This window comes from Pseudomonas sp. 18173, assembly GCF_050432945.1.
GTDB lineage: Bacteria > Pseudomonadota > Gammaproteobacteria > Pseudomonadales > Pseudomonadaceae > Aquipseudomonas.
Window position 1 is genome coordinate 1 of the sequence record NZ_JBKFTN010000016.1, and the last position, 108,223, is coordinate 108,223.

The 108,223-nt window shown below is 58.4% G+C and carries 119 protein-coding genes, 1 tRNA gene and 4 pseudogenes; 34 read left to right on the forward strand and 90 right to left on the reverse strand.

Going from position 1 to position 108,223, the window contains the following annotated elements; genetic code table 11:
• Position 1 precedes the first annotated feature (1 nt).
• Positions 2–754 carry a DNA adenine methylase gene (locus ACLD1X_RS18175; RefSeq protein ID WP_429369953.1) on the forward strand — a complete coding sequence of 251 codons (753 nt, stop codon included), beginning with the start codon at positions 2–4 and terminating at the stop codon, positions 752–754.
• A 228-nt stretch (positions 755–982) separates the two neighbouring features.
• On the opposite strand, the gene ACLD1X_RS18180 is transcribed toward ACLD1X_RS18175, so the two are convergent.
• The 5 genes from ACLD1X_RS18180 to ACLD1X_RS18200 all read right to left on the reverse strand — a co-directional run bounded on the left by ACLD1X_RS18180 (position 983) and on the right by ACLD1X_RS18200 (position 5,595).
• Complete coding sequence (locus ACLD1X_RS18180; RefSeq protein ID WP_429369955.1) at positions 983–2,014, reverse strand: DUF4435 domain-containing protein; 1,032 nt, start codon at positions 2,012–2,014, stop codon at positions 983–985.
• A gap of 1 nt (position 2,015) precedes the next feature.
• A complete protein-coding gene (locus ACLD1X_RS18185; protein ID WP_429369957.1) occupies positions 2,016–3,167 on the reverse strand; it encodes an AAA family ATPase in 1,152 nt (383 codons plus the stop codon).
• A gap of 444 nt (positions 3,168–3,611) precedes the next feature.
• Entirely contained in the window at positions 3,612–4,436 is an 825-nt protein-coding gene (locus ACLD1X_RS18190; RefSeq protein WP_429370261.1) for an abortive infection family protein, read from the reverse strand.
• Positions 4,437–4,580: 144 nt separating this feature from the next.
• Positions 4,581–4,790, reverse strand: a complete 210-nt coding sequence (locus ACLD1X_RS18195) for a hypothetical protein (protein WP_429369959.1) — start codon at positions 4,788–4,790, stop codon at positions 4,581–4,583.
• A 292-nt stretch (positions 4,791–5,082) separates the two neighbouring features.
• Positions 5,083–5,595: a hypothetical protein gene (locus tag ACLD1X_RS18200; protein WP_429369961.1), complete on the reverse strand. Its 513-nt coding sequence runs from the start codon at positions 5,593–5,595 to the stop codon at positions 5,083–5,085.
• A gap of 603 nt (positions 5,596–6,198) precedes the next feature.
• Here ACLD1X_RS18200 and ACLD1X_RS18205 point away from each other — a divergent pair.
• Positions 6,199–6,276: transfer RNA gene (locus ACLD1X_RS18205), tRNA-OTHER, on the forward strand.
• 94 nt (positions 6,277–6,370) lie between these two features.
• Here the strand turns inward: ACLD1X_RS18205 and ACLD1X_RS18210 are convergent.
• The 7 genes from ACLD1X_RS18210 to ACLD1X_RS18240 all read right to left on the reverse strand — a co-directional run bounded on the left by ACLD1X_RS18210 (position 6,371) and on the right by ACLD1X_RS18240 (position 11,586).
• Positions 6,371–7,405, reverse strand: a complete 1,035-nt coding sequence (locus ACLD1X_RS18210) for a site-specific integrase (RefSeq protein ID WP_429369963.1) — start codon at positions 7,403–7,405, stop codon at positions 6,371–6,373.
• Positions 7,406–7,618, reverse strand: coding sequence for a DUF4224 domain-containing protein (locus tag ACLD1X_RS18215; RefSeq protein WP_429369965.1), 213 nt, complete (start codon positions 7,616–7,618; stop codon positions 7,406–7,408).
• 76 nt (positions 7,619–7,694) lie between these two features.
• Positions 7,695–10,409, reverse strand: coding sequence for a bifunctional DNA primase/helicase (locus ACLD1X_RS18220; protein ID WP_429369967.1), 2,715 nt, complete (start codon positions 10,407–10,409; stop codon positions 7,695–7,697).
• Positions 10,410–10,415: 6 nt separating this feature from the next.
• Entirely contained in the window at positions 10,416–10,649 is a 234-nt protein-coding gene (locus ACLD1X_RS18225) for a hypothetical protein (protein ID WP_429369969.1), read from the reverse strand.
• 75 nt (positions 10,650–10,724) lie between these two features.
• Positions 10,725–11,096 (reverse strand): hypothetical protein, encoded by a 372-nt coding sequence (locus ACLD1X_RS18230; protein ID WP_429369971.1) that lies wholly within the window; start codon positions 11,094–11,096, stop codon positions 10,725–10,727.
• The gene (locus ACLD1X_RS18235; protein ID WP_429369973.1) at positions 11,093–11,383 is read right to left on the reverse strand and encodes an ogr/Delta-like zinc finger family protein; all 291 of its coding nucleotides are present in this window, start codon (positions 11,381–11,383) and stop codon (positions 11,093–11,095) included. The genes ACLD1X_RS18230 and ACLD1X_RS18235 overlap by 4 nt, the downstream gene beginning before the upstream one ends.
• A gap of 11 nt (positions 11,384–11,394) precedes the next feature.
• On the reverse strand, positions 11,395–11,586 hold the full coding sequence (locus ACLD1X_RS18240; RefSeq protein WP_429369974.1) for a hypothetical protein: 192 nt from the start codon (positions 11,584–11,586) through the stop codon (positions 11,395–11,397).
• Between ACLD1X_RS18240 and ACLD1X_RS18245 the strand changes: the two genes are divergently transcribed.
• Positions 11,585–11,800: a hypothetical protein gene (locus tag ACLD1X_RS18245; RefSeq protein WP_429369976.1), complete on the forward strand. Its 216-nt coding sequence runs from the start codon at positions 11,585–11,587 to the stop codon at positions 11,798–11,800. The genes ACLD1X_RS18240 and ACLD1X_RS18245 overlap by 2 nt on opposite strands.
• A 16-nt stretch (positions 11,801–11,816) precedes the next feature.
• Here the strand turns inward: ACLD1X_RS18245 and ACLD1X_RS18250 are convergent, their stop codons facing one another.
• A complete protein-coding gene (locus ACLD1X_RS18250; RefSeq protein WP_429369978.1) occupies positions 11,817–12,293 on the reverse strand; it encodes a YmfL family putative regulatory protein in 477 nt (158 codons plus the stop codon).
• Positions 12,294–12,322: 29 nt separating this feature from the next.
• Complete coding sequence (locus ACLD1X_RS18255; protein WP_429369980.1) at positions 12,323–12,535, reverse strand: DNA-binding protein; 213 nt, start codon at positions 12,533–12,535, stop codon at positions 12,323–12,325.
• Positions 12,536–12,619: 84 nt separating this feature from the next.
• On the opposite strand from ACLD1X_RS18255, the gene ACLD1X_RS18260 reads away from it, so the two are divergent.
• Positions 12,620–12,967: a helix-turn-helix domain-containing protein gene (locus ACLD1X_RS18260; protein ID WP_429370263.1), complete on the forward strand. Its 348-nt coding sequence runs from the start codon at positions 12,620–12,622 to the stop codon at positions 12,965–12,967.
• Positions 12,968–13,053: 86 nt separating this feature from the next.
• Complete coding sequence (locus tag ACLD1X_RS18265) at positions 13,054–13,830, forward strand: zinc ribbon domain-containing protein (RefSeq protein ID WP_429369982.1); 777 nt, start codon at positions 13,054–13,056, stop codon at positions 13,828–13,830.
• 388 nt (positions 13,831–14,218) lie between these two features.
• Here ACLD1X_RS18265 and ACLD1X_RS18270 read toward each other — a convergent pair whose 3' ends face one another.
• The 16 genes from ACLD1X_RS18270 to ACLD1X_RS18345 all read right to left on the reverse strand — a co-directional run bounded on the left by ACLD1X_RS18270 (position 14,219) and on the right by ACLD1X_RS18345 (position 27,860).
• Positions 14,219–15,841, reverse strand: coding sequence for a hypothetical protein (locus tag ACLD1X_RS18270; RefSeq protein ID WP_429369984.1), 1,623 nt, complete (start codon positions 15,839–15,841; stop codon positions 14,219–14,221).
• A gap of 4 nt (positions 15,842–15,845) precedes the next feature.
• Positions 15,846–16,697: a DNA cytosine methyltransferase gene (locus ACLD1X_RS18275; protein ID WP_429369986.1), complete on the reverse strand. Its 852-nt coding sequence runs from the start codon at positions 16,695–16,697 to the stop codon at positions 15,846–15,848.
• Positions 16,658–16,858 (reverse strand): Com family DNA-binding transcriptional regulator, encoded by a 201-nt coding sequence (locus ACLD1X_RS18280; RefSeq protein WP_429369988.1) that lies wholly within the window; start codon positions 16,856–16,858, stop codon positions 16,658–16,660. The genes ACLD1X_RS18275 and ACLD1X_RS18280 overlap by 40 nt, the downstream gene beginning before the upstream one ends.
• A 70-nt stretch (positions 16,859–16,928) precedes the next feature.
• A complete protein-coding gene (locus tag ACLD1X_RS18285) occupies positions 16,929–18,197 on the reverse strand; it encodes a phage late control D family protein (protein ID WP_429369990.1) in 1,269 nt (422 codons plus the stop codon).
• On the reverse strand, positions 18,194–18,634 hold the full coding sequence (locus tag ACLD1X_RS18290; RefSeq protein WP_429369992.1) for a phage tail protein: 441 nt from the start codon (positions 18,632–18,634) through the stop codon (positions 18,194–18,196). The genes ACLD1X_RS18285 and ACLD1X_RS18290 overlap by 4 nt, the downstream gene beginning before the upstream one ends.
• Positions 18,635–18,640: 6 nt before the next feature.
• A complete protein-coding gene (locus ACLD1X_RS18295) occupies positions 18,641–21,205 on the reverse strand; it encodes a phage tail tape measure protein (RefSeq protein WP_429369994.1) in 2,565 nt (854 codons plus the stop codon).
• On the reverse strand, positions 21,195–21,314 hold the full coding sequence (locus ACLD1X_RS18300; protein ID WP_429369996.1) for a GpE family phage tail protein: 120 nt from the start codon (positions 21,312–21,314) through the stop codon (positions 21,195–21,197). Before ACLD1X_RS18300 ends, ACLD1X_RS18295 begins: the two co-directional genes overlap by 11 nt.
• Before the next feature lie 8 nt (positions 21,315–21,322).
• Positions 21,323–21,652: a phage tail assembly protein gene (locus ACLD1X_RS18305; protein WP_429369998.1), complete on the reverse strand. Its 330-nt coding sequence runs from the start codon at positions 21,650–21,652 to the stop codon at positions 21,323–21,325.
• 51 nt (positions 21,653–21,703) lie between these two features.
• A complete protein-coding gene (locus tag ACLD1X_RS18310; protein WP_429370000.1) occupies positions 21,704–22,219 on the reverse strand; it encodes a phage major tail tube protein in 516 nt (171 codons plus the stop codon).
• A 23-nt stretch (positions 22,220–22,242) separates the two neighbouring features.
• On the reverse strand, positions 22,243–23,412 hold the full coding sequence (locus ACLD1X_RS18315) for a phage tail sheath protein (RefSeq protein ID WP_429370002.1): 1,170 nt from the start codon (positions 23,410–23,412) through the stop codon (positions 22,243–22,245).
• A gap of 133 nt (positions 23,413–23,545) precedes the next feature.
• Positions 23,546–23,950 carry a hypothetical protein gene (locus tag ACLD1X_RS18320; protein ID WP_429370004.1) on the reverse strand — a complete coding sequence of 135 codons (405 nt, stop codon included), beginning with the start codon at positions 23,948–23,950 and terminating at the stop codon, positions 23,546–23,548.
• A 12-nt stretch (positions 23,951–23,962) separates the two neighbouring features.
• Positions 23,963–25,423 (reverse strand): phage tail protein, encoded by a 1,461-nt coding sequence (locus ACLD1X_RS18325; RefSeq protein ID WP_429370006.1) that lies wholly within the window; start codon positions 25,421–25,423, stop codon positions 23,963–23,965.
• A complete protein-coding gene (locus tag ACLD1X_RS18330; protein ID WP_429370008.1) occupies positions 25,416–26,039 on the reverse strand; it encodes a phage tail protein I in 624 nt (207 codons plus the stop codon). Before ACLD1X_RS18330 ends, ACLD1X_RS18325 begins: the two co-directional genes overlap by 8 nt.
• Positions 26,039–26,950 carry a baseplate assembly protein gene (locus ACLD1X_RS18335; RefSeq protein ID WP_429370010.1) on the reverse strand — a complete coding sequence of 304 codons (912 nt, stop codon included), beginning with the start codon at positions 26,948–26,950 and terminating at the stop codon, positions 26,039–26,041. Before ACLD1X_RS18335 ends, ACLD1X_RS18330 begins: the two co-directional genes overlap by 1 nt.
• Positions 26,947–27,291 (reverse strand): GPW/gp25 family protein, encoded by a 345-nt coding sequence (locus ACLD1X_RS18340; RefSeq protein WP_429370012.1) that lies wholly within the window; start codon positions 27,289–27,291, stop codon positions 26,947–26,949. Before ACLD1X_RS18340 ends, ACLD1X_RS18335 begins: the two co-directional genes overlap by 4 nt.
• The gene (locus ACLD1X_RS18345; RefSeq protein WP_429370014.1) at positions 27,288–27,860 is read right to left on the reverse strand and encodes a phage baseplate assembly protein V; all 573 of its coding nucleotides are present in this window, start codon (positions 27,858–27,860) and stop codon (positions 27,288–27,290) included. The genes ACLD1X_RS18340 and ACLD1X_RS18345 overlap by 4 nt, the downstream gene beginning before the upstream one ends.
• Before the next feature lie 209 nt (positions 27,861–28,069).
• On the opposite strand from ACLD1X_RS18345, the gene ACLD1X_RS18350 reads away from it, so the two are divergent.
• Positions 28,070–29,086, forward strand: a complete 1,017-nt coding sequence (locus ACLD1X_RS18350) for a hypothetical protein (RefSeq protein ID WP_429370016.1) — start codon at positions 28,070–28,072, stop codon at positions 29,084–29,086.
• Between the two features lie 11 nt (positions 29,087–29,097).
• Here the strand turns inward: ACLD1X_RS18350 and ACLD1X_RS18355 are convergent, their stop codons facing one another.
• From ACLD1X_RS18355 to ACLD1X_RS18410, 12 genes and pseudogenes are all read right to left on the reverse strand, one after another.
• Positions 29,098–29,562 (reverse strand): phage virion morphogenesis protein, encoded by a 465-nt coding sequence (locus tag ACLD1X_RS18355; RefSeq protein WP_429370018.1) that lies wholly within the window; start codon positions 29,560–29,562, stop codon positions 29,098–29,100.
• Entirely contained in the window at positions 29,559–30,035 is a 477-nt protein-coding gene (locus tag ACLD1X_RS18360) for a phage tail protein (RefSeq protein ID WP_429370020.1), read from the reverse strand. Before ACLD1X_RS18360 ends, ACLD1X_RS18355 begins: the two co-directional genes overlap by 4 nt.
• Positions 30,032–30,217 (reverse strand): annotated as a pseudogene (gene lysC, locus ACLD1X_RS18365) (Rz1-like lysis system protein LysC); the annotation flags it as partial. The pseudogene lysC and the gene ACLD1X_RS18360, both read right to left, overlap by 4 nt.
• Entirely contained in the window at positions 30,132–30,575 is a 444-nt protein-coding gene (lysB, locus tag ACLD1X_RS18370) for an Rz-like lysis system protein LysB (RefSeq protein WP_429370022.1), read from the reverse strand. The gene lysB and the pseudogene lysC, both read right to left, overlap by 86 nt.
• The gene (locus ACLD1X_RS18375; protein WP_429370024.1) at positions 30,572–30,781 is read right to left on the reverse strand and encodes a hypothetical protein; all 210 of its coding nucleotides are present in this window, start codon (positions 30,779–30,781) and stop codon (positions 30,572–30,574) included. The genes lysB and ACLD1X_RS18375 overlap by 4 nt, the downstream gene beginning before the upstream one ends.
• Positions 30,778–31,620 carry an N-acetylmuramidase domain-containing protein gene (locus ACLD1X_RS18380; protein WP_429370026.1) on the reverse strand — a complete coding sequence of 281 codons (843 nt, stop codon included), beginning with the start codon at positions 31,618–31,620 and terminating at the stop codon, positions 30,778–30,780. Before ACLD1X_RS18380 ends, ACLD1X_RS18375 begins: the two co-directional genes overlap by 4 nt.
• Positions 31,617–31,940 carry a phage holin, lambda family gene (locus ACLD1X_RS18385; protein ID WP_429370028.1) on the reverse strand — a complete coding sequence of 108 codons (324 nt, stop codon included), beginning with the start codon at positions 31,938–31,940 and terminating at the stop codon, positions 31,617–31,619. The genes ACLD1X_RS18380 and ACLD1X_RS18385 overlap by 4 nt, the downstream gene beginning before the upstream one ends.
• A gap of 45 nt (positions 31,941–31,985) precedes the next feature.
• Positions 31,986–32,198, reverse strand: a complete 213-nt coding sequence (locus ACLD1X_RS18390) for a tail protein X (protein WP_429370030.1) — start codon at positions 32,196–32,198, stop codon at positions 31,986–31,988.
• Complete coding sequence (locus ACLD1X_RS18395; RefSeq protein ID WP_429370032.1) at positions 32,198–32,659, reverse strand: head completion/stabilization protein; 462 nt, start codon at positions 32,657–32,659, stop codon at positions 32,198–32,200. The genes ACLD1X_RS18390 and ACLD1X_RS18395 overlap by 1 nt, the downstream gene beginning before the upstream one ends.
• Positions 32,660–32,763: 104 nt before the next feature.
• Positions 32,764–33,462, reverse strand: a complete 699-nt coding sequence (locus ACLD1X_RS18400; RefSeq protein ID WP_429370034.1) for a terminase endonuclease subunit — start codon at positions 33,460–33,462, stop codon at positions 32,764–32,766.
• A 10-nt stretch (positions 33,463–33,472) separates the two neighbouring features.
• Positions 33,473–34,483, reverse strand: coding sequence for a phage major capsid protein, P2 family (locus ACLD1X_RS18405; protein WP_429370036.1), 1,011 nt, complete (start codon positions 34,481–34,483; stop codon positions 33,473–33,475).
• A gap of 43 nt (positions 34,484–34,526) precedes the next feature.
• Entirely contained in the window at positions 34,527–35,357 is an 831-nt protein-coding gene (locus ACLD1X_RS18410; RefSeq protein ID WP_429370038.1) for a GPO family capsid scaffolding protein, read from the reverse strand.
• Positions 35,358–35,526: 169 nt separating this feature from the next.
• Here ACLD1X_RS18410 and ACLD1X_RS18415 point away from each other — a divergent pair, with 169 nt between their 5' ends.
• Both ACLD1X_RS18415 and ACLD1X_RS18420 read left to right on the forward strand, forming a co-directional pair.
• On the forward strand, positions 35,527–37,284 hold the full coding sequence (locus ACLD1X_RS18415) for a terminase ATPase subunit family protein (protein ID WP_429370040.1): 1,758 nt from the start codon (positions 35,527–35,529) through the stop codon (positions 37,282–37,284).
• Positions 37,284–38,294, forward strand: coding sequence for a phage portal protein (locus ACLD1X_RS18420; protein ID WP_429370042.1), 1,011 nt, complete (start codon positions 37,284–37,286; stop codon positions 38,292–38,294). The genes ACLD1X_RS18415 and ACLD1X_RS18420 overlap by 1 nt, the downstream gene beginning before the upstream one ends.
• A 28-nt stretch (positions 38,295–38,322) precedes the next feature.
• On the opposite strand, the gene ACLD1X_RS18425 is transcribed toward ACLD1X_RS18420, so the two are convergent.
• Positions 38,323–39,399 carry a RelA/SpoT domain-containing protein gene (locus ACLD1X_RS18425; RefSeq protein WP_429370044.1) on the reverse strand — a complete coding sequence of 359 codons (1,077 nt, stop codon included), beginning with the start codon at positions 39,397–39,399 and terminating at the stop codon, positions 38,323–38,325.
• A gap of 1,756 nt (positions 39,400–41,155) precedes the next feature.
• Here ACLD1X_RS18425 and ACLD1X_RS18430 point away from each other — a divergent pair.
• Positions 41,156–42,316, forward strand: a complete 1,161-nt coding sequence (locus tag ACLD1X_RS18430; protein WP_429370046.1) for a hypothetical protein — start codon at positions 41,156–41,158, stop codon at positions 42,314–42,316.
• A gap of 418 nt (positions 42,317–42,734) precedes the next feature.
• Here ACLD1X_RS18430 and ACLD1X_RS18435 read toward each other — a convergent pair whose 3' ends face one another.
• The gene (locus ACLD1X_RS18435) at positions 42,735–42,989 is read right to left on the reverse strand and encodes a hypothetical protein (protein ID WP_429370048.1); all 255 of its coding nucleotides are present in this window, start codon (positions 42,987–42,989) and stop codon (positions 42,735–42,737) included.
• Between the two features lie 164 nt (positions 42,990–43,153).
• Positions 43,154–43,282 (reverse strand): annotated as a pseudogene (locus ACLD1X_RS18440) (helix-turn-helix domain-containing protein); the annotation flags it as partial.
• Positions 43,283–43,444: 162 nt separating this feature from the next.
• Between ACLD1X_RS18440 and ACLD1X_RS18445 the strand changes: the two are divergent.
• The gene (locus ACLD1X_RS18445) at positions 43,445–44,251 is read left to right on the forward strand and encodes an MBL fold metallo-hydrolase (protein ID WP_429370050.1); all 807 of its coding nucleotides are present in this window, start codon (positions 43,445–43,447) and stop codon (positions 44,249–44,251) included.
• Between the two features lie 81 nt (positions 44,252–44,332).
• Here the strand turns inward: ACLD1X_RS18445 and ACLD1X_RS18450 are convergent.
• Positions 44,333–44,686, reverse strand: a pseudogene (locus tag ACLD1X_RS18450) (hypothetical protein); the annotation flags it as partial.
• Positions 44,687–44,800: 114 nt separating this feature from the next.
• On the opposite strand from ACLD1X_RS18450, the pseudogene ACLD1X_RS18455 reads away from it, so the two are divergent.
• A pseudogene (locus tag ACLD1X_RS18455) lies at positions 44,801–45,022 on the forward strand (IS30 family transposase); the annotation flags it as partial.
• Positions 45,023–45,278: 256 nt separating this feature from the next.
• Positions 45,279–45,683, forward strand: coding sequence for a DUF6632 domain-containing protein (locus tag ACLD1X_RS18460; protein ID WP_429370052.1), 405 nt, complete (start codon positions 45,279–45,281; stop codon positions 45,681–45,683).
• Positions 45,684–46,004: 321 nt separating this feature from the next.
• On the opposite strand, the gene ACLD1X_RS18465 is transcribed toward ACLD1X_RS18460, so the two are convergent.
• Positions 46,005–46,466, reverse strand: a complete 462-nt coding sequence (locus tag ACLD1X_RS18465) for a hypothetical protein (protein ID WP_429370054.1) — start codon at positions 46,464–46,466, stop codon at positions 46,005–46,007.
• Between the two features lie 307 nt (positions 46,467–46,773).
• Here ACLD1X_RS18465 and ACLD1X_RS18470 point away from each other — a divergent pair, with 307 nt between their 5' ends.
• Positions 46,774–47,379: a hypothetical protein gene (locus ACLD1X_RS18470; RefSeq protein ID WP_429370056.1), complete on the forward strand. Its 606-nt coding sequence runs from the start codon at positions 46,774–46,776 to the stop codon at positions 47,377–47,379.
• A gap of 603 nt (positions 47,380–47,982) precedes the next feature.
• Here the strand turns inward: ACLD1X_RS18470 and ACLD1X_RS18475 are convergent.
• Together ACLD1X_RS18475 and ACLD1X_RS18480 are read right to left on the reverse strand one after the other, a co-directional pair.
• Positions 47,983–48,177, reverse strand: a complete 195-nt coding sequence (locus ACLD1X_RS18475; protein ID WP_429370058.1) for a hypothetical protein — start codon at positions 48,175–48,177, stop codon at positions 47,983–47,985.
• Positions 48,178–48,269: 92 nt separating this feature from the next.
• A complete protein-coding gene (locus ACLD1X_RS18480; protein WP_429370060.1) occupies positions 48,270–49,112 on the reverse strand; it encodes an NAD(P)H-binding protein in 843 nt (280 codons plus the stop codon).
• A gap of 178 nt (positions 49,113–49,290) precedes the next feature.
• Here ACLD1X_RS18480 and ACLD1X_RS18485 point away from each other — a divergent pair, with 178 nt between their 5' ends.
• On the forward strand, positions 49,291–49,956 hold the full coding sequence (locus tag ACLD1X_RS18485) for a TetR/AcrR family transcriptional regulator (protein ID WP_429370062.1): 666 nt from the start codon (positions 49,291–49,293) through the stop codon (positions 49,954–49,956).
• A 236-nt stretch (positions 49,957–50,192) separates the two neighbouring features.
• Here ACLD1X_RS18485 and ACLD1X_RS18490 read toward each other — a convergent pair whose 3' ends face one another.
• The 6 genes from ACLD1X_RS18490 to ACLD1X_RS18515 form a co-directional block, all read right to left on the reverse strand.
• Entirely contained in the window at positions 50,193–50,423 is a 231-nt protein-coding gene (locus ACLD1X_RS18490; protein WP_007975977.1) for a hypothetical protein, read from the reverse strand.
• A 130-nt stretch (positions 50,424–50,553) separates the two neighbouring features.
• Positions 50,554–50,775, reverse strand: a complete 222-nt coding sequence (locus tag ACLD1X_RS18495; protein WP_429370064.1) for a hypothetical protein — start codon at positions 50,773–50,775, stop codon at positions 50,554–50,556.
• A 103-nt stretch (positions 50,776–50,878) separates the two neighbouring features.
• The gene (modC, locus tag ACLD1X_RS18500; RefSeq protein WP_429370066.1) at positions 50,879–51,958 is read right to left on the reverse strand and encodes a molybdenum ABC transporter ATP-binding protein; all 1,080 of its coding nucleotides are present in this window, start codon (positions 51,956–51,958) and stop codon (positions 50,879–50,881) included.
• A gap of 3 nt (positions 51,959–51,961) precedes the next feature.
• On the reverse strand, positions 51,962–52,642 hold the full coding sequence (gene modB / locus ACLD1X_RS18505) for a molybdate ABC transporter permease subunit (protein ID WP_429370068.1): 681 nt from the start codon (positions 52,640–52,642) through the stop codon (positions 51,962–51,964).
• On the reverse strand, positions 52,643–53,410 hold the full coding sequence (gene modA / locus ACLD1X_RS18510) for a molybdate ABC transporter substrate-binding protein (protein ID WP_429370070.1): 768 nt from the start codon (positions 53,408–53,410) through the stop codon (positions 52,643–52,645).
• 125 nt (positions 53,411–53,535) lie between these two features.
• On the reverse strand, positions 53,536–54,603 hold the full coding sequence (locus ACLD1X_RS18515) for an NAD(P)H-dependent flavin oxidoreductase (RefSeq protein ID WP_429370072.1): 1,068 nt from the start codon (positions 54,601–54,603) through the stop codon (positions 53,536–53,538).
• 216 nt (positions 54,604–54,819) lie between these two features.
• On the opposite strand from ACLD1X_RS18515, the gene ACLD1X_RS18520 reads away from it, so the two are divergent.
• Positions 54,820–55,803, forward strand: a complete 984-nt coding sequence (locus tag ACLD1X_RS18520; protein ID WP_429370074.1) for an MDR family oxidoreductase — start codon at positions 54,820–54,822, stop codon at positions 55,801–55,803.
• On the opposite strand, the gene ada is transcribed toward ACLD1X_RS18520, so the two are convergent.
• The 5 genes from ada to ACLD1X_RS18545 form a co-directional block, all read right to left on the reverse strand.
• Positions 55,804–56,868: a bifunctional DNA-binding transcriptional regulator/O6-methylguanine-DNA methyltransferase Ada gene (ada, locus tag ACLD1X_RS18525; RefSeq protein ID WP_429370076.1), complete on the reverse strand. Its 1,065-nt coding sequence runs from the start codon at positions 56,866–56,868 to the stop codon at positions 55,804–55,806.
• Positions 56,869–56,955: 87 nt separating this feature from the next.
• Positions 56,956–57,636 carry a DNA oxidative demethylase AlkB gene (alkB, locus tag ACLD1X_RS18530; RefSeq protein WP_429370078.1) on the reverse strand — a complete coding sequence of 227 codons (681 nt, stop codon included), beginning with the start codon at positions 57,634–57,636 and terminating at the stop codon, positions 56,956–56,958.
• On the reverse strand, positions 57,626–58,330 hold the full coding sequence (locus ACLD1X_RS18535) for a 2OG-Fe(II) oxygenase (RefSeq protein WP_429370080.1): 705 nt from the start codon (positions 58,328–58,330) through the stop codon (positions 57,626–57,628). Before ACLD1X_RS18535 ends, alkB begins: the two co-directional genes overlap by 11 nt.
• Before the next feature lie 117 nt (positions 58,331–58,447).
• The gene (locus ACLD1X_RS18540; RefSeq protein WP_429370082.1) at positions 58,448–58,615 is read right to left on the reverse strand and encodes a hypothetical protein; all 168 of its coding nucleotides are present in this window, start codon (positions 58,613–58,615) and stop codon (positions 58,448–58,450) included.
• 37 nt (positions 58,616–58,652) lie between these two features.
• Complete coding sequence (locus tag ACLD1X_RS18545; RefSeq protein ID WP_007900033.1) at positions 58,653–58,955, reverse strand: DUF1883 domain-containing protein; 303 nt, start codon at positions 58,953–58,955, stop codon at positions 58,653–58,655.
• Positions 58,956–59,156: 201 nt separating this feature from the next.
• Between ACLD1X_RS18545 and ACLD1X_RS18550 the strand changes: the two genes are divergently transcribed.
• Together ACLD1X_RS18550 and ACLD1X_RS18555 are read left to right on the forward strand one after the other, a co-directional pair.
• A complete protein-coding gene (locus tag ACLD1X_RS18550; protein ID WP_429370084.1) occupies positions 59,157–59,513 on the forward strand; it encodes a hypothetical protein in 357 nt (118 codons plus the stop codon).
• Positions 59,514–59,585: 72 nt separating this feature from the next.
• The gene (locus tag ACLD1X_RS18555; RefSeq protein ID WP_429370086.1) at positions 59,586–59,816 is read left to right on the forward strand and encodes a hypothetical protein; all 231 of its coding nucleotides are present in this window, start codon (positions 59,586–59,588) and stop codon (positions 59,814–59,816) included.
• An 11-nt stretch (positions 59,817–59,827) separates the two neighbouring features.
• Here ACLD1X_RS18555 and ACLD1X_RS18560 read toward each other — a convergent pair whose 3' ends face one another.
• On the reverse strand, positions 59,828–60,109 hold the full coding sequence (locus ACLD1X_RS18560) for a hypothetical protein (RefSeq protein ID WP_429370088.1): 282 nt from the start codon (positions 60,107–60,109) through the stop codon (positions 59,828–59,830).
• A gap of 137 nt (positions 60,110–60,246) precedes the next feature.
• Entirely contained in the window at positions 60,247–60,435 is a 189-nt protein-coding gene (locus ACLD1X_RS18565; RefSeq protein ID WP_429370090.1) for a hypothetical protein, read from the reverse strand.
• A gap of 288 nt (positions 60,436–60,723) precedes the next feature.
• Here ACLD1X_RS18565 and galU point away from each other — a divergent pair, with 288 nt between their 5' ends.
• Together galU and gorA are read left to right on the forward strand one after the other, a co-directional pair.
• Complete coding sequence (gene galU / locus ACLD1X_RS18570; protein ID WP_007975949.1) at positions 60,724–61,563, forward strand: UTP--glucose-1-phosphate uridylyltransferase GalU; 840 nt, start codon at positions 60,724–60,726, stop codon at positions 61,561–61,563.
• Positions 61,564–61,692: 129 nt separating this feature from the next.
• On the forward strand, positions 61,693–63,051 hold the full coding sequence (gene gorA, locus ACLD1X_RS18575; protein WP_429370092.1) for a glutathione-disulfide reductase: 1,359 nt from the start codon (positions 61,693–61,695) through the stop codon (positions 63,049–63,051).
• On the opposite strand, the gene ACLD1X_RS18580 is transcribed toward gorA, so the two are convergent.
• On the reverse strand, positions 63,048–64,058 hold the full coding sequence (locus tag ACLD1X_RS18580) for a DNA-binding protein (protein WP_429370094.1): 1,011 nt from the start codon (positions 64,056–64,058) through the stop codon (positions 63,048–63,050). The genes gorA and ACLD1X_RS18580 overlap by 4 nt on opposite strands.
• A gap of 699 nt (positions 64,059–64,757) precedes the next feature.
• On the opposite strand from ACLD1X_RS18580, the gene ACLD1X_RS18585 reads away from it, so the two are divergent.
• The 3 genes from ACLD1X_RS18585 to ahpF all read left to right on the forward strand — a co-directional run bounded on the left by ACLD1X_RS18585 (position 64,758) and on the right by ahpF (position 68,086).
• Complete coding sequence (locus tag ACLD1X_RS18585) at positions 64,758–65,696, forward strand: site-specific integrase (RefSeq protein WP_429370096.1); 939 nt, start codon at positions 64,758–64,760, stop codon at positions 65,694–65,696.
• Between the two features lie 136 nt (positions 65,697–65,832).
• The gene (ahpC, locus tag ACLD1X_RS18590; RefSeq protein WP_007975937.1) at positions 65,833–66,396 is read left to right on the forward strand and encodes an alkyl hydroperoxide reductase subunit C; all 564 of its coding nucleotides are present in this window, start codon (positions 65,833–65,835) and stop codon (positions 66,394–66,396) included.
• A gap of 127 nt (positions 66,397–66,523) precedes the next feature.
• Positions 66,524–68,086, forward strand: coding sequence for an alkyl hydroperoxide reductase subunit F (gene ahpF, locus ACLD1X_RS18595; RefSeq protein WP_429370099.1), 1,563 nt, complete (start codon positions 66,524–66,526; stop codon positions 68,084–68,086).
• 226 nt (positions 68,087–68,312) lie between these two features.
• Here ahpF and gloA read toward each other — a convergent pair whose 3' ends face one another.
• Complete coding sequence (gene gloA / locus ACLD1X_RS18600; protein WP_429370101.1) at positions 68,313–68,834, reverse strand: lactoylglutathione lyase; 522 nt, start codon at positions 68,832–68,834, stop codon at positions 68,313–68,315.
• A gap of 144 nt (positions 68,835–68,978) precedes the next feature.
• Here gloA and ACLD1X_RS18605 point away from each other — a divergent pair, with 144 nt between their 5' ends.
• Positions 68,979–69,497 (forward strand): DUF4946 domain-containing protein, encoded by a 519-nt coding sequence (locus ACLD1X_RS18605; RefSeq protein ID WP_429370103.1) that lies wholly within the window; start codon positions 68,979–68,981, stop codon positions 69,495–69,497.
• A gap of 165 nt (positions 69,498–69,662) precedes the next feature.
• On the opposite strand, the gene ACLD1X_RS18610 is transcribed toward ACLD1X_RS18605, so the two are convergent.
• From ACLD1X_RS18610 to ACLD1X_RS18620, 3 genes are all read right to left on the reverse strand, one after another.
• Entirely contained in the window at positions 69,663–70,028 is a 366-nt protein-coding gene (locus ACLD1X_RS18610) for a histone-like nucleoid-structuring protein, MvaT/MvaU family (protein WP_429370105.1), read from the reverse strand.
• Between the two features lie 233 nt (positions 70,029–70,261).
• Positions 70,262–71,794 carry an EAL domain-containing protein gene (locus ACLD1X_RS18615; RefSeq protein WP_429370107.1) on the reverse strand — a complete coding sequence of 511 codons (1,533 nt, stop codon included), beginning with the start codon at positions 71,792–71,794 and terminating at the stop codon, positions 70,262–70,264.
• Between the two features lie 111 nt (positions 71,795–71,905).
• Positions 71,906–72,778 carry a LysR family transcriptional regulator gene (locus tag ACLD1X_RS18620; RefSeq protein WP_429370109.1) on the reverse strand — a complete coding sequence of 291 codons (873 nt, stop codon included), beginning with the start codon at positions 72,776–72,778 and terminating at the stop codon, positions 71,906–71,908.
• Between the two features lie 78 nt (positions 72,779–72,856).
• Here ACLD1X_RS18620 and ACLD1X_RS18625 point away from each other — a divergent pair, with 78 nt between their 5' ends.
• Both ACLD1X_RS18625 and hppD read left to right on the forward strand, forming a co-directional pair.
• Complete coding sequence (locus ACLD1X_RS18625; RefSeq protein WP_429370111.1) at positions 72,857–73,801, forward strand: DMT family transporter; 945 nt, start codon at positions 72,857–72,859, stop codon at positions 73,799–73,801.
• Between the two features lie 250 nt (positions 73,802–74,051).
• Positions 74,052–75,128 carry a 4-hydroxyphenylpyruvate dioxygenase gene (gene hppD / locus ACLD1X_RS18630; RefSeq protein ID WP_429370113.1) on the forward strand — a complete coding sequence of 359 codons (1,077 nt, stop codon included), beginning with the start codon at positions 74,052–74,054 and terminating at the stop codon, positions 75,126–75,128.
• 128 nt (positions 75,129–75,256) lie between these two features.
• Here hppD and rarD read toward each other — a convergent pair whose 3' ends face one another.
• The 3 genes from rarD to ACLD1X_RS18645 all read right to left on the reverse strand — a co-directional run bounded on the left by rarD (position 75,257) and on the right by ACLD1X_RS18645 (position 78,850).
• A complete protein-coding gene (gene rarD, locus ACLD1X_RS18635; RefSeq protein WP_429370115.1) occupies positions 75,257–76,138 on the reverse strand; it encodes an EamA family transporter RarD in 882 nt (293 codons plus the stop codon).
• Between the two features lie 192 nt (positions 76,139–76,330).
• Positions 76,331–77,344 (reverse strand): aldo/keto reductase, encoded by a 1,014-nt coding sequence (locus tag ACLD1X_RS18640; RefSeq protein ID WP_429370117.1) that lies wholly within the window; start codon positions 77,342–77,344, stop codon positions 76,331–76,333.
• Positions 77,345–77,539: 195 nt separating this feature from the next.
• Entirely contained in the window at positions 77,540–78,850 is a 1,311-nt protein-coding gene (locus tag ACLD1X_RS18645; protein ID WP_429370119.1) for an MFS transporter, read from the reverse strand.
• 169 nt (positions 78,851–79,019) lie between these two features.
• Between ACLD1X_RS18645 and ACLD1X_RS18650 the strand changes: the two genes are divergently transcribed.
• The 4 genes from ACLD1X_RS18650 (at position 79,020) to ACLD1X_RS18665 (ending at position 84,675) form a co-directional block, all read left to right on the forward strand.
• Complete coding sequence (locus ACLD1X_RS18650) at positions 79,020–80,141, forward strand: sugar diacid recognition domain-containing protein (protein WP_429370121.1); 1,122 nt, start codon at positions 79,020–79,022, stop codon at positions 80,139–80,141.
• A gap of 240 nt (positions 80,142–80,381) precedes the next feature.
• A complete protein-coding gene (locus ACLD1X_RS18655) occupies positions 80,382–81,524 on the forward strand; it encodes a glycerate kinase (RefSeq protein WP_429370123.1) in 1,143 nt (380 codons plus the stop codon).
• 294 nt (positions 81,525–81,818) lie between these two features.
• The gene (locus tag ACLD1X_RS18660; RefSeq protein WP_429370125.1) at positions 81,819–83,444 is read left to right on the forward strand and encodes a methyl-accepting chemotaxis protein; all 1,626 of its coding nucleotides are present in this window, start codon (positions 81,819–81,821) and stop codon (positions 83,442–83,444) included.
• Between the two features lie 43 nt (positions 83,445–83,487).
• Positions 83,488–84,675, forward strand: a complete 1,188-nt coding sequence (locus ACLD1X_RS18665) for a pyridoxal phosphate-dependent aminotransferase (protein WP_429370127.1) — start codon at positions 83,488–83,490, stop codon at positions 84,673–84,675.
• 15 nt (positions 84,676–84,690) lie between these two features.
• Here the strand turns inward: ACLD1X_RS18665 and ACLD1X_RS18670 are convergent, their stop codons facing one another.
• The 10 genes from ACLD1X_RS18670 to ACLD1X_RS18715 form a co-directional block, all read right to left on the reverse strand.
• Positions 84,691–85,668 carry a 2-hydroxyacid dehydrogenase gene (locus tag ACLD1X_RS18670; RefSeq protein WP_429370129.1) on the reverse strand — a complete coding sequence of 326 codons (978 nt, stop codon included), beginning with the start codon at positions 85,666–85,668 and terminating at the stop codon, positions 84,691–84,693.
• Positions 85,669–85,689: 21 nt separating this feature from the next.
• Positions 85,690–86,988: an MFS transporter gene (locus ACLD1X_RS18675; protein ID WP_429370131.1), complete on the reverse strand. Its 1,299-nt coding sequence runs from the start codon at positions 86,986–86,988 to the stop codon at positions 85,690–85,692.
• Positions 86,989–87,091: 103 nt separating this feature from the next.
• Positions 87,092–88,078, reverse strand: a complete 987-nt coding sequence (locus ACLD1X_RS18680) for a sugar kinase (protein WP_429370133.1) — start codon at positions 88,076–88,078, stop codon at positions 87,092–87,094.
• The gene (locus ACLD1X_RS18685) at positions 88,071–88,853 is read right to left on the reverse strand and encodes a sugar phosphate isomerase/epimerase family protein (RefSeq protein ID WP_429370135.1); all 783 of its coding nucleotides are present in this window, start codon (positions 88,851–88,853) and stop codon (positions 88,071–88,073) included. The genes ACLD1X_RS18680 and ACLD1X_RS18685 overlap by 8 nt, the downstream gene beginning before the upstream one ends.
• Before the next feature lie 171 nt (positions 88,854–89,024).
• The gene (locus ACLD1X_RS18690; RefSeq protein ID WP_429370137.1) at positions 89,025–90,050 is read right to left on the reverse strand and encodes a LacI family DNA-binding transcriptional regulator; all 1,026 of its coding nucleotides are present in this window, start codon (positions 90,048–90,050) and stop codon (positions 89,025–89,027) included.
• Positions 90,051–90,189: 139 nt separating this feature from the next.
• Positions 90,190–90,798 carry a LysE family translocator gene (locus ACLD1X_RS18695; protein ID WP_429370140.1) on the reverse strand — a complete coding sequence of 203 codons (609 nt, stop codon included), beginning with the start codon at positions 90,796–90,798 and terminating at the stop codon, positions 90,190–90,192.
• A 53-nt stretch (positions 90,799–90,851) separates the two neighbouring features.
• Positions 90,852–91,691, reverse strand: coding sequence for an AraC family ligand binding domain-containing protein (locus ACLD1X_RS18700; RefSeq protein ID WP_429370142.1), 840 nt, complete (start codon positions 91,689–91,691; stop codon positions 90,852–90,854).
• A 75-nt stretch (positions 91,692–91,766) separates the two neighbouring features.
• Positions 91,767–92,408 carry a DUF1345 domain-containing protein gene (locus ACLD1X_RS18705; RefSeq protein WP_429370144.1) on the reverse strand — a complete coding sequence of 214 codons (642 nt, stop codon included), beginning with the start codon at positions 92,406–92,408 and terminating at the stop codon, positions 91,767–91,769.
• Between the two features lie 182 nt (positions 92,409–92,590).
• Positions 92,591–95,689, reverse strand: coding sequence for a multidrug efflux RND transporter permease subunit (locus tag ACLD1X_RS18710; RefSeq protein ID WP_429370146.1), 3,099 nt, complete (start codon positions 95,687–95,689; stop codon positions 92,591–92,593).
• A 15-nt stretch (positions 95,690–95,704) separates the two neighbouring features.
• A complete protein-coding gene (locus ACLD1X_RS18715; protein WP_429370148.1) occupies positions 95,705–96,862 on the reverse strand; it encodes an efflux RND transporter periplasmic adaptor subunit in 1,158 nt (385 codons plus the stop codon).
• Between the two features lie 293 nt (positions 96,863–97,155).
• Here ACLD1X_RS18715 and ACLD1X_RS18720 point away from each other — a divergent pair, with 293 nt between their 5' ends.
• Both ACLD1X_RS18720 and ACLD1X_RS18725 read left to right on the forward strand, forming a co-directional pair.
• Complete coding sequence (locus ACLD1X_RS18720; protein ID WP_007985461.1) at positions 97,156–97,857, forward strand: response regulator transcription factor; 702 nt, start codon at positions 97,156–97,158, stop codon at positions 97,855–97,857.
• Between the two features lie 4 nt (positions 97,858–97,861).
• Positions 97,862–99,163 (forward strand): ATP-binding protein, encoded by a 1,302-nt coding sequence (locus tag ACLD1X_RS18725; protein ID WP_429370150.1) that lies wholly within the window; start codon positions 97,862–97,864, stop codon positions 99,161–99,163.
• A 5-nt stretch (positions 99,164–99,168) separates the two neighbouring features.
• On the opposite strand, the gene ACLD1X_RS18730 is transcribed toward ACLD1X_RS18725, so the two are convergent.
• From ACLD1X_RS18730 to ACLD1X_RS18760, 7 genes are all read right to left on the reverse strand, one after another.
• A complete protein-coding gene (locus ACLD1X_RS18730) occupies positions 99,169–99,930 on the reverse strand; it encodes a transcriptional regulator (RefSeq protein WP_429370152.1) in 762 nt (253 codons plus the stop codon).
• Entirely contained in the window at positions 99,930–100,412 is a 483-nt protein-coding gene (locus ACLD1X_RS18735) for an RNA polymerase sigma factor (protein WP_429370265.1), read from the reverse strand. The genes ACLD1X_RS18730 and ACLD1X_RS18735 overlap by 1 nt, the downstream gene beginning before the upstream one ends.
• 66 nt (positions 100,413–100,478) lie before the next feature.
• Complete coding sequence (locus tag ACLD1X_RS18740; protein WP_429370154.1) at positions 100,479–101,021, reverse strand: tetratricopeptide repeat protein; 543 nt, start codon at positions 101,019–101,021, stop codon at positions 100,479–100,481.
• A 200-nt stretch (positions 101,022–101,221) separates the two neighbouring features.
• The gene (locus tag ACLD1X_RS18745; RefSeq protein WP_429370156.1) at positions 101,222–102,175 is read right to left on the reverse strand and encodes a D-2-hydroxyacid dehydrogenase family protein; all 954 of its coding nucleotides are present in this window, start codon (positions 102,173–102,175) and stop codon (positions 101,222–101,224) included.
• Positions 102,176–102,188: 13 nt separating this feature from the next.
• Entirely contained in the window at positions 102,189–103,214 is a 1,026-nt protein-coding gene (locus ACLD1X_RS18750) for an alpha/beta fold hydrolase (protein ID WP_429370158.1), read from the reverse strand.
• 85 nt (positions 103,215–103,299) lie between these two features.
• Positions 103,300–103,734: a YqaA family protein gene (locus ACLD1X_RS18755; RefSeq protein WP_429370160.1), complete on the reverse strand. Its 435-nt coding sequence runs from the start codon at positions 103,732–103,734 to the stop codon at positions 103,300–103,302.
• Positions 103,734–104,180 (reverse strand): DUF411 domain-containing protein, encoded by a 447-nt coding sequence (locus ACLD1X_RS18760; RefSeq protein WP_429370162.1) that lies wholly within the window; start codon positions 104,178–104,180, stop codon positions 103,734–103,736. The genes ACLD1X_RS18755 and ACLD1X_RS18760 overlap by 1 nt, the downstream gene beginning before the upstream one ends.
• A 397-nt stretch (positions 104,181–104,577) precedes the next feature.
• On the opposite strand from ACLD1X_RS18760, the gene ACLD1X_RS18765 reads away from it, so the two are divergent.
• On the forward strand, positions 104,578–105,108 hold the full coding sequence (locus tag ACLD1X_RS18765; protein WP_429370164.1) for a hypothetical protein: 531 nt from the start codon (positions 104,578–104,580) through the stop codon (positions 105,106–105,108).
• Positions 105,109–105,155: 47 nt separating this feature from the next.
• On the opposite strand, the gene ACLD1X_RS18770 is transcribed toward ACLD1X_RS18765, so the two are convergent.
• Positions 105,156–106,151, reverse strand: a complete 996-nt coding sequence (locus tag ACLD1X_RS18770) for an aldo/keto reductase (protein ID WP_429370166.1) — start codon at positions 106,149–106,151, stop codon at positions 105,156–105,158.
• Positions 106,152–106,268: 117 nt separating this feature from the next.
• On the opposite strand from ACLD1X_RS18770, the gene ACLD1X_RS18775 reads away from it, so the two are divergent.
• Positions 106,269–107,195 carry a LysR family transcriptional regulator gene (locus ACLD1X_RS18775; protein WP_429370168.1) on the forward strand — a complete coding sequence of 309 codons (927 nt, stop codon included), beginning with the start codon at positions 106,269–106,271 and terminating at the stop codon, positions 107,193–107,195.
• Positions 107,196–107,202: 7 nt separating this feature from the next.
• Here the strand turns inward: ACLD1X_RS18775 and ACLD1X_RS18780 are convergent, their stop codons facing one another.
• On the reverse strand, positions 107,203–107,340 hold the full coding sequence (locus ACLD1X_RS18780) for a hypothetical protein (protein WP_429370170.1): 138 nt from the start codon (positions 107,338–107,340) through the stop codon (positions 107,203–107,205).
• A 158-nt stretch (positions 107,341–107,498) separates the two neighbouring features.
• Here ACLD1X_RS18780 and ACLD1X_RS18785 point away from each other — a divergent pair, with 158 nt between their 5' ends.
• Positions 107,499–107,687, forward strand: a complete 189-nt coding sequence (locus ACLD1X_RS18785; protein ID WP_007970993.1) for a hypothetical protein — start codon at positions 107,499–107,501, stop codon at positions 107,685–107,687.
• Positions 107,688–107,695: 8 nt separating this feature from the next.
• Here the strand turns inward: ACLD1X_RS18785 and ACLD1X_RS18790 are convergent, their stop codons facing one another.
• The gene (locus ACLD1X_RS18790) at positions 107,696–108,067 is read right to left on the reverse strand and encodes a fe2+ zn2+ uptake regulation protein (protein ID WP_429370172.1); all 372 of its coding nucleotides are present in this window, start codon (positions 108,065–108,067) and stop codon (positions 107,696–107,698) included.
• Between the last annotated feature and the right edge of the window lie 156 nt (positions 108,068–108,223).

A 108,223-nucleotide genomic window follows, 5' to 3' on the forward strand; every position in this document is an offset into this window, starting at 1 on the left:
TCTGGCCGATCGCCTCATTCCCCTGTTTCCACCACACGAATGCTACGTCGAAGTGTTTGCGGGCGGCGCCGCGCTTTACTTCATGCGGCCCCAGGCGGCACCTGTCGAAGTGCTAAACGACATCAACGGCGACCTGGTGACGCTGTACCGCGTGGTGCAGAACCACCTCGAGGAGTTTGTGCGTCAGTTCAAATGGGCGCTCAGCTCACGCCAGGTGTTTGAGTGGCAGAAAATGACTCGAGTCGAAACCCTCACCGACATCCAGCGCGCCGCCCGATTTTTCTACTTGCAGCACCATGCCTTCGCCGGCAAGGTCTCTGGGCAGACCTTCGGGACCGCCACCACCACCCCGTCAATCAACCTGCTGCGGATCGAAGAAAACCTTTCGGCTGCCTGGCAACGCCTGTCCGGCACCTACGTGGAAAACCTGCCTTGGCTGGAATGTGCCGAACGCTACGACCGTGCCCACACTTTCCACTACATGGACCCACCGTACTGGCAGACCGCGGGCTATGGGGTGGATTTTCCTTTTGAAAATTACGAACGCATGGCGGATTTCATGCGTCGCTGTAAGGGCAAGGTGATGGTCAGCATTAACGACCACCGGGACATCCGCCGGGTGTTTGAAGGCTTTCACTTTGAGACGCTGGATATCCGCTACACCACGACAAATCAGCGCCAAGGTCGGGCCGACATCAGCGGTGAACTGATCGTAATGAATTGGGAGCCAGCAGCTTTCGGAGGTCTCTTTTAGAGGTAGACAATAAATAACGGTTAGCCACCCGATAATTGCAAATTTTAGCAATAGGGTGGCTGTGTCTAGGGTTTTGAAAATTAGGAGTATAGTGACTCTAATTATTGTCAATGGAAAAAAGGCTTTATCCATCTTTTTGGGGTAATAGCAGGCTTCTGTGAGCAGATGAAATGCGTACCGCAACAACATTTGCTAGCGTCATCAAGCGATACGTTAAACTGTAATGATCTAGCTATACTGTTCGGAAAGCTCTGTGACAGTGTCAGCCAAGAATTCAACTTCAAGGCTTGTGTAATAGAAGCATTGTTTTAGTGTAGAAGCGAACTCAGCCCACTCATTTTTTAGCGCTTTAACAACATCGCCTGGGTTTTGGTAGATGCCTTTGATTCGGACTTCCTCTTGTCGTTTTAGATGTTTGCTCATGCGGTCGGCAACAGAAGTTATCATGTCAAATACATCATGGCCTCGGATAAAAAGGAATGCATTTGATCTGGTTAGTCCAATCGATAATAGCTTTGATTCGTATGCTTCAAATTTGCCTTCGAATCCTGCACTAATAAAACTTGTTTTTATGTTTTCGTTTAAGGATTTTAAAGTGCCTAAAAATTCTTGGTAAACTGCTGACTCAGCAAGTGGAACTTCAAAGTCAATTAGTTTCAGGCGTTGGATCGCCGAATGCAATCCATTTCTTAATGTTTCAGCCGCTTGTGGGGTGATTACATTGGCGTAAGAAAGCAACGCTACTGTATCATGAGAGCTACAACTGAGTGCTTCAATAAGGTCGGACGGCTTCAGAACTAGTTTATTTAATTCACAAGCCGAGATGTTTGCTAACACGCGATCAACGTGCATGGGTACCAAAAAAGCGTTGTCAATCGAAAATATTTTGGTGGTATAGATGTGTTTTTTGTTTGTTTTGTCTTCGTATTCGTTGCAAAACGACGAGAGAAATGATCCGTCATCATCTATACAAAAAATATTGTGTTTGCTAAGAGTGACTTCCTTGCGATCCAACATTGCCATCAGGCGTTTACACCCGGTAGCAGCTTTTCCATCAACAGAAAGAAATTGATCTGGGAGTTTGATTTCAAATTTGTAGTTGCTGTTGTCTTTTAATAGACTGCGCCAAAATCGCTTGTCTTCTCGGGACTCAACCCAAACGAATACTGTTTGTGTTTCCAGCCCGTCAAGGTTGAAGTATTTAAGTTTGCTTAGATGCGATCCGTCAATGACAAAACCCAGTTCTGAAGATTTGTGCATCTTATGCGTCCGGTGTGTATTTTGCCATGTTTATAACCTGCTCAACATCTGTATTCATTATGAGGAATGGAGAGTGGGTTGCAATGATAAATTGCGAATTAGGTGCCAGTTTTTGAAGGGCGGGTAGAAGTCTTTGCTGCCACTCTACATGTAAAGAGGTTTCAGGCTCGTCGAGGAAAAATAGCGAACTACCTTTATATAAGTACACCATCAAAAATAAGGATAGTAATGTTTTTTCTCCCTTCGAAAACAAGAACCAATCCACCAATGTTCCATCGCACAATCTAAGCCTGATTGTGTTGTCATTCCATACAAGTCTACGTTTTGTGAGTGTGAAGAACTCATTGGATATTACAAAAAAGTCGTTCGAGGAAAATATGGTGTCACTCAGGTTTACTTCTTCTAGTTTTATTTTTTCTGAAACGTATTCGACCGCTTTTTCTTCTGTTATTTCCAGTTTTTTCTTTTTGGCAGTTTTGAAGTACTCTCTCATTGCATCTTTTACAGAGGATTCCAGTACGGAGCTAACGGAGTCTTTTACAATGCTGGATGATACAAATTCGGTGATCAGGACTAGCAGAGTGTTATTTAGATTGTGGTCGTTTTCAAATAGTGCGCTTTCAACTTTTCGGGCGTAGTTGAAGTGAATTTTTTCATCGATGTACGCAACAACATTTATCGAGTTTTCAATTGCTTCTAATTCATTTTGATCGCAAAAGATAGTGCCGGCACAAAAGTTGCGAGAGTCTTCGTTTTCCGATTTTTGCGAAGAGTATGAGCCCCGGGCTTTTCCAGTTTGCAAATATTTTTCGACATCTTTGTATGTTTTCGAAAGGCTCTCACGTTTGGTTAAAATTGAGCCAACCTTTTTTTGGACCGAATCGTGGGGCATAGTTCCTCGATCGGCTTTAATTGCTCTAACTTCTACGTCGTCTTGCAATGCAATGCTCATCACCCAGTCAGATTCCTTTGCAGGAAAGTCATGATTTCGAGCTAGCGATAATGTTTCGAAAAGAGCCGATAGAACCCGCGATTTTCCTGAGCCATTGTAGCCAGTCAAAATCAAAAATTGACAGCCTTGGTCCACATCGATTTCGATTCCGTGACCAAGCCAAGGCATATTATGCAAGCCGATCCGCTCTATTTTTCTCAAAACTCACTCCTTAAAGATCCGTCAAAGTTAGCTATCCATCGATGACGGTAAAGCTAGAAACGTTAGGTTTCGGAATGCTTCCTAACGGTTTCAGCGATGCTTGCAAATCATATAGCCTTTTTCTCATAGGCGAAAATTTTTTCAGTGCTCCTTTGCCATAATGCACGCGCGATTCGATGCTAAGGAAGATGCGATGGTGGTGGTCTGGACCCCAGTTGACTCCGGCACCTTCTATGCCAGTTGCCAAAGGGTTTTGACTGTTTTGAGCAACGATGACGATCGGAGCTGCGCAAGAAACTGGGCGTGATACTAGCCCAGGGATGCGCGACATATCTTAGGAGAGCCTACCTTTCAACAAGATCGACCCAAAGCAAGTACGTATTTCAAGCGTATCCTGCCGGTTTTGGTGCGCATCGGAAAAGCCTGTCCGCGTTGTCTCTGTTGTTAGCACGCATTCAGCTTATCCAGCATGTATCCAGCTATTACGCCGGCGAGCTCTACGGCGGCCTCTGCCTCTGCTTTTGTGATGCCTGCGGACCAAGGGCGACCGTGGCCAGTACCTTCTTTATTCCGAAGACGGTTTACACCAACAGCAGTTTGATACATGCCACGTTCCATCATGCGGCAAGGGGCCTCACTAGATGATGGTGGATCTTCGGGTGTGGCTAAGCCGAGAGCAACGAAGGCTTGGCCAAGCAAAGCCGGAAAATTGGCTTGCTGCGGGTACGCGCCGAATTTCACCGTTATAACGTGGGCTGCGGTAGCTTCCAGTAAGTCTTTGCTCGTGCCGGAGAGCAGGGCTGCATCCTCCGCGCCTTTCTTGGCACGTCTAGCGTAGGCTCGCAATGCCTCTGTGAGGCTCCGGCCACTCAGTGATTCTAAGTTCTTAGATTGTAGGTCACCATCCAATGCGAGTACGTAGCCTTCTGAGCTGAAGGCTTCTACAGCCCGCAAAATGACGTCCTTGCCAATATAGTTATCGGACGTTTCCCTGAAACCTCCGGACGCTCTAATCTTCGAGATCAAGCTCTCGATTAGCTTACCACCGGCTGCTTGGTCATTATCGAGCGCCCAAGAGAGAACAGCCCGCAAACGTTTTGATTTACCGACGCTTTGACCTTGTACCTTTGGGTCGACGTTCGATAAGCCTGCGCGACCAATGTAGAAGTCCAGGTCAGAATGACTTGGTTCTCTGTATGCTCCTGATTGTGAATCATCGACCATCTTACTCACTGTGGCCACGATCAAGTCGGTAATCGGCAATGTCATTTCGTTCAATACTCTCTCTTTTAGGTTCTCGCTAACGATTGAGTTAACTGGCGGATGCAGTCTGTAGGCCGGATGTCGTTTGAGTCTGATGTGCCGGCGCCTGATCAAGTTTGGTGTGGCGATGTCCGCTTCTGCTGAAAGTAGTCATTCCGGCGCCATCATCACCGCAAGCGTCATTTTGATGAATTCTTCATTCTTGTCGATTGCTTCCAGGGCGCCGCGCACGTTATCGGCGACTTCTGCGGACCCGCGCTGCTCGACCCAATTCGAAAGCTCCATGACGGCGGCCTCTAAGGCGAGTTGATTTTCATTGATTTTGAACAGTAGTGACGGTAGCAGATCAGAATTGGGCATTGGGAATCCTCCATGGTGATTTCAGCGTAGCAGCAGAAATCGAGAGGAAACGTGGGCTAGCAGGTCGATAAAACGGCCTGGGAGAGAGTCAGACATTTCAGAGTCGTTTCTGGATCCTCAGTGGGAGTGGGTTGCAGAAATGGTCGAAAAGATGCGGAAACGATCATGAAAGTGACGGCTGGGAGATCCAAACCCCAGAAACGACAAAGCCCTGAATAATCAGGGTTTTGTCGTATAAAAATGGTGGAGGCGAGGGGATTCGAACTACGAAGAGAACAGCTCGAACCGCTTGTTAGGCGTGGGGTGTACCACCTAGGCCAGGAAAGGTTTTGAGAGATTCCACATCAAGCTTTTCCACACGGAAAGCAACGAAGTTGTGAATAAGTTCCTCCGCGCAACGCTCTGAACGTTCAACGATCTCAACAAGCGCCTCGTACGACAAGATCTTCTGATCGTTGGTGTGATGCGCAACAGCCTCAAGGAAAGGGCGATCAAGAGAGTCTTGGAAAAATACGAGGCAAAGCGGGTTGTGTGCAACAAGATTTCGATTTTGCGCGAGTTTCTTGGCGCTGAGAAGCGATTGCACGAAAGCTTCCTGTGTTGCATATGTCGCATCCTGAGCCTTTGCCAGATCCCGAGCAAAGTCGATACGTGCGGATAGCGGAGCATTGGCAAAATGCTTATGGATTATTTCTCCGGCCCAATCGCGGATGCATTCATGTGTTGTTCGTTCAATGCTTCCAAAAGCGATGAACAGTCGGCCAATGATCGGGGCCCAACGAGCTGAATCTACGAGACTAACCATGTGTACACCTGACGCCGTTTTAAGCCGAGTCGCGAAGCGGTTTCGGCGGGAATGAGTTGTTAGGCCCCGCCCGGTGCACGGATGGTATTGGCCTCGGCATAGATGAAGGCAGGCTCAACTGCGGAAAATGTTCATGAAGCAGCCCCGACGCTACCGATTTGCAACTTTTCTGTCCACTGACTGCTTATGGCTGTGGATTCAACCGGTCGATGCAACAGATTGGTTAAAACGTTAGGCGAGCATTTCGTTGATCTTGAACAGCAGGGAAGGGAGCAGGTCTGAGTCTGGCATCGAGAATCCTCGATTATGAGGTCAGCGTAGCACTCCTTGTTTATATTTTTTTGATTCGGCACCTGGGCCTTGCGATATGCCTCAGCATATCTCACCCCCAAGGTAAATCGGTAATTGTGATACTGAGTGCGCGCAATAAGTATGCCTGATCGGCATACGTTCGATTTTTGTCAAGCTGTCCCGAGTGCATAATTTCGCGCTTGAGGGGCGGTGGTTTCTGGGCCGCAATCTTGTAGGGGGATGCGGAAACATTGGGCTGCACGGCATATCAATAGGTTTGATTGCGGCCCGGAAAACTATCTGTAAGCCCCGGCCTGATTGATTTTCCCTCAGGACTTAAAATCCCCCGCTCGTAAGGGCGTGCCGGTTCGATTCCGGCTTCGGGCACCATGAATATCAAGGGCTTGCGTGAGATACCTCATGCAAGCCCTTATTTCTTTGCTCCGCAAAAATAAATCCCTGCTCCGCAACTCGCGACCGCTGGTCATTTTGTAGGCGTAACTTTCATGCCTTTTCGCATGCGAATGTAGTGCTCTGTCATGCCCACAGTGGTGTGTCCAAGTTGATCACGCGCCGCGCGTATATTGCCGGTTGATTCTTCTTTATCTGTTGCTGCCTTCGCTCTTAAATCGCGCATCTGAAAGTCAGCTTTCTCAATACCGGCGGCTTCGCGGGCGTCATCAAATCGTTTTCTGAGCATGCTGGTTGTCATTGGCTGGCCATTTTCCATGACCACCAAGCGAGTGGAGCGAATTTTGTACCCGGCCTTGCGCGCCAGAATTCGATCAATCACTACCTTCAACTCACCGACAATCTCGATCCGTCGCTTTACGCTGGTTTTCCCCTGTTGAACGGCCAGCTGGCCATCGCGGATATCACGCTCGTCCATTTTTAACGTGTCCGCTATGCGTTGGGCGGTGAGATAGAACAGATCCAGGGCGTCACGAAGCGGCTGTCCAGCGCGCTCATATACGCTTAGCAGTAATTCATCCTCGACATAAATGTCCCGACCCAGCTCTTTATTGCCTTTTACGCCTGAACAAGGGTTGGCCAGAGCGGTGTAACCGCTCTGGCGGGCGAAATTCCAGATTGAGCTGAGTAACGCCTTTTCTCGATTTGCCCGGACAGGCGCCGTCTTTGAGCGATACCGCAAATACTGCCTGACATGCAGTGGCTCAATGGCCTCAAGTGGGGCAGGTGGGTCATTGAAAAACACCAGTAGCTGCTTCAGTTCGCGGGCATTGTCCCTCTGTGTCGCCGGTGCCTTTGTCGGGACAACTTCTTCCATATAAAGATTGGCTACGTAGTCGAAGGTCAGAACCGTCCGCACCAGTGCAACGGAAACCCGGCTTTTCTCCAGCTTGGCGTATTCGAGGATGGCCAGGCCATAGTCTGAACCCAGTGGGATCTCGCGGCGTGGCTTTGAGCCGGTGTCATAGTAGTAATAAACCGTCCCACTACGCTGTGTACGCTTGCGGAGTCTGGCAATGCTGTCCGGTTTTGATGGTTTTCTACCCATTTAGATGGCTTTCCTTGGCTGCCAGGTACCTGGATTCGATGATTGACTCTGTTTGGGGTCCAACAATGCAGATGTCGTTACACAAGGCCATCCATTGCGCTTGATCGTGTGTCGGACGCCGTTCTTGCGCAATACAGCCAGCTGCCCTGCCTTCGTTCGGGCGGCAGTCAGTTCGCAGACTTGCTCATGTGTCAGAAATTCAATACTGCTCATAACTCGCCTCCGTGGCGAAAAGGTCCATAGGCTGATGGAGCAGGGCAGCGGATAGACCGCTTTCCTTATCGTTGGGTCAGGCGCTTTTAAAAATCCAGCAGCGCACGGTCATGGGTTTATTGAACATCGCGTTGCCTGCAGCCTGTGAAGCACGCACAGCGCTATAGGAGGCCTTATTGGACTCCAGCCATTTGCGGCTGCGGCTGTTAACCAGCAGCGTGCGCAAGGTCTTCAGGTCGGCCAGGTTCTGCCGGTGCTCGCTGGCCTTCTCGGCAAATTCATTGAGGTTGATAGCAATCAAAGCGGGGTCGGTGCTGTGGTTCACCTGCGGGCCTTCACCCAGGCTTTCGAGGTATTCGTACACCTCCCAAAACTCAGCGACCAACGGGTGATCCGCGCTGATCGCGGTTTGGCGCTCCAGGGCCATGACCGTCAGCGCCTGTTGCGTCGTCACCACCTGGTTTTCATCCAGCGGGCACACCAGGCGCAGGCAATCCACCAGGGCCATCAACTGGCTGTGATTTTTGATGATTCGCTCGACGCGAATTTCCTTGAGCGTGCGCAGCTGCCGTTCATGGACCAGCACCCGTTCGGCGAACTTCGCCATCACCTGCGCCTCTGCGCGCACGGCCAGTAGCAGGAAGTGGCTTAGGTGTTCCACTGGGATCAGGTTCAGGTTGTCCGCCGCGGCTCGGCTCTCCGTGGTGACTTCCGGACGCGCAAAGTGCGACTTGATAATCCGGGTCAGGATGGCTTCTGAGGCATTAACATCAGCGTTCTGGCTGATCGCAATGGCGCCGCGGAACGGCGGTTCGTAGGTCTCGTTACCGCTGGTCTTCATGCCCTTGGTGCCGAGGGTGCCGCCGCCATAAAAGTCCTTCAGCTCGTCCCAGTCGAAGCCCTTGGCGTGCGCCTTGTCCGGCTCATTGCGGTCGCCCTCGATCAACACCACCGGCATGTTGGACACCTGGCCCATGGCACGCTGACGGCCGGCACGGGTCGATTTCGATGGATCGAAACCCTCGTGCTCCCGGCCCAGCAGTTTCCAGAGAAAGGTCAGCAGCGTGGTCTTGCCGGCGCCTGCTTCACCGGTGACCTCGAGGAACGGAAACGACTTGTACTGCGCGCGGATCTGTTCGGCGAACAGCGAGCCGAACCAGAATGCGAGTGCGACGATGCCCTTGGCGCCAAAGCACAGCCACAGCATCGGCAGCCAGTCGCTGCGGTACACCTTGCTGTCGCGCTGGATGTGCATGGCGATCGACTTCTGCAGCGTCTTGAGCCGCAGCTTGCCGAACTCGAAAAAGTCTTCCTTGTTCACCTGGCTGACGATGCCGTTGCGCACCGCAATGTCACCGAAGACGTAGCACGTGTGCTGTTTGCTGTAGCCAATGAAATCGATGGTCTCAACGGTTTTCAGGCCGAAGAGCTGGTCCTTCATGATTTTGTCGAGCTGTTGGCCACTGCCGGTGAAAACAGCGCCGGCGGCCATGCTGAGCAGGCGCTTCTTGAACTCGCTGGCGGCGGCGACCTGGCCACCGGTGAAGGTGTTTTTGACGCTGCCGCTGTCGTGCGGGAAGTCGACGCGGAAGTAGTACCAGGATTCGTCGGTGACTTCATTGCGTTGGAAGTACAGCGCCTGCGGGTAGCAGTTGGCGATTTCCACCACACCGCCGCATTGGCGCAAGGCTTTTTGACGGCGCTGCTTTTCATTGAGTAGCTGGTCTTCGTGACTGGTGGATGTCTCCAGCGACTGCATCGCCTTGTTGAATTTCTCCAGGTCCATCTTGAACCAGTACAACCGACTGTCGAAGCCGAAGTGAAATTCATGGCGCTCGCGCCAGTCGTACATCAGTACGCCCTTCTCTGACGCACTTTCAGCGATCAGGAGAGAGCCGTAGTAGCGAGCAGTGGCCAAGTCTTTTTCGACTTGCTCAATGTGTTGGGTTTCGTCATCGATGAAGTTCCAACGCTGGTGCAGGTCATTCCAGTCAACCTTGCGACTGTCCGGTTGGGGAATCTGCGCCGCCTCGCACTCATAGCCCAGGGCGCGCGCCTGCCGCACCCAACGCCTGGTGTACTTGTGCGCCCCCGGCTCGTTATCCAGTGCCCACACCAACTTGGGCAACTTGCCACCCCGCAACCGAGACAGCTCTTTCAAGGATTCTTCCGGAAAGGCACCGGACGACATCGCCGACACCGCCGCAATACCGTTATGCACCAGGGCAATGGCGTCAAAGATCCCCTCGACAATCCACAGCTCTTTGACGTCCAGCAGCTCGACACAGGGCGGGCACCACCAAACACCCCGCGGGCTGTCACCGGGCTTGAATCGCGCCTTCATCTTGCCGAAGCGGTGCGGCCGATCGATCAGCCGTTCCCAGTACCCACCCTTGTCCAGGGCAAAGCGCACCGTCGCACTGCCGGCATTCAACTCACCAGAGAAATACGTTTCCTGGGTGAACCAGCCCTGAATCAAATCCAGGCGAAAGCCGCGCGCAAATTCCAGATACGCCCGGGCCGTTGCATGGGGATGCTGATCGGTTGCCGGCGCACGTTTGCTCCAGTCGTCGAACAGGTCTTCGTAGATCTCCTTCACATGCCAGGTCTGGCCACACTTGCCCCGGCCGCAACGGATCATCCACGGATCATCGTGGAAGGCATACAGCTCCTTCTTCTTGCACGCCGGGCATTCGCCTTCGCGCATGTACCTGCCGGCCTTGTGCTTGAGGCCGTAGTCAGCCTGGAGCCGTTGCAGAATGTCGGCGCGTAAGTCGTGTTTCATGTTCATCGGGGCTTACTTCACTTCGCCGAGGCTGTGTTTAAGGGCGCCAATCAGGCGTTTCTGTGCGGCCATCACCGGGAAGGCCGCGAGCAACGAGCCATGCCGCAAACCCTCGGGTACCAGGCGAAACCGATCGTCGTACCAATGCTCGTTGAACTGCATCGCGTACTGGCTGCGTAGCGTTTCGAGCAACGCCTCGGCCTGCGATCGGCTCAGTTTTGCGGTGATGGCGACGTCGATTTCCATGATCTACCTCGGATTTCGGGCAAAGCTCACCCAAACCCACGGGAAGCGGGGCAGGGCGGGAGGTTTAGAAAGGGCTTACTGAGGGTATTGCTTGAGCGCGGACGCACGCTGGGCGAGCAAGGTCTGCGGCAGCAGCCTCGCCGGGACCGGGTAACGCAGGTCAGCCCGCGTGTCGATCAGGTGCACAACGGTGCTACCAGGGGAATTGCCCCAATCCACACCGATCCACTTGCGCTGGTTGATCACCTGTAACTCAGTCCAGGCGTTGTGCACCAGCTGCTGCGCCAGGAACACCGGCACCTCCAGAGCGGTGGTCATGTGCCGCACGCAGTTGTCGTACAGCAAGTCGGAATCCACCAGGTGCTGCGCCTCATGCCGTTGCAGATAGGCAAACGCCGCCCGCTGCATGCTGCTGCGATAGTCGTGATCAAGCTGTTCGTGGTTCATTGCGCACACTCCATTTCCATTTGGTCGAGCAGGTCGGGTTGATCGTTGGCGGTCTTCATCGCGGCGCGACGCAGGGCGATATCGGCGACGGGCAGGCGTACAGCTGGGTTGGCCATGCCGCTGGGGCTCATCTCGTGAGTCATTTCAAACTGGGCACGCACTGACCAGCCGCAGGCCTCGTTGGTGCATTGCAGGTAGGCCACGCGCAGGAAGATGTGGGTGCCTTCGCTGGTGCGGATGCGCATACGGCCGTGGCAGTGAGGGCAGACCAGCTTGTAAGTGCTCATAACCGGTTCCTTTAGAGCGTCTCTGCCGTTTCATAAGCCATATTCAGCGGAGTGATCGCATCGTCGATGGCAATCCTGATGTCAGTACCTGATAGCGAGTCATTGGTGGTCGCGACAATTTCTTTTACTGTGTCGAGTCGCTGCTGGGCGATGACCAGCAGGCCCAGTAATTGATTTCTTTCTAAATCGGAGATGTAGGTCATGGCTCACTCGAAAAGGGATGTTGAAAGCTTGATGCAGCGCTTGCAGGAGCGGTACGAAGCGTTGGTGGAAATCATGCGAGGTCGAGAAACAACAAAATTGACCGCTACAGGAGAAGTGCCTGGGCTAATCGTGAGAGCTGAGGACATTCGTTTTGCTGTCGATGACGTCGCTACGGCACTGAAAGAGATCAAGGCACGTCTCGGTAAAGGTTGAATGCAGTTGTCCATGCTTAACTTCCTTGTATCGACTTGCTGTGCAGTTGGATGGTCGCCAACACCTCGGCATAGCGGGCGGACATGTAGTTCATCAATGCCTGAACAATTGCCTGTGCCTCGCCGGGGTTAATCACCCCGTCGTCCAGGGCAGCGGCAATAATCTGATCAACCTTGCCGCGCTTGGCGGCGGCTTTGACTGACCGGTTGTACAACTCGACGTTGTCCAGGTCTGCCGCAGCGGTCAGCGGAACAAATATGCCGCCGTACTTGGCCGCGATGTAATTCGCCAAATAGGCAGTACCAGCAACCTGTTCGAGCCGGTGTATGTGGTCGTCGCTCAGGGGGCGACTGCCGGCACTCTCATAGGCCTGGTTATCGAACTTCTTGACCGGCATACCCAATTCGGCAGCGGCATAAAGGCGACCGCCTGGGTAAGCGCAGATAACGGCGCTGACAACATCTTTCCGGTTGGCTAGAACTGGACGTTTCATCTTCTGGTTTCCTCCCTGAGCCAGCGGGCCTAGTTTGTGACGACACCGTCTTTGATGCCGAGCAGCACCGCAGCCCGGTGAGCTTCTCCCCGGAGACATTTTTTCTGTCCGTTCAGCACCGCATACACCGTTGACGGGCTTAGTTGGTGTTGATCGGCCCAGTCTTTCGCCGACAGCCCTTGGTGTTCGAGGCGCTCTCGGGCCTCTTGGCATGCTTGCTCGGTGGGGTATGCGTTCGGCATAGTCTCGTTTCGTGTGATTTCGTGTGATGACAGGCGAAGTATTTCCCATGATCGTGGGAATGTCAATTCGTTATGGAGACGTTTGTGGGAATTGGTGAGCGCCTTAAAGAAGAACGCGAGCGCTTGGGTTTCAATCAAACCGAGTTCGCGGCGAAGGCTGGTGCCTCGAAAAACAGTCAGTACAACTATGAAAAAGGTGAGCGCAGCCCAGATGCGGCCTACCTAGCGGCAGTAGCTGAAAAGGGCGTTGATGTTTTGTACGTGGTGACTGGCGAACGCAGGCCAGTGACTGCCGAAAGCATCAGCGCTGATACAGCGAAGTTTCTTGAGGTTTTTCAGCACATAGGCGAGACAGATCGCGAGGTGCTATTCCGTATGGCTTCCGCCTTTGCGAAGGCCGCGAGCATAGACGCAAGAAAGGAGAACAACTGACCTGTGCAAAGGCTGTCTAGGTCAGTGGAGGCGGTACGTCGGCCATGATGGCCGGCTTTTTATGGATATAAAAAGGAGCGGTACGAATGGCACTAACACCCTGCAAGTCTTGCAAGCACAAAATAGATACCTCAGCGAAGGTTTGCCCCAGTTGCGGCGTTGCCGATCCGGGAGTCACCATCGGCCAAAAGATTGGCGGATTTATCATTCTGCTCATCATCATCGCTGTGACGGTTTCGATGTGTTCAGGTGGTAACAAAGACAAGCCTGTCGAGAAGGTCACGCAGAGTGTTGTGTCGAAGTCATATTCGATCACAAAAGACGACTTTCAAGAGGGGCTGCCTCGTAAAGTCGAAGTCTTACTGCCCAAGCGCTTAAGTGACTCGGAGCTGGCTGAAGTAGCCAAAACGGTTCATGCCGACACAAAATTCAAAGCCAAGACGACATTTATTGGCTTCAGGGTTGAAGGCCAAACCGACAAAGCCTACTGGGCCAACGCCAGTTTTGATCCTGACTTCAAAAGCTCGCTCATCGGTCTCAGCGCTCAGGACTACCAGACCCTCAGGGCTTTGGATTTGAAGGGGTATCCAGACATGATCGGCAGCTGGTTGCGTGACGGTGCCCTCGGTCACGTGAAGGTGTTGTATCAGCGCGACGGCCAGTACTTCATCGACGAAATCTTCGTGGATGGGAAAGATACCTCGAAGTATCTGACCCAAAAGCTTCCCAATGGCGGGTTACGCCTGGATGAGCCAGAAAATGACTTCGGTGAATATTACGTTGTCGATGCAAAAGGCAACTTGCAAGGTTGGAGTGAAAACGGCATTTACATGACGCTTCCACCAAACAAGCCTGCACTCTGAAGCCTGGTGCAATTAGTACTTACATTTCCAAGGTTGTGTGCATCTGCGGGAGTGGTCGTCTGGCTGGCGCCCCCCCCATTCAACTGACTCCAGTTTTTGGCAGGGTGAGTGGCACAGAACGATGTGCTCAGAATGGGGGACTCCCGGGTAGCTCAAGTGCTGCGAATAGCACCGGCGCCTTACACAAGGAAATGGAGTACGCGTTATGGAAAACCCCACGCCTTTGGAGCAACACTTTCTGAACCTTCTGGCCAAGCTCGATGATCAGCAGCGCCAAGACGTGCTGCGGATCATGGAGGCGTTTGTGCAGTCAACGAAGTAAGGTGAATGATTGAGGAAACCCGGCTATGTGCCGGGTTTCTTCTACCTCACTTATCTGCCTAAAGATTTAGGATGTTTGGGCATCGTTTTCCACCAGCTCATCATTTACTGCTTCCGGCATAGAGTCAGGCGATGCAGTTTTTCGTGTGGGAATTGGCTTATAGGTGAAATTTTCGTTTAATTCTCTCGCCATATGGCTCTTCAGTACCTCTATCTTAAGTGCAGTTTGCTCTTGGAATTTCTCATGATCTGAAATGTCTAAATTTTTTGCAGAAGAGTGAACCGTTTCTCGTGCTACCACCAAAAGCTTCGCTAGGGTCAATCTGTCGCTATGGATTTTGAATATTTTTTGAATCATAGCGTAGGCAAGCTTCCAGCTATAAAGTATAGCGAGCCCGAAAATAGCTGCAAATGGGATTCTTAAAATGAAGGCGGCCAGTACATCGGTTGTAGACTTGTATTCCGCAGTCAGTAGGTTTCCTGCACCTACATAGACTTGATAGGTTGAAAAAATTATCGCTAATAACGGTAGTACTATCAGAGCTGAATAGATTGTTGCTTGTGATTTTCCCTCTTCTACGTAAGGGCCGTACTCATCAGATATTAGGTTTCTATCGTTCGTGAGCTTCTGCAGTTGTGCTTTAAGGTCTGCGATGTTTTTGTTTAGGTTTTCAGCATGCTGACTCAGCTGTTCAGTATTATTTTTTGCTTCTAAGGCTTTGTTGTCTAGATGCTTTGCTTCAAGTTCCGTCTGTTGGAGTTTTGCTTTGGAAATATCTAGGGATATTGTTGTTTTTTCGTTCTCGGTTTTTATTTTTTGTTGAAGAACTGTTAGTGTATTTATTTCGGCTTCTAGCTCTGCTTTTGCTGTATGTGTTCCAGATAATAAATCTTGGGCGTCCGAAATCTCAGATTTTGTATTGAGCTTGAATTGTTCAATTGTCTTTTTTAGTTCGATGGTTTCTTCAATGTCTTTTGCGTACTGTGAAAGCTGCTCTTGTGTTGCGCCGTATAACTCTATTTTTTTTATTTGAGGCTTTAGCAGCGAGGTGGTGCTAGAAATTTCAATCCACTCGCAGAAACGCTGAATCCAAACAAAAGCGTAGGTTTGATTGTGCTGAAGTATCACTCGATAGGGATCTCTTCCCGGAGTCTTTACGGTTACTATAATATCCTTGGTGATTTTTTCTAGCTTGTCACCATATATGCAGATAAACCGTAAGTAAGTTAAGTTTTGAGGCGTAAATCTTCGAGCCGAGCTTGTGGGCTTAACCCCCCCCGGAACTCCGCTTTCACTCAGAAGAGCTTGAAATTGCCGGGTGGATTTCCAATACGCGTTTTGAGCCTCAACTAAAACTGGTAGCTTTTCTTCTAGCTTCACCAGGCTGCTTTCGAGATCTTCCTGTGAGTTTTCAGGCATAACCTTTTCCATTTGTTTGACGGAACCTAGCAGAACAATATCAGAATGGCGTATTGCCGCTATCGGAGTTTGCCTCAAAGATTTCCTCTGGCATGGGTTAGGGTGATGTGGGGAAGCTTGGCGCTGGCATGCAAGCAGACAGTTGGCTTTGACTGTGAGCAGCGCGTTGAACTCTTCGCCAAAACGGCTGTGTTGAAGCTGCTGAAACGAAAAAGGGCATAATTTTTTTGGTGGCGCGCTGGAGGAGTTGCTGGCAACGCGCCGACGCAATGTATCAACCTACTTCTATGAGCATTCTTCCAACCCACTCCGCCACTTGCGTAACAACGGCGTTTCCGGCAGCGAAAGCCTCCGCAAGGTTGGCCGCATCCAGTCCGAGGCAAAACCCATCATCTTCAGACGCTCGCTGCCGCTCAGCCATCTGATCCCATCCGTGCGGGTGAGCGACGAAAGTGGTACAGCCCAAAGTGATCTGGGACCCGGCTTTGTTTGCCAATAAAGTATTGGCAGCCCAGGCATCCGCGGGGCGTGGCCACTGGATCGATTGAGACGCTGGAGGTATTGCGTCCACTGGCGCGGCGTCAGCCAGCAGCTCCATGGGGGGCATTCGTCGATAACCTGCGACCAGGAATACTCGACGACGTTGCTGGGGGACTCCGAAATATTGAGCATTAAGCACTCGCCAACATCCCACATACCCGCAGTCCGTAAGGGCCCTGATGACTGTCTCAAAGTCTTGGCTATCGTTGACAGCGAGCAGGTTAACGACGTTCTCAAGGACCACCCAGCGAGGTTGAATTTCTTTGAGTATTCGTATGACTTCCCAGAACAGGCCGCTACGTTCCCCGCGTAGCCCCCGAGAGTCTCGATTGCTTTCCCGGCAGCCGGCCACGCTGATGTCCTGACAGGGGAACCCGGCGGTGAGAACGTCGATGGGGCTGAGGTTGTGAGCGCCGCACTGGCGTACGTCTTCAAATTGCTGTGCATGGGGAAATCGATCGGCAAGCACAGCCCGGTTGACCGGGTTGAGTTCGACCTGCCAGGCACTGCGGTACCCTGCGTTTTCAAATCCGACATCAAAACCTCCTATACCTGCGAACAGGCTTCCAATGGTGGGCTGCTGCATTCATGAACTCGTTGTTCTGGATGCTCGCGGCACGCTAGGGGGAGGCTCTGGGCCCTCAAGTGGTTCAGTGTCCGGCAACGCGGGCACTTGATCTGTATTTCAACGATACCGCTTGCAGCGGCGAGTTTGCGGTGGCACTGGCCGCAACGTATGTCCTGCATGAAAATCGTCCTTGATATCAGTAAGTCGTCATGGTTTCGCAAAATGGCCCCGGTTCGATAACCCCGGGGTTTATGTTTTTTCTTCCTGCAATTTTCTCCACTCTCGATCAACCGCGCGTTTCGCCGTTTTCTCTGCGGCGTATAGCCACCGCAATCGCTTCGGCTTGCTCTGATCCCCAGTCGTAACCGTCCTTTCCTTACCAGTCTTTTTCTCGCGGTAGTAAGCGATCACCCCTGTGAAGTCACGTTTGTCCTCTTCGGCCAAATCCTCAACGGTGTCCTCTGGCAGCTTGCTTTCCAGTTCGAGGCTAACGGTATAGCCGCTGTCTGCGCCGAGGCTGTGCTGCACATTCCCGCCATACCAAATGATTTCATCAATCTCAGATTTCACGCCCTGGAGCGTATAGGTCAGTTCGGGGATCAGATCCGGTCGTCCCATGGCCAGGGTATAGCTGAGCGTCGCGCTACCACGTTGCAGCCGATTGAACTCGGCCCGGGCAGCGCGCAGGGCGGACTGGCGGTCGCTGTAGGTATGCCGGAGATCCTTGAGATTTTCCCCACCGCCGGCAATGGCTTCCTGTTTCTTGGCACTGTTCACATCGTAGAAGTAGGCGCGCACACCGTCGTAACTGTCGCGATCGGCATGCAGGTATCGATGCTGGTCGCCGTCGGCGCGAGTCAGGGTGATGTGGGGCAACTCGGCTCCGCTGGCGGTCTTGCCGCCACCTGCCGGCAGGCACAGCAGGCAACCAGCCTTGACGGTGACCACTGCATCGAACTCTTCGCCTATTCGGCTGAGCAGGTTGGCATCGGACTCATTGGCCTGGTCGAGTTGCAAGATGGGCAATCCGTCCAGGGCGCCGGCAATGGTGGCGGTCAGGCCATTACCCAGGGCGATATCGCCCAGCACGTCGCCGAGTGTGGCGTTGCTCCAGCTGCGTTCGCGTTTGGTCTTCAACCCCTTGCGCAGGTCCGCCGATCGGCCGCGGATGCTCAGTACATCGGGCGCGCCGCTGTGTTCGGTTTCGTCGACGGTGTAGGTGCCTTTGTCGACCAGGCCGGTGTCGCTCCAGCCGAGCCATAGCCGGATCACTGCACCCGTGGGCGGGATGGCCAGCAGGCCGTCGTGGTCGCTGAGGGTGATGCTGAGCTGGTCGGCCTCGATGCCGCGGTTGTCGGTCAGGTCCAGGCTCATCAGCCGCGGGCTGATCAAGTGAGCAATGTCGTTGCCATCGACGGTGATGCGGAACGCGGGCACCGGGTAGGCGGCATCCCGTCGAAAGCGCTCGGCGCTGTCGCTCAGGAATCCGGTGACACGGGAAAGGGAGGCACCGATCACAGCAGTGACCTCATGATGCCAGCGCCTGCACGGGTGCCGGCGCCGATCAGGTCGATGCGGTCGTCATCGATGCGCTTGAGGGTGAGGGTGAACTCGATGCGCCGTGGCGTGCCGTCGCGGAAGAAAATCGTCTTGGTCTCGCTCAGGCTCTCGATGATCCATAAGCCGTAGATTTGGCCGCTGCCTTCGACCATGGGCCAGGCCTTGCCGGTGTTGGCCATCAGGCGCAGGGCGTCGAGGCTGAGGGCGCTGCCGGCCAGTTCCGGCAGGATGATGCCGGGGAGGGTGATGGCGTCTTCTCCACGACCTATGAACTGTTTGGCCGGTGCCGCACCGATGCGGCTGTTACTGGCGTGGCGCCATTCGGTTTGGCGTTGCAGCTCCTGGTAGGCGGCAGTGGAGAGGCTGAAGACGAACATGCCGAGGGCCAGCATCATGGTTGTTTACTCCAGGTCCGACAGTCTGCTGCGCGTGCGGGCGCCTTTTTCGCGCTCGATGCGGGTCAGCTCGGCGCGCACGGCACGGGCAATGGCGTGGGCATCCATGCCGGGGGTGGGATGAATGTTGATCTCGTAGTTGTCGTGGCTGTCGTAGGCCGGCGCAGTCATGCTGCTGATTGGCGGTCGGTCATCGATGGCCAGGGCGGGCATCGAGGCGGTGCCGAGTGCCAGGGCTCCGGCAGCGGTGAGCTGTTTGCCCATGCGGGTGATGGCGTCGAGCGGGCCTTTGGCACCCCCTTCCAGGCCGAGGGTCAGGCCCGCCATGGTGAAGCCACCCAGCTCGGCAAACACCCGCGAAGGGCTGTGGATATCGAGCTTTTCCTTGAACCAGCCAATGGTCGAATCACCGATTGAGGTGATGGCGCTCTTGATCTGGCCCATGCCGGCGAACAACCCGTTGACCAGGCCGTTGACGATCATGTTGCCGAACTCGGTAAAGCGGTTCGGCAAATCCACGCCCAGGTAACTGAGCACGCCGGCGAACGCCTGGTAGATCAATCCGATGGGGCTGAAGTTGGCCAGCGTCGTGAGGATGCCGCCGATTCCGCTGCTGAACCCGGCTTTGATTTCGGCCCAGGCGCTGGTGAAATACAGCTTCACCGCGTCCCAGTTTTGGTAAATCAGATAGGCCGCGCCGGCAAGGGCGGTCATGGCCAGGCCAATGGGGTTGAGCATCAGCGCGCGCCCGATCATGAGCAGGGTCTTGCCGACAAAAGGCAGCACGGTTTTGCCGAGTTTCCATAGCAGCCCTATCAGGCTGGGCAGTCGAATGCCCAGTTGAGCGAACATCAAGCGCAGGGCCGCGAAGGGCAGTAGCACGCTGGCCACGGTCACTAACAGCCCGCCGATGGCCATGGCCAACCCGGCTACAATGGCGACGGTTTTGACCAGCCCCGATGCGAGTCCGGGGTTTTCCTTGGCCCATGTTTTGACGCCACGAACGATGTCGATGACCGACTGCACCAACCCCCGCAACGGGCCATCCTGCTGTTCTTGCAGTTCGATACCCAGGTCTTGCCAGGCACTGCCGAGCGTGGTCAGGTCACCCTTGAGATTGTCAGCCATCACCTTGGACGTTTTGGCCGCCTCGCCTTGGGTCTCACGCAGGGTTGCAATGAGTTTTTGCAGCTCGCCAATCCCGGCTTGCTCCACCAGTTGCGCCATGCCTTTGACCGCTTCTTCACCGGCGATGGCTTTGAACAGCCCACCTTTTTTCGCGGTGCCCAGATTTTTGGTTTTGTCGTAGATCTCTTTGAGGATGTCGGGCATTTGCCGTAGATTGCCGTTGGCGTCGGCGGTTTTGATGTTGAGTTGTTCAAGGGCCTTTTGCGCTGCTTTGGGTGGCGCAGCCAAACGGTTCATGATGGAGCTGAGCGCGGTACCGCCCATGCTGCCTTGCAACCCCGCGTCCCCCAGTTTTCCGGCCATAGCGGCCGCCACTTCCAGTTCGACACCGTAGGTTTTCGCCATGGGTGCGGCATATTTCATGGTGTCGCCAAGCATCTGCAGGTTGGTGTTGGAGCGCGTGAAGGTACCCACCAGCACATCGCCCAGTCTGTCCATCTGGTCGGCTGTCATGCCCAATCCGGACATGATGTTTGAGGCAATGTCGGCGGTCTGTGCCAGATCAGCACCACCGGCAGCGGCGAGGTCGAGCATGCCGGGCATCGCTGCTTTGATGGCTTTGGGGTCGAAGCCGGCCATGCCGAGGTAGCCCTGAGCGTCAGCAGCTTGCCCGGCGGTGAACATTGTCGAACCGCCCAGCGCACGGGCTTGATCGCGCAATCCTTGCAGTTGCTCCGCCTTTTCAGGATCCCCTTTATCCAGTCGGGTAATGGCCTGAACCCGGCTCATGCTGGCATCGAACTCCAGCCCCGGAGCCATCAGCCGCGTACCGGCATACAGCGTTCCACCGCCACCGGCAGCCATGGCAGCCCCTTTGCCCGCCAAGTTGCCAGCGGTTTGCTGCTGGCGTTGATAGGTCTGACTGGCTCGGGTCAGACGAAGTTGTTGGCGCGCCAGGGACTCGAGACGGCGACGTTGAATGTCCATCTGTTGATTGGCCGCTCTGATGTCTTGACGCAGCTGCCGTTCGTGTTCGCCCAGGTTACGTGTCGAGATACCGGTGGTTTGCAGCTTCTGACGCAGCTGCTGGAGCTGCATCGTCTGGGCGTTTTCCTGTTGTTTGAGCTGGTGCAGAGCGCGCTTGGCCTGAGCAAACTCCCGAGTCATGGCCCGCGTGGGGTTTTGCGTTTGTGCCAGGGTTTTCCCTAATTGCTGGGTGTGCTGGCGAGCGCTTTCCAGTGCTGCCTGGGTGGAAGCCAGTCCCTGTTTCAGCTCACGGAACCCAGTGACTTGCTTCTGCGTATCGTTAAGGTTTTTCAGCTTGTCGCGAGCCGCTTTGAGTGCCTGCGCCGCTTCTGTTGACTGTCGCTGAATGGCGCGGAGCGGACGCGTAGCTCGGTCGATGGCGTTGAGCAGCACCTGTAGTTTCAAGTCATTGGCCATCAGTGGAACTCCGCACCCTGGCGCGCTCGCGCCATTCCATCAGTTCTTGCAGGCCAAGCTGGTCCATGTCAGCCGGCGCCCAGTGAAAGACCACGGCCAGGTCGGCCATGGCGTCTTCTACGCAACGAGGGAGACGTCCGTCTTCACCGACTTCTGCAACAAAAAACCGGCAATCTTGCTGCCGCAGGCGAGCAGGTCGGCCGGGTCCATGCCGGCGGCTTCCGGGGCGGTAATGCCCGGGCTGGTGATGCGCGGCAGGATCTTGATCAGGGTGGCCACGTCCATGTTCAGCAGCTCGACCAACTGGATGCCGCGCAGCTCGCCGGAGGCGGGTTTGCGCAAGGTCAGGCTGGTGAAGTAGCTCTTGCCGCGAACGATGGGCGTATCCAGGTGCACGGTGTTGTCGTCGATCGGGGGCAGTGCTTCGACGGTGTCTTCAGGTTTCATGTGTGGCTCCAGATGTCAGGGTTGACGGGGCTTGGGGGAGTGCGGGGTAGATCAAAGACCGAGGGCGGCGCGCTGCTTTTCCAGCATGTCCACGCCGTTGACCTTCTCGATGAAGTTGAGCAAGTCGATCTCGATGATCTCTTCGTTATCGACAATCAGCTTGTAGTAGGTGCAGGTCGTGGTGATCGAATGTTCGGTGTCTTCCCCTGGTGCCGCGTCGCCCATCTCGATGGTTTCATGACGGCCACGCAACACGACTTCCACGGTACTGACTTCACCGGTGTCGTCCTGCTGGAACGGACCGGAGAAACGCAGGCCGATGCCGGCCGCGTTGACGGCGCCGAACTGGCGCAGGGAGACCAGGTCCAGGCCGCCGGTCTTCCATTCGAACTGGATGCCGTCGTCGGAGAAGCCCAGGTCAACCTTGACCGGGCCGTTCATGCCACCGCCGCGATAGGCTTCCATCTTGCGACCGAGTGGGGGCAGGGTGACTGACTTCACCACGCCGACGTAGCTGTGGGCGTCGTTGAACAGGTTGAGGTTTTTCAGTTTGCGAGGCAGGGCCATGGCGGTGTTCTCCGGTACACGGGTCAGCTATTGATCTTGTTGGCGAAGTTGATCAGGTAGCGGTCAGTGATGCGCTGCCGCAGGGTGAGGTCTTCGAGCGGTGGCACGGGGGTGTAGTCGTAGTCGAGGAACAACTTGCCGGCCTTGAGGGTGTCCTTGTCGTTGATGTCTTCCGGGTACCAGCAGCTGCCGCCAATCAGGTAGCCGGCGGCGACCAGTTCGCGAAACTTGGCGTTGATGCTCTCGATCATGTCGCGCACCAGGGAGGCGTGCATCGGCTTGTCGATGGCCCACATCTGCGCCTCGGCCATGGTGTCGGCGAGGATCTGCGCGGTACGCGTGTAGTTCTCGAAGGCGAACAGCGGATCGTCGCTGCAGGTGCGGCTGCCCCAGAAGCGCAAACCACTCTCGTTGATCAGGGTGGTGACCTCGTTGCTGTTGAGGTAGTTGGCGTCGGTGGCCGGGTTTTGCAGATCCCAGAACACGTCGGCACTGATGCCGGTGACGCCATTGACGGCAACGTTGGACAGGGTTTTGTGCCAGCCAACCTCCTGGTCAATTTTGGCGCGCAGGCCGAGGGCGCGTGCGACGGCCGAGGCTTTCACTGTCGCGGTGGTGGCGGTGTCCCAGTTCTGGAAGTCCGGCCAGATCACCATCACCTCACGGGCGCCGAAGTTCTCGCGGTAGGCGACGGCTTCTTCTTTGGTTTTGCAGTCCCAGGCACTGACGTAGTTGAACGCGCGCAGCTGCTGGCCGATGCTGACCAGGGCGGTGGCCACCGGCTGGCTGTCGAGGCCTGGCACGCCGAGGATGCGCGGCACCATGCCGACTTTGGCCTTGGCGGCGAGCAGGGCTTTCATGCCAGTGTATTTACCGTCAGCGGTTGTGGTGCCGATCAGGGCGCTGTTGGTCTCTGCCTCTGTGGCACCGTCCTTGACGCGCACGACGATGGTGTAGGGTTTGGTCTGGTCGGCGATGGCTTGCAGGCTCACCGCCAGGGTGCCTTTCACGCCGGCCTTGCCGACGGCGGTCTGCACGTTGGTCAACAGCACCGGGGTATCGAGCGGGAAGACAGTGGCGTCGGCGTCGTCGGCCGTGCAGACCAGGCCGATAACCGCGGTGGGGATGGTGCGAATAGGGCGGGTGCCGTCGTTGAGTTCGAGCACCCGCACGCCGTGAAGATAATCGGCCATGGTTTTGCCTGCGCAGTAAATGAGATGACAGTGCACAGGCTGCCGCGCGCGTGATGCGCTGGCGAGCGAGAAGACCTGTAGCGAGGTCGATTACAGGACTTAAAAAAAGCCCGGCGCCGGCGGGGCTTGGCGGCTATTCGGTGTCTTCAGTACCAGGTGCGGCCCACGGGAACTCCTTTTGGATTTCATTGAAACGCCGCACACCCGCAGCCTGAGCCTCTTCCCAGCCCGACTCGCCCATGGCCTCCATTCGTATCGCTTCGGCAAAATAGCGATCCGAACCGGTCAATGGGTTGGCGTAGGCCCGTAGCCGCAGCGTTTCGATTTGTTCGGGGGTGTATTGCGGGGGCTGCAACTCCGGCAGGGGATGCTTGGAAATATCGCCATCCTCGCCGAGCTTCCACTCGCCATCCAGTTCCTGGGTAATGCGCATCCACAACGGCTCATTGACTTCAACCGCATGTGAGGGAATTTCGTTCACCCCACGAATCAGGCGACTGTTGAGAGTACCCGTCGAATCAAATGTCACGAACTTCATCAAGTTGTCCTCTTAATGCCCAATCGAAAGCCAGAAAAAAGAACCCGCCACTTGCGACGGCAATCCCGTCTCTCCCGAGCTGACGACCACCGGTAGAAAGCTGTATTTTGTCGGTTCGGCCGTCAGTTCAACGACGTCCGCAGCGGCTGAAGCGTTGATGACCATGGGTACCACGGCGAAGCAGGCATTCGGGTAGCTGAAGGTGAAAGGCACGGCGGTTACCGATCCGGGGATTGATGCATATCCCCACTGAATTACAACTCCCCCGAGCCACGATGGAAAGACCACATAACCTTGCTGCGCCTTGAGGATCTGAAAGCCCCAGCGCAGTTTCTTCGGCGTAATCACCGTGGTGTCGTCAGTACCGCTATTGACCTCGGTCTGAGAGGCCATTCGTGCAATACCCGGAACACTTCCGGTGGCTTGAACCACCTTCGCCACAATGGCCTGGAACACCCGCAGCGCTGTCATCGGTTTGTTGGTATCAGCACCAGCCTCCGCTTCTGCCTGGCTGGCCAGGGTGATGCCATGACCACTGAGTGTGTTCGGCAGGCCGGTCAACGACGCGAAGGGCAGCGCCGTCAGCCCACTGCCATTGCCGGACAGGATGCCCTCGATGCTCACACCACCGGTCGTTACGCGCACTCCGTTGCCGCTACCCCAGGGGGTAGTTCCCAACGCCATGTACAAACAGTTAAGGGCATTGTTGCTGCCCCAGGCGCCGATGCCGCCCAACATTCCCCCTTCTCCGGCAGCGTTTTTCGTCGCATGTACTCCGCCCGCCCAGGAGGGGGTCGCTGCTGCGACGATCTCAATTGATCGGTTGTCTACCATTCGGAGGTTACCCGTAACGTCCCCGCCGGACGTGCTCAGGGCATCGGTGATGCCGTAACCACCGAGCGTTGTCGGATTACTGCCGCTTTGGACAATGCCCCGCTCATTGATAGTGACCTTCGTATAGTCCCCGGCGGCTTTGTTTGCGGGCAGCAATCCATTGACTGTCTCATCAACATACTGACGCGTTGCCAACACCACTGCTGGATCAATTTTCAGCTGAATATTCGACGTGCCGCTGGTGATGATGTGCATCCGCACCACCTGGTTGCGTCCTGAGCCCTGAGCGAGTAGTGGCTTGTAACTCGGCGCCACGTTGGCTACGGCGCAGAACACGCCGTCCTTGTCCTCGAGCGCCAGTTCACGAATCCACCAGCCGCCGACGTCGGCCGGCAACACCACTTCAGCAATGAGCACGTTTGTATCTGTTGGAGACACGCGCAATTGATTGAGCTGGGCGCGGTGTCGCTGGTTCACCAGCTTGGTTTGCGAAGGACTGGGCACCGGGTCGGTGCCGTTAGCGTCGCCAATCAACATGAAGCTCGGTTCCCAAGGAATGCCGAGGGCGTCGCAATTGGTTTTTTTGGCTGCGCCCAGCGTCGTCAGCATGCCGCCGAAAATAGAGTTCTGATCAACCATGGGGGTACACATCCAGTTCGTCGAGGGTGTAAAGGCTTACGCCGCTGTAGCCCCGGATCGTCACGTCGATGTCCGGGTTGTTCCAGGGGTACACGTCGATTTCATCTCCGTCGTAAACGGCAAAACCAACGAATGCGTCGAGTCGGGTTTCAAGAATGATGTCGAGACCGGTCAGGTGCCGGGTGAGGGGCTTTGCGTCATCGATCAGCCACACCAGTTCCTGGTACATCGCTTCGGTGATACCGGAGTCGAGGACGCCGATGCGCAGAGCGAAGGTGCCGCGCGGGCCATGCGGCATGGTCTGCCACCACTCCACTACCTCGATCAGATAGCCCAGCGGCTCCACCACACGACGCAAGGCGCCGATGGTGCCCTTGTGCGAATGGACGTAGTACGCGGCACGGCAGGCGGCACGCTTGGCGGCTTCCGTCCATTTACTATCCCAGCGATCCACTGAGAAAGCCCAGGCCAGATAGGGCAGCAAGGGCAGGGGGCATTGTTGCGGGTTGTACAACGTGCGCAGTGGAATGGGTACGCGCTGGATCTGTGCCAAGGCTTGTGCGGCTTGGCGCTCCAGTGGTGTCGAGTTGCCCGGTAGCAGTGGCTGGTAGGTCATCACTCAACACCCAGCGCCAGTTCAATGTGAGTGCAGTACGGTGCCTGATACCGGGTGGCGATGATGTCTATCCAGTTTTCCAGCACGACTTTGCGTACACCTTCAACGTGCAGTGCGGCGTGAACAATGGACTCCGAGACTTCCAGGGCCAGGCGCCGCCGCTGGTGCACGAACTTGAGCAGTTGGGCTTCGGCGGCCGCGAGGATCAGTTCGGTTTCCGGACCGCTGGTCAACGGGTAGATCCTGGCCTTGATTTGGTAGTGGATGACTTGAGCGCCCTGAACGGACAGGCGATCCGCAACAGGACGGCGGTCCTCATCGCTGAGATAGGCGCTGACCTTGTCGAGCAGGGCCTGCGAGGCGGTACCATCGCCCAAGACCGATTGCACCGTGACCACGACCTCGGACGGCGCCGGGCTTTCGGCGGTCGCGTCGGCGACCTGACCATCAGCAGAGCGTGCGTGAAAGATGTAGCTGTTGCGCGGGCCGGCGGTGCTCAGGCCTTCCCAGGCCATTTGCGCGCGTTCGCGCAGGCTGTCGTCGCTTTCCATCTGCCTTGGCGTCGGCGGCATAGCCGAAGGATTGCCGGGCTGTATGACCAGCCGTTTGACGTTGTAATTGGCGGCGAGGTTGTCCAGGTCGGTGCCTTTGGCCAGGGCGAGCATGTTGGCGACGCACGCCTCGTTGACCCGCTGCCGCCACACGGTTTCACGGTAGGCGTTTTCCTCGAGCAATTTGGTCAGAGGCTCGGACTCCATTTCCAGGCGAGCAGCAATCTCTTTCTGTTGCTCCGCTGGCCAGAGGCTGATGGCGTAGGCCTTGCGCTCGGCGAGGATCTGCTCGTAATCGAGCTGTTCGACGATCTGCGGCGCCGGCAGTTGGCTGAGGTCGATGGCGACGAAGGTGTTCATGCGCTGCCCCCCAGTTGCAGAGGCACGCTCAGGCTCAATGGCTGGTTGCTGTCGACTAAGGTGCCCTCAAAATCCAGCGATGCTTGGCCTTGCAGGTTCGCCCCGACGAACTGCACGCGACTCAAGCTGATGCGTGACTCCCAGCGCATCAAGGCCATGACGGTGGCGGCGTACAGCTGCAGGCGGGTGAAGTCGTTGAACGGCTGATCCACCAGCTCGGGCAGCAGGCTGCCGTACTCGCGGCGCATGACGCGGGTGCCGAGGCGGGTGGTCAGGATGTCGGTGATCGACTGGGCAATGTGTTCGACCAGGTTGAGGGCGGCGCCGGTTTCTCGGTTCATTCCGGTTTCCCTGTTTTCCCAGGGCCGGACATCACGCCGCCGTGCAGGTGGTTGACCAGGCTGATGCCGGCGGCGACCACGTCTTCGGACACTGTGACCTTGCCGGTGATGGTCTGGTCGCCGGTCTGGGTGTAGTCGCCTTCATGGGTGATCGGGCCGACGATGTGGATGCCGCCGGTGCTGGTCAGGTTGGTGGTGCCGCCTTCGGCCAGCGTGGCGTTGAGGTGGTGGGCGATGCTGTCGTATTCGATGACAGTGCCGTCGCGGTAGGTGTAACGGTGCAGACCTTCGCGGTCGCCGTTGGCCGGGATGTGGTCGCTGAACAGGCCGGTCAGGACGAAGCCGTTACCGAGTTGGCCGGAGGGGCTGAAGAGGATGGCTTGTTCGTCGAGGGTTGGTGGATTCCACTCGCGGTCGGCACCTGCCCGTGGGGCGATCCACGGTAGCCAGCCGGTGGTTAGTGATCCGGTTTTGACTTGTACGCGCGGGGGCTTCATCTGGACGGCGGTGATGGTGCCGAAGCGGATGAGGTTTTCGATCAGGCGGGCGAGGGTGGCTAAGTCGTTCATGCATTTATGATCGTTCCACTAGCGCGAAAGGGCAGGCTCTCCTCCTTGTAGAATCATTGTTTACACAGCGATGCGGAAAATCGGCCCACCTTCAATGATGATTTTTAATTGTGTTATGGGGGGCGAGAAATATTCAGCTACACTGCCGTGCTGGAATTTTTTACGAAATATCAAGGTTCTCTCGCAGGGAAAAATAGAGTTTTAGACACATGGAAAAAATAATTAGAAATTTAAAGAAAATGGGTGGGGTGCTAGTGAGAAATTTGAAAGATGTAGTGTATTTTTTGTTTGGGGTTGTTTGCTTGGTTGGGACGTTCTATTTGATCACGTTGCCGCTGACTGAGCCGCAAATGTCACCAAAGGAGCAGGCGCTCTCATCTTCTCTTCAGTTTGTTATCACCTCTCTTTTGTCTTTAATTTTTTCATATTTTTTTGCAAAGTCCGGCGTGTTCGAAAAGAATGATCCGATTGCTGAAGCATCCGCTGAAAAAATTGCGAATTTATCTATTCAAATAGACAGGTTAAAAGAGTTTCTTCTGTCCTCTATTGATGCTGTTGAGTCAAAAAATGATAGTCCAGAAATGCAGCTAAATGGGCTGATAAATAGAATCGAATCCGCCGCTGAAATGGCTGTGCTTTTAGCACTGTCAAATCAAACATTCAAAAATGACTGGCTCGGTGTTGTTTCAGGTTCTATGCGTAGTAAAATTGAGCAAAAGTACAAAGACACTTCTGATTGGATTGCTGCTACAGACAAACGCCAGAAGTTAGAGAAGAAAATCGAAGCTTCGGAAGGCAATGACGCATTGGTCGCTGAGTTTGCAGCTCAACTGAGAGCTACAGAGCTGAAGATTGAAGAGCTCTCCAATGCGATTCCGGCTGCAACTGTTCCGTTAAAGAAAACGCTGGCATCGTCAGTAAGTAGGCAAGAGTTTACCGAGCGTACAGGCACTAAACAGGTTGGGACAATTTCTATTGCTGTTTTCCGGCCCGTTCCTAACGCTACGGGGTCCGGAAAGCTCAGTCCGAAAATGGTTGCAGCACCTAATGTGACAGTGAAATTACTTGGTGCTCCGGATGAGTTTGATCGTGATAAATTTAAGATTCATCCGGGGACGGGGACAAATTATGATTTCAATATTTCGATTAAATCTCAAGTTCCTGGGACGTTAGTTCCGGTTGGTGAGTATGAATTTTCGTTTGAGGCTGAGGCTGAAACCGCATAAAGCGGTAAGTGCTAATTGTTTGATGCGAGGCAATCCAACAGTTTGTCTCGTATCAATACAATGTCTACATCTGTAAATCCTAAAGCTCCCCGTGATTCATACTTCACATCTGGTGCTCCTCGTTCGGCCCGGTCCATCAAACCGTATTGGTGCACCCGAGCAATCCGGGCAATCCGTCCGGTGAAGCCAACACTGATTGCGTTTCCATCGCTTTGCACTTTCAGAAAGCTTGCTGTGCGCAGCTTCTGAAACATCTTTATCTCCCGCTTCACTCTCCCTGGTTTGCCTCGCAGGTTGCGTTGCTTTCGGGGCACGTATTTGCTGCCGTCCGGATTTCGCTGGGCAATGATTCGTTGCTGCTGGCTACGGCGTATCGCCTGACCGAGGCTGCGAGCGAGCTTATTGCGCGATGCCGGTTCAAGTTGCCCGAGCAGGCCGGCCGCCCAGTCTTCCAGTACTTCCAGTCGGTTGGTCATTCTGGCAGTACCCATTCACTACCGGTGCCCTGGGCTCCGGGTATCCAATTCGGATCAAGGAAGTCGGCGGCTCGCTGCGGTTCGCCGGGATGGCAGATAGTGGTGTTGCCCTGATCATCCTTGCCCACCACCACCCGCTCAGTCAGGGGAAGCGTCAGGCTCAAATCGACTTTGCTGTTGTCCAGGATATCGGCCTCGAACTGGATACCGTCAGCCGCCTTGCTCAGGTTCTCCAGCAGTTCGGATTGATGGACGCTCAACCACCCGAGCAGCGGCAGCATGACGCTGTCGGGGTGGCCGGCGAAGTCGGTGAGGATGACTTGCAGGTCGAAGCTGTATTCGAAGGAAAGCGTTGCGGCGGTGGTGCAGCGGATTTTGCCGTTGTCGATGAAGATCAGCAGGCGGTCGGGGTTGTGTTTGAGTTCGGCGACGGTGGCCAGCAGGTGAGCTTTCAGGCTGTCGGGTTTGTTCATGGTTGGGCCTGTTGATGTTGGTAAACCATATCGACCTGGCTTGCGCATTCAGCCCATGCAGCCTCGACACGATCCTGGTCGGTGAGTTGGTCGCCGTTACTGCGTGGGCTGGTCGCCGGCAGGGTGCAGGGCACCACGGTCGGACAGCCACTGACGATAAGCGTCGGCGCCGGTGAGGGCGGGGCGCTCGCGCAGCCGGCGAGCAGCGTCAGGCAAAGGCTGGGCAGCCCAATTGCGTAGTTCGGTGTTTTCACGTTTCAGTGCCTCGATGGTGAGTTCGCGTTTTGCCAGGCCTTGGCGCAGTTGATCTTGCTGAGTGCGCAGGGTGGCTTGGGCGGTGCGTTCCTGGTGCAGGGTGGCGCGCAAGGCGTTGGCGTTCGCGAGGTGGCGCTCGGCTTGTTCCCGGGCGTTGGTCACATCCTGAGTGGCCAGCCTGGTGTCTTGGTTTGCCACGCTGATGCGTAGCTCCTGGCTCCAGACCAGCAAGGCGAGGACAGTGAGTAGGGCGATACCGAACAGAGCCTGGCGCAGGGTGCTCATGCGCGGTACCAGCCGAGATTGCTCATGGCCTCGACGTCCAGCTGCTGCACGGGGCCGCGGATGATAATGACCTTGCGGCCCGGCATCTGGACGTACAGCGCATTGCACAGCTGTTCCATGTCGTGTTGATCACTGTCCGGTGGCACCACCACCAGCAGATCACCGTCTTGCACGTTCAAACGTTGTACTGCGTCGAAGTCGATCACGCGGCCACCGCCTGACCGCAGTCGCAGTCTTCGTGTCGTTCGTAGGCGCGCTGGAGTTTGATGTCGTACAGGTTTCGCTGGTAGCCCGGCCCGTTGTAGAGCTTGGCGAACTCGGTCCATTTGCGGCCCTTCAATGCCTTGTGCAGTGCCGTGTCGGTTTCAATGAAGCGCACGAAGGCCTCGAACTGCTGTGACTCATCCGCGCTCATGGCTGCGACGAAGTCCTGCACGCTGCTGTAGCCCAGGCGCTGCCAGTGAAACCCCATGATCTGGAACGCGCCCCAAGAGGCGGACTCCAGTGCGGCGGTGTCGTCGATCAGGCGTGCGGTGGCCAGTCGCTGGTGTTCGGCGGTGCCGCCGGCATAACCACCTGACCTGGGATTGACGATGGCCGGGTTGATTGCGGCCAGCTGGTCGGCGTGGTGCTTGAGTGCTGCGGCATCGTCGCCTTCGTGCCGAACCTTGGACAGTTGGCGATACATGACATGCCGTTCGAACAGGATCACCGGCTTGCCGTTGTCGAGGAAGCCGGCGCCTTTCGATTCGACTTCGTTGACTGCGTAGACGCTGGCCAGTGGCACGCCAAGGCGTTCGGCGGCGTTCACCAGGTCGACGTTTTTAAGCAGCCGCTGGCAGTCAGCGCCGGCGAGTGCGGCCTGTGTCTTGCTGCCGGCGATGCCATCGGCGACCAGGCCAACCTTGAGTTGGTAGGCACGCACGGCGGCTTCGGTGACGTCACTGTAATCGCCGTCGATGATTAGCCTGGCGCCGTGCTGGTTGAGGTTCTTTTGCAGGATGCGCACCGCTTGCGAGCGGTCGCCGTGGCGGAGGGGGGTCATAGCTGATCCACCTTGCGAGTGAAGAGCCTTTTCGCCGCAGCACGGGTGCCTTCGACGCCCAGCAAGCCGATGACGCCGCCGAAGAAGGGGGCGGTCGAGGCTGGAATGCCGACCAGCGACAAGCCATGGCTCACCGCAAGGGCCAGCACACCGCACAGCGGCGCCTCGATCACCATCCGGCGCAAGGTGCCGCCGCCGTAGATGACTCGCAGGCCGGCGATGACCAAGGCAAGTAGGCCGGCGTAGATGGTCGGCCAGTGCTGTTCGAGCCAGGCGGCGAGCCAGGCCCAGGTTTCGTGACGGTCAGGCATGCGTTTCATTCCATGATCCAGGGTGGTTGGGTTCAGGGGCGCGGTGCAGGTGGGTCAGTTCCATAGGTTGACCATCTGCCGTTGCGGAGCGGTGGTTTGGGCTTCGGGCATTTCCACCAGGAGGCCTTGCGGGAGTGTCGGACCGTGATCGGCCAGACCAGGGTTGGCTTCAAGCACCACCTCGGTTACGCCGGCCGTGCGGCCGTAATGACGCCAGCACAGGGCATCCACGGTGTCGCCTTGCCGGGCGCGGACGGTGACGGCCATCAGATCAATTCCACCGTTGTGCGGCCGAGACCGAGGAAGTCGCGAACCGCCCAGCGCTGGTCTCGGCGCAGTTCATCGATGCTGGGGGTGAGGTCGTCGGCGTTCTGATTGCCGCTGTTGGTGCTGTCGTAGGAGCGGTAGCGTTCGCTGATTTCCGCGCCTGTCGCGGCGTAGATGGCGCGCTGGTACAGGTGGACCAATTGCGAGAGATCGTTGACCTTTTCCGCCGGGACGTCGGCGAGGGTGACGTAGCCTTCGGCCTGCTGGGTGCAGCGCCATTCGGCGAACTCACGGTTGACGCTGATGGCAGCGGCGATGGTCGCGGTTTCCAGGCGGATCGGGGTGACGCTGGAGTCGATGCGCAATGTGCCGCGCACGTCGTCGAGGTCTATCGAGGGCCAGAAGGTGTCGGTGTTGATATGGCCGGCGGGGGACTTGCCGCCCGCAATGAATCCGCTCATGGAACTGCGCTCTGTTGTAGGTCGCCGGTGGTCGGGGCTTCACGTTCAGGAGGAGCGGCCTGGCCGATCCGCCCCGAGCCGGCGGGGTGCGTGGGGACGCTCGGTCAGCTACTGGTGGTAGCGTGTTTTTTAAGCAGGCGTTCAGCCCGCTCCAGATCCTTTTTGCCGCCGCAGGCGTCGTGCAGGTCGATGGCCTTCTTCAGCAGGTCGATGCCGGCCTGCACTTGCCCCGGTTGGCCGGGCAGTTCTTCGCTGAGGCCTTCCAGTGTGGCGCGGCCCATGGCGAGGAACAGCTTGGCGCGGGCCTGATCGGGCATGTCTTCGGCATCGGTCAGCTCGGCGGTGCGGTGCAGGATGGCCAACTCGAACGGTTCGCCAACCTTCTGCGCCTTGAACGCGGCGGTCGCGACTTCTTCGGCGACCAGGCAGCCGAGGGTGCGGGCGAAGCGGTCGGGCATGACCATCTTGTGCTGCAGCACGTATTGGGCGATGTCGAGGCCACCGGTGAAGTCGCCGGCATCGAAACGCCAGACCATGACGGTGGTCATCACTTCATCCTGAGCACCTTGGCCGGCCTCCAGCACGCCTTGCACGTAGGGCACGTAGTCGGGCAGCAACTGGCGTTTGAGTTCGGCCTTGCCCTGGTTGGATTGCACCTGTTTCAGGCGCAGACGGTCTTGCAGCAGCTGGTTGAGCTGATGCTCGTAGGCCGTGGCGCCGGCCATGGTCTGGGTGGGTTCGGCCGCTGCCGCCTCGATGGCGGCAGTGACCCGTTGGAAATGGCGGCGGCAAGGGTTGGTCATGGTTGGCCCCTTACGACGCGATTTCGATGTTTTCAGCGAGTGAGGCGCATTCCAGATCCTCGATCACGTAGGCATCGTTGACCGATTCGTAGTTCTCGACGCGGTCGCGCTTGGCGTTGTCGAGGACGGTGCGACGGCGGCTGCCTTCCTGCCAGTAGATCGACAGGTTTTCCAGCTTGGTCACCAGCAGCCCGCGCGCCGGGAAGTACGGCACGCGCACCGCCGGCAGATTGCCCAGGCGCTTCTGGCTGGTGACGATGTCAGCGGCCAGCATCTCGGTCGGGGCGTTGTCCTTGTTGATGATTGGGAAGTACTTGTCGGCCAGCAGCTGCCGACCGCAGATCACCACCAGGTCCGGGTCTTCCTGGTACCAGGCCGCGATGAACTCTTCGACCATGCTGAAGACCAGGGCGTCGAGGTTGGTGAAGTCCTTGCCGGCGCCGATGGTGATCTTGCCCGAGCCTTCGGCGACTTCCGACATGACCCGGGCGGCGTTTTCGGTGCGCATCTTTTGCAGCCAGCCGACGTTGACGTCCTGGCGCAATGGGTTGGTCGCTGGGTTGGAGGTGGCGGCGCGGGTGGTGCCGTTCCAGCCGATCAGGATGCGGTCCAGCGCCTGGCGCTTGAGGATCGCGTCGCGGATGCGTGCCTGGAAGTCGGGGAATTTGGCCCAGGCATCCAGCTTGCTGTAACGCAGGTGAGTGTCGAAGTTGGTCTGCGAGCAGAAGTAGCCGCGGTCGTCGAGGGTGGTGATGTCGCTGGTTTCGCGATCCTTCAGGGTGGTGTCGGTGGTGCTGGCATTCGGCCCGCCGATGCCCATGCCGATCTTTTCGCCCATCTGCTCGGTCACGCCGTAGATGTTGATCGCGCTGAGGAACTGACTGGATTCCTGCATGCGGGTTTCCAGTGTCTGGGTGACGCTCGGCGCGGTTGCGAACTTGGTGGTCACGTCCGGCACGCTGTGCAGTTTGGCCAACTGGCCGAGGTAGGCGTTGAAGAGGTTGCGGGTATCGTTGCGCATGGATGTCGTCCTTCGATGTTCGGGGCTTTGGGGCGGCCGGCTGTCAGCAGTCGGTCATGACCTGGTTGTCGCCACCGGTGACCGGAGGGCGCTTCGTTTGGTTGTGGTCCTGGGTGGTGGAGAGCTTGGTTTTCAGCGCTTTCAGGTCGGTGCTGACCTGTTCGATTTGCGCCTTCAGCCCAGCGGAAAATTTCTTCTCGGCGGCCAGTTGTTCGGGCAGGTCCTTGACGTGCTCGGCCACGGCTTCCACGGCTTCGCTGATTTGGGCGAAGTCGGCGTCGTCCTTGGTCTGTTTGCCCTTGAGCAGGGCTTGCACCTTGCTGAACAGCTGGGCGCCGATGCCGGGCCTTTCTTCGACTTCCTCGAACGTCAGCTCGGTCTCGACCGCCTCGGTGAACATCGAGGTTGCGGAGTAGTGGCGATCCTTGAACGGGCTGGCGTCAGGTTTCTGGGCTGAGAACGACAGCACGTCAGTGCCGAGGCTGGCCGGGGAGTCGGTGATGCCAAGGCCGACGATGTAGGCTTCGCCGGTGTCGGCGAAGCTGTCGTCGATTTCAATCGAGGTGTAGACCTTCTGCTTGGCCTTGTTCAAGGCGATCAGTTCGGCGGTCGGCTCGACCTGGGCGAACAGCGCCAGTTTCTTCTGGCCGCTGATGTCCACTTCTTCGGTCTTCACCGCCAATACATCGCCGTAGGCCTTGAATGGGCCGTCGGGCAGCACGCTGCGGTAGTGCTCCAGCCAGATGCGCGCGCCGTAGGTGGATGGGTTGAAGTTCTTCGCCGCCTGTTCCAGCCAGTTGCGTTTGATGGTGCGCTTGTCGGAGGTAGCGCCCTCGACGGCGACGCGGAACCAGTTGCTGCGGAATTTCTTCATGCCGGGAATCCTCATTGCGTGGGGCGCCTGCCGGTGGGTAAGCAGTGCGTTGCGATGAGAGGCATGGTCGTGACGCGCGCGAGTGGCGGCAACGAGGCGGGACTGTAGGGGAGGGAGGTACAAGGGGCGGTGCTATTGAGTCACGGGCGCGGGCGGCAGCATCGCGGCCATGACTACGACCGAACTGCTGCCCATCGATCCACGCCGCCAATCCAGGTTTTTGTATTGGATGGGGTGGCGCGTCTGCGAGATTGCCGAGGCTACGGGCGAAAAGGAAAAAACGCTACACAGCTGGAAGGCCCGCGATGAGTGGGATCGGGCCGATAACATCGAGCGCATCGGCGGGGCGTTGGAGGCGCGTCTGGTGCAGTTGATCCTCAAGGAAGGTAAGAGCGGCGGCGACTTCAAGGAGATTGATCTGCTGCACCGGCAGTTGGAGCGGCAGGCGCGGATTCAGCGCTTTCAGGGTGGCGGTACCGAGACTGACCTCAACCCGAACCTGGCCAAGCGCAACGCCGAGCCGAAGAAAAAGGCCGTCAAGAACGAGATTGATGAAGACCAGGTCGAGTTGCTGCGCGAGGCGTTTATTGATGGCTGCTTCGACTATCAGAAGGACTGGTACCGGGCTGGCAATCAGCGCACTCGCGTCATCCTCAAGAGCCGGCAGATCGGGGCGACTTACTATTTCGCCCGTGAGGCGTTCATCGATGCCCTGGATACCGGGCGTAATCAAATTTTCCTCTCGGCCTCGAAGAACCAGGCTTACCTGTTCCGCGGTTACATTCAGGCGTTTGCCCGTGAGGTGATCGGTGTTGAGCTGACCGGTGACCCGATCGTGCTGCCCAACGGCGCTGAGCTGTTTTTCCTCGGTACCAATGCCCGGACTGCCCAGGGCTACCACGGCAATTTCTACTTCGACGAGTTTTTCTGGACGTTCAAGTTCGAGGAGCTGAACAAGGTCGCCTCGGGCATGGCGATGCACAAGAAGTGGCGCAAGACCTACTTCTCGACGCCTTCCAGTATGGCGCATGAGGCGTACACGTTCTGGACGGGTGAGCGCTTTAACAAGGGCAAGCCGGCGGCGCAGCACACCAAGGTCGACGTCTCGCATGGGGCGCTGCAGCAGGGACGACTCTGCGAAGACAGGTTATGGCGGCAGATCGTCAACATTCTGGACGCAGAGCAGGGTGGCTGTGACTTGTTCGACATTGAAGAGCTACGCCGCGAGTACAGCCCCGAAGCGTTTGCCAACTTGCTCATGTGCGACTTTGTCGACGACGGGGCGAGCATCTTCCCATTGGCCTTGCTGCAGTCCTGCATGGTCGACAGCTGGGTCGAGTGGGCCGAAGACTACAAACCGTTCGCCATGCGGCCGTTCGGCGACCGTCAGGTGTGGATTGGCTACGATCCGGCCGAGACGGGCGATTGCTCAGGACTGGTGGTGGTTGCGCCACCGCTGGTACCAGGAGGCAAGTTCCGCGTGCTGGAGCGGCACCAGTTTCGCGGGATGGACTTTGCCGCGCAGGCTGCGTTTATCAAGAGCGTCTGCGACCGTTACTGGGTGACTTACATCGGCATTGACGTCACCGGGTTGGGCAGCGGCGTGGCGCAGCTGGTGCGCCAGTTCTTTCCGGCGGTGACCACCTTCAGCTATTCGCCTGAAGTCAAAACCCGCCTGGTACTCAAAGCCTACGACGTTATCCACAAGGGCCGGCTCGAGTTCGACGCCGGCTGGACCGACATGGCCCAGTCGCTGATGGCGATCCGCAAGACCGTCACTGCTGGCGGAAGGCAATACACCTATACCGCTGGGCGCAACGACAACACCGGCCACGCCGATCTGGCGTGGGCGCTCTTTCATGCATTGCACAACGAACCGCTTGAGGGGCAGACGGCTGCCAATACCGGGCGGATGGAGATTTATTGATGACTGAACAAGTTGCTGGTCAGACGCTGTTGCCTGCGACCAGCGCCGGGACCCAGGTGTTTTCCTTCGGCGAACCGACACCGGTGTTGGGTGGGCGGGAGGTGTTCGATTATCTGGAGTGCTGGTTTAACGGGCGGTGGTACGAGCCGCCGTTGTCACTGGATGGACTGGCGCGGTCGGTGGGGGCGAGTGTGCATTTGCACTCGGGGTTGATGTTCAAGCGCAACTTGCTGAGCAAGACGTTTATTCCGCATCCGCTGCTGTCGCGGGCTTCGTTTGAGCAGTTTGCGTTGGACTTTTTGTGTTTGGGGAATGGGTATCTGGAGGCTCGGCGGTCGGTACTGGGCAACACGCGGCATTTAGTGCCGCCATTGGCCAAGTACATGCGAGTTGGGCCGGAGGGGCGGTTTTACCAGGTGCGTGGGTGGAAGGATGAGTATGCCTTCGAGGAGGGAAGCGTCTTTCATCTGCGGGAGGCGGATCTACACCAGGAGATCTATGGGCTGCCGGAGTGGATCAGTGCGTTGCAGTCGGCGCTTTTGAATGAGTCGGCGACATTGTTTCGGCGTAAGTATTACGAGAATGGGAGTCATGCGGGGTTCATTCTGTACATGACAGATGCGGCGCAGACTGAGGCCGACATCGATGCATTGCGCAAGGCGCTGAAGGAGTCGAAGGGGCCAGGCAACTTTCGCAATCTGTTTGTCTATTCGCCGACTGGCAAGAAAGACGGGATTCAGCTGATCCCGGTGAGTGAGGTGGCGGCGAAAGATGAGTTCAACTCGATCAAGAATCAGACACGGGATGATGTGCTGGCGAGCCTGCGGATTCCGCCACAGCTGATGGGTATTGTTCCACAGAACGCTGGGGGCTTCGGGTCTATCAGAGAGGCGGCGCAGATCTTCGCGGCGAATGAGCTGGAGCCTATCCAGGCGCGGATGTTACAGCTGAATGATTGGCTGGGTGAAGATGTAGTCGGGTTTAAAGTATATGAAGTCGGTGGGGAGTGATTAACTCCCCCGACTCTTCGAACCAAGTTTAATCAGTATTCCTTTCATATAGCGCTAGGTAGCTCGCAATGTCAGCGGGATGATCATTGGGTACTCTACCGAGTTTGTCGCAGGCGTCGTCTAGCAGGCGAATGAATTCTCGAGCATCCGAAAAATAGTTTCGAAACGCCAGTCTTACTTCCTCGCTGGAATCGGCGCGTACCAATACGATGTCCTTGTTCGGCATTTGCTTTTCTAGGTCGAACAATGCTCGTAGCGCGTCTGGCGCGTCTCGATAGCTTTTGACTTCAAGCTCACCAGACTCAGAAAAAATTAATATAGTATTTCGTTTGTCGGAAATCTCACCTTTGGCTTCGTTTAAACCACGCAAAGTTTGTAATAGCGAGAGCTCCTTATCTAGCAGGAGAAAGTTTTCAAGCAGTTCTCTGTCGGATAGGTTAGGGAATGGACCTTTTAGTCCTTCATGTGCCCTAGCTAGAATCTCACTCGCAAGCGCCATGGCTTGTTCGTATCTACGATCACCTTGCTTGAATTTAGGCTGGCTCTCGGTAATAAAACCGATCACTTCAATCGCCGTCGCCCATGCGTGTTGAACTAATGTTCGATACTGAATTTCAATGTATAAGCCGGCCAGGTTCTGGCCTGCAACTGAATTTACATCGTATTCATAAACGTCGTGGATGCCTCTATATCCCGTATCCTTTGGGTTGTTTATGTAATGGTACTTTTCTTCGTTATTTCGTCTTTTGTGTTTGAAGCGAGCTTTGTGAAAGCTTGCTCGAAAAGCATATAGCTCGTCGAGGCTTTGAAATATCAGTCTGCATCCTGCAACGTCATCCATGCGGGCAAGCTTCATGCCCGGCAGGCGTCGTAGTTTATTGAATATAGTGTTTTTTCGTTTGTGTCGTTGGGCAACAATAATGTCAGTGAACTTGGTTCTAGTTCTCAGAATAGCTTGGAAGGTGTTAAGCACTCCTCGATGAGCCGCCCGCCACTCCTCAATCGTATCTAAGTCGTCCTTGCTCGCGGCATCAATTCGAACGTTGTCACCTGCCCGACTCACTCGTTTTCTTGAGCCGCCAGGGTAAATTGCTTCTTCAGCCATTTCCAAATCCTTTTATTGCCCAGTCTTCTTATGTTGTGAGTTTGACACCGTCGTAGTGCAGCTGTCGGGCATGAAGCAGAAACTACCTTGTCTTTGAAAAAAATGATATTGCCATCAGCAAAAATCGCTAAAAGGTGAGGGGGTTTCGTTGTAAAGCCCTTCCCGACACCTACGCGGATATCATCACGCATACCGAGGCGATCAAGGCAGTCAGTGCAGGAACGGAATCAAGCCAGCTCAATGAATGGCTGCGGCCCTTCATCAGAGTGAAGGTCTCAGCACTCTCGGGCTAGTTGGGCTACATCGACCGGGGAGGGGTATAGGTCCGGGTTATCAAGCGGCTCATAAGTGGTACCACCGATGGTGCGCGGTCTCGATCGGTCTGTATTGCTGTCCGTCCGGTATCGTCAACATAAGGCCGGTGACTCTACCGGTTTCTCCGGACAAGTTGAGTGCAAGGGCTGCCCCATTAGCATTCGGGAATACCTTTCCGTCGTATGTGTAGGTTGTTCGTGGAGGCTTGTCAGTTGCTTCATTAAAGAAGGAGCGACTGATTGTTCCTAGCAGTTCATATCGGTGCCGATCCTCACAATGTCATAGCTCGAAGGTTCCGATATTGATCAGGGGAACTTTGGAGCTCTTCTACGGCGCACCAGCACGCCGCACCCGCAATCTTATTCACCTCGAACTGCTGGAGTTGGTTGACAAGCCCTTCTTTCGCCAATGTGGCCACCATCGAATGGAGTGTTTCACAGTGCGCCTATGGGGCCGAATTCGAAAGTCGTGGCTGTCAAGGGTCGAACACCACTGACGAAGCCTGAACTCTTTGGCCTGGTCGAAATTCACGAGAGCAAATCGTTGTACGAATACTGTTTGTACGGACAGTAAATGAGCCATTTGGCTGACGCGAGTATGAGTAGATGGTCTGCAAAAAAAAGTGGGAGTTGGCGTGCCACAATGTGTTCACCTGGATAATTCACACTTGGCGCGCGCCGTCGTCCCCCCACCTCGCCTGCGGGCTAAATGGGTCTTTTTTTCTGCACTTCTGCATTTGGTCGAAAGCGGCACCGGCCGGGGACTGGGTCTGGGTATAAGGGAGGATTAAGGCCCGCGAATCCCTGCGAGGGTGGGGGAAAAAGAAGGGCGAGTAAGGCGGTTTCGAACCTTGATCAGGCTGCGCCCTTAATTTTCAGGAGCGGCATCGGAAAAAGGTAATGAGGTAATTCGGGAGTGAGGACGAGCTGGAAACCCTGTTTTTACAGGCTTTGCCGGATTACATCAGAAGGTAATTTTGAGTAATGAAAGAAGTAATATTTATGTAAGTGCTTGATTTATAAGGTTTGTAGTAAAGAGGTAGATTACCTTGTTAAAGAGTAATTATCTTACCTCTACATTACTTAAAAATTACCTTTTCCAAAGCACTCCACGCCCAATGAAATCAGGGGGTTACAGCGAAGGCAAGGGAGGTCTTACTAATCTTACTCGTTTCCGATGCCTTTCCCGAAAAATCAAGCTATTCCCTTTGGCACCGTGGAGCGATGACGTTCTGTGCAGATTTCCACGAACTGTCACCAGTCCTATGCAGCTAGGCTTCAGCATCGCTGTAAGCCTTGACATTAGGGGCGCGGGTGAAGGGAATCGAACCCTCGTTATCAGCTTGGGAAATTGGCAACGAGACAGATCTTCATCGTTTGGACGGCGCCGAGGAACACTGGCATCATTTTCGTCAACTGACTCTAAAGAAGGAATTTTTCCTATGTCGAATCCGGTGCCCGACGAGCCCATCCAGGAAACTGATACGAAAACCACGTATAAGGTCTCGCCCCATGTATTTGACTTAGTGCAAAAGAGCGCTCGTGACTACCGCAAACGGATGCGGCGAGAGAGATTTGTAGAGCGTAACCCGTTAGCGTGGTTCTTAAATCAGCTACCCGCTCAGGATATGTATCGGGCATCGCTGGAGAACCGCAGGAGTACCCGGCAGGAAATGCGGTACCACAGATTGAGGCAGCGAACGAGTTGGTCTTTCTGGTCGCATATGAAATCTTCAACGGGGCTGAAGTTCGCAGCTATTGCAGGGTTAGTTAGCGCGTTGTTCCAAGCGGTGCCGGAGCTGCGTGGTCACACGAAAGATGCGGTGCCGTTTAACTGGCTACTGGTCGCTGGGCTCTTCTACATCGTCGCAGTAGTCTGGTTTGAAGTGTGTTGTCCAACGCTACTCAAACAGTCGCTGAGCCCTAAACCGCGTTACCTGGGCTTAGGTGGGAGACGATGGCTGCAGGCGTTAGTCGAGGATGAGCTATGCCGTTGGTGGGAGGTACGCAAGTGGTGGCCTGATCCTCGACTGCTTGACATGGACTCGTCTCATGACAAAACCGCGTTAGCGATTATGAGCGGATACGGAGTGCCCGCATTCGCGGGATTCAATGTTTATGCCTGTGCTCATATCGAACAAGCGCTCTACGAGTTCAGTCAAGTTACCGGCGCTAAGATTTGGCGCAGGGAGCGGACTAGTAAGAAAATGGAAAAATTTAAGCCCAGCCGTTCCCTAGAAGGTAATCGACCTGTGATGCGTAGGTTGGTGCTCAGGCACTTGGAGATTTACGACATTGGGCCGGAGGATCAAGCTAAGGCCGGGGACATCGTGTTTGAGTGGTTTAAATCACCGATAAATATTGCGCACAATTTACCCAGCCACCGAAAAGTGAACATGATGTCAGAGGCTGAAGGTCTGGACCATCTGTTCAAGGATGATCGTAGCGCGTTAGCGATCACAGAGATAATTGCCTTCTGGCAGGACAATATGCGCCCGCTCCGGCGTTTGGTGCTGATGATGCTGTTCAGTGGTAGTGCCTTGTCATTTTCTTGGTTTGTCTTCCTACAGCTGAGGATCGTACTATCAGGCATCACCTTCTGATTACGGATTTCCACTAGGACTCAGATTGTTTTGCTCCGCAAAAAAATCCACAAGGCCGGTAAACAGAGGCTTCCGAAAAAACACATACGCCTAATAATTGTAGCAATTACCGATCTAAGTGATTAATTTGTAAGGGTTTTGATGTGGACTTAAAATCCCCCGCTCGTAAGGGCGTGCCGGTTCGATTCCGGCTTCGGGCACCATGAATATCAAGGGTTTGCGTAAGGTTTCTCATGCAAGCCCTTAATTTTTTCTTGCCGCAATTCCTGTTTTGTAGACATCACTTTCTTAGCTTTTCGATCCCGGCTTTTTTCCTTGCCAGATCAAAGTTACCCCTGAGCGTTGAGTGTCGGTGCCGAACTGCACTTTTTCGGCGCGAACGCTCGCACGCCAGGGCGTGAAACGGTCGGTCAGGCACTCACGGTGCGCCCGCGGACAGTTTCAGCAACTGAGAAAATCGGAAAATGGCGATATTTATATCGTCCATGGTTTCTCCATCCCACTCTTCGATGGTTCCCAGCTCGGCTCTCAATGCAGCGATTCGCTCCTCGATCTCTGCTATCTCTGCAGGACCGCATTGAGAGGCGATCGCCTCCCATCTTTCTTGGGAAATCTTCTGCTGGATGCATAACCCTTCACGCGCCTGCGTGATCAGTGTCGACAATGTGCTCATAAGATTCCTTACCTGGAAATGTCAGCCATGTTACTTGCACTACTAACCGGTAGGCTGCCTTGAGTGGGAAGCGGTCGTTCATATGAACGGCTGCTTCTGGCTGTGGATTCAACCGGTCGCTGAACCCAATAGGCCTTCAATTGGCTACACCGGGGCGCCCTCTGTTATTTGCGGGAATTGCTGGGTGTTTTACCAACCGGCTTCCTAAAGATGTGCGTGAACGCGCTTGGACTTTCGTACCCCAGTGATAGCGCTACATCGATGATGTTCTCTCCCTTCGCGACCCACTCTACTCGGGTGGGGTGCGAGGCGGTGATGGAGGATTAACCTGCAGGCCTCATAAAACGCGCCTGCCACACGTTCTGCTGCGGGCGCGCGAATTCAAAGAGGTATCTGCTGTGAACCGTTGCATATCCACTTTGGCCGGTAGAAGTCGCAAGCTTGATGGTGGCGTGATGTTCGGAAAAACGCCAAGGCAATTGTGGGTCGACTGGATCAAGCCTGACCAGGACAATCTGGTCGATCTGGCCTCCCGGGGCCTTTTGGTGCAGCAGGGCGGCCGGAATATCCTGATTCTGGCAGGCGCGGGTGCGCTGCTCGCGCCCTTGCGGCGGACCTGCAACTGCCAGAAACACACTTCGGGATTGCTGGAGAACCTGGCGCAACACGGGCTCACTGAAGACGACATCAGCGCGGTGGTACTGACCCACGTTCATGCGCAACTCAGCCCGGAGCTATGTGCAGCGGTCAAGGATGGCAATACGCCGCGCCTGCTGTTTCCCTCCGCGCAATACATTACCGGGGCGCGGCACTGGTCCCGGGCTTGCCACAATCATCCACATGATCGGTCCTTGTTCGTGCGGCAGATCGTGCACCGACTCGAAAGCAGCGGTCGACTGGTGCTGGTCGATGGCACGCGATGCGATGAGCTGGGCGATGGTTGGCAGTTCCACTTCAGCGATGGTTACACGCCAGGACAATTGATTCCGGAGATCACCATGCCGGGCGGTCCGGTGGTGTTCGCGGGCGACTTGATTCCCGGTACGCATTGGCTGCGCCTGGATGTCACCACGGCCAACGACCGTAACCCGGAAGGCCTGGTCGGTGAGAAAGAGCGGCTGCTGGATCACCTGGTGGCCTGTGGCGGGCGGCTGGTTTTCTCCAGTGATCCCGAAATTGCGATGATCAAGGTCATGCGTGACCGGCAATCGCGTTACCTGCCGTTTGATTCGCATAGAGCGCTTAGTCGTTTCGACTGTTGAGCATGGCCCGTCGGTGGCCAGCACTTCGGCGGTGAACAGCCGGTAACCGTCGCCTCTACGAGGGCCCAGTTTGCGGCTTTACAGGTCAATCGCCTGGATGCCTTCGGTGCCCTCGTGGATCGGGCTCAGGCGATTGTCGCGCCAGTACTGGACCGCCTTCGGCGTAGACCTTCTGCTGCAACAACATCCGGCGCACATCGGCATGCTCGACGATGCGCACGTGGGCGCCGCCGGGTTCTTGTTGCCGGGCAGGCGACCCTGCGGACGCTGCCGGGCATAGTCAAGGGCGTGAATGTAGCTTTGATAAGCGAGACTGGCGGCTCCGAGGCCAACGCCGATACGAGCCTCGTTCATCATCTGGAACAACTTGGGCACCAGAAACAGCGAAATGCCCTTGGTCCCGGCCGGTGCACCGTCGATACGGGCCAACACCATGATGTCCATCCAGCCGGTTAGACACGGGGGCCAATCCGGACACGACTCAGGTTGACCGATGTTAGATCCCTAGATTCCGGTGATCTACTGGAGCCCTTACAGAGCAAGGCCTGCAAGGTCTACTTCTGCGACCCCCATCGTCCCTGGCAACGGGGATCGAATGAGAACGCCAACGGGTTGTCAAGGCAGTACTTCCCGAAAGGGACCGACCTTGCGGAGCACTCGCAAGCCACACTCAATGAAGTGGCAAGGCAACTGAACAACCGTCCTCGGAAAACACTAATCTACGAGACGCCCGCTGAACGATTTAGCCAATCTGTTGCATCGACCGGTTGAATCCACAGCCAAAAGCAGTCGGTGGACGGAGCGATAGCAAACTAGTAGCTATGCTTGTTCTACTGCTGGAACTGATTGAGCAGATTGGGCTTTCCATCCATGGTGTATAAACCCCTTCAGCGGTCACCCGGCTGTCACAATGCCCGGCCTGGTCAGGGATAGAGGACAGAACAAGGAATGTTGTCCACCAAGCCCGTGACGGCGTCATCACCCCACTTGGGGGCTATTTAGAGTCAGGTCCAAAGAGGAGTCCGCCATGACCGTAGTCGATCGCCTCAGGTATTTGCGCGTCGTCCTGGTTTTGGCTGGCCTCGCGTGCCTTGCTCTCTACCCGCTTATGTTGTTCTGGCCGTCCGGCTGGGCCTGGCACGTCGGTCACTCGGACTACCCGATGATGATCGTTGGCATCTACGCCACACTTGGCGTGTTCTTGATCCTGACCGCACGTGATCCATTAGCCAATCTGAGCCTGATCTGGTTCACCGTGTGGTCTAGCGCCGTACACGGAGCAATCATGGCCGTCCAGTCGGTCACCCAGCCGGGGCAAATGGGGCACTTGGCAGGTGACGTGCCGGCGCTCTTCATCGTGGCGGTTGCCTTGGCCATCTTCACGCCCCGCTCGCAATTGCCCGCTCGGCCCCGGACACACGATGGGGCCTAAGAGCAGGTTTGACTGTCAGGATCAGGACGAAAATCGCGTCTACGCAAATTTTTGGTGTGCTGATCAAACAACGCCGACAGATTCTATGTAGCAACGCAGTCTTCAAGACGGTGCCCGCGTTTTTTCACAGCCTGGGGCGTTTTCTGCCTGTCACGACTGACCGGTTCGGGTCGTTTTAGCCGGTCGCGACAGACAGCAATCGTCAAGAAGGCACGAGGATCAAAATGGAGTTCATCTTCGACGTTGTAATCAACCTATTGGCTCATCGGCTGCGGATGTATTGCTCAGTCATCACGAAGTTGGTGTGATCAAGCGGGTCCATTACCTGCCGAATGTTACCGGTTGAATCAGAAACAGCCCAGTATGCGGATCGAAGCGGCGCACAAAGTGAACGTGCCCGGAATCGAAGGACTGATCGCTGACCCCTGGCACTCTGATCACCTCGAAGTTGTTCATCCGGCGGATCAGTATGAAGCGCCGGTTATCCATTGGTACGAATTGCCGGTTGTCCATTGGGACGAATTGCCGGTTGAACATCGGTACGAAATGCCGGTTGTTCATGGATACGAAGTGCCGGTTGTTCATCGGCATGAAATGCCGGTTTCCCCCATGAAACGAGCCGCTGTGGAAATGGTGGAATTGCCCGCACTGCTGTGGCTGCCCACTGACCAGAGCGGCCGGGTGAGGATTTTGACCGAGGCCGCCACCGCTGACTGCCTCCAGGGAAAGGCTGCTTGCCAGGAGCCCTGCGAACAAAAGCAGGAGCTGTTTGAAGATACGCATGGCGCCACCTCCGAAGGTCCCCCCCTGCACTAAATTATAGTGCGTCACGGACCCCTGCCTGGCGCTGAATTGAACAGCTAGCCAGACGGTGGCTATTGTTTCTTTGCACCGCAAAATCAAATGTCTGCTGCGCAACTTGTTGCGTCCTGCAACCGAACGTCTGCAACAGTGATTTACAAAGCAGTTTCGCAATAAGGGTGACGCGAACTGGATGGATGTCTTCTGACGTTTTTGTCTGCAATTGCCTGATTCAGGCGCCTTGCAGTAAACGGAGGGCAGTTTGTGTCCTTGTTTTTGAGGGGGATGAATGAAACAAGGGCACGTTTTGCTGTTGGCTTTGTTGTTTGTATTTTTGACCGGTTGCACAACCACACCACCAAAAGATCAAGGCAATCTCTGCAGTATTTACCGTGAGTATCCCGACTGGTATGAAGACTCTCTTGAGATGCAGAGTGAGTACGGGACGCCTCTGCACGTGGCCATGGCGATCATGAAGCAGGAAAGCAGTTTCGTGGCTGACGCATTGCCGCCTCGCGACTATCTGCTTTGGGTGATCCCTTGGGGGCGAGTCAGTTCGGCTTACGGTTATGCGCAGGCTCAGGATCCGGTGTGGGGCGAATACAAGGTCAGTACTGGCAACGGTGGTTCGCGTGATAGCTTCGACGACGCGATGATGTTTATCGGTTGGTACACCACTGGCACCCAGCGTCAGCTCGGAATCTCCAAATGGGACACCTACAATCAGTACCTGGCTTATCACGAGGGGCGTGGGGGCTTTAGTCGCAATTCCTATCGCAGTAAACCCTGGCTGATGCAGGTTGCCCAGAAAGTGCAAAAGCAGTCAGAGATCTATAGCGCCCAGCTCAAGCAGTGTCGCCAGGAGCTGGAGGATGAGCGTAGCGGGTGGTTTTAGCGAGTAAAGGCCGCGGCCAGGGACTGGGCAGATGTCGTACTGAAAATAGTGAGGTCAGGCCGATTCCAATGCACGTCTGTCTACGCTGACAGGCAAGGAATGGGGTGCATTTATCCGGCCTTCCAGTCTGTTCACGAACGCTACGGCTTGTGCATAGCTGCGAAATTTAACGCACCACTTGTTCATCCAGACATTCCAGTCTTGCGGTGTGCTCGCCTTCTCGATTTTTATCAGCATCCTCGAATCCCTCCGTACGGCGGTTTTGCCTGGTCAATAGGGTGAGGAGGGCAGCCGCTGTGAATGCAGATTCGAGTGCATTGCAAGCGTCCGTCAAAAGCTTCACCTGTAGGCTCTACTCTGGCTGACCCTCCTCGAGGTGCATTTAAAGTAGATGGGGCGGGACTCGGGAAATCAATAATTATCAAAAATGGATTTAACAAGACCGAAACAACACCGGACAAAGAGTGCCGTCTGATCGAGGTTCCCTCACGAACCGAAAACCTCCGTTCTTGATAAAATCAAGGGCTTGCCGGCCAAAGCCATGCAAGCCCTTGTTTGTTTCTGCTCCAGTATTTATATCCGGACAGTCGTTCCTGATGCTTGTCAGGACGCCGGCTCCGCCTTGCGGCGATCGCTGCCGGCCGGGTTGCCGGTATTGATCAGCCTTCTTTCCAGCAGCACGTTTTCCAGTGCCTGGCGGTCTGAAGGGTTCATTTGATGCTCTCGCTCCTTGAGTTCCAGCAGGATCGGCGTGGACCACTGGCGGTAGGTTTGTTCGGCACTACGATTGAGTGACATGGGTTCCTCCTGAATCAGGCTCCTGCCAATAAAGGCACCGCAGTTCAATACGCAAGAGACCCTAGACGAGGAACCCTGTTTTCGCCAATGCGTTACGTCGGGCTTGCTTCTCCCCAGATGCCCGCAGCGGCAGTGCGCTGCACGTAGTCGCTGAAGTCGCGCGCCGGCCGCCCCAGTGCCCGCTGTACGCCATCGGCTATTGGCGTGTTGCGGCCATCGAGCACAGTGGTGAAGAGATAGAGCACCAGGTCGATCAACGCCTGGGGAAGTTGTTGCTGTTCCATGGCCTGTCGATAGGCTTCCGCGGGTACGGCCACGAATTCGATGCTGCGATCGGTGGAGCGGGCAATCTCGGTCACGGCTTCGGCAAAGGTCAACGCCCGGGGGCCGGTCAATTCATAGAGCTGGTTGCTGTGTCCGGGTTGGGTCAGTGCGGCGACGGCACACTCGGCGATGTCTTCGGCATCGACAAAGGGTTCAGCAACCTGGCCGACGGGGAGTGCGAGCTCGCCTTGCACAATGGGTTCAAGAAAGTGCGCCTCGCTGAAATTCTGGCAGAACCAGCTGGCCCGCAGAATCGTCCAGTCAATCCCGCTGTCCTGTACGACGCGTTCGGCCTGTTCCGCTTCGACTTCACCGCGACCGGATAACAGGACCAGTTTGCCGACTCCGCTTTTAACCGCCAGGTCGGTGAACGCCTGGATGGTGTCCACGGCGCCAGGAACAGCGAGATCCGGTTGAAAGCAAATGTAGACCGCATCGACGCCATCAATCACCGCGTCCCAGGTTGACCGATCTTCCCAGTCGAAAGGGGGATTCGCCTCGCGGGAGCCACGGCGAACGACCCGGCCGGCAGCTTCGAGTCGTTGGGTGATTCGCCGCCCGGTTTTGCCTGTGGCGCCAAGGACCAGCGTGATTGGTTGATCGGTTTTCATCGCGTTCATCTCCATCGGTTAATGTGAGTGATGCTCATGTTTAAAAGATGATAGATCCTCATGTTTTTCCGTCAACCCGCCGGTTCGAGTTCCCCGACGTGCGGTATCTGTTATTGGGTGTTGGCAGTGGCGATGCTAAGGTGAGTACATGTCACGTTATTGATCGGGAAATTCACCGGTGCGCAAAAAGACTCCTGAAGCCCTCGAACAACCTGCTGCAGAGGCTGTTCGACGCAACCCCACGCAACAGCGCAGCCGCGAACGTCAGGAGCGGATTTTGGCGACGGCGACTCAATTGATTGCGGACAAGGGCAGCGACCAACTCAAGATGAGCGAAATCGCCGAGCTTGCCGGGATCTCGATCGGTTCGCTTTATCAGTATTTTCCCGACAAGAGTTCCGTCATCCGCACGCTGGCCGAGCGCTACAACGCTGAAAGTCGTCGCTGCATTGCAGAGGCGATGGAGGCCGTCGAGGATGCCCAGGGCTTGCAAGCCGCCTATACGCAGTTGCTCGACCTGTATTACGAGATTGTGATGGCGACACCGGTGATGCGTGATATCTGGTCCGGCATGCAGGCCGACAAGCAGTTGTTGCAACTGGAACTGGTGGAGAGTCGGGTGGCCGGTACGCTACTGGCCCAGGCGATGCTTTGCGTATATCCAGGCATCGATGAACAACAGGTTCAGGAGTCGGCGTTTTTAATCTGGCACCTGGGTGAGGCGACCATGCGCCTGGCGGTCACTTGTGCACCGCAGGAAGGGCGAGCACTGGTCGAGGCGTTCAAGCGCATGTCCCTGCGCGAGATCATGGAGCCGGCGCGCAAGGGCATCGACACGCAATAAAGTGACGCCTCTGTTCATGGATTTCCCCTCCGATTGAATTCGCGCGCGGGAAATCAGCCAGTCGCCCGGTCCTGGTGTTATGGACGGCTGGTTTTGCACAACAAAAAATCCCGGCTCCGGGCCGGGTTGTGGGAGAGGAATGAATCCTGGCAGGCAGCCGAACGTTCGGAGACGTCACCGTCACCGATCATGCTGCCCGAATCGGGCCTGTCCTCGCACCGTAAGTCCGTGACGGATCATCTGAACCGAGGCAGAGGCCGGTCGACAGGTTGAAGAGACGACAGCGTGTGCCGGATCAGCGGCGTGTCCTTCTCGATATCGTTCAGGCGATCACGAATCCTGAGGGCGGTGGGGTGCCCGCCTTGATGATCGACCCAATCGGCGATTTCCTTGCAAGCCGCTGCCAGGCGGGCCTGACGGGAGTCCAGCAAGGTGAGCAGGGTGGTGATGGACTCTTTTTCGGACATGGGAGACACCTCCGTTCAAGAAACCTGGGTGTGGCAGCAAAAAGCCCGCCTGGAGCGAGCTTTCTGCCGATGGGGTCGCTGATCCTTCAGCCTTTTCAGTATAGACCCGTTAAAAAATGGCGACAGGCCGTCAGCTTTGTCGGGCTGTCACTTGTGATTTGGCGTTCAACTGCCGGCAAACACGCAGGGCGTCCTCTTCAACATCGTAGCCATCGCCGATGAAGCCTTGGGTGCGGGTATCGGCAATGCGATACCAGACCGCAGCATCCGGTGGCAGGTGGTCATGTTCACCCGCACGGCGACCATGGATGATGATCTTGTTGCAACGCTTGACGACGAAAATGTCTTCCATGGCCTCTCCGCTGCGGATTCCTGATCACATCAACTATAGAAGCCATTGGTGATCGTGCAAAAAATAGACAGGTCGATTCGTCGGTTCAGGCGTGCCGCCGGATTTACGCCAGCACCGCAACCGCTTTGATTTGTGCCCACAGTTGCTGGCCAGGGTGGACGTTGAGTTGATCGCGGGAATAGCGCGTGATGCGCGCCAGCAGTGGCGTGCCTGCGGCGTCCAGGCGAATCAGCACATGGGCGGCATTGTCGGCGTTCATTTCACTGACCACGGTGACCGGCAGGCGATTGAGGATACTGCTTTGCCCGGTACTCTGCAGGCTCAGGCTCACGTCCCGCGCCTGGACCTTGCAGCGCAGGGCCTGGCCCGTATCCAGTGGCGTATGAGGTACACGAATGTTGAGGCTGGTGTCGGGCAGTTGCAGGCTGAGCAATTGATAGTCGGCGTCATAGGCGCTGACGTGACCTTCGATGACCACGCCGGCGTCGTCGCCCATCGCCAGCGGCAAGTCGAGGCGCGCCAGGGTCTGGCCGATCGGGCCGCTGGCCAGTGCCTTGCCGTTGCTGAGCAAGACGATATGGTCGGCCAGGCGCGCGACTTCATCCTGGGAGTGGCTGACGTACAGCACGGGGATGTCGAGTTCATCGTGCAAGCGTTGCAAGTAGGGCAGGATCTCGCTTTTGCGTTGGGCATCCAGCGCGGCGAGCGGCTCGTCCATCAACAACAGTTTCGGGCTGGTGAGCAGGGCGCGGGCCATGCCGACGCGTTGCCGCTCACCGCCGGACAGGTGTTGTGGATGCCGGTCCAGCAAATGGCTGATGCCCAGCAATTCGGTGGCGTGCGCCATGTCGACCCGACGCTGCGGCTTCGGGATACGCTTGAGGCCGAACTCCAGGTTGGCCAGCACCGACAGATGAGGAAACAGGCTGGCTTCCTGGAACACGTAGCCCAGCGCGCGTTTGTGCGGCGCGACGAACACCTTGTTTTCGCTGTCTTGCCAGACTTCACCGTTAACCTGGATAAAACCGTGGTCGGCCCGTTCCAGACCGGCGACGCAGCGCAGGCACGTGGTCTTGCCCGAGCCGGAATGACCGTAGAGTGCCGTGACGCCACGGCCCGGCAGTTGCAGGTCGACGTCCAGGGCGAAGCCCGAATAACGTAGTGTCAGGCGCATTTGAATCATCGGTCAGCTCCAGCCCGTTTTGGTTTTACGGCTGGAATACAGCGCCAGCAGGACGGCAAACGAGAACACCAGCATCGCCCCGGCCAGCCAATGGGCCTGGGCGTATTCCATGGCTTCGACGTGATCGTAGATCTGCACCGAGACCACGCGGGTCTTTTCGGGAATATTGCCGCCGATCATCAGCACCACACCGAACTCGCCGACGGTGTGGGCGAAACCGAGAATGGCGGCGGTAATGAAACCGGGGCGGGCCAGGGGCAGTGTCACGCTGAAAAAGGTGTCCCAGGGATTTGCCCGCAACGTCGCAGCCACTTCGAGCGGGCGTGTGCCGATTGCGGAAAACGCGTTCTGCAGTGGCTGGACCACGAACGGCATCGAATACAGCACCGAACCGATGACCAGCCCTGCAAAACTGAACGTGAGGGTGCCAAGGCCGAGTGATTGGGTGAACTGGCCGATGACCCCGTGAGGGCCGAGCGCCAGCAACAGATAAAAGCCAATCACCGTCGGTGGCAGCACCAGGGGCAGGGCGACAATCGCCCCGACCGGACCGCGCAACCAGGAGCGGGTGCGCGCAAGCCATAACGCAATCGGAGTGCCGACAATCAGCAGGATCACGGTCGTCAGGGACGCCAGTTTCAGGGTCAGCCAGATGGCGGATACATCGGCACTCGATAGCGACATTTAGATTTCGTAGCCGTAGGACTTGATGACAGCGGCCGCTTTCGGCCCCTTGAGGTAGTCAACCAATGCCTTGGCGGCCGGGTTGTCCTTGCCTTTGTTGAGAATCACCGCGTCCTGTTTGATCGGGTCGTGCAGGCTGGCTGGAACGATCCAGGCCGAACCGCTGGTGATCTTGCCGTCCTTGTAGATCTGCGACAGGGCGACAAAACCCAGCTCGGCGTTGCCGGTGGAGACGAACTGGTAGGCCTGGGTGATGTTCTGGCCTTCAACGAGCTTGTCCTTGACCTTGTCGGTCAGCCCTTCCTTGGCCAGTACCTGGGTAGCTGCCAGGCCATAAGGCGCGGCTTTCGGGTTGGCGATGGACAGGTGCTGGTATTGGTTCTTTTTCAGCACATCGCCCTTGGCATCGACGTAGCCTTCCTTGGCCGACCACAGCGCCAGGGTACCGACCGCGTAGGTGAAGCGCGAACCCTTGACGGTGTCGCCTTCGGCTTCAAGTTTTTGCGGGGTGCTGTCGTCAGCAGACAGGAACACTTCGAACGGCGCGCCGTTTTTGATCTGGGTATAGAACTGGCCGGTGGCACCAGAGGAGGTGACCAATTTATGCCCGGTGTCTTTTTCGAAATCCGCGGCGATAGCCTGGAGGGGCGCGGTGAAGTTGGCAGCGACCGCTACCTGGACTTCGTCTGCCTGGGCTGAGCCGAAGGCAAATACGGCGACAAGGCTCGCCAGGCAGGTAGGGGCAAAACGTGAGGCACGAATGGTCATGAAACGGCTCCGTTAAAGGCAATTGCAGCAGGGGGTGAATCGTTATGTACAGAAATATATAGCGAATTGCCTTTAAACGGAATGTGCTGTCATAAAATTGTATACAATTTTAACGAAAGTGATGCTCAGGGGCGACGTAGCAGTCTCGCTAATCCCTCTTCAGCCAGTTGTCGAGTCAGTTCCGCGGTGGTCAATTCGACACCAAGGGTAAATGCCTGGCCGGCCCAGAGATTGCTGAAGTCCGCTTCACCTTTGGCTCGCAGCGGCATCAGCGCGCCACCGGCCAGGGGGAAGGCCGGCGCCTTGGCGCTCATGGGGCCCAATTCACGCATCACCCGATTGAGAATGCCCCGGGCCGGGCGCCCGGTGAACACGTTGGTGATGGCCGTCTCGCTTTCCCGGGCGGTGCGCAAGGCCTTGTGATGGGACAGGCTGACCTTGGCCTCTGGCGTGAACAGGTAGGCCGTACCCACCTGTACCGCCGAAGCGCCCAGCATGAAGGCAGCGGCGACTCCTCGTGCATCGGCGATGCCGCCAGCGGCAATCACCGGCACTTTCACCGCGTCGACGACTTGTGGCACCAAGGCGAACGTTCCCACCTGGCTGCTCAGGTCGTCGCTGAGAAACATCCCGCGATGGCCCCCGGCTTCGTAGCCCATGGCAATGATTGCATCGCAGCCATGCTGCTCCAGCCACACCGCTTCGGCGACGGTGGTGGCCGAGGACAGCACTTTGGCACCCGTGGCCTTGACCCGCTCGAGCAGGGATTTTTCCGGCAGGCCAAAGTGAAAGCTCACCACTTCAGGGCGAAACTCCTCGACCACTTCGCAGGCCGCGTGATCGAACGGCGCCCGGTTGGACACGGGCGTTGGCGCATCGAAGTCGACACCAAGTTCCTGGTAGTAGGGTTGCAGCAGGTTTTTCCAGTCCTGCGCGCGTTGCTCATCAGGGGCTGGCGGCTGATGACAGAAGAAGTTGACGTTGATCGGGCGCTGGGTGTGTTGGCGAATCGTCTTCAGTTCTTCGCGCAATTGATCGATGCTGAGCATCGCCGCTGGCATCGAGCCCAACCCGCCGGCATTGCAGGCTGCAATCACCATGGACGAGTTCGTGGCACCGGCCATCGGCCCCTGGATGATCGGCAGTTCGATCCCGAGCAGGTCAAGGATGCGGGTATCTGGCCATTGGTTCATGTGCAATGTTCTCCGACGTTGAAGCAGGGCAGGGACGGTAGAACAGGATTTGTAACGCAACGATCGGTGCAAGGCCAGTGGTGATTTCGGCCGGCGCCGCCATTGCGCTCATGGATACCGGGATTGCCCGGTTAGCTTAAAGTCGGGTACGGCAATCTGTTGCCATGTGTTATTTCAACTACACCACAACCAGACTGATTCCATTGAGAGGCCGTGATGTTCAAAGGTATTTTGATCGACAAAGACGACAGCGGTTACCGGGCCACACTGCAAGAGATCCAGGACGATCAGTTACCCGAGGGCGATGTCACGGTGCGTGTTGCCTACAGCACGCTGAATTTCAAGGATGGCCTGGCGATCACCGGCAGCAGTCCGGTGGTGCGCAAATTCCCGATGGTGCCGGGCATCGACCTGGCCGGTGTCGTCGAAGCCAGCGGGCATCCGGACTACAAGGTCGGTGACCAGGTCCTGCTCAATGGCTGGGGTGTGGGTGAAGGCCACTGGGGCGGATTGGCGCAGAAGGCGCGCCTGAACGGTGACTGGCTGATTCCGCTGCCCAAGGCGTTCACCGCTGCCCAAGCGATGGCCATCGGTACGGCGGGCTACACGGCCATGCTGTGCATCCTGGCGCTGGAGCACAACGGGGTGACGCCTGAGCAGGGTGAGATACTGGTGACCGGCGCCAACGGTGGCGTCGGCAGTTTCGCCATCGCGTTGCTCAACAGGCTCGGCTACCGGGTGGTCGCTTCCACCGGGCGTACGTCGGAGCACGACTACCTGAAGCAACTGGGCGCTGGCGAAATCATCGACCGTGCCACGCTGTCCGAGCCGGGCAAACCGTTGGCCAAAGAGCGCTGGGCAGCGGTCATCGATTCGGTCGGTAGCCACACCCTGGCCAATGCTTGCGCCAGCACCAAGGCCAACGGCACCGTCGCGGCATGCGGCTTGGCCCAGGGCATGGACTTTCCGGCCTCCGTTGCACCGTTCATTTTGCGCGGTGTGACCCTGGCCGGGATCAACAGCGTGACCCAGCCCAAAGCCAGGCGTGTGGAGGCCTGGAGTCGGCTGGCCAGGGATCTGGACTTCAACCTGTTGCCGCTGATCAGTCACGAAATCGGCCTGAGCGAAGCCATCGAAGCCGCGCCGCGCTTGCTTGCCGGGCAGTTGCGCGGGCGGGTGGTGGTGGACGTGAATCGCTGATTACTGCGACTCGCGTTCCAGCAACTGGCGTTTGCGCTCGACACCCCAGCGATAGCCCGACAGGTGCCCATCGCTGCGCACCACACGATGGCAAGGGATTGCCACGGCCAGGCTGTTCGCGCCGCAGGCTTGAGCCACGGCGCGAACGGCTTTTGGCGAGCCGATTCGCTGGGCGACCTCGGCGTAGCTGGCCGTGCTGCCAACGGGAATTTCCCGCAACGCTTGCCAGACACGCTCCTGAAACGCCGTGCCGCGTACATCCAGAGGCAAATCAAGGCCAATGGCCGGCGCCTCGATAAAGCCGACGACCCTGGCAATCAATTGCTCGAACTCATGATCGGCGCCAATCAGGTTGGCACGGCGGAATTTGTCTTGCAGATCACAGACCAGTTGGTGTGGATCATCACCCAACAGGATCGCGCAGACCCCGCGCTCACTCTGCGCCACCAGTATCGCCCCCAGCGAACACTGGCCGACGGCAAAACGAATGTCATTGTTTTGACCGGCCGCGCGGTAGTCCCCGGGTTTCATTCCGAGCAGATGGTCTGCCGCTTCATAAAATCGACTGTTGGAGTTGAAGCCGGCGTCATACAGGGCATCGGTCACCGAGCCGCCATCCGCCAGGCGCTCGCGCACCTTGCGTGAGCGATGAGCATCGGCGTAGCCCTTGGGCGTCAGGCCGGTGACGGCCTTGAACACACGATGGAAGTGGAAGCTGCTCAGTCCCGCCGTCTCGGCCAGTTCGCCCAGGGCAGGCAGCGTTTCCGCGCTTTCGATCTGGCGGCATGCGGCAGCCACGGTGGCGGCATGTTGCGCGGCGAGTGCGCTCTGATCCCTGGTCGCGCGTTTGCTCGGACGATAACCCGCGGCCTGCGCCTGTTCGGCGCTGTCGAAGAATTCGACATTGTGTGGCTTGGGCAAGCGCGCGAGGCTGCTGGGGTTGCAGTAGATGCCGGTGGTCTTCACGGCATAGACAAACTGCCCGTCCGCCTTGGGGTCGCGCGCAACCACGGCGGCCCAGCGTGGATCGTTTTCGATGGTGATCTTGCTCGATTGGGTTGTCATGGCGTCATGTCCTTTGAGGAGTTGCCTGCACATTAACCATGGGGTAATTGCCACACACTCCGGCGCTTGCGGTCAAATTCGAAGTCGTTATCCGGCGGTACGGAAGGTGAAGTTGATGCGTTGCTCGCCGAGCCTCGGATGAAGGCCGTCCTTGATCGGCAGCACCCCGTGATAGCGCAGGCGATCGACGCCACCCCACACCACGATGTCGCCATGCAGCAGGGGGATGCGCTGGCTTTTCTCGCTGCGTGCAAAGCCGCCGAACAGGAACATTGCCGGCAGGCCCAGCGATACCGAAACGATAGGCGCAGCGTAGGAATGCTCGTCCTTGTCCTGATGCAATGACATTTTTGCCCCGGGGAGGTAACGGTTGATCAGGCAGGAGTCCGGCGCAAATTCGCTGAAGCCCGCTGCCTGCGCCGCCGCTTGCGCCAACTGGAAAAACACCTCGGGCATCCTTGGCCAGGGCTGGCCGGTCTGTGGATCGTCGCGGGTGTAGCGATAACCGCTGCGGTCAGTGGTCCAGCCGAAGGTGCCACAACTGCTCAGGCCGACCGACATGGTAAAGCCGCCGGGCGTGACCATCTGCCGAAACGGCGCGGCCGCGAGGACCGTCTCCAGGGCGGGCAACAACCGCTCAAGCCAGGGCAGGGCGAAACCTCTAAGCACATAGGACTGTTCGCCGATCTGCTCGCGCCTGGGCTGTTGCTCGGGCTCGGCATTGGCAAACAGATCGAAAGTCAGCGGATTCATGGGGTCATAACGCATCGTGAAAAATGATTCCAAGGGTATGCCGTTTGCCACTGTGCAGGCGACTCACGCCGTGACGCAGGGTCACGCGGTAGTAACCGCGAACCCCTTTGACCGGCCGCTGGTTGACCGCGAAGATCAGCCCGTCACCTTTCTTCAGGCCGATGACCATCGGGCGTGACTGCATGCGCGGGCGCTGTTCGGTCATGACAAATTCGCCGCCAGTGAAGTCTTCGTCCGGGGCCGACAGCAGAATCGCCACTTGCAACGGGAAAGCGTGCTCGCCGTACAAGTCCTGATGCAGGCAGTTGTAGTCCTGCGCACCATATTGCAGCAACAGCGGCGTCGGACGGTTCTGACCAGCGGCATGACAGCGCTCGAGAAAGGCTTGGTGAGAGTCTGGAAAGCGGGTCGGCAGGTCCATCTGTTCATGCCATCGGTTGGCGATGGGCACCAGCCGTGGGTAGAGCGCGCTGCGCAAGCGGGCCACGAGGTCCGGCAATGGATAGCCGAAATACTTGTACTCGCCACGGCCGAACCCGTGGCGAGCCATCACCACGTGGGAGCGAAAGGGTTCGGGCCGGGGGTACCAGGCGCTGACCTGATCACAAGCCTTGTGGCTCAACAACGAAGGGATGACGGCGCAACCGTCCTGATCCAGTTGCTGTTCCAGCCGGGGCCAGTCCAGCCCGTCCAGATATTGCTCGCTCATTGCCAGGCCTCTTGTGGTTGAGGTGGCCAGTCTAAAAGGCAAGGATGCAGCAGGCACTCCGGTGCTTGCGGTCGAACTGCGAGCGGGAGCCGACGTCCATTGTCGCTCCGGGTCGGCTTACAGCGCTTTGCTGACGCTGATGTCGCTGATGACGTCGTCCTGTCCGTGAATGGCATCCAGCGCCGCCTTGGCTTCTTCTGCGGTGCCGTTTTCAAGCTGGGCAAACTCGAAGCGGCGCTCACCGTTGAGTTTGTATTTGATGACGTACTTGGTCGTTTGGGCCACGGTTGTATCTGCCTGTCTTTTGTTTCGGGTTCGCGGCTCAGCTCAGTTTCGAACTGGAGCGGCGAATGATTTTGATCGAGTGTGTCAGGGTGGGTTTGCGGGTCACGCTGATAGGGCGCCGGTTGACGGTATCGATGGTGATGTTCCAGAAACCGGTACTCGGAGCGGTGATGCGCGCCGGAAACGTGTCGAATGCACCGCCGTGATAGGTGTGACGGCCGCCATTTTTAAAGCTGCGGAAGTTGGCGTCGTTCATCAGGCGGATGTTGCACATTTGCGAGCATTGAATGACGACAATGTCGTCTTCATTGAGGTGCTCGCGCTGGTGGATAAATTTCATGAGGCGCCTCCAGAAGGGCTTTTTCTACAAAATCAAAACGATAGCATGGGCGATTGGCGCAGTTTATCAGCCCGACTACCTTATTATCCGGCCACTTTGACAATTAAAAACGCTAATTTCACCTTTGATGAGCGATAAAGTAGGCCGACTTGGAGAAAAAACGCATCTACGCTGTCCGAGCGTCTTTATCGGAGGTTTTGTATGAAGTGGGGTTTTCCTGTTCTTTCGCTGGCGGTATTGGTGAGCGGTTGTGCGAACGTCTCTGAAATCAATGCGACGCTGCCGACCATGAACGTGATTTCTGGCAAGAAACCCCATGAATATGCGCAATGCCTCAGCGAAAAACTGGCCAAAAGCCGTGGCGCCCTGCAAATCGAGCCGCACAAGGATGGGGTGCGCGTGATCGTGCCGCTCAAGTATTCCTCGGGTCCGTCTGCGGTATTTGACATTGAAGAGCGCTCGGGCGGCAGCAGCATCAAGCTGCACGAGAGCATGTCCAATGTCCCGGTACGTCCAAAGGACGTACAGAATGCCGCCACCGAGTGCATTTCCGGCTGATAGACTATCGACCCACAGCACCGATGCCGCCAAAGCCTGGCTTTGGCGGCATCGCTATTTCTGGAGTCGAACATGAAGCGAGAGCAGGTCCGGGCGCGCCACGCAGAGGGGCTTATCTCTGCCACCCACGTGATTCAGAATCCGGCGGACCTTGGAGAGTGGATCGTGTTTTTCAAGAAAAGCGCCGGGCGCAGCTATTTCCTGGTGGATGACAACGATGAAGTCGAGTCCTTCGGCAATCTCAATGACTTGATCGAAACATTGCGCGGACTCGGGATCAAGTTCGCCGAAATTCATCTGTAGGGCCCAGCGCCTTACTTGCAGACCACCACGACGCTGCGGTTCTTGTAATTGCCGATATCGGCGCCGAAGGTCTTTTCACTTTCCTTGAGCGATGGCGTGCCGTCGGTGCCGACAATCCGGTAGCCGGTACCTGCGCAGGAGGCATCGGCCTTTTCATAGCAGGCGGCCCAGGAATTGGCCTCTCCCGAACAATCGATCGTCAGGCCCTGCTCGCCGTTGTCGAGGTAGGTTTCTTCCGACGTTGCACAGCCGCTCAGGGCCAATACTGCCAGCAAAGGCAAAATCTTGTTCATGGATTGATCATCGTCAGGGTGGTTGGCCATGGCTGAGACAGCGCCGGATTGAAAAGGTTATAGCGAAAGGCCACTTCTTTTTCTGCGATCATAAAAAAGCCCTGTGCAATGACAGGGCTATTGGAAAGGCGCGTCGGTCAGTTCTTGTCCTTGCCGCGTCGCTTCGGTTCCGGGTGTTCAAGCTCCAGCACCGAAGCCACTTCGATTGCCAGGGCTTCGGAAGGGAAAGGTCCGGCGATATTTTCACCGGCGGCACTCGCCACCCACCATTGACCGTCCTTCAGCTGATTGATCAGGAATCCGTTGACGCTTTTTGCTGCCGACATCTATTTGCCTCGTTGTCTGGTTCAATCGCGCCATGATACAGCCAATCACATGCAACGGGTGCCGTTGGGCGTACGGTGGGATGCCCGCTGTGGTAGAAACCGTGCAATTGCGCGAGTCTCTGCTATGCATAAGAGGTTGTGCCGCGACCTGCGCATGGTTGCAGGGAACTATCGGCAAGAATATTTCTCTATGTTGACATCGGTTAGCCAGCGCGGGGCATTGTAAGGTGCACGCCGCCTGATTAGACTGCGCCGAAACTCGTACACACAGCCCTTTCAAGGACTTATATGATCAAGAAATGCTTGTTCCCAGCAGCCGGTTACGGTACTCGCTTCCTGCCAGCGACTAAAGCCATGCCCAAAGAAATGCTGCCGGTGGTGAACAAGCCACTGATCCAGTACGGCGTCGAAGAAGCACTGGATGCCGGCTTGAACGAAATCTCCATCGTTACCGGTCGCGGCAAGCGCGCCCTGGAAGACCACTTCGACATCAGCTACGAGCTGGAAAACCAGATCAAGGGCACCGACAAGGAGAAATACCTGGTCGGCATCCGTCGCCTGCTGGATGAGTGCTCGTTCTCCTACACCCGTCAGACCGAAATGAAAGGCCTGGGCCACGCGATCCTGACCGGTCGCCCGCTGATCGGTGACGAACCGTTCGCCGTGGTGTTGGCGGATGACCTGTGCGTCAACCTGGAAGGTGACGGCGTACTCAAGCAGATGGTCAAGCTGTACAAGCAGTATCGCTGCACCATCGTCGCGATCATGGAAGTAGACCCGCAGGAAACCAGCAAGTACGGTGTGATTGCAGGCGACCTGATCGGTGACGACCTGTACCGCGTGCGCAACATGGTCGAGAAGCCAAAGCCGGAAGATGCCCCGTCGAACCTGGCGATCATCGGTCGCTACATCATGACGCCGGACATCTTCAGCCTGATCGAACAAACCGAGCCAGGCAAAGGCGGCGAGATCCAGATTACCGACGCCCTGATGAAACAGGCACAGGATGGTTGCGTGATTGCCTACAAGTTCAAGGGCAAGCGTTTCGACTGCGGTGGCGCCGAAGGCTACATCGACGCGACCAACTTCTGCTTCGAGAACTTCTACAAGACGGGCAAGGCTTACTGATAGCCGGCGACCTCTTGTATTGAAAAGCCACCTTCGGGTGGCTTTTTCATTTTCCGGCCCTATATCGTTTGCAGCGCTTGCCCCACAAATGTCTGCGGGTATGCTGGTCACCTGCCGAGGAGATTGAAAATGGCCTACGATTTTGACCTTTACGTGATTGGTGCCGGTTCTGGCGGTGTGCGGGCTGCGCGGTTTGCCGCCGGGTTCGGTGCGAAAGTGGCCGTGGCCGAGAGCCGCTACCTGGGCGGTACCTGTGTGAACGTCGGCTGCGTGCCGAAAAAGTTGCTGGTCTACGGTGCGCACTTCGCCGAAGACTTCGAGCAGGCTTCCGGTTTTGGCTGGAGCCTGGATGAGGCGCAGTTCGATTGGGCGACGCTGATCGCCAACAAGGACCGCGAGATCAATCGCCTCAATGGCATTTATCGCAACCTGCTGGTCAACAGCGGCGTGACCTTGCATGAGGGCCACGCGAAGATCGTCGATCCGCATCAGGTCGAGATCAATGGCGAGCGTTTTACCGCCAGGAATATCCTGATCGCTACCGGCGGCTGGCCGCAGATTCCGCAGATTCCGGGGCACGAGCATGCCATCAGTTCCAACCAGGCGTTCTTCCTTAAAGAACTGCCCAAGCGCGTGTTGGTGGTAGGTGGGGGCTACATTGCGGTCGAGTTTGCCGGGATCTTCCACGGCCTGGGCGCCGAGACCACGCTGTTGTATCGCGGTGAACTGTTCCTGCGCGGTTTCGACACTTCCGTGCGCAAGCACTTGCAGGAAGAGTTGACCAAGCGCGGCATGGACCTGCAATTCAATGCGGACATCGAGCGCATCGACAAACAGGCCGACGGTAGCCTGAAAGTCACGCTCAAGGATGGTCGCCAACTGGAAGCCGATTGTGTGTTCTACGCCACGGGCCGTCGTCCGATGCTGGACAATCTCGGGCTGGAAAACACCGGGGTCAAGCTCGACAGCAAAGGCTTTGTCGAGGTCGATGAGCTGTATCAGACCGCTGAGCCGTCGATCCTGGCTCTGGGTGATGTGATCGGCCGTGTTCAACTGACACCGGTTGCCCTGGCAGAAGGCATGGCGGTTGCGCGGCGCCTGTTCAAGCCCGAGCAGTATCGTCCGGTGGATTACAAGATGATCCCGACAGCGGTATTCAGCCTGCCAAACATCGGCACCGTCGGCTTGACCGAGGAAGAGGCGCGCGAAGCCGGCCACGACGTGCAGATCTTCGAAAGCCGCTTCCGGCCGATGAAGCTGACCCTGACTGAATGTCAGGAGCGCACGCTGATGAAGCTGGTGGTGGATGCCAGGACCGACAAAGTGCTGGGTTGCCACATGGTCGGTCCGGAGGCCGGTGAAATCGTCCAGGGCCTGGCGATTGCCTTGAAGGCCGGCGCCACCAAGCGCCACTTCGATGAAACCATCGGTGTACACCCGACGGCCGCCGAAGAGTTCGTCACCATGCGCTCGCCAGTCGCCGGTTAATCGTCCTTCGTTGCGTCTGCCGCTGCCGCAAGGGTGGCGGCCTGACGCACGCGGTCTTCCAGATCCGTCCGGGTTTTGGTCAGCTCGATTTCCAGTGACTTGTTGAGTTGCGACTGCTCGTCGACGTTCTGTTTGAGTGCCTGGCTTTCCAGCAGGGCGACGCGCAGGCGTTCCTGGAGGAGGGTGCGTTCGCTGTCGACGCGGGTGGCCTGTTCCAGTAGCTGATCCTGGCGGGTGTTGCTTTGCTTGAGCTGTTCCTGCAACAGGCTCAGCTCGCGCAGCGTGCCGCGGTTTTCAGTCAGCAAGCGTTCATTGTCGCGGTGCAATTGGGTGATTTCATCCTGGCGCACCAGCGCGCTTTGTTGCGCCTGGCGCAGTTCCATCTGCAGTTGTTGCACCTGGCTTTCATGGCGACTCAATTCCTGCTCGCGCTGTTCCTTGACCGCGTTGCGGTAGTGTTCCAGTGCGTCCCGGGTGTGCAGGTGCTTTTCTTCAAGGGAGCGAATCTGCTCGTCCTTGTCTTTCAAGCGCAATTCGAAATCGGCCAGCGCCTGGTTCAGCCCGGCGTTGCGGGTTTGTTCCGTTTGCAGCAGGGCGCGGGTTTCGTGCAGGGCCTCGGATTCCTGGGTCAGTGCCAGGCTCTGAAACTCGTATTGCTGGTGCAGTTCGCTATTGGACTTTTGCGCTTCGCCGAGCTGGTTTTCCAGCACCTTGCGTTGTTCCTCGTACTGCGCGCGCGCCTGGTCGATAGGCTCCTGCGCTTGCTCCTTCAGGCGTTGTGCGAGCCGCGCGACCAGCGCCATCAGTTCGTCGTCAATCGGTTCCGTCGGTGGTTCTACCGGTTCGTTCCTGTCATCGAGCTCTTTGAGGTAGCGATGAATCGTGGTTTTCGAACCGGTATTGCCCATCTCGATGCGTACGGCATCGATGCTGGGGTTTTCGCCACGGGCGAGGATCGCCAACCGAGCGGCTTGCACCACCGCTTTATTTACACCGCCGCGTGCCATGAGTTCTCCCGGGTTTTGATGATGTGGTACGTACCACGTAAATACACATTGTACCATTCAATGTGAAAAGTTAAATGCTGAATACAACTAACACGGGATATACTGGTATTACCCCGTGTGATAACGGTTTCGAGGTATTCCTCGCGCTATTTCCGTACACATACCCCTGCAGGAGCGAGCCTGCTCGCGAAAAAACCGAGAACGCCGCGGGGCACCTGCCAGCCAGCGTTATCGTTAACGACCATCGCGAGCGAGCTCGCCCCTACAGTGTTTTGTGTTTTTTGCGCCAGCGGTCGATGCCTTTTGTAGGAGCGAGCCTGCTCGCGAACAAACCGAGAGCGCCGCGGGGCAACTGCCAGCCAGCGTTATCGTTAACGACCATCGCGAGCGAGCTCGCTCCTACAGTGTTTTGTGTTTTTTGCGCCAGCGGTCGATGCCTTTTGTAGGAGCGAGCCTGCTCGCGAACAAACCGAGAGCGCCGCGGGGCAACTGCCAGCCAGCGCTATCGTTAACGACCATCGCGAGCGAGCTCGCTCCTATAGTGTTTGGTGTTTTTTGCGCCAGCGGGCGATGCCTTTTGTAGGAGCGAGCCTGCTCGCGAACAAACCGAGAGCGCCGCGGGGCAACTGCCAGCCAGCGTTATCGTTAACGACCATCGCGAGCTCGCTCCTACAGACAGTCAAAACAGGTTCATGTCCTATGAGCGATCTGGATCGCTATCTGCAAGCGGCGACTCGCGACAACACCCGTCGCAGCTATCGGGCCGCCATCGAGCACTTTGAAGTCACGTGGGGCGGTTTTCTGCCGGCAACCGGCGACAGCGTGTCGCGCTACCTGGTGGCTCATGCTGGCGTGTTGTCGATCAATACGCTGAAACTGCGTTTGTCGGCATTGGCGCAGTGGCACAGCAGCCAGGGTTTTGCCGATCCCACCAAGGCGCCGGTGGTGCGCAAGGTGTTCAAGGGCATCCGCGCGCTGCACCCGGCCCAGGAAAAACAGGCCGAACCCTTGCAGCTTCAGCATCTGGAGCGGGTGGTCAGTCGTCTGGAGTTGGAGGTGCAAACCGCCAGGGCCGAAGGCGACCGGCCGGGTTTACTACGGGCCAGACGCGACATGGCGTTGATCCTGCTGGGCTTCTGGCGCGGTTTTCGTAGCGATGAGTTGTGCCGGCTGCAGGTTGAACACGTGCAGGCCAGCGCCGGTTCCGGCATCAGTCTCTATCTGCCGCGCAGCAAGAGTGATCGCGACAACCTCGGCAAGACCTATCAAACGCCGGCCCTGCAACGTTTGTGTCCGGTGCAGGCCTATATCGACTGGATTGCCGAGGCAGCCCTGGTGCGTGGGCCGGTCTTTCGCAGCATCGACCGCTGGGGGCATCTGGGCGAGGAGGGGTTGCACGCCAATAGCGTGATTCCGTTATTGCGTCAGGCGCTGGAGCGCGCCGGCATTGCCGCCGAACTCTACACCAGCCACTCCTTGCGCCGCGGCTTTGCGACCTGGGCGCATCAAAGTGGCTGGGATCTGAAGTCGCTCATGAGTTATGTCGGCTGGAAGGACATGAAGTCGGCCATGCGTTACATCGAGGCCAGTCCGTTCCTCGGGATGGCGCGCATTGCAGAAAGGCCGGTTGGACCCTAGATGGTTTTCTTCTATTAATACAGTCGGCTAATAGCGAAAGCCAATCAGCGGCATGAGGTTTGCCAATGAGCCTTCTGTCCGACGAGTGGGTAAAGTTCTCTCCATCAACTTCTTAACCCCTGACGGAGAGTCAACGATGCCTATCATCAACAGCCAAGTTAAACCGTTCAAAGCTGACGCATTCAAAAATGGCGACTTCGTGAAAGTCTCGGACGCTGACCTCAAAGGCAAGTGGTCGGTGGTGTTCTTCTACCCGGCAGACTTCACCTTCGTATGCCCGACCGAGCTGGAAGACCTGGCTGACAACTACGACGCATTCCAGAAACTGGGCGTCGAGATCTACAGCGTTTCCACCGACACCCACTTTGCCCACGCGGCCTGGCACAACACTTCGCCAGCCATTGGCAAAATCCAGTACACCATGATCGGCGACCCGACCCACGCCATCTCCCGCAACTTCGACGTGCTGATCGAGGAAGCCGGTCTGGCGGACCGTGGCACCTTCGTGATCAACCCGGAAGGCCAGATCAAGATCGTTGAACTGAACGATGGCGGCGTAGGCCGCGACGCTTCCGAGCTGCTGCGCAAGATCAAGGCTGCCCAGTACGTCGCTGCTCACCCGGGCCAGGTTTGCCCTGCCAAGTGGAAAGAAGGCGAGGCCACTCTGGCGCCGTCCCTGGACCTGGTCGGCAAGATCTAAGTCTGTGACGCGCTTGATCAGGGCGGACTTCCGCACCTTCTAAGCAAGCTGCACCGCCCAGTAAAAACGCCCGGGCGAGATTCGCTCGGGCGTTTTTTTATGTCTCAAATTCAAGGAAATCGCCCGTATGTTGGACGCCAATCTTAAAACCCAGTTGAAATCGTACCTGGAACGGGTCACCCAGCCGATCGAGATCGTTGCATCCCTCGACGACGGTGCGAAATCCCGGGAAATGCTCGAACTATTGAAAGACGTTGCCAGTCTTTCCACCCAGATTACTTTGCTCGACAACGGCGCTGATGCACGCAAGCCGTCGTTCTCGATCAATCGTCCGGGAGCGGATATCAGCCTGCGCTTCGCCGGCATCCCGATGGGCCATGAATTCACGTCCTTGGTGCTGGCCTTGCTGCAGGTTGGCGGTCATCCGTCCAAGGCCAGCGTCGAAGTGATCGAACAGATCCGCTCGCTCAAAGGCGAATTCAACTTCGAGACTTACTTCTCGCTGTCGTGCCAGAACTGCCCGGATGTGGTCCAGGCGCTGAACTTGATGGCGGTACTCAACCCGAACATTCGCCATGTCGCCATCGACGGCGCGCTGTTCCAGGCTGAAGTCGACGAGCGCCAGATCATGGCCGTGCCCAGCATTTACCTGAACGGTGTGAATTTCGGCCAGGGCCGTATGGGACTGGAAGAAATCCTCGCCAGGATCGATACCAGTGGTATTGAACGCCAAGCCGAGAAAATCAGCGCCAAGCAAGCCTTTGATGTGCTGGTGGTTGGCGGTGGCCCGGCTGGTGCTTCGGCGGCAATCTATGCGGCTCGCAAAGGCATTCGCACCGGTGTCGCGGCCGAGCGTTTTGGTGGGCAGGTGCTCGACACCATGGCCATCGAGAACTTCATCTCGGTGCAGGAAACCGAAGGGCCGAAGCTGGCCGTGGCCCTGGAAGAACACGTCAAGCAGTACGACGTGGACATCATGAACCTGCAACGTGCGGACAAACTGGTGCCTGGCAAAAATGGCGAGCTGCACCAGATTCACTTCGCCAGCGGTGCATCGCTCAAAGCCAGGAGCGTGATTCTGGCGACCGGTGCGCGGTGGCGGGAAATGAATGTCCCGGGCGAGCAGGAATACCGCAACAAAGGTGTTGCCTATTGCCCTCACTGCGATGGCCCGCTGTTCAAGGGCAAGCGCGTGGCGGTGATCGGTGGCGGTAACTCCGGCGTCGAAGCGGCCATCGACCTGGCCGGTATCGTGTCCCATGTCACGCTGCTGGAGTTCGATGTGCAGTTGCGTGCCGATGCGGTATTGCAGCGCAAGTTGCACAGCCTGTCGAACGTCACTGTGATTACCAGTGCGCAGACTACTGAAGTTACTGGCGATGGTCAGAAGGTCAATGGCCTGCGCTACAAGGATCGTCAGAATGATGAATTGCGCAGCGTGGAGCTGGAAGGGATCTTCGTGCAGATCGGTCTGCTGCCCAATACCGATTGGCTCAAGGGCACCATCGAGTTGTCGCCGCGCGGCGAGATCATCGTCGACGCCCGCGGTGAAACTTCAGTGCCGGGTGTATTCGCTGCCGGCGACGTGACCACCGTGCCATACAAGCAGATCGTGATCGCGGTGGGTGAGGGCGCCAAGGCTTCTCTCAGTGCCTTCGATCACCTGATCCGCACGTCCGCCCCGGCATAAAGCCCGGCGCAGAAAACAAAAAAACCCATGATTGATCATGGGTTTTTTTGTGCCCTGCACACCAGCCCTGTAGGAGCGAGCTCGCTCGCGATGCTCGTCAACGATAACGCGGGTTGCCAGGTGCCCCGCGGTGTTCTCGGGTTTTTCGCGAGCAAGCTCGCTCCTACAGGATGGATCATGGGGTTTTGTGTTTCACACATTCCAAATGCGGGATTTGTTGTGCGGGTTACAGCGGAGCAGGCTGGATGATCTCGACCCAGTAGGCGTCCGGGTCCTTGATGAACGCCAGGCTCTTCATGCGGCCATCGCTCAGGCGTTTCTGGAAATCGCAGCCCAGTGCTTCGAAGCGCTCGCAAGCGGCGACGACATCCGGCACCGAGATGCAGATGTGGCCAAAGCCGCGCGGGTCGGTGTTGCCATTGTGGTAGGCGAAATCCGCATCGTTCTCTGTGCCATGGTTGTGGGTCAGTTCCAGAATGCCGGGGATCGATTTCATCCACTCGGTGCGCGCGGCGGCATCGGCCGGGATCTGGTTCTTGTCGACCAGCGCCAGGAAATACAGGCTGAACTCGGCTTCCGGGAAGTCGCGTTTTTCCACCAGGGTAAAGCCCAGGATGCGTGTGTAGAAATCCAGGGACCTGGTGATGTCCTTGACCCGCAGCATGGTGTGGTTGAAGACGAATTTCTGCGTAGCGACGTCCGGTTGGGCGGTGACGCCGGGGAAGGTGTTCAATTCGTGCAGGCTCATGGGCCCTCCGGGAAATATGTGGGCTAACGAATGGTGGTCATGATACGCAAGGGTTGGGACATCACCAAACCCAAACAATCGGCTATTGCCTGACAGCCGGCCTGGGCCCAGACTTTACGGCTTGATCCGTGGGTGCCCATTGCAATGATTCGATTTCGTAAACTGCTGTTCATTCTACTAGGCGTGCTTTCGGTGGCCGACGCTGCTTGTGCCGATGCGCCCGTAATGACCTGGCCCCAGGGCTGGCAGATCGAAGTCGTACCTGAATCGGCTTCGGGGGTCAGTCGCCAGCGTGCGGTAAAAAACGATCAGGATGGGTCGCCGCTCATGGTGATGGAGCTGACCATGAGCCCGGTACAAGGCGATCATCGGGTTAACCTCGAAGGCGTGTTGCTGGAGATGCGCAAGTCAGTACAAAAAGACTTCTTTCAGGGCGGGTATCAAAGTGTCTGCACGCGAATCCATTCGACTACCTTGAGTCGATTGGCCGCGCTGGAAACAACCTGCACCGTCACGCAAAACGGCAGGCATGTGCTTTCTCAAACATTGGTGGCCGCAGTGGATGCCGATAAGGCCTATGTTCTTTCCTACGCGGGGCAGGCCGAGGCTTATAAGGCGAGCCAGGAAGAAATAGACGCAGCCCGTAACAGCTTGAAACTTTAGTTGGCGTCAGTGCTTTTTCGATGCATGAAGAAAATTTTAGATATCCAAATGGATTAAGCACAAAGTTGCTGGCAGTCAGGTAGTTGTCTGGCGACCCATCCCGGGCATTTAGATAACCCATGAAAAAAGCCCTGCATAAGCAGGGCTTTTTTGTTACCGCGAGAGTTAGCCGCGCAGCCAGGAGTCAACGGTGGCTGCACCGTACTGTTCTTTCCAGGCTTTCAGGCCGCGGTGGTTGCCGCCCTTGGTTTCAATCAGCTCGCCGGTGTGCGGGTTCTGATAAACCTTGACCACACGGGCGCGGCGGGTTTTAGGAGCTGCTGCCTGCTTCAAGCCGGATTTTGCCGGGTTGGGATCGAGAATGGCGATGATGTCGCGCAGGCTCTTGCCATAGGTTTTCATCAAACCCTGGAGCTTTTCTTCGAATTCGATTTCTTTCTTGAGCCCGGCATCGTTCTTCAGGGATTCCAACTGCTTGAGCTGTTCTTGAAGGGCCTTTTCGGCTGCACGAAATTCAGCGAGTCTGGACAATATCTTTACTCCAATAGTGTGTTTGGCTGATACCAACCGCAAACAAAGCTATAAGCCAAGAGCCTTGAAGCGACTCGGTGATAGTGGCTCACCTGCAAATTCAGCGCAGGCATGAAAAATTGTAGTAGTTAATTGGCCAAGAGTAAATCCTGTCTTTTTCTTCATGTAACGTCAGTAGTGTTTTGATTCAAATTTGTGCGCGCAAGCATTGTTTTATCGATTAAATCCACGAGTTAATGGTCGCTTAATGCACTAATGAATTCCGCGCCGGGCATGGGTTTGCCGAACAGATAACCTTGCAGGAAGTTGACCTGGTGAACGCTCAGGTAATCACTCTGCTCAGGGGTCTCGACACCTTCGGCCACCAGGGCAAGGTCGAGTTTGACTGCCAGTTCGATGATGCTGTCGAGGATGTGGCTCGAGAGCGTGTCGATACCGATCATGGCAACAAAACTCTGGTCGATTTTCAGGAAGTCCACATTGAACTGGCGCAGGTAGCCAAGGCTTGAGTGACCCGTGCCGAAATCGTCGATGGCGATTTTCACGCCCAGTTCGCGAAGTTGCTCCAGCAGTTGCAGGGTGATGGCCGTGGGCTCGATCAGTTCGCGCTCGGTCAGTTCCAGCACCAGGTAAATCGAGCCCGGTTCGAACGCCTCGAGAAACTCGCGACAGTCCCTGACCAGTTCCAGGTCCTGACAATGGCTGGCGGTGATGTTTATACCAATGTGAAACGGTTTGTTGAACCTGGCGGAGTGCGGGGCGAGCAGGGCAGCGGTCTGCCGCATCAGCGAACGGGTCATCGGCACGATCAGCCCCGAGTGCTCGGCAAATGGGATGAACAGGTCCGGCCGCACCAGGCCTTCCTTCGGATGTTTCCAGCGCATCAGCACTTCAGCGCCGGACCAGCTTTTGCTGTCGCCATGCACCACGGGCTGGAAGTAGGGAATGAACTCGCAAGCTTCCAGTGCCCGTTGCATTTCCTGGGTGGGTGCCGAGGAGCGTTTTTGCAGGAAATGACCGATTGCTCCGGCAATCACTCCGAAGAAAATCAGCAGGCTGAACAGTGGCGGATATTCGCTGCTCATGTAGCGCCAGGTTTCACCTTTGGGGAAACCGGCCTCCACGGCAAAAGCATAGTGCCCGGAAGTCAATCGACTTTGCGCAACGGCCAGTTCAGGTGCCGCACCGGTGTGAACCTTGCCATCGACGGACATCCAGTCCGGGCCAACCTGCAGCACCAGCAAGGTCTTTCGACCGATCAAGCGCAGGATGTTGCTCAAGTGATAACCATCGAGGGTCGTCAGCGCGCCTTTTTTCCCTTCGCTCAGCCGGTACACCAGCAGCGCGGTGTTGGGCGTCACAGGATTGCCGTTCATGAGCCATAAGGCGCCCTGGTTGTAGTCACCGGGGTTGACCTTCTCCTGGTAATCGCCGAACAACGAGCTGCAATAGAGGTTGTTGTCCCACACCAGATTGGTTGAGCGCACGAATGGGCGGCGAGTGACCTGCTCGCGCAGAGCCAGGTTGACGTCAGCACAACTTTGACCGGACAGCGGCAGCAGTTCACGAGCGGCCTGTGAGGTGTTGTCGAGCATCAGGTCGAACTGGCGAACGGCTTCTTCGGCGGTTTGTTCGGTGTCCTGTTTGAGCGCACGCCCCGCTTGCATGTAAAGAATGGCGGCCCCCAGCAGCACCGGGAGCAATCCACTGATCAGGGTGACAGCAATTCTTGCGCTGCGACTGCGGGTTTTGGCTTTCAGTGGCATTCGCGACTCCTGTCACGAAGAACTAAGGCTCTCAAATGCTGGAAGGTCAATACGCCTCCCATGAAGAGTTGGGGTATGGCCATGATAGTTGGCCCTTGGCGGTTATGCCGCTCAACGCAAGTCCAGGCTTTGCGCCAGATCGATAAAGGCCCGCGTTGCGGGCGATGCCTGGCGTCGATCGAGCACCGCCAGGCCGACCTGGCGCAACACCGCGGGCGACAGCGGTTTTTTTACGCAGCGGCTGTCCATCCGGCTGGGCAATGAACCTTCGGCAACCACCGTCACCCCGTCGCCACGTGCGACAACATCCAGGGTGCTCAGCAATTGCGAGCAGCGGTAACGGATGTCGGGTGTCAGCCGGGCCGCGGTGAACAGGCGTGAAACCAGCTCCGAAGAACCGGCCTCGGTCAGCACAAACGGGGTATGGCACAGATCCTTCAGGCTCAGGCTGTCGCAAGTCGCCAGCGGGTGGCCAGCGGGCAGCAGCGCGACCATCTGATCCTCGATCAGCGCGACCGTGTCGAAACGCTCCTCGGGCAGTACCACAAAACCGATGTCGATCCGCCGTTCCTCGAGCCACTGTAGCACCTGGCGGTCAGGGCCTTCATCGATATGCACCTCGATGCCGGGATGGGCGGCGCGGTACTGCTGCAGGATCAATGGCAGCAACTTGACCGATGAGGTCGGGCCGAAGGAGCCGATGCGCAGCGTGCCGCGTTTCATGCCCTTTGCATCAGCCGCTTCCTGGCGCAGGGTGTTGGCCAGGCCCAGCATTGCACGGGCGCGCAGCAACAGTTGCTGGCCGATATCGCTCAATTCGACCCGCGATTGCTGGCGGCGCAACAACTCGACACCCAATTCCTGCTCCAGGGACTTCAAGGCATGGGACACCGCCGATTGGGAAATCCCCAGGCGATGGGCCGCTGCCGTGAAACCGTGGAGTTCGGCCACCAGGGAGAAAATCTCCAGTTGCGTGAGGGTCATGAGTATTTGCTCATTTTACGATGACTGGGTATTAGCAGAATGATACGCCATCTCTCCCGCATCCGGCCCTGGAGTCTTATGACGATCTGCGAGCAAACCCTGTCAAAACCCTCGTATCTACCGGTGTATCTGAAGCTGGCGGCGGTCACCATGGTGTGGGGTGGCACCTTCGTTGCCGGGCGCTATCTGGCCGGCAGCCTCAGCCCGTTGCTGGCCGCCAGCCTGAGGTTCCTGCTGGCCAGCGTGGCGTTGCTGCTGTTTGTACGCCTGGCGCGGATACCGCTGGTGCGGCCCAGCGCCCGGCAATGGTTGCAATTGTCATTGCTTGGCTTTTTCGGGATCTTTTTCTACAACCTGTGTTTCTTTTATGGCCTGCATTACATCAATGCCTCACGGGCGTCGTTGATCGTCGCGCTGAATCCGGCCGTGATCGGCCTGGCTTCCTGGCTAGTGTTCAAGGAGCGTTTGAACCGGGCGAAAGTCGTCGGCATTGCGATCTGCATCGCGGGCGCGAACCTGGTGATCGTCAGTCGCGATCCACAATTGTTGGCCGGTGGAACCGAGGCCTGGCTCGGCGATCTGCTGATTTTCGGCTGTGTCCTCGGCTGGGGGATCTACTCGCTGTGCTCCCGGGAGCTGAACCAGACCCTGGGGCCGGTGCAAACAGTGACGTATTCGATTCTACTGGGCACAGCCATGCTCTGGATGACCTGCATCCTGCGTGGCGAAGTGAGTTTTGTCGCGATCGCCCACCTGGGTACGCCGCAGTGGTTGAGTCTTTTGTACCTGGGTGTGCTGGGGTCGGCACTGGCGTACATTGGCTATTACGACGGCATTCGCCAAATCGGTGCGACGCGTTCCGGGGTGTTCATCGCCCTGAACCCGTTGACGGCGGTTCTCCTTGGCGCGCTGCTGCTGGATGAGCCGCTGACGCTGGCCATGTGCCTGGGTGGCGGGCTGATACTGGCGGGGATTTACCTCTGCAATAAACCCCTTGCGCGAGCAAGGAAAAAGGGGATTTGATACAGAAGGCGGACAAACCGATTTACGCTGTGTAGAATCAGGTTACGCATACAATAATAATCGTCTTCTGGCAGCAGAAGCCTCGCCCGCAAGAGCCTTGGGTCGATAATGAAGATATTCGGGTTTCAACTGATCTACGGTGACTTTCTCGCCCGCAGTGTGCGGGGCATCTCCTGTGCGCCACCCACTGGTCTCAGCATTGCTTGCAACTAACCTTTGTTAATTGATAAAGAATGATGAGGCGCCAACCATGGCAGATTTATACGAAAACCCGATGGGCCTGATGGGCTTTGAATTCATCGAGCTCGCATCGCCGACTCCCAATACCCTGGAGCCGATCTTCGAGATCATGGGCTTCACCAAGGTGGCGACCCACCGCTCCAAGAACGTGCACCTGTATCGCCAGGGCGCGATCAACCTGATCCTCAACAACGAACCCCACAGCGTGGCTTCCTACTTCGCGGCCGAGCACGGTCCGTCGGTGTGCGGCATGGCGTTTCGCGTCAAGGATTCGCAAAAGGCCTTCAAGCGCGCCCTGGAACTCGGCGCCCAGCCGATCCACATTGAAACCGGCCCGATGGAGCTGAACCTGCCGGCAATCAAAGGCATCGGTGGTGCGCCGCTGTACCTGATCGACCGTTTCGGTGAAGGCAGTTCGATCTATGACATCGACTTCGTGTTCCTCGAAGGCGTTGACCGCCACCCGGTCGGTGCCGGCCTGAAGATCATCGATCACCTGACCCACAACGTGTACCGCGGTCGCATGGCCTACTGGGCCAACTTCTACGAGAAGCTGTTCAATTTCCGCGAAATCCGCTACTTCGACATCAAGGGCGAGTACACCGGCCTGACCTCCAAGGCCATGACCGCACCCGATGGCATGATCCGCATTCCGTTGAACGAAGAGTCGTCCAAGGGCGCCGGGCAGATCGAAGAGTTCCTGATGCAGTTCAACGGCGAGGGCATCCAGCACGTTGCCTTCCTGTCCGATGACCTGATCAAGACCTGGGATCACCTGAAAAGCATCGGCATGCGCTTCATGACCGCGCCACCGGACACCTACTACGAAATGCTCGAAGGCCGTTTGCCGAACCACGGCGAGCCGGTAGGCGAACTGCAGGCACGGGGCATTTTGCTGGACGGTTCGTCCGAGTCGGGCGACAAGCGCCTGCTGTTGCAGATCTTCTCGGAAACCCTGATGGGGCCGGTGTTCTTCGAGTTCATCCAGCGCAAGGGCGATGATGGTTTCGGCGAAGGCAACTTCAAGGCTCTGTTCGAATCGATCGAACGTGACCAGGTTCGTCGTGGTGTTCTCTCCACCGACTAATCTGTTGACGCTGTAAAAAACTGTGGGAGCGGGCTTGCTCGCGAAGACGGAGTGCCAGTCGCCATCAATGCTGACTGATACACCGCTTTCGCGAGCAAGCCCGCTCCCACATTTGTTTTTGCGTGTGGTTAAGGCCTGCGTTGCCGGACCAGGTGCTTGAACCCCTCAAACACCAACACCAGCACGGCCATCCAGATCGGGATGTAGGTCAGCCATTCGCCGGCCTTGATGCTCTCTCCCAGCAGCAGCGCCACGCCCAGCAACAACACCGGTTCGACGTAGCTCAACAGGCCGAACAGGCTGAACGGCAGCAGGCGACTGGCAATGATGTAGATCACCAGTGCCGACGCGCTGATCACGCCAAGCATCGGGATCAACAGCGACAACCATGGATGCTGGTCAAACACGCCGAAACCTTGTGCGCCGCTCTGAACGAACCATAACGCCACCGGCAGCATCAACGCCATGTCCAGCCACAAGCCGCCAAGATTGTCCGTCGCCAGTCGTTTGCGCACTACGAAGTAGGTCGGATAACCCACGCAGACCAGCAAGGTCGCCCAGGAAAATCCACCGACCTGATACACCTCGTTGATCACGCCCAGGCAGGCGAACACCACGGCGATTTTTTGCAGGTAGGACAGGCGTTCGCCATAGGCGATACGCCCGGTCAGGACCATGGTCAGCGGCAGCAGGAAATAACCCAGGGACACATCCAGGCTGTAGCCGTTCAGCGGCGCCCACATGAACAGCCACAATTGCACGCCGAGCAGGGCCGAGGAGGCGATCAGCGCGCCCATCAGCTTCGGATTGGCAATGACCCGCCCAACGAGCTCCAGCACGCGCTTCCACTCACCGGACACCACCATGAACACGGTCATGCACGGCACGGTCAGCAGCATGCGCCAGCCAAAGATTTCCACGCCGCTCAAGGGGGTGAGCAGCGACGTGTAGTAATACATGACGGCAAACAGCACCGAGGCTGAAACCGATAGAGCGATACCTTTAGACAAGCTGTCCTCGCGAAGTTGAAGGAAAAACGGGCTGCGGAGGATACGTGGTTTTTGTGCTGAATATTGGCCAGATGATCAATATTTCCAACACACACCCTGTAGGAGCGAGCTTGCTCGCGATGTACGACCAGACACCGCGGGCATGCAGGCTCCCCGCGTTATCGTTGACCACCATCGCGAGCAAGTTCGCTCCTACAGTGGAAATGGTCTGCGGCCAGACACAAAGTGGCTTACGTCATTGAACCCCGGTGTCGACGCATGCCCCGGCGTTACCAGCGAATCGATGAACGCCTCATCCTCGACCGTGATCTTCACCGCTTGAGCCTTAGTGTAGGCATCCCACTGCGCTTCGGTACGCGGCCCGACAATGGCTGAAGTAACGGCGCTGTTGTTCAGCACCCAGGCAATCGCGAACTCGACAATGCCTGTGCCGCGTTCCTGGGTGTATTGCTGGATTTGCTGGGCGATGCGCAGGGACTCGACGCGCCATTCGGTTTCCAGGATGCGCTTGTCTGCCCGCCCGGCGCGGCTGTTGGCGTCCGGCTTCACGTCCGGTGCGTACTTGCCGCTGAGCACCCCCCGCGCCAGCGGGCTGTAGGGCACCACGCCAAGACCGTAATTGTGCGCAGCCGTGATCTGCTCGGTTTCGGCCTGGCGGTTGACGATGTTGTACAGCGGCTGGCTGATCACCGGCCGGTCAACGCCCAGTTTGTCGGCGACGCGGATGACTTCGGCGATGCGCCAGCCCCGGTAGTTCGACAGGCCCCAATAGCGGACCTTGCCCTGGCGAATCAGATCGCCAATGGCCGATACCGTCACTTCCAGCGGCGTATTGTGGTCTTCGCGGTGCAGGTAATAGATGTCGAGGTAGTCGGTGCCCAGGCGTGTCAGGCTGGCATCGATGCCGTTGAACAGGTGCTTGCGGCTCAGGCCGCTGCGGTTGGGGATACCGTCCACGGGACCGAAACCGACCTTGGTCGCCAGCACCCATTCGTGGCGGCGGCTGGCGATGGCCTCGCCGACGATCTCCTCGGAACGGCCGTTGGTGTACACGTCGGCAGTGTCGATGAAATTGATGCCCTGGTCCCAGGCCTTGTCGATGATGCGCAGGGAGTCCTCGGGGCTGGTCTGTTCGCCGAACATCATGGTGCCCAGGGTCAGGGTGGACACCTGCAGGCCCGAATGACCCAGTGTGCGATAGCTCATGAGCAAATCCTTTTACCGGTGGGAAAGGCTCAATCAGATACCAGAACAACCACTGGGGGCAAACTGATTTATTTAACACCGCAGAGCCAAATGTGGGAGCGGTCTTGCTCGCGAAAGCGGTGTGTCAGTCACTATCAGGCTGCCTGATACAACGCCTTCGCGAGCAAGCCCGCTCCCACATGGGTACTTCGTTGATCAGGCGCGCAGGGTCCGGGTCATGCGCAGCGCCAGCAAGCTACCGCAGATAATCACACCCGCCAGCAGGTACAGCGCGGCATCGGTCGAGCCGGTGCTGTCCTTGACCCAGCCCACCAGGTACGGGCTGAGGAAACCGGCCATTTGCCCCATCGAGTTGATCAGCGCCAGGCCACCGGCAGCCGCGCCGGCACTGAGCAGGGCGGTCGGCACCGGCCAGAACATCGGCAGGCCGGTGAGGGCGCCCATGGTGGCGATGGTCAGGCCGAGAATCGCGATGGCCGGGTTGGCGGCAAAGTTCACCGCGATCAGCAGCCCCAGCGCGCCCATCAACATCGGCACTACCAAGTGCCAGCGGCGCTCTTTGCGCAGGTCCGCCGAGCGACCGACAAACAACATGAACAACGCTGCCAGCAGGTACGGAATCGCACTCAGCCAGCCGATCACCAGGTTATCGCTGAAGCCCAGGTTCTTGATGATCGACGGCAGCCAGAAGTTGATCGCGTAGACGCCGCTCTGGATGCAGAAGTAGATCAGGCCGAAGGCCCAGATCGCCGGGTTCTTGAACACCGCCAGCAGCGAATCGGTCGTGGTTTTCGGTTTGTTGGCCAGGTCCTCGGCGTGGTCGGCTTCCAGCACCGAACGCTCGAACGGGGTCAGCCATTTCGCATTGGCGTAACTGTCGCTGAGCAGGAAATAAGCCAGCGCACCGAGGATCACCGTCGGAATGCCTTGCAACAGGAACATCCACTGCCAGCCCGCCAAACCACCTTGGCCCGCCGCAAAGTGATTGAGAATCCAGCCGGAGAACGGGCTGCCAAGCAGGCCGGATACCGGGATCGCCGACATGAACAGCGCCATGATGCGGCCACGACGGAAGGTCGGAAACCACTGCGAGAGGTACAGCACCACGCCCGGGAAGAACCCGGCTTCGGCCGCGCCGGTGAACAGGCGCAAGGTGTAGAACCCGGTCGGCGTGGTGACGAACAGCAGGCAGGTCGACAGCGTGCCCCAGGTGATCATCATCAGCGCGATCCAGCGTCGCGGGCCGAATCGGGTCAGGGCCAGGTTGCTTGGCACGCCGCACAGCACGTAACCGATAAAGAAGATGCCGGCACCGAGGCCGTACACGGTTTCGCTGAACTTCAGTGCATCGAGCATCTGCAGCTTGGCAAATCCAACGTTCACCCGGTCGAGGTAGTTGAACAGGTAGCAGATGAAAATGAAGGGGATCAAACGCAGGGTAATGCGTTTGTAGACGGCGTTTTTATCGTCAGCGATGGCCTGGGACGCTACGGCGCTCTGTGACATGGCGGCTCTCTCTTTATTATGATTTTTTGCGATGCAAAGGGTAACGTTGATCGCCCTGAGAGTCTCGGTCACCCTCGTGGCTGCTGTCTTTGTGCCTGAGCACAGGGTTTGCCACCAAGGCCTGTGCGGGTGAACAACCCGTTCCACCACTGTTTCAAGGATCCGCGCTATGTTCGAACTCGATCACGACCTGGCCCAGGATATCGTCGACCGGGCGATGGCCATTCTGCCGTACAACGTCAACGTCATGGACAGCCAGGGGCTGATCCTGGGCAGCGGCGAGCCGGAGCGCGTCAACACCCGGCACGAAGGCGCGCAACTGGTCCTGGCCAACGGCCGGGTGGTTGAGATCGACGCACAGACGGCGATTCATCTCAAGGGCGTGCAGCCGGGCATCAACCTGCCTCTGCTGCTCGATGAGCGTTTGATCGGTGTGTTGGGCATCACCGGCGAACCTGAGCAGTTGCGCACCTACGCCGAACTGGTACGCATGACCGCCGAGATGCTGGTGGGCCAGCGCAATCAGCAGGCCGAACAGCAATGGCGGCGCCAGCGTTGCGACGATCTGCTGGCGTTGCTGCTCAGTGACGCAGGAAGTTCGCCCCGCCTGATCGACGAGGCGCAACAGCTGGGGCTCAAGCCACAGATAACCCGTGTGCCATACCTGTTCGAATTGGGCATGGAGCATGGACCGGGGCAAACCGCCGAAGCACTCAGCGCCTGGCTCACCTCGCGCTACCCTGATAGCTGGTGCGTGAGCTCGGCCAAAACTTCATTGCTCTGGTGCCGGCCGGCCAGCCAGTCGGTCGAGAACGAACGCTTGCTGGACAAACTTGACGGCCTGGGCTGGAACATCCTGCGTATCGCCGTGGGTGGGCAAGCCGACGGGCTGGCGGGGTTGCGCCGCTGTTACCGTCGGGTCGGCGACTTGCTGGCCTACGGGCGCGATGTATTGCCCCGCTCGAGGTTGCTGACCCTCAACCGCTTTCGTTTGCCGGTGATGCTCTGGCGCCACCGCAACGACGATGCTCTCGACGAATTGCTCAACCCGTTGCGCAAGGTCATCGCCAAGGACAACAACGGCCAACTGCTGGCGACCCTGCGCAGCTGGTGCGAGCACGACGGCCAGAGTCAGGCTTGCGCCGATGCGCTGGGCATCCATCGCAACAGCCTGCGTTATCGCATGGAGCGGATTGCCGAGCTGAGCGGGGTTGATCCATTGCGTCTCGACGGCATGCTCGCGCTGTACCTTGGCGTGCAACTGCTGCCCGAGTCAGACTCAATTTCGTGAGCGACAAAATCCCCCTGTAGGAGCGAGCTTGCTCGCGAAAAACCAGAGGGCGCCGCGGTAAGTCTGATTTCCCGCGTCATCGTTACCCTCCATCGCGAGCAAGCTCGCTCCTACAGGTGAAACGTCTGCAACGGGTTTTGTGGAAATGAACAATAATTCCCGATACCGCTTGTGCAGCGGCCCGGCGTTATTGTGCAGGGCGGCTGGCAGCATGGGTGGCATTGGAACTGGAGAATTCCCATGAAAATCGTGATCGCCCCCGATTCGTTCAAGGACAGCCTCAGCGCTCAAGGCGTGGCCGACGCCATTGCATTGGGATTGGCACAGGTATGGCCTGATGCCCAACTGATCAAATGCCCGATGGCCGATGGTGGGGAAGGGACTGTCGAGTCGATTCTCGCCGCGTGCGAAGGCGAACTGCGCCGCACCGTGGTTCGCGGGCCGCTGGGGGCCATGGTGGATGCCGCCTGGGGCTGGTTGCCGCAGAGCCACACCGCGATCATCGAAATGGCCGAGGCCAGCGGTTTGCAGTTGGTCCCGGTGGATCAGCGTGATGCCTGTATCAGCAGCACCTTCGGCACCGGTGAGTTGATCCGCGCTGCACTGGATGCCGGCGCACAACGGGTGATTCTTGCCATTGGCGGCAGCGCCACCAATGACGGCGGCGCCGGGGCCGTGCAGGCTTTGGGCGTGAAGCTGTTCGATGCGCAAGGCCAGCTCTTGCCACCGGGTGGCCTGGCGCTCGCCCAGCTGTTCCGCATCGATCTGAGCGACATCGATCCGCGACTGGCCGAGGTGCGTTTCGACATCGCCGCCGACGTCAACAATCCGCTGTGCGGCGCCCACGGCGCGTCAGCGATTTTCGGCCCGCAAAAAGGCGCTACGCCTGAACAGGTTCAGCTACTGGATCACGCCCTCGGGCACTTTGCCGATCACTGCGCCAACGTCCTGAACAAGGATGTGCGTGATGAGCCGGGCAGTGGTGCGGCGGGTGGTCTGGGCTTTGCGGCCAAGGCCTTTCTCGGTGCGCAGTTCAAGGCGGGTGTTGAAGTGGTCGCCGAGCTGGTTGGCTTGGCCGACGCAGTGCAAAACGCCGATCTGGTCATCACCGGTGAAGGCCGTTTCGATGCCCAGACCCTGCGCGGGAAAACACCTTTTGGTGTGGCGCGCATTGCCCGGCAACAAGGCGTGCCAGTGATCGTCATCGCCGGCACCCTGGGCGAGGGCTATCAAACGCTGTACGAACACGGCATCGACGCCGCGTTCGCCCTGGCCAGTGGGCCGATGACCCTGGCCCAGGCCTGCAGCGAAGCACCGCAATTGCTGCGCGAGCGGGCGAGCGATATCGCCCGCGTCTGGCGAGTGGCCTCGCATAGACCCTGAACACAGCCGCGTTTTGTAGGAGCGAGCTTGCTTGCGATGAACATGAGGACGCCCAGTTCAACCAGGCATCCCGCGTCATCGTTGAAGTCCATCGCGAACAAGCTCGCTCCTGCAGTAGGCAAAAAATATTTCTGCCAACCCCCCGCAAAAATCCTCAAGCCCTGCCGATACAACGATCAGGCGCACACACACCTGTAAAAACAGTGTCGCCCGACTGAACGGCGCGCCTCAACGCCTGCCCGCCAGTGATCATGGCAAGGACGCTCGAAGCCTCAACCACCCGAGTATCGTCCTATGTCCCTGCGCCATCTGAACATCGCGCCTCGAGCTTTCCTGGGGTTTGCCTTCATTGCCTTGCTGGTCATCGTGCTGGGTGTGTTTGCCGTCAATCGCATGAGTATCATCCGCCAGGCCTCTGTGGACATGGGAGCCACGCAACTGCCCAGTGTCGGCTTCCTGGGCAACATGACCGAAAACGTCCTGCGCATGCGCATCCTCTCGTTCCGCATCCTGGTCAACCGTGACCCGGCCGCGTTGCAGGAAGCCCAGACCCGTATCGGCGTGCTCACCGACAAACTGCGAAGTGCCCAGCAAAGTTATGCCGCGCTGCCCGCCCAACCGGAAGAAGCCGCGCTGTACAAGACCTTCACCGCCACCCTCGACAACTACATGCAGGCCCAGAGCCAGATGATGGAGCTGTCGCGTGCAAACAAGCTCGATGAGATGCGCAGCCTGATCAACACGCGGATCAAGGACGGCACCGACCAGATGGGCGAGCAGCTCAACAAACTGGTGGCCCTCAATACCGGCTATGCCCAGCGCGCGTTGGCCGAGGCGGGCGAGCAATACAACAACGCTATCACGGGCATCATTGTGGTCGCGGTGATCGCGGCGCTGATGACCGTGTTGTTGGCATTGCTGCTGACCCGCAGCATCGTCACGCCGCTCAACCGCGCGCTGCAAGCCGCCCTAACCATCGCCGGGGGCAACCTGACCAATGCCATCGAAGTGGACGGAAAGGATGAGCCGGCGCGCTTGCTTGGCGCTTTGTCCAGCATGCAGACCAGCCTGCGCAAAACCATCGAGCAGATCGCCGGTTCCGCTACCCAACTGGGAGCCGCCGCCGAAGAACTGAGCACCGTCACTCAGGAAGCGTCCCGCGGCCTGCAACAGCAGAACAACGAGATCGAACAGGCCGCCACCGCCGTCAATGAAATGACCGCGGCCGTGGAAGAAGTGGCGCGCAATGCGGTGTCCACCTCCGAAGCCTCGAACCAGTCGACCCAGGCTGCCCGGGAAGGTCATGACCGTGTGGTGGAAACCGTCGATGCGATCCAGACCATGACCCGTGACGTGCAGAACACGGCATTGATGATTGAAGGCCTGGCGACCCAGGGCCGTGACATCGGCAAAGTGCTCGACGTGATCCGCGCCATCGCGGAACAGACCAACCTGCTGGCGCTCAACGCCGCCATCGAAGCTGCCCGGGCCGGTGAAGCCGGGCGCGGATTTGCCGTGGTCGCCGACGAGGTGCGGGCGCTGGCCCATCGCACGGCACAGTCGACCCAGGAAATCGAAAAAATGGTCGCCGGCATTCAGAACGGTACTGGCCAGGCCGTGTCGTCGATGCAACAAAGCAATCAACGCACCCAGACCACACTGGAAATGGCCCGCGCCGCCGGCATTGCCCTGGAACAGATCACCCAGTCGATCCACTTGATCAACGAACGCAACCTGGTGATCGCCAGTGCGTCCGAAGAACAGGCCCAGGTGTCCCGCGAGGTGGATCGCAATCTGGTGAACATTCGCGACCTTGCTACCCAGTCCGCCGCCGGTGCCAATCAGACCAGCGCCGCGACCCACGAATTGTCGCGCCTGGCGGTGGATTTGAACGCCATGGTGGCGCGTTTCGTGATTTGAGATAGGGTTGAGGCTGGGAGCACCCGCGCGACAGGAGACAGACATGCGCTATTCAGCCTTGACCCAACGAATCGCCGGTGACGGAGCGGCGGCCTGGCAGATTCACGATCGAGCGCTGCAATTGCGCGAACAGGGCGTCGACGTCCTGCTGTTGTCAATTGGCGACCCTGACTTCGATACGCCGCAACCCATCGTCCAGGCCGCCATCGCCAGCCTGTTGGCCGGTGATACGCACTATCCGGAAGTGCGCGGCAGCCGCGGGCTGCGCGACAGCATTGCCCGCCGGCATCGGCACCGCAGCGGTCAGGTGGTGGATGCCGAACATGTGATCGTTTTTCCGGGCGCGCAGTGCGCGGTGTATTCGGTGGCGCAATGCCTGCTCGATCCGGGCGACGAAGTGATTGTCGCCGAGCCGATGTACGTGACCTATGAAGGCGTGATCGGCGCCTGTGCGGCCACCGTGGTCCCGGTGCCCGTGCGCCCGCAGAACGGGTTTCGCGTCGACCCGGTGGATGTCGCGGCCCGGATCACGGCAAAAACACGCGCCATCCTGCTCAACAGTCCGAACAATCCGTCCGGCGCCAGTTTGCCATTGGCCATCTGGCAAGATCTGGCGGCGCTGTGCATTCGTCATGATTTGTGGCTGATCAGTGACGAGGTCTACAGCGATCTGCTGTACGAGGGCGAGCACATCAGTCCGGCAAGTCTGCCGGGCATGGCCGAACGGACGGCGACGATCAATAGCCTGTCCAAGTCCCACGCCATGAGCGGCTGGCGGGTGGGCTGGGTGGTCGGGCCCAAACCCATGGCCGGGCACCTGGTCAATCTGTCGCTCAGCATGTTGTTCGGTATTCCGGATTTCGTGCAGAACGCCGCGCAATTGGCGCTGGACCGCGACCTGCCGGAAGTGGCCTCGATGCGCGAAGAGTATCGCCAGCGTCGTGATCTGGTGTGTGCAAGCCTGGGCCAATGTCAGGGCCTCAGGCCGATTCGCCCGGATGGCGGCATGTTCGTGATGGTCGATGTGCGCCAGACCGGGTTGTCGGCCCAGCGCTTCGCCGAGCGGTTGCTGGAAGGCTATGGCGTGTCGGTTTTGGCCGGTGAAGCGTTCGGGCCGAGTGCGGCGGGGCATATCCGCATCGGCTTGGTGGTTGACCGGCCGAAACTGGCAGATGCGTGTCGGCGGATCGTACGCTGTGCGACGGATTTGCTGGAGGCGCGGCGTGCCTGAAAGACGCCGAATACCTCAGCCCTTCCACGCCCCGACATTCACCAGATTCACCGGTCGCTCACCCGCCAGCGCCGCCAACAGATTGTCCACCGCGCATCTGGCCATGGCCTCCCGTGTTTCATGAGTCGCCGAGCCGATGTGCGGAGTCGCCACCACGTTGTTCAACTGCAGCAACGGCGAGTCCAGGCTCAGCGGTTCGCGTTCGAATACATCCAGCCCGGCTGCGCGAATCCGGCCCGCACGCAAGGCTTCAATGAGCGCCACTTCATCTACCACTCTGCCCCGTGAAATATTAATGAAGATGGTCTCGGGACGCATCAGGGCGAACTGTGCTGCACCGATCAGGCCTTCGGTTCCGGCGGTCAGCGGCAGCGTCAGGCAAACGAAATCCGCCTGTTGCAGCAGTTCCGGCAGGCTGCGGTACTGCGCATTGAATCGCTGTTCCACCGCGGGTTTCGGTGACTGGCTGTGATAGATCACCGGCATGCCGAAACCGAAATGCCCGCGCTGGGCCAGTGCCTCGCCAATGCGGCCCATGCCAATGATGCCCAGGGTTTTACCGTGCACGTCGCTGCCGAAATGCGCGGGGCCGATGTTGCGGGTCCAGTGGCCTTCGCGAATCATGTTGGCCAATTCCACTACGCGCCGGGCCGTTGCCAGGATCAGCGCGAAGCCAGTGTCAGCGGTGGTTTCCGTCAATACATCCGGTGTGTTGCTGAGCAAGATGCGCCGCTCGGTCAGGTAGTCGATGTCGTAGTTATCGACACCCACCGAAACGCTGGCAATGGCTTCAAGGCTGGGGGCCAGATCGAGCAGTTCGGCATCCAGTTTCAGGCTGGCACCCAGCAAGCCGTGGGCACGGGGCAGGGCATCACGCAGCTTGGCCAGGCCCGAGGCATCGAGGTTTTCGATCAGCGTCACTTCGGTCTGCTCGTGCAGGCGAGCCATCAGCAGCGGCGAGAGTTTCTTGTACAGGACGACTTGCTTTTTCATCTTTGAGATCTCAGCTTCAATTCAGGAATGTGCCGTGGCAGTGCGCGTTACCGTGGCCGTGGGCCGCTCCCGATCGCTGGCGCCGGGCTTGAGAAAAAGGGTCAGCAGCACCGAGAACATCAGCGCGCCGCTCATCAATAGGTAGGAAGCGCCGGGCGAGCCGGTGGAGCTGTTCAGGTAGCCGACCAGATAGGAACCGCCAAACGAACCGAGGGCGCCCATGCTGTTGATCAGCGCCATGGCGCCACCGGCGACGTTGGCCGGGAGGATTTCCGGGATGATCGCGAAGAACGGCCCGTAAGGTGCGTACATGCAGGCGCCGGCAATCACCAGCAGGGTGTAGGACCACCAGAAGTGCTCGGCACCGAGTGCGTAGGAACCGTAGAAGGCAATCGAGGCGATCAGCAGTGGTGGCCAGACGAAACGTTTACGCTTCTGCAATTTGTCCGAGCCCCAGGACACCAGCAGCATGCCGATCACCGCCGCCAGGTACGGCAGCGCCGAGAGCCAGCCGGCCTCGACCATGTCCATCTGCGCGCCAGCCTTGAGGATCGACGGCAGCCACAACACGAAGCCGTAGACACCGATGCTCCAGCAGAAGAACTGCAAGGCCAGGACGATCACTTTCGGCGAGCGGAAGGCTTCAGCGTAGTTTTTTACCGCCTTGATGCCGACTTGTTCGGCCGCCAGGGCGCTTTCCAGGTCGAGCTTTTCCTGGTCGCTGAGCCACTTGGCCTGGGCCGGGCGATCATCGGCCAGGCGCCACCAGATAAACGCCCAGAGCACCGCCGGCAAGCCTTCGATGATGAACATCCAGCGCCAGCTGAAATGCTGCACCAGGTAGCCCGAGACCACCGACATCCACAGCATGGTCACCGGGTTGCCAAGGATCAGGAAGGTGTTGGCCCGTGAGCGTTCGGCACGGGTGAACCAGTGGCACAGGTAGATCAGCATCGCCGGCATTACCGCCGCCTCGACCACGCCGAGCATGAAGCGAATGACGATCAGCCAGTAGGCGTTGGAGACGATCCCGGTCAGGGTTGCCAGGCCACCCCAAAGGATCAGGCTGACGAAAATCAGCTTCTTCACGCTGTGTTTCTGGGCGTAGATCGCGCCGGGTACCTGGAAGAAAAAGTAGCCGAGGAAAAACAGCGCGCCGAGCATCGACGACAGGCCGGGGGTGATCATCAGGTCGGCGGCCATGCCGGAGGCGGCGGCGAAGCCGTAGTTGGCGCGGTCAAGGTACGCCAGGCTGTAGGTGATGAACACGATGGGCATGATGTACCACCAGCGGCGGGTGGCGAGTGTTGCGGTTTTCATGGTGGTGCTCCTGAGCTTGTTGTTTTTGTCGCAGCAGGTAACGGTTTGGATCTTCATTGCTTATGCGGGCCTCTTCGCGAGCAGGCTCGCTCCCACAGAGGCGTTACGTTGGAATCCGGTCCAGTGTGGGAGCGAGCCTGCTCGCGAAGACGGCCTCAAATTCGCTAGCCATTTCAGGCCGGGTCGGCAACCCCTCCATATCCCCCCGACTCTGCACCGCCCGACTGCCAATCCAGTTGGCGCGTTTCACGGCGTCGGCGATGCTGTGGTTTTCCAGTAGTGCGCTGATCATGCCGACGGCAAACCCGTCACCGGCGCCTACGGTGTCGACCACCGTCTCCACGGGCACGCCCGCGACGAAGCCTTCATCCAGCTGCGTGCGGTAATACGCCCCGTGTGGGCCAAGCTTGATCGCCACGGCCTCGACGCCCTGGTCGAGGTAGAAGGCGGCGATGTCGGCCGGGTCTTCGAAACCGCTGAGCAAGCGACCTTCACTCAACCCCGGCAACACCCAGTGGGCGAGGGCGGCGAGGCGGTTGATCCCGGTGATCATCTGTCGCTCGCTGGCCCACAGGCTCGGGCGCAGGTTCGGGTCGAAGGACACGCTGCGCCCGGCGTCGCGCATACGGGTCATCAATTCGAACGACATTTGCCGTGCCGACTCCGACAGCGCCGGGGGAATGCCGGTGGCATGCAGGTGCCGGGCCTTGAGCAGTTCGGGGACAATGGAATGCGGCGACAGATGACTGGCCGCCGAGCCCCGGCGGAAGTACTCCACGGTCGGGTCGCTGCCATCGTCGGTGCGCGACTTGAGCTGAAAACCTGTAGGGTGCGCCGGGTCGATGTCGACGTGGCGGCAATCCAGGCCTTCTTTCTCCAGCGTGCCAATCACGTAGCGCCCCAAAGAGTCGGCGCCGACCCGGCTCAGCCACGCCACCTTGAAGCCGAGCCGCGACAGGCCGATGGCGACATTGCTGTCGGCGCCGGCAATGCGTTTGTGGAAGGCGTCGACGTCGGCCAGATCGCCAGCGTGCTCGGCGACGAACATCGCCATGGTTTCGCCGAACGACAGAATATCGATCTCAGACATGAGCGCTCTCCAGCTGCGACTGGCCCAGATGGGCGAGGGCGGTGACGTGTTCGCGGGTCAGTTGCACCAGGTCTTCGCCCTGCAGCGGGTATTCCGCCGCGCGCATCACGCCTTGGGGCATGTGGCGCAGCAGGAGTTCCCACGCCTGCCAGTCATTGGCCGTGGGTGGTATCGCGACCAGTTTGCCGTCGGCGCGTCGCGCCACTGCCTTGCAATGCACGTAACCGACGTGACGGCCGAGCAATCGCGCAGCGCTGGCGGCGGATTGGTCCTGCCAAAGCCAGTTGCCGATGTCGAAGGTCATTTTGATCGGCAGGTTGTGCTGCTCGACTTCGCTGAAAAAGCGCTGGAAAGGTTCGATGCGCCCGCCGTACAGGGTCTGGTCGTTCTCCACCAGCAACTGCACGGCAGTGTCCCTCAGCATTCGGGAGAGGGTGTGCAAATCGTTGTTGTCGGTGAAATAGCCCAGCGACACCTTGAGCCATTTGGCGCCAAAGGTTTGGGCACGTTGCAGCGCATGGATCAGCTCCGGATTGGGTTTCGATTGTCCGGCCAGCCAGAGTTCCGTTGGCGAGGAATACACGCTCTGCAACCCCTTGGCCTGAGCCTCATCGGCCAGTTGCACCGGGTCTTCGCCGGTCAGCAGTTCTTCGCGCCATTCGATGCGCGTGGCACTGGCTGCAGCGAGAATTTCGATGAAACTGCCCTGACCGAGTTGACGGACCAGATCGGCGCCGTAGCTGGACAGGCTGATGGAAACGGCGGGTTTGTTCATTGTTGTTTTACCTCTGAAACCGGTTTCATTTTTGTTCAAAAAAATAGGTGGTGATCTTTCGGGCCTCTTCGCGGGCAAGCCCGCTCCCACAGTGTCCTTTATCGTTCACAAGTGTTGCGTACTCCAAAGATTCCTGTGGGAGCGGGCTTGCCCGCGAAGGCGTCGGAACATTCACCGAGAAAAACCACGGGTCGACCCCCGCACAATCAACCGCGCCGAAAAGTCCAGCGTCCGCACCGCCCCGTCATCCCCGCGCAGCCGCTTGAGCAAACACTCGAACGCGCTGGCACCCATCTCCTCGGTCGGCTGGGCGAGGGCGGTAATACCGCTGCCTACCAACGGGTACCAGTCCAGGTCATCGAGGGCGATCAGGCCGACGTCTTCAAACAGATTGCACTGGAGTTCACGCAGCGCATGGGTGCTGGCCAGCGCCGCGATGCCGTTGGCGCAGAACAGCGCTTTCGGACCGGGGCCGGGTGCATCGAGAAAGGTTCTGATGTTCGCGGCGAGCTCGCTACCGGTTTCGATGAGCGTGCCGGCAAGCGCCGGTCGCTGTTCGATTTGTGCCTTGAAGCTGGCGACCCGCTCGATCCGCGAACTGGTGCCATCGAACGGTTCGGTGACCAGCAGCACATCGCGATAACCGCGCTCCTCAAGGTGAGCAAGGGCCATTTCAACGGCTGCCGGGTTGTCCAGCCCGACCATGTCGCTTTCAAGGTGCGCGACCTTGCGGTCCACCAGCACCAGGGGCATTTCCCGGTGCAGTTCGTGCAACTCGTCGCGGTGATGACCGAGGGTGTTCACGATCAGGCCTTCGATGTTGTACGAGCGCAGCAGTGCCAGATGCTGGCGTTCCTGCTCGTCGTCGCGGTCGGTGTTGCACACCACCAGGCTGTAGCCATGCTGGCGGCAGGCGGTTTCCACCCCGTGCATCACGGCTATCGAGTAAGGGTTGCGGATGTCGGCAACCAGCATGCCGATCAGGCGGGTCCGCCCGCGTTTGAGGCCGCGAGCCATCTGGTTGGGGCGATAGCCCAATTCGGCGATCGCCTGCTCGATGCGCCGGGCAGTCGCATCGGAAAGCAAAGCGCGATCATCGCCGATGAACCGCGAAACGCTGGCCTTCGAGACCTTGGCGTGTTCGGCCACGTCGAGCATGGTCACGCGGCTGCGCTGGGCGGCGGAGAAGTCGTTCACGGGCTGAAACCTTCTTATTGGATTTATAGGGCCTGCGCTTTTTCAGATAGCGCTGAAACCGGTTTCAGAAGACACCAAAAGCCATTTCGCCGTCAAGCCTCCAATGACGAATTGTCGGAACATGACCGACGGCTGGCGCTCAAGGCAGCACGCTCAACCACGCTGAGACCAGTAGCAGCAGGGCCATGCAGCGGTTGAAACGTTGCATTGCACCGGGCGCGCGCAACCAGCGTGTGGAGCCAGCGCCCAGCAGAGCCCAGACCCCAAGACACGGCAGGGAAATCAGGAAAAACGCCAGCGACAGATACACCACATGGATCAGGCGATGTTCACCGCCTCCAGCGAACACACTGACCACTGCCAGCGCCATCATCCAGGTTTTCGGGTTGATCAGTTGCAGGCTGGCAGCGCCCATCAACCCGAGTCGTGCGCCAGTGTCCTGCGCCGTGACGTCGACGGCGGGGGCGCTGAAAATCTGCCAGGCCAGGTAACTCAACCACGCTACGCCCAGCCACTGCATCGCGATTTGCACGCCAGGCAAAGTGGTCAACGACGAACCCACCCCAGTGCCGACCACCAGTACAAGGGTCGCCGCGCTGGCACCGGCACCCAGGATGATCGGTATGGCGGCCGACAGCCCATAGCGGGCACTGTTGCTGAGCACCAGGATATTGGTCGGGCCGGGGGTGATGGCGGCCACGAAGGCAAACAGCAGGAAGGGAACAAAGGTCGGGAAAGAGCTAAACATCGCAGGCAAATTCCGCTGAAGATCAGTGAAGTGGATCTTCACAATCCGCGGCATTACCTGTCTGGAAGATTTGAGCAGCGCTTGCGGTACAGCGCGGGCGTCAGGCCATAGGCACGCACGAACCAGCGTCCCAGATGACTCTGATCGGCAAAACCCAGTGCCATGGCCACGGTTGCCGGTTGCTCGCCCCGTGCCAGCAGTCGTCGGGCCGTGGCCAGGCGCAATTGCACCAGATAGGCGTGGGGTGCCATGCCATAGGCGGCCTTGAACGCGCGGGTCAGGCGAAAGCGATCGACGCCAGTGGCGACGGCCAACTGGTCCAGGCCGATGTCGTATTGCGCATTGGCGTGCAGATACTCCCGCGCCCTCTGCGCAACCAAGGGCAAGCGCGGGTCTTCGCTATAACGGGCTCGCCAGTGCAAATGGCTGGTCAGGCGTTCGAGCAAGGCATCGAGGGCGGTCTGGCGGACGATCTTCAGCTCACCGTGATGCAGGGTTTCAAAGGCCAGGCTGGTGGCCTGGGCCAGTCGTGTGTCGCAGGCCAGTGTGTTGGCGAAACTCAATTGACTGTTGTCGGGGGCGTTGTCGAACACGGCAGTCAGTTCACGCTGCAGCCACTGCGGGTCGAGGTACAGCATGCGGTAGGTGAAACCGTCCTCGGTCGGGGCTTCGCCGTCATGGATGTCACCGGGTTCGAGCAAAAACACCTTGCCCGGTGTGCTCTGGTGTCTCGCCCGGCGGCAATTGAATTGCTGGACCCCTTGCTCGGTGACACCCACCAGATAGCTGTCGTGCCAATGCGGGTCGTAGGCGTGACCTTCGAAATGCGCGCGCAGGGTCTCGATGCCGGTGTCGGCGTCCTGGGCCAGGTCGATCCAGTTGTGAGGGGGCATACAGCACCTGTGGGACGGGTTCCCGAGTCATTTAACCCCGGCACCGAAGCGCTGACTAGAACGTTTGTGCAGCCGTCAACTGAACAACCCGGCGGCAATGTTGATCGAAAACCCCAGTATCGCCGTGTTGAACAAAAAGCCGATCAGCGACTGCGCGAGCACGATCTTGCGCAAACCTCGGGTTGCTACGCCGACATCGGAGGTCTGGACCGCCACGCCGACGGTGAATGAGAAGTACAGGAAGTCCCAGTAGTTGGGCGTGGTCAACCCTTCGGCAAATCGCAGCGCCGGCTCCTTGCCCTCCCAGGTGTAGAACAGCCGTGCGTAGTGCACGCTGAAAATCACCCCGATCAGCAACCAGGAGCCGATCACCGTCAACGCGGTGAAGCCGTAGTGCAGCAGTTTGCGGGTGGTTTCCAGGTCTTTGCCGCCGGCCAGTTCGAGGGTGATGGCGGCCAGGCTGGCAATTGCCGCAACGCACACCACGAACAGCACCAGCCCGGCGTTCTCGTCCTCGATTTCGGCAATGCGTTTCACATCAGTCGCTTTCGAACGCACGACGAGCCAGGACATCAGGATCAGGTAAGTCCAGACCCCGGCATTCCAGCCGAAAAGAATCTTGCCAATGATCGAATCGGCCGGAGCCAGAATGCCCACTGCGATGCCAAGTGTGGCGGCAGCGGACAGGCGAGGGTGGGTGTGGGTGAGGTAAGGCATGGAGGCTCGATGGGTCGGGGCTGTGCAATCACCTTAGCCCAGGTGAGCACAATCTTGAAATCACCGGGATTCCCTGTGGGAGCGGGCTTGCCCGCGATGGCGGTATAACGGCCAACAGTGATGTTGAATGTTTTGGCCTCATCGCGAGCAGGCTCGCTCCCACAGGTAATCGGTGGTGTCAGCTATAGGTCTTTATGGCGCCTGCGCACCAGCTTCATCACCACCACAAAAAACACCGGCACGAACACCACGGCCAGGGTCGCCGTGATCATCCCGCCGATCACCCCGGTGCCGATGGCCTGCTGGCTCGCGGAACTGGCGCCAGTGGCGATCGCCAGGGGCACCACGCCGAGGATGAACGCCAGCGAGGTCATGACAATCGGCCGCAACCGCAAACGTGCCGCTTGCAGGGTCGCGTCGATCAGGTCATGGCCTTCGTCGTACAGGCTCTTGGCGAACTCGATGATCAGGATCGCGTTCTTCGCCGACAGGCCGATGATGGTGATCAACCCGACCTTGAAGAACACATCGTTGGGCATCCCGCGCAAGGTCACGGCCAGCACCGCGCCGAGCACACCCAGCGGCACCACCAGCAGCACCGAGGTCGGGATCGACCAGCTTTCGTACAGCGCCGCCAGGCAGAGGAACACGATCAGCAGCGACAGCCCCAACAGGATCGGCGCCTGGCTGCCGGACAGCCGTTCCTGCAATGACAGCCCGGTCCATTCCTGGCCCAGGCCTGCCGGGCCTTGCGCCACCAGGCGCTCGATTTCGGCCATGGCCTCGCCGGTGCTGTGGCCCGGCGTCGGTTCACCGGAAATGCTGATCGCCGGATAGCCGTTGTAGCGGGTCAACTGTGCCGGGCCCTGGGTCCATTTGGCCTGCACGAAGGCCGACAGCGGCACCATTTTTTCGTGGGTGTTTCGCACGTGGATTTTCAGCAGGTCGGCCACCTGGCTGCGTTGATCGCCCTCGGCCTGTACCACGACGCGTTGCATCCGCCCCTGATTGGGGAAGTCGTTGATGTAGGCCGAGCCCACCGCCGTGGACAGCACATTGCCGACGTCGGCAAAGGACACCCCCAGCGCGTTGGCCTGCTTGCGGTCGACGATCAGTTGCACCTGCGGTGCCTCGGCCAGGGCGCTTTCCCGGACATTCATCAGGATCGGGCTTTTTTCGGCGGCCGCGAGCAAGTCGGTGCGCGCTTCCATCAGCCGTGCATGACCGAGACCACCACGATCCTGCAACCGGAACTCGAATCCGCTGGACGTACCCAGGCCATCCACAGGCGGCGGCAGTACGGCAAACGTCACCGCATCCTTGATCTGGCTGAGGGCGATGTTGGCCCGGTCGGCAATCGAGGCGGCCGAGTCGTCGCTGCCGCGCTCGGACCAGTCTTTGAGCGTGCTGAATGCCAGCGCCGCATTCTGCCCGCTGCCGGAGAAGCTGAATCCGAGAATCACCACGCTGTCGCGAATGCCCGGTTCGCCGGCGTTGTGCGCTTCAACCTGCTCGGCCACCTGCACCGTGCGGTTCTTGCTTGCGCCCGGCGGCAACTGGATGTCGGTGATGGTGTAGCCCTGGTCTTCCACCGGCAGGAACGAAGAGGGCAGGCGACTGAAGGCCAGGCCCAGGCCGATCAGCAACACGCCGTAGATCAGCAGGTAGCGCCCGGTACGTTTCAACGCATAGGCGACCCAGCCCTGATAACGGTCGGTCAGTTGTTCGAAGCGACGGTTGAACCAGCCGAAGAACCCGGTCTTTTCGTGGTGTTCGCCTTGGGAAATCGGCTTGAGCAATGTCGCGCACAGGGCCGGGGTCAAGGTCAGGGCGAGGAAGGCCGAGAACAGGATCGAGGTGGCCATCGACAGCGAGAACTGCTGGTAGATCACCCCGACCGAACCCTGCATGAACGCCATCGGAATGAACACCGCGACCAGCACCAGGGTGATGCCGACGATGGCCCCGGTGATCTGCTGCATGGCCTTGCGCGTGGCTGCCTTGGGTGATAAACCCTCGGTGGCCATGATGCGCTCGACGTTCTCCACCACCACGATGGCGTCGTCCACCAGAATGCCGATGGCCAACACCATGCCGAACATGGTCAGCACGTTGATCGAAAACCCCAGCGCCAGCATTGTCGCAAAAGTGCCCATCAACGCCACCGGCACCACCAGCGTCGGAATCAGCGTGTAGCGGATGTTCTGCAGGAACAGGAACATCACCGCGAACACCAGCAGCATCGCCTCAAAGAGCGTGTAGACCACTTTGGTGATCGAGACCTTGACGAAGGGGGAGGTGTCGTACGGAATCGAGTACTCCACGTTCGCCGGGAAGTAGCGCTTGAGTTCGTCCATCTTCGCCCGCACCAGGGTCGCGGTGTTCAGCGCGTTGGCGCCGGGTGACAACTGCACGGCGACGGCGGTGGACGGCTTGCCGTTCAGGCGCGTGGAAAACTGGTATTCCTGGCTACCGATCTCGACCCGGGCCACATCGCTGATGCGCACGGTCGAACCGTCCGGGTTGGCCTTGAGCACGATGTCGGCAAACTCTTCGGGGGTCGACAGCTGGCCCTTGACCAGGATGGTCGCGGTAATTTCCTGGCTGGTGCGGGTCGGCAGGTCGCCGATGCTGCCCGCCGAGACCTGGGCGTTTTGCGCGACAATGGCGGCGTTGACGTCTGCCGGCGTCAGGTTGAAGGCGAGCAGTTTCTGCGGGTCGATCCAGATCCGCATCGCCCGTTCGGCACCGTACAGTTGCGCCTTGCCGACGCCGTCCAGACGCTTGACCTCGTTCATCACGTTGCGCGCCAGGTAATCGCTGAGCGCCACGTCGTCGAGCTTGCCGTCGCTGGACGTCAGTGTGATCAACAACAGGAATCCGGAGGAGACTTTCTCCACCTGCAATCCTTGCTGGATCACCGCTTGCGGCAGACGCGATTCCACGGCCTTGAGGCGGTTCTGCACATCCACCTGCGCCAGTTCCGGGTTGGTCCCCGGCTGGAAAGTGGCCTTGATGGTGGCGCTGCCCAGGCTGCTCTGGGATTCGAAATACAACAGGTGATCGGCGCCGTTGAGCTCTTCCTCGATCAGGCTGACCACGCTCTCGTCCACGGTTTGTGCCGAAGCGCCCGGGTACACGGCGTAGATTTCGATTTGCGGCGGCGCCACATCGGGGTATTGCGCCACCGGCAGTTGCGGAATGGCCAGCGCCCCGGCCAGCAGGATGAACAGGGCAACCACCCAGGCGAACACCGGGCGGTCGATAAAGAACTGCGGCATAAAAAAGCGTCCTGCTTACTGGCCAGTCACCTGGGCAAGTGGAAGAGGGGTGTTGTCGATCTGCACTTTCTCGCCGGGGCGGGCGTGCTGCAGGCCCTCGATGACGATGCGGTCGCCTGCTTTCAGGCCGCCGGTGACGATCCAGCGATCGTTCTGCACCGCCCCCAGCTCGACCGGTTGCTGTCCGACGCGTTGTTCGGCGTCGAGCAGCAGCACCTGGGCGATGCCGGCACTGTCGCGCTGTATGGCACGTTGCGGCACGCTGATGCCTTGCTGATTGACCGCTTGTTCAAGGCGTACGCGCACGAAACTGCCGGGCAACAAGTCGAGGTCGGGGTTGGGGAACTCGCTGCGCAGGATGATCTGGCCGGTGCCCGGGTCGACAGAGATGTCGCTGAACAGCATTTTGCCGGGCAACGGATAGAGGCTGCCGTCATCCTGGATCAGCGTGGCCTTCGCCTGGCCCTGGCCGACCTGCTGCAACTGTCCGGAACGGAAGGCGCGGCGCAGTTCGTTGAGCTCGCGGGTGGACTGGGTCAGGTCGGCATGAATCGGGTTGAGTTGCTGGATCAGCGCCAGCGGCGTGGTTTCGTTCTGCCCGACCAGCGCGCCTTCGGTGACCAGCGCGCGACCGATACGCCCGGAAATCGGCGCGGTGACAGTGGCGTAGCCGAGGTTCAACCGGGCGCGCTCCACCGCAGCCTTGCTGGCCGCGACGTCGGCGGCGGTCTGCCGTGCGTTGGCCCGGGCGTTGTCATAGTCCTGGCCGCTGATGGCCTTGTCGTCGATCAGTTGGGCGTAGCGTTGCTCCTGCAACCGGGCCTGGAACGCGTTGGCTTCGGCCTTGCGCAATGCCGCTTCGGCGCTGTCCAGGTCAGCCTTGAACGGCGCCGGGTCGATGTGGAACAGGACATCGCCCTGTTTCACGTCACTGCCTTCACGGAAGGTCCGCTGCAAGACCACGCCGGCCACGCGGGCACGCACTTCGGCGATGCGCGGTGCGGCAATCCGCCCGCTCAGTTCGCTGCTGATGGTCAGTGGCCGCGCTTCGATGGTTTCGATGCGGACCGTGGCCAGTGGCGCCTGTTCCTCGGCGTTCGAGGATTTGTCACACGCAGCCAGTGCCATCGCCAGTGCAATCAGGCCGAGCCTGGCAAGCAGATTTTTCGACATGTCATACCCCAATAAAGACCCCCAGCATCCTACTGGGCGCCAGCGAGGTTAGCGGTGAAGCTTTGTTGGTGCTGTGTGAAATTGTGTAAGGGTTTTACTCAGAGACGAGTGAGGGCGTATATCCTTCAGTCCTTGAATTTTATTGCGCCTGTCAGGCCGCCTTCGCGGGCAAGCCCGCTCCCACAGTGGTCAGTGCTGTTCACAGAGGCTGTGTCCACATCAAATCCCTGTGGGAGCGGGCTTGCCCGCGATGAGGCAGGGGCAGGCGCCACAGCTCTTTCTGGAAACACCCCATGCCCAACATCCTCCTGGTCGAAGACGACACCGCCCTTGCCGAACTGATTGCCAGCTACCTGGAGCGCAACGGTTATTCCGTCAGCGTGATCGGTCGCGGCGATCATGTGCGCGAGCGTGCGCGGCTCAATCCACCGGACCTGGTGATCCTTGACCTGATGCTGCCCGGCCTCGACGGCTTGCAGGTCTGTCGCCTGCTGCGCGCCGATTCGGCGACTTTGCCGATCCTGATGCTCACCGCCCGCGACGACAGCCACGACCAGGTCCTGGGCCTGGAAATGGGCGCCGACGACTACGTCACCAAACCGTGCGAGCCGCGGGTGCTGCTGGCCCGGGTGCGGACCCTGTTGCGCCGCAGCAGTCTCAGCGAGCCGCAAACCGCCAATGACCGCATTCTGATGGGCAACCTGTGCATCGATTTGTCCGAACGCACCGTGACCTGGCGCGAGCAGTTGGTGGAGCTGTCCAGCGGCGAGTACAACCTGCTGGTGGTGCTGGCCCGGCATGCCGGTGAGGTATTGAGCCGCGACCAGATCCTGCAACGCCTGCGCGGCATCGAATTCAACGGCACCGACCGTTCGGTGGACGTGGCGATCTCCAAATTGCGGCGCAAATTCGACGACCACGCCGGCGAGGCGCGCAAGATCAAGACCGTGTGGGGCAAAGGCTACCTGTTCAGCCGTTCCGAGTGGGAATGCTGAGCCGATGTTCAGAATTCTCTTTCGTCTGTACCTGGTGACCATCGTCTCGTTCAGCGCGGCGATCTACCTGGTGCCGGATCTGGTGGTCAAGGTGTTCCACGAGCGCTTTGTCACCTACAACCTCGACTATTCCCGTGGGCTGCAAACGCTGATCGTCAATCAGTTTCACGCGGCCCCGGCCGAACACTGGCCGGCCCTGGCCGCTGAAATGGACAAGGACTTCCATCCACTGCACATCTTGCTCAGCACCAATGACGACAGCAGCCTGACGCCTGATGAACAGCAACGCTTGCGCCGCGGCGAGAACGTCGTGCGCGTGGGCGACTGGGGCTGGCGCACGCTGGCGGTCGCGCCGCTGAACGAGCGCACCGTGGTGCAAATGGTCGTGCCGCCGGATCCGCTGGACGTCAACCTGTTGTACTGGAGCATCAACGTACTGATCGGCGCGACCATGCTCGCTTGCCTGTTGCTGTGGCTGCGCCCGCACTGGCGCGACCTGGAACGCCTCAAGGGCGCGGCCGAACGCTTCGGCAAGGGGCATTTGAGCGAGCGTACGCAAATCTCACCGAGTTCCAATATCGGCAGCCTGGCCAGTGTTTTCGACACCATGGCCGGCGATATCGAGAGCCTGCTCAACCAGCAGCGCGATTTGCTCAATGCGGTGTCCCACGAGTTGCGCACGCCGCTGACGCGCCTGGATTTCGGCCTGGCGCTGGCGCTGTCCGACGACTTGCCGGCGACCAGCCGCGAGCGTCTGCAAAGCCTGGTGGCGCATATTCGCGAACTCGATGAACTGGTGCTGGAGTTGCTGTCCTACAGTCGCCTGCAAAACCCGGCGCGGCTGACGGAGCAGGTCGAGGTGTCGCTGGATGAGTTCATCGACAGCATTCTGGGCAGCGTCGACGATGAAATGGAGTCCCCGGAAATCGTCATCGACGTGCTGTTGCACGGCCAGCTCGAACGCTTCAGCCTGGACCCTCGCCTGACTGCCCGAGCTTTGCAAAACCTGCTGCGCAACGCCATGCGCTATTGCGAGAAGCGTATCCAGATCGGTGTGCAGGTGTACGCCGGAGGCTGTGAAATCTGGGTCGACGATGACGGCATCGGCATTCCGGACGATGAGCGCGAGCGGGTTTTCGAGCCGTTCTACCGCCTCGACCGTAGCCGCGATCGGGCCACGGGTGGTTTCGGACTGGGCCTGGCGATCAGCCGGCGCGCGCTGGAGGCGCAGGGTGGCACCCTGACGGTGGAAGCCTCGCCGCTGGGTGGGGCGAGGTTTCGTTTGTGGTTGCCGACTTTAGCCTAACGCGCTCAGGCACTCAGGCGACTGCGCAACAGCTTCGCCATCTCTTCCAGATCGGTCATCGGCTGATGCCCGATCAGCATCCAGGCGTGTTCCATGTCAGCCCAATACACGATGTTCAGCTCGCGTCGCTGTTCCCGGGCAAAGTGCCGGCTGCCGCTGTTGGAGCGGGTGACGCACAGCGCCATGGGGCCGTGCAGCGGATCGAGGTAGGTGATCTGGGCGATGGGTGCGCCGTCGTACTCGAGGATTTGCGCACGCTTGAACTCGGCACGGGGCAGGCTCAGTTTGGCCGGTGCGAGGTCAAGACCCAGGCGCGCATCGATGGTGCGCAGTTGTGCCCGTTGGGTGGCTTCATCGCCGGGTAGATGATCCAGGGTTTCCGGTACGTAGAGCGCCATGTAGTCGGCCACCAGGCCGCGCCAGTTGTGTGTCTGCTGACTCGCTTGCCAGCCGAGAAACAAACGGTCCGCCAGCACGCCGCCGGCCAGCAGCCCGGCCGCCGCGGCAAGGAACCAGCGGCGATTGAGCGCAGGGCGCACGGGAGAGGGCAGTGTGGCGAGCATGACTTGCAGGCGATCCACCGGCGCCTGCCGGGCCAGTTCATCGTAGGCGTCCTTGAACGGCAGGCTGCTGCGATTGAGCCATTGCAGGCGCAGGCCGAGCATCGGGTCTGCGATGATGGCCGCGTCGATACGCGAGCGCTGCTCGGTATCGAGTTGGTTGTCGAGGTATGCCACCAGTTGTTCGTCCGAGGGTCTGACGCTCATCAATGTTCTCCCCGGTTAGGGTTGGGCACCGTGTGCAGCGGTGGGTATTCGGCCAGTTTCGCCCGAGCCGCGGCCAGACGGCTCATCACCGTGCCGATGGGCACTTGCAGCACATCGGCGACTTCGCGGTAGGACAACCCTTCGACGTAGGCCAGAAACACGGTTTCGCGCTGGGCCTCGGGCAAGGCATCGACGCGCCGGATCACCTGTGACGCCAGCACGTGGGTCTGCGCCACGGATTCTCCATCGAACGACAAGGCCTGATCGGCGTCCACCCAGCCCTGACCCTGGCGCACCCGTTGGGCGCGGACTTCGTTGAGCCAGATCGAATGCAGAATGCTCAGCAGCCAGCGGTCCATGCGCGTGCCCTCCACATATTGCCCGGCCCGCTCCAGTGCCCGTACGCAGGTGGCCTGCACCAGATCGTCGGCGACATGTCGTTGTCGGGACAGCAGCAGGCCGTAGCGCCATAAACGCGCCAGATGCTGGTTCAGCTCCGTTCGTATTGCCTGATCGCTGGCGATGGCGACCTCCGTCCGCTCGGGTTGTCAGGTTTTCGATGAATCGTTGATGGCTTCGGCCAGGTCCTGGTATTCCTCGCACTGGGTGCTGCCGCAGATGGCTTTGATCTGCTGCAGTTGCTCCTGCGCAAGGTCCAGCCGGCCTTTGATCACATAGGCCTCGCCGAGGTATTCACGGACTTGTGCGTATTGCGGGTCGAGTTTTACCGATTGCAGGTAATAACCGATGCCTTTGTCGGTTCGCCCCAGTTTACGCGTGGCGTAGCCGCGATAGTTCAAGGCTTTTGCGGTATTTGGCTGTTTGAGTGTGTCGAGCAGGGCCAGGGCTTCTTCGTAACGCCCGTCCTTGGCCAGTTGATAGGCATAGTTGGTGCGATCTTCGTCAGGCACCAGGTTGCTGGTCTGCCTGACGCAGCGTTGCGATCGGGTGTCGAGCACCTGACCTTTAGGGCAACTGGGCCTGGCGGGGGGCTCGCTGCCGCCGCCGCCACCGTTGGCCAGGGCGAGGGAACCGGACAGCGCAACGGTCAGCAACAGCGGAGTGGTCAGAACGGCAAAACGAATATTCATGGGCTTGGCTCCACAGGTTCATGCGTTTCAGATCAGGTCACGCCCCGCCAGATGCCGCGCAAGGCCGAAACAGCCAGCGGCTTGAACAATTGAAGGGGGCTGACAGCCCCCGGCAATCTTATGTTCACGGTTGATGTGATGAGAACACCGCAGCAAGAACAATTATTCATTACGTTGTGACGATGAACGCTGACTCGCTATCAGCCCAGCAAACGAATGGGCGTGCCGGCAGACCAGGCCTGGATGTCCTCGATCATTTGCGAAAAGAACAGCTGGTAGTTCTGTTGGCTCACGTACCCGACATGGGGGGTTGCCAGCACATTGTCCAGCGTGCGGAACGGATGGTGGGCGGGCAGCGGTTCCTGTTCGAAGACGTCCAGAGCGGCTCCGGCCAGCCGTTGTTTCTGTAGCGCCTTGATCAGCGCCGCTTCATCGACAATCGGTCCGCGAGCGGTGTTTACCAGCAGCGCCGTGGGCTTCATCCAGCCCAGTGCCTGCGCATCCACCAGGCCGCGACTGCGGTCGCTGAGCACCAGGTGCACCGACAACACGTCGGCCTGTTCGAACAGCTGCTGCTTGCTGACATGGGTCACACCGACTTGTGCCGCGCGCTCGGCGGTGAGGTTCTCACTCCAGGCGATGACGCGCATGCCGAACACCTGCCCGAACTGCGCGACGCGCTGGCCGATGCTGCCAAGGCCGAGCAGCGCCAGCGTCTTGCCGTGCAGGTCGCCGCCCAGGCCTTGTTGCCACTGGCCGGCACGCAAGGCATTGGCTTCGAACACCAGGTTGCGGGTGGCGGCCATGATCAGCGCCCAGGTCAGTTCCGGTGCGGCGTGTTTGTAGCTGTCGGTGCCGCAGACCTGAATGCCCAGCGCAGCGGCGGCGTTCAGGTCGAGGGCGGCGTTGCGCATGCCGCCGGTCACCAGCAGTTTGAGCCTGGGCAGGCGGCGCAGCAGGTCTTCATCGAAGCGGGTGCGCTCGCGCATCACGCAAATCACCTCAAACCCGGCCAGGCGCTCGGCCAGGGACGGGTTATCGGTGGGGTAATCATGGAGAAAACTCACCTGGCCGACGCTGTCCAGCGCCGACCAGTCCACCACGTCCCGCGCCACATCCTGCCAATCATCCAGCACTGCAATCTGCACAGGCATCAGTCTTTCCTCTTCAACGCACGGGGTTGGTCTTGTTCAGCCAGGCGAGCAGGGCCCGGTGGAATTCTGCCGGTTGTTCCATCTGTGGCGCATGGCCCATGCCAGGGAATTCGACCAGCGTGGACTGGGGAATCAGCCTGGCCACTTGTTTGCCGAGAACGTCGTAGTGCCCGATCTTCGCCTTGACCTCGGGCGGGGCGATGTCGCTACCGATGGCGGTGGTATCGGACGTTCCGATCAACAGCAGGGTCGGCATCTGCAGGTTGTGGAATTCGTAGTACACCGGCTGGGTGAAGATCATGTCGTAGATCAGCGCCGAGTTCCACGCGACTTGCAAATGCCCCGGGCCTTTGTTCAGGCCGGCGAGCATGTCGACCCAGCGATCGAATTCCGGTTTCCAGCGGCCGCTGTAATAGGTGGTGCGTTCGTAGTTGCGGATGCCGTCGGCGCTGAGTTTGAGTTCGCGTTCGTACCATTGATCAACCGTACGATAGGGCACGCCGAGGGCTTTCCAGTCTTCCAGGCCAATGGGATTGACCAGCGCCAGTTGCTCGACCTGTTCGGGGTATTGCAAGGCAAAGCGAGTGGCAAGCATGCCACCGGTGGAGTGCCCCAGCAGGGTCGCTTTCTGGATGCCCAGCGCCTTGAGCAATTGCTGGGTGTTCGTCGCCAGTTGCTGGAAGCTGTACTGATAGTGCGCCGGTTTGCTGGAGGTGCAGAAGCCGATCTGGTCCGGGGCGATGACCCGATAGCCGGCGTCGCTGAGGGCTTTGATCGAGCTGTCCCAGGTGGCGCCGCAGAAATTCTTGCCGTGCATCAGCACCACGCTGTGACCATTGGCCTTGCCGTGGGCGGCGACGTCCATGTAACCCATTTGCAGGGCCTGGCCCTGGGATTGGAACGCAAAGTGCTTGAGCGTGTAGGGATAGTCGAAACCCTGGAGTTCCGGGCCATATTGCGGCCCTTCGGCGTGGGCGATGGCGGGCAGTGCGGCGGTCAGCAACAGGCCGGGTAACCAGCGCGAGAGCGAGCGTGACATAGGGCAACTCCACGGAAAATCCGCCGATGCTGGATCGGCTCGATTAGGGCGACATTAAACACAGGCAATCGCCGCCCCTGATGGTTCAACCCATCCAGCCCAGTGTCGCCACGGCCAGCACGCCGTAACGGGCGCCTTTGGCCAGGGTGACCATCAGCAGGAAGCGTCCCGGCGGCTCGCCCATGACCCCGGCGACCAGCGTCAGCGGATCGCCGATCACCGGCAGCCAACTGAGCAACAATGACCAATGGCCGTAGCGTTGGTAATGAAGCCGGGCTTTTTCCAGGTGCCGGGGGCTCACCGGAAACCAGCGTCGGTCGCGGAACCGCTCGATCCCGCGCCCCAGCCACCAGTTAAGCAGCGACCCCAGGACGTTGCCGACGGTTGCCACTGCCAGCAGCGCCCAGAGCCAATACCGATCGCTGAGCAGCAGTGCGACCAGCACGGCTTCGGATTGCAATGGCAGCAGCGTGGCGGCACCGAATGCGGCGAAAAACAGCCCCAGGTACGCGCCGGACATCACTGGGCGGGGTAGTCTGCAACCACTACGTCAGTGCCGTCCTTTTTCAGGCCAATGACCTGATAGGCATCGCTCATGCCATCCATTTCCATGCCGGGCGAGCCCATGGGCATGCCGGGGGCGGCGACGCCCAATAGATCGTCGCGCTTGCTCAGGGCCAGGACCTGGTCGGCCGGAACATGGCCTTCGACGAACTTGCCGTTGATCAACGCGGTGTGGCACGACGCCAGGCGCGGCGGTACGCCGTGCTGTTGCTTGAATTCGCTCATGTTGGCTTCGACGTGGTCGTCGACCTTGAAGCCGTTGGCCTGCAGGTGGGTGATCCATTTTTTGCAGCAGCCACAATTGGCGTCGCGATGAACCTCGATCGGAATGAGGTCGGCAGCCTGGGCCAGGGAAGACATGAACAGGGCGCTCAGGGCGATCAGGCGCAGAGGGTTTCGCATGGGATTCGTCTCGGCTAACGGGCAAAAAAACGCATTCTGACCTTTTTTACCGGTCAGGCATTCAAGGAGTGTTTCGAATTAATACAAAGATCCGCCACTCAATGATGCTCGATCAACACTGTCAGGCGGATGAGGGGCGCATTACAAAAACGTCAGGTTGAAATGCCGAAGGCGCGTGTCAGTAGCGATACAAACGAACTAACCAAGACGTACAAAATGTATAAAAGGGATGTCGATGCACTATTCATAAATGCACAAAGTGTCAATAAACATGGTGTTTTACAGCATGTTTCTTAATTGTACGAGAATTGTAAAAACTCTGAATTAAAGTTTGGTCGCGCCAGCCCTCCGGTCGATACTCGGCTCCCACTGAGCTTGGTCAAACAAGGAGTTTTCAATGACTATCGGTTATACCGGCGCCTGGACCGCGAAGGCGGGCCTGTTGGTTCGAGATACTTCCAGCAGTTCAAAACCCGTGTCCCAGAGCGTCAAGGTCAAGCAGATGCTTGCCCTGGTGGGCAGCAACCCGGTTGAGCTGGATACGGTCAAGATGGACAAGATGCAATTGCGCAAGCAGATGAAAGGTTTTGACCCCTCCAATATTTCAGTCAAATCCATGGGCACTCTCAGTGTCTTTCTGAAGGAGCGCGGCCTGATCAGCGACGTGACGGCGGTCACGTTGAGCAATGCCGGCGACAAGTTCGACCGGTTTGGCATCAAGGACCCTGACGCGAAGTTCAATGCCCTGGAATATTTCGCCACGCAACTGGAGAACATCCAGAGCAATAACATGAAGGGTAACAAGTACGCCAACTACCTGATTCCCGAGTTCAAGAGGGCGATCTACGTGCTGCAGAACCTGGAAACCTACGGCCAGAGCAACGGTCCCATGGTGATTCCAGCCAAAGGTCACTCGGATAAGGCCTGACGCCCTGTTGCCCGGCCCGCCCGGATCATCGAACGGGCCGGTACCCGTTAGCGGTCGAGCAGTTTCATGACTTCTTCGGGGTAACGCAGGCCAGCGGTGGCATTCGCCGGAAAGATCGCCTCGAGTGCCTGCAGTTCATCGGCATTCAACGTCACCTCCAGCGCCGCCACGTTTTCTTCCAGGTATCGACGTTGCTTGGTGCCCGGAATCGGAATCAGGTAATCACCCTGCGCCAGTACCCACGCCAGCGCCAGTTGCCCGGCGGTTACGCCTTTCTCTGTCGCAAGCGCCTGAACCTGCTGCACCAGCAGCAGGTTTTTCGCGAAGTTTTCGCCTTGGAAGCGAGGGCTGAAACGGCGGTAATCGTCAGCCGCGAAGTCATCCGGACTTTTCAATGCGCCGGTCAGAAAGCCCCGGCCCAATGGGCTATAAGGCACAAAGGCGACGCCCAGGCGCTGGCAAGCCGCCAGGCAACCGTTTTCTTCCTGATCACGGCTCCATAACGAATATTCACTTTGCAGCGCGCTGATCGGATGAACCTTGTGTGCCCGTTCGAGTGTCGCCACCGAGGCCTCGCTCAAACCCAGATAACGGACTTTGCCGGCGCGGACCAGTTCGGCCATGGCGCCAACGGTTTCTTCAATGGCCACCTGCGGGTCGATGCGGTGCTGGTAATACAGGTCCAGGGTGTCCACACCGAGGCGTTTCAAGCTGCCGTCGACAGACTGGCGAATGTATTCTGGCCGGCCGTTGACGCCCCGTGCGCCGGGGTTCGCCGGGTCGCGGACGATACCGAACTTGCTGGCCAGGAACACTTGGTCGCGCTTGCCGGCAATGGCCTTGCCAATCAGTTCCTCATTGCTGTGCGGGCCGTACATATCGGCGGTGTCGAGCAGGTTGACGCCCAGTTCCAGCGCGCGATGCAGGGTGGCGGTGGCTTCGCGGGTGTCCGTGCCGGTGGTATAGAAGTCGGTCATGCCCATGCATCCCAAGCCGATGGCCGAAACCAGCGGACCGTTTTTTCCCAATTGACGTGTTTGCATGAAATCAGCTCCCTGTGAAGTGAATCGCCATTGTTCGCCTCGACAGAAACAAGATAAACCGGCTAAAACGGTTATCACTATTCGTTTAATCTAAACAATCTGTCGGTGGAACCAGCAATGGACCGTTTCAACGCCATGCGCGTCTTTACCCGAATCGTCGAGCTGGGTGGTTTTGCCAGGGCCGCCGACAGCCTGCAATTACCCCGGGCTTCAGTCACCATTGTGATCAAGCAACTGGAGGCGCATCTGGGGGTACAACTGCTGCAACGCACCACGCGGCAGATCAGCCTGACGCTCGACGGCGCGGCCTATTACCCGCGTTGCGTGCGCTTGCTGGCGGATCTTGAAGAGACCGAAGCGGTGTTCAGTGCTGCGCGCCACAACCCCAAGGGGCTGTTGCGCGTGGACATGCCGGCAGGAGTGGGGCGCCTGGTGGTGATTCCGGCGCTGCCGCAATTCACGGCCCGCTATCCCTTGATCGAACTGGAAATCGGCTTGAATGACCGGCCGGTCGACCTGATTCGCGAAGGTGTCGATTGCGTGTTGCGTGGTGGCTCGCCGCTGGACGATTCGTTGGTGGCGCGGCCGCTGGTGACGATGGATCAGGTGACCTGTGCCAGCCCCGACTATCTGCAACGGCACGGAACGCCGCGTACGCTGGATGACCTCTGCGGGCATCAGGTGGTCGAGTACTTCTCCAGCAGCAGCGCAAAGCGCTATGGACTGGAGTTTGTCGTGGATGGCCAGGTGCAGTCGCTCGACCTGCCCAAGCGGGTGGCGGTCAACAGTGCCGATGGCTATCTGGCGGCGTGCGAGGCCGGATATGGCCTGGTGCAGACGCCGTACTATCACGTGGCGCGGCAACTGGAGGAGGGACGTTTGATTGAAGTGCTGAGGGAAGTGCCGCCACCAGGCATGCCGATGACGGCGCTGTATCCGCCGCACCGCCAGTTATCCCGGCGGGTGCGTGTGTTTGTCGATTGGCTGGTGGAACTGTGTGCCCAGCCTGGCAATGACTTCTACAGAAAGGACTTGGGGCGTTGAGCCGCCTTTAACGATGTTGGTAGTAACCCGGTCCGCCATGGCCGTAGTCGTGATCGTGGTGCCGGCCCCCATGGGGGTAGATGATGCAACCGCTCAGGGTCAGGAGGGCAAGCAGGGGAATCAGCAGTGTGATTCGACGCAACATTTTGGAAATCCTCATGGTTATCGCCGTAATGAAGCGAAAAATCTTCATCGGCTGTAACATGAGACCGCGCTTATAGCAGGTCATTCCCGAAACAGGGTAAGCGCCCGGCATGCATGTCGATACAAACCGGATACACTTTTCAGATTCAGGAACCCGCAATGACTCAGTCGCAACGTTTGAAATACTCGATTCTGATCTCCCTGGTGGTGCTGGGGATCATGTTTGGCCTTTCCTGGTTGCAGAATACCGGCGTCATCAGCGAAAAAATGTTCCAGTACATCGCCATTGGCGTGGCGGTGATAGTGGTGGTCATCAACGGCGTGATGCGCCGCAAGGTCAAGCCCTGATCAGTCGATCACGGATTGCGCAGGATGGCCGCGGCCTGAGGATGCAGGCTGTAGCTTTTGTCGGGGTTGAGGACAATCACCCCCTCGCTGCACAAGCGCTTGAGCACTTCACGCACGCTGAGAAATGACAGGGGAATGTCCAGGTCCAGCAATTGGCTGTGCACACCCCGTACGCCCAGGCTTCGCTCGCTTTCGGCGGCCGTCAGCAGGGCGTCGATGACTTTCAGGCGGATCAGACTGGTTCGCAGGCCATAACTTTTGAGCAGGACCCGGATGCGCTCGTTGCCGTGGCGATCGCTACGCGGCTCGAATACGCCGACTCCCATGGAAGTACCCTTTGGCGCGTTGCTACCGTCCGTTGGCAGTTGCGAGTTGTACATTGCAAAACTCCTTTTCAGAGCCTGATCAGGAAAAAGTGGGCGCTCTTACAGGACTAGACGTATGAGCAGCGCAAATCATGAGGGCTCAAATGTAGAAATTTTGTCGCCAGCATGTGATCAACCTGTCAGTCCATGCGCCGATGCGCGCTAAAACCC

What these genes read in the sequence shown, in the direction of transcription:
- ACLD1X_RS18180 (WP_429369955.1), bottom strand. Translation starts at nt 2,014, where the DNA reads ATGCACAAATCTTCAGAACTGGGTTTTGTCATTGACGGATCGCATCTA.
- ACLD1X_RS18190 (WP_429370261.1), bottom strand. Translation starts at nt 4,436, where the DNA reads ATGACATTGCCGATTACCGACTTGATCGTGGCCACAGTGAGTAAGATG.
- ACLD1X_RS18195 (WP_429369959.1), bottom strand. Translation starts at nt 4,790, where the DNA reads ATGCCCAATTCTGATCTGCTACCGTCACTACTGTTCAAAATCAATGAA.
- ACLD1X_RS18200 (WP_429369961.1), bottom strand. Translation starts at nt 5,595, where the DNA reads ATGGTTAGTCTCGTAGATTCAGCTCGTTGGGCCCCGATCATTGGCCGA.
- ACLD1X_RS18210 (WP_429369963.1), bottom strand. Translation starts at nt 7,405, where the DNA reads ATGGGTAGAAAACCATCAAAACCGGACAGCATTGCCAGACTCCGCAAG.
- ACLD1X_RS18215 (WP_429369965.1), bottom strand. Translation starts at nt 7,618, where the DNA reads ATGAGCAGTATTGAATTTCTGACACATGAGCAAGTCTGCGAACTGACT.
- ACLD1X_RS18220 (WP_429369967.1), bottom strand. Translation starts at nt 10,409, where the DNA reads ATGAACATGAAACACGACTTACGCGCCGACATTCTGCAACGGCTCCAG.
- ACLD1X_RS18225 (WP_429369969.1), bottom strand. Translation starts at nt 10,649, where the DNA reads ATGGAAATCGACGTCGCCATCACCGCAAAACTGAGCCGATCGCAGGCC.
- ACLD1X_RS18230 (WP_429369971.1), bottom strand. Translation starts at nt 11,096, where the DNA reads ATGAACCACGAACAGCTTGATCACGACTATCGCAGCAGCATGCAGCGG.
- ACLD1X_RS18235 (WP_429369973.1), bottom strand. Translation starts at nt 11,383, where the DNA reads ATGAGCACTTACAAGCTGGTCTGCCCTCACTGCCACGGCCGTATGCGC.
- ACLD1X_RS18245 (WP_429369976.1), top strand. Translation starts at nt 11,585, where the DNA reads ATGGCTCACTCGAAAAGGGATGTTGAAAGCTTGATGCAGCGCTTGCAG.
- ACLD1X_RS18240 (WP_429369974.1), bottom strand. Translation starts at nt 11,586, where the DNA reads ATGACCTACATCTCCGATTTAGAAAGAAATCAATTACTGGGCCTGCTG.
- ACLD1X_RS18250 (WP_429369978.1), bottom strand. Translation starts at nt 12,293, where the DNA reads ATGAAACGTCCAGTTCTAGCCAACCGGAAAGATGTTGTCAGCGCCGTT.
- ACLD1X_RS18255 (WP_429369980.1), bottom strand. Translation starts at nt 12,535, where the DNA reads ATGCCGAACGCATACCCCACCGAGCAAGCATGCCAAGAGGCCCGAGAG.
- ACLD1X_RS18265 (WP_429369982.1), top strand. Translation starts at nt 13,054, where the DNA reads ATGGCACTAACACCCTGCAAGTCTTGCAAGCACAAAATAGATACCTCA.
- ACLD1X_RS18275 (WP_429369986.1), bottom strand. Translation starts at nt 16,697, where the DNA reads ATGCAGCAGCCCACCATTGGAAGCCTGTTCGCAGGTATAGGAGGTTTT.
- ACLD1X_RS18280 (WP_429369988.1), bottom strand. Translation starts at nt 16,858, where the DNA reads ATGCAGGACATACGTTGCGGCCAGTGCCACCGCAAACTCGCCGCTGCA.
- ACLD1X_RS18290 (WP_429369992.1), bottom strand. Translation starts at nt 18,634, where the DNA reads ATGATGCTGGCCCTCGGCATGTTCGTCTTCAGCCTCTCCACTGCCGCC.
- ACLD1X_RS18295 (WP_429369994.1), bottom strand. Translation starts at nt 21,205, where the DNA reads ATGGCCAATGACTTGAAACTACAGGTGCTGCTCAACGCCATCGACCGA.
- ACLD1X_RS18300 (WP_429369996.1), bottom strand. Translation starts at nt 21,314, where the DNA reads ATGGCCGACCTGGCCGTGGTCTTTCACTGGGCGCCGGCTGACATGGAC.
- ACLD1X_RS18305 (WP_429369998.1), bottom strand. Translation starts at nt 21,652, where the DNA reads ATGAAACCTGAAGACACCGTCGAAGCACTGCCCCCGATCGACGACAAC.
- ACLD1X_RS18310 (WP_429370000.1), bottom strand. Translation starts at nt 22,219, where the DNA reads ATGGCCCTGCCTCGCAAACTGAAAAACCTCAACCTGTTCAACGACGCC.
- ACLD1X_RS18315 (WP_429370002.1), bottom strand. Translation starts at nt 23,412, where the DNA reads ATGGCCGATTATCTTCACGGCGTGCGGGTGCTCGAACTCAACGACGGC.
- ACLD1X_RS18320 (WP_429370004.1), bottom strand. Translation starts at nt 23,950, where the DNA reads ATGAAGTTCGTGACATTTGATTCGACGGGTACTCTCAACAGTCGCCTG.
- ACLD1X_RS18325 (WP_429370006.1), bottom strand. Translation starts at nt 25,423, where the DNA reads ATGGTTGATCAGAACTCTATTTTCGGCGGCATGCTGACGACGCTGGGC.
- ACLD1X_RS18330 (WP_429370008.1), bottom strand. Translation starts at nt 26,039, where the DNA reads ATGACCTACCAGCCACTGCTACCGGGCAACTCGACACCACTGGAGCGC.
- ACLD1X_RS18335 (WP_429370010.1), bottom strand. Translation starts at nt 26,950, where the DNA reads ATGAACACCTTCGTCGCCATCGACCTCAGCCAACTGCCGGCGCCGCAG.
- ACLD1X_RS18340 (WP_429370012.1), bottom strand. Translation starts at nt 27,291, where the DNA reads ATGAACCGAGAAACCGGCGCCGCCCTCAACCTGGTCGAACACATTGCC.
- ACLD1X_RS18345 (WP_429370014.1), bottom strand. Translation starts at nt 27,860, where the DNA reads ATGAACGACTTAGCCACCCTCGCCCGCCTGATCGAAAACCTCATCCGC.
- ACLD1X_RS18350 (WP_429370016.1), top strand. Translation starts at nt 28,070, where the DNA reads ATGGAAAAAATAATTAGAAATTTAAAGAAAATGGGTGGGGTGCTAGTG.
- ACLD1X_RS18355 (WP_429370018.1), bottom strand. Translation starts at nt 29,562, where the DNA reads ATGACCAACCGACTGGAAGTACTGGAAGACTGGGCGGCCGGCCTGCTC.
- ACLD1X_RS18360 (WP_429370020.1), bottom strand. Translation starts at nt 30,035, where the DNA reads ATGAACAAACCCGACAGCCTGAAAGCTCACCTGCTGGCCACCGTCGCC.
- lysB (WP_429370022.1), bottom strand. Translation starts at nt 30,575, where the DNA reads ATGAGCACCCTGCGCCAGGCTCTGTTCGGTATCGCCCTACTCACTGTC.
- ACLD1X_RS18380 (WP_429370026.1), bottom strand. Translation starts at nt 31,620, where the DNA reads ATGACCCCCCTCCGCCACGGCGACCGCTCGCAAGCGGTGCGCATCCTG.
- ACLD1X_RS18385 (WP_429370028.1), bottom strand. Translation starts at nt 31,940, where the DNA reads ATGAAACGCATGCCTGACCGTCACGAAACCTGGGCCTGGCTCGCCGCC.
- ACLD1X_RS18390 (WP_429370030.1), bottom strand. Translation starts at nt 32,198, where the DNA reads ATGGCCGTCACCGTCCGCGCCCGGCAAGGCGACACCGTGGATGCCCTG.
- ACLD1X_RS18395 (WP_429370032.1), bottom strand. Translation starts at nt 32,659, where the DNA reads ATGAGCGGATTCATTGCGGGCGGCAAGTCCCCCGCCGGCCATATCAAC.
- ACLD1X_RS18400 (WP_429370034.1), bottom strand. Translation starts at nt 33,462, where the DNA reads ATGACCAACCCTTGCCGCCGCCATTTCCAACGGGTCACTGCCGCCATC.
- ACLD1X_RS18405 (WP_429370036.1), bottom strand. Translation starts at nt 34,483, where the DNA reads ATGCGCAACGATACCCGCAACCTCTTCAACGCCTACCTCGGCCAGTTG.
- ACLD1X_RS18410 (WP_429370038.1), bottom strand. Translation starts at nt 35,357, where the DNA reads ATGAAGAAATTCCGCAGCAACTGGTTCCGCGTCGCCGTCGAGGGCGCT.
- ACLD1X_RS18415 (WP_429370040.1), top strand. Translation starts at nt 35,527, where the DNA reads ATGACTACGACCGAACTGCTGCCCATCGATCCACGCCGCCAATCCAGG.
- ACLD1X_RS18420 (WP_429370042.1), top strand. Translation starts at nt 37,284, where the DNA reads ATGACTGAACAAGTTGCTGGTCAGACGCTGTTGCCTGCGACCAGCGCC.
- ACLD1X_RS18425 (WP_429370044.1), bottom strand. Translation starts at nt 39,399, where the DNA reads ATGGCTGAAGAAGCAATTTACCCTGGCGGCTCAAGAAAACGAGTGAGT.
- ACLD1X_RS18430 (WP_429370046.1), top strand. Translation starts at nt 41,156, where the DNA reads ATGTCGAATCCGGTGCCCGACGAGCCCATCCAGGAAACTGATACGAAA.
- ACLD1X_RS18435 (WP_429370048.1), bottom strand. Translation starts at nt 42,989, where the DNA reads ATGAGCACATTGTCGACACTGATCACGCAGGCGCGTGAAGGGTTATGC.
- ACLD1X_RS18445 (WP_429370050.1), top strand. Translation starts at nt 43,445, where the DNA reads ATGTTCGGAAAAACGCCAAGGCAATTGTGGGTCGACTGGATCAAGCCT.
- ACLD1X_RS18460 (WP_429370052.1), top strand. Translation starts at nt 45,279, where the DNA reads ATGACCGTAGTCGATCGCCTCAGGTATTTGCGCGTCGTCCTGGTTTTG.
- ACLD1X_RS18465 (WP_429370054.1), bottom strand. Translation starts at nt 46,466, where the DNA reads ATGCGTATCTTCAAACAGCTCCTGCTTTTGTTCGCAGGGCTCCTGGCA.
- ACLD1X_RS18470 (WP_429370056.1), top strand. Translation starts at nt 46,774, where the DNA reads ATGAAACAAGGGCACGTTTTGCTGTTGGCTTTGTTGTTTGTATTTTTG.
- ACLD1X_RS18475 (WP_429370058.1), bottom strand. Translation starts at nt 48,177, where the DNA reads ATGTCACTCAATCGTAGTGCCGAACAAACCTACCGCCAGTGGTCCACG.
- ACLD1X_RS18480 (WP_429370060.1), bottom strand. Translation starts at nt 49,112, where the DNA reads ATGAAAACCGATCAACCAATCACGCTGGTCCTTGGCGCCACAGGCAAA.
- ACLD1X_RS18490 (WP_007975977.1), bottom strand. Translation starts at nt 50,423, where the DNA reads ATGTCCGAAAAAGAGTCCATCACCACCCTGCTCACCTTGCTGGACTCC.
- ACLD1X_RS18495 (WP_429370064.1), bottom strand. Translation starts at nt 50,775, where the DNA reads ATGGAAGACATTTTCGTCGTCAAGCGTTGCAACAAGATCATCATCCAT.
- modC (WP_429370066.1), bottom strand. Translation starts at nt 51,958, where the DNA reads ATGATTCAAATGCGCCTGACACTACGTTATTCGGGCTTCGCCCTGGAC.
- modB (WP_429370068.1), bottom strand. Translation starts at nt 52,642, where the DNA reads ATGTCGCTATCGAGTGCCGATGTATCCGCCATCTGGCTGACCCTGAAA.
- modA (WP_429370070.1), bottom strand. Translation starts at nt 53,410, where the DNA reads ATGACCATTCGTGCCTCACGTTTTGCCCCTACCTGCCTGGCGAGCCTT.
- ACLD1X_RS18515 (WP_429370072.1), bottom strand. Translation starts at nt 54,603, where the DNA reads ATGAACCAATGGCCAGATACCCGCATCCTTGACCTGCTCGGGATCGAA.
- ACLD1X_RS18520 (WP_429370074.1), top strand. Translation starts at nt 54,820, where the DNA reads ATGTTCAAAGGTATTTTGATCGACAAAGACGACAGCGGTTACCGGGCC.
- ada (WP_429370076.1), bottom strand. Translation starts at nt 56,868, where the DNA reads ATGACAACCCAATCGAGCAAGATCACCATCGAAAACGATCCACGCTGG.
- alkB (WP_429370078.1), bottom strand. Translation starts at nt 57,636, where the DNA reads ATGCGTTATGACCCCATGAATCCGCTGACTTTCGATCTGTTTGCCAAT.
- ACLD1X_RS18535 (WP_429370080.1), bottom strand. Translation starts at nt 58,330, where the DNA reads ATGAGCGAGCAATATCTGGACGGGCTGGACTGGCCCCGGCTGGAACAG.
- ACLD1X_RS18545 (WP_007900033.1), bottom strand. Translation starts at nt 58,955, where the DNA reads ATGAAATTTATCCACCAGCGCGAGCACCTCAATGAAGACGACATTGTC.
- ACLD1X_RS18550 (WP_429370084.1), top strand. Translation starts at nt 59,157, where the DNA reads ATGAAGTGGGGTTTTCCTGTTCTTTCGCTGGCGGTATTGGTGAGCGGT.
- ACLD1X_RS18555 (WP_429370086.1), top strand. Translation starts at nt 59,586, where the DNA reads ATGAAGCGAGAGCAGGTCCGGGCGCGCCACGCAGAGGGGCTTATCTCT.
- ACLD1X_RS18560 (WP_429370088.1), bottom strand. Translation starts at nt 60,109, where the DNA reads ATGAACAAGATTTTGCCTTTGCTGGCAGTATTGGCCCTGAGCGGCTGT.
- ACLD1X_RS18565 (WP_429370090.1), bottom strand. Translation starts at nt 60,435, where the DNA reads ATGTCGGCAGCAAAAAGCGTCAACGGATTCCTGATCAATCAGCTGAAG.
- galU (WP_007975949.1), top strand. Translation starts at nt 60,724, where the DNA reads ATGATCAAGAAATGCTTGTTCCCAGCAGCCGGTTACGGTACTCGCTTC.
- gorA (WP_429370092.1), top strand. Translation starts at nt 61,693, where the DNA reads ATGGCCTACGATTTTGACCTTTACGTGATTGGTGCCGGTTCTGGCGGT.
- ACLD1X_RS18580 (WP_429370094.1), bottom strand. Translation starts at nt 64,058, where the DNA reads ATGGCACGCGGCGGTGTAAATAAAGCGGTGGTGCAAGCCGCTCGGTTG.
- ACLD1X_RS18585 (WP_429370096.1), top strand. Translation starts at nt 64,758, where the DNA reads ATGAGCGATCTGGATCGCTATCTGCAAGCGGCGACTCGCGACAACACC.
- ahpC (WP_007975937.1), top strand. Translation starts at nt 65,833, where the DNA reads ATGCCTATCATCAACAGCCAAGTTAAACCGTTCAAAGCTGACGCATTC.
- ahpF (WP_429370099.1), top strand. Translation starts at nt 66,524, where the DNA reads ATGTTGGACGCCAATCTTAAAACCCAGTTGAAATCGTACCTGGAACGG.
- gloA (WP_429370101.1), bottom strand. Translation starts at nt 68,834, where the DNA reads ATGAGCCTGCACGAATTGAACACCTTCCCCGGCGTCACCGCCCAACCG.
- ACLD1X_RS18605 (WP_429370103.1), top strand. Translation starts at nt 68,979, where the DNA reads ATGATTCGATTTCGTAAACTGCTGTTCATTCTACTAGGCGTGCTTTCG.
- ACLD1X_RS18615 (WP_429370107.1), bottom strand. Translation starts at nt 71,794, where the DNA reads ATGCCACTGAAAGCCAAAACCCGCAGTCGCAGCGCAAGAATTGCTGTC.
- ACLD1X_RS18620 (WP_429370109.1), bottom strand. Translation starts at nt 72,778, where the DNA reads ATGACCCTCACGCAACTGGAGATTTTCTCCCTGGTGGCCGAACTCCAC.
- ACLD1X_RS18625 (WP_429370111.1), top strand. Translation starts at nt 72,857, where the DNA reads ATGACGATCTGCGAGCAAACCCTGTCAAAACCCTCGTATCTACCGGTG.
- hppD (WP_429370113.1), top strand. Translation starts at nt 74,052, where the DNA reads ATGGCAGATTTATACGAAAACCCGATGGGCCTGATGGGCTTTGAATTC.
- ACLD1X_RS18640 (WP_429370117.1), bottom strand. Translation starts at nt 77,344, where the DNA reads ATGAGCTATCGCACACTGGGTCATTCGGGCCTGCAGGTGTCCACCCTG.
- ACLD1X_RS18645 (WP_429370119.1), bottom strand. Translation starts at nt 78,850, where the DNA reads ATGTCACAGAGCGCCGTAGCGTCCCAGGCCATCGCTGACGATAAAAAC.
- ACLD1X_RS18650 (WP_429370121.1), top strand. Translation starts at nt 79,020, where the DNA reads ATGTTCGAACTCGATCACGACCTGGCCCAGGATATCGTCGACCGGGCG.
- ACLD1X_RS18655 (WP_429370123.1), top strand. Translation starts at nt 80,382, where the DNA reads ATGAAAATCGTGATCGCCCCCGATTCGTTCAAGGACAGCCTCAGCGCT.
- ACLD1X_RS18660 (WP_429370125.1), top strand. Translation starts at nt 81,819, where the DNA reads ATGTCCCTGCGCCATCTGAACATCGCGCCTCGAGCTTTCCTGGGGTTT.
- ACLD1X_RS18665 (WP_429370127.1), top strand. Translation starts at nt 83,488, where the DNA reads ATGCGCTATTCAGCCTTGACCCAACGAATCGCCGGTGACGGAGCGGCG.
- ACLD1X_RS18670 (WP_429370129.1), bottom strand. Translation starts at nt 85,668, where the DNA reads ATGAAAAAGCAAGTCGTCCTGTACAAGAAACTCTCGCCGCTGCTGATG.
- ACLD1X_RS18675 (WP_429370131.1), bottom strand. Translation starts at nt 86,988, where the DNA reads ATGAAAACCGCAACACTCGCCACCCGCCGCTGGTGGTACATCATGCCC.
- ACLD1X_RS18680 (WP_429370133.1), bottom strand. Translation starts at nt 88,078, where the DNA reads ATGTCTGAGATCGATATTCTGTCGTTCGGCGAAACCATGGCGATGTTC.
- ACLD1X_RS18685 (WP_429370135.1), bottom strand. Translation starts at nt 88,853, where the DNA reads ATGAACAAACCCGCCGTTTCCATCAGCCTGTCCAGCTACGGCGCCGAT.
- ACLD1X_RS18695 (WP_429370140.1), bottom strand. Translation starts at nt 90,798, where the DNA reads ATGTTTAGCTCTTTCCCGACCTTTGTTCCCTTCCTGCTGTTTGCCTTC.
- ACLD1X_RS18700 (WP_429370142.1), bottom strand. Translation starts at nt 91,691, where the DNA reads ATGCCCCCTCACAACTGGATCGACCTGGCCCAGGACGCCGACACCGGC.
- ACLD1X_RS18705 (WP_429370144.1), bottom strand. Translation starts at nt 92,408, where the DNA reads ATGCCTTACCTCACCCACACCCACCCTCGCCTGTCCGCTGCCGCCACA.
- ACLD1X_RS18710 (WP_429370146.1), bottom strand. Translation starts at nt 95,689, where the DNA reads ATGCCGCAGTTCTTTATCGACCGCCCGGTGTTCGCCTGGGTGGTTGCC.
- ACLD1X_RS18715 (WP_429370148.1), bottom strand. Translation starts at nt 96,862, where the DNA reads ATGTCGAAAAATCTGCTTGCCAGGCTCGGCCTGATTGCACTGGCGATG.
- ACLD1X_RS18720 (WP_007985461.1), top strand. Translation starts at nt 97,156, where the DNA reads ATGCCCAACATCCTCCTGGTCGAAGACGACACCGCCCTTGCCGAACTG.
- ACLD1X_RS18725 (WP_429370150.1), top strand. Translation starts at nt 97,862, where the DNA reads ATGTTCAGAATTCTCTTTCGTCTGTACCTGGTGACCATCGTCTCGTTC.
- ACLD1X_RS18730 (WP_429370152.1), bottom strand. Translation starts at nt 99,930, where the DNA reads ATGAGCGTCAGACCCTCGGACGAACAACTGGTGGCATACCTCGACAAC.
- ACLD1X_RS18740 (WP_429370154.1), bottom strand. Translation starts at nt 101,021, where the DNA reads ATGAATATTCGTTTTGCCGTTCTGACCACTCCGCTGTTGCTGACCGTT.
- ACLD1X_RS18745 (WP_429370156.1), bottom strand. Translation starts at nt 102,175, where the DNA reads ATGCCTGTGCAGATTGCAGTGCTGGATGATTGGCAGGATGTGGCGCGG.
- ACLD1X_RS18750 (WP_429370158.1), bottom strand. Translation starts at nt 103,214, where the DNA reads ATGTCACGCTCGCTCTCGCGCTGGTTACCCGGCCTGTTGCTGACCGCC.
- ACLD1X_RS18755 (WP_429370160.1), bottom strand. Translation starts at nt 103,734, where the DNA reads ATGTCCGGCGCGTACCTGGGGCTGTTTTTCGCCGCATTCGGTGCCGCC.
- ACLD1X_RS18760 (WP_429370162.1), bottom strand. Translation starts at nt 104,180, where the DNA reads ATGCGAAACCCTCTGCGCCTGATCGCCCTGAGCGCCCTGTTCATGTCT.
- ACLD1X_RS18765 (WP_429370164.1), top strand. Translation starts at nt 104,578, where the DNA reads ATGACTATCGGTTATACCGGCGCCTGGACCGCGAAGGCGGGCCTGTTG.
- ACLD1X_RS18770 (WP_429370166.1), bottom strand. Translation starts at nt 106,151, where the DNA reads ATGCAAACACGTCAATTGGGAAAAAACGGTCCGCTGGTTTCGGCCATC.
- ACLD1X_RS18775 (WP_429370168.1), top strand. Translation starts at nt 106,269, where the DNA reads ATGGACCGTTTCAACGCCATGCGCGTCTTTACCCGAATCGTCGAGCTG.
- ACLD1X_RS18780 (WP_429370170.1), bottom strand. Translation starts at nt 107,340, where the DNA reads ATGTTGCGTCGAATCACACTGCTGATTCCCCTGCTTGCCCTCCTGACC.
- ACLD1X_RS18785 (WP_007970993.1), top strand. Translation starts at nt 107,499, where the DNA reads ATGACTCAGTCGCAACGTTTGAAATACTCGATTCTGATCTCCCTGGTG.
- ACLD1X_RS18790 (WP_429370172.1), bottom strand. Translation starts at nt 108,067, where the DNA reads ATGTACAACTCGCAACTGCCAACGGACGGTAGCAACGCGCCAAAGGGT.